This window comes from Streptomyces antimicrobicus, assembly GCF_020532625.1.
GTDB classification, from domain to species: domain Bacteria; phylum Actinomycetota; class Actinomycetes; order Streptomycetales; family Streptomycetaceae; genus Streptomyces; species Streptomyces antimicrobicus.
This window is the reverse complement of record NZ_JAJAUY010000001.1, coordinates 55,985-150,773: the sequence shown is the minus strand read 5'-3', so window position 1 is coordinate 150,773 and position 94,789 is coordinate 55,985. Positions and strand designations below refer to the sequence as shown.

General features: G+C 73.0%; 78 protein-coding genes and 1 pseudogene (1 of these 79 only partly in view). 37 read left to right on the top strand and 42 right to left on the bottom strand.

What is annotated here, in order from left to right; all coding sequences use genetic code 11:
• Positions 1-478: 478 nt before the first annotated feature.
• The 5 genes from LG632_RS00680 to LG632_RS00660 form a co-directional block, all read right to left on the bottom strand.
• On the bottom strand, positions 479-982 hold the full coding sequence (locus tag LG632_RS00680; RefSeq protein WP_226724305.1) for an ATP-binding protein: 504 nt from the start codon (positions 980-982) through the stop codon (positions 479-481).
• Between the two features lie 240 nt (positions 983-1,222).
• Entirely contained in the window at positions 1,223-1,990 is a 768-nt protein-coding gene (locus LG632_RS00675; RefSeq protein ID WP_226724304.1) for an enoyl-CoA hydratase/isomerase family protein, read from the bottom strand.
• A gap of 42 nt (positions 1,991-2,032) precedes the next feature.
• Positions 2,033-3,247 carry a L,D-transpeptidase gene (locus LG632_RS00670; protein WP_226724317.1) on the bottom strand — a complete coding sequence of 405 codons (1,215 nt, stop codon included), beginning with the start codon at positions 3,245-3,247 and terminating at the stop codon, positions 2,033-2,035.
• Positions 3,248-3,426: 179 nt separating this feature from the next.
• Positions 3,427-5,733 carry a choice-of-anchor A family protein gene (locus LG632_RS00665; protein WP_226724303.1) on the bottom strand — a complete coding sequence of 769 codons (2,307 nt, stop codon included), beginning with the start codon at positions 5,731-5,733 and terminating at the stop codon, positions 3,427-3,429.
• A 140-nt stretch (positions 5,734-5,873) separates the two neighbouring features.
• Positions 5,874-7,040: a L,D-transpeptidase gene (locus LG632_RS00660; RefSeq protein WP_226724316.1), complete on the bottom strand. Its 1,167-nt coding sequence runs from the start codon at positions 7,038-7,040 to the stop codon at positions 5,874-5,876.
• A 227-nt stretch (positions 7,041-7,267) separates the two neighbouring features.
• On the opposite strand from LG632_RS00660, the gene glgX reads away from it, so the two are divergent.
• Complete coding sequence (gene glgX / locus LG632_RS00655; RefSeq protein ID WP_226724302.1) at positions 7,268-9,592, top strand: glycogen debranching protein GlgX; 2,325 nt, start codon at positions 7,268-7,270, stop codon at positions 9,590-9,592.
• A gap of 107 nt (positions 9,593-9,699) precedes the next feature.
• On the opposite strand, the gene LG632_RS00650 is transcribed toward glgX, so the two are convergent.
• The 5 genes from LG632_RS00650 to LG632_RS00630 form a co-directional block, all read right to left on the bottom strand.
• On the bottom strand, positions 9,700-11,097 hold the full coding sequence (locus LG632_RS00650) for a condensation domain-containing protein (protein WP_226724301.1): 1,398 nt from the start codon (positions 11,095-11,097) through the stop codon (positions 9,700-9,702).
• Between the two features lie 32 nt (positions 11,098-11,129).
• On the bottom strand, positions 11,130-12,575 hold the full coding sequence (locus tag LG632_RS00645; RefSeq protein ID WP_226724300.1) for a condensation domain-containing protein: 1,446 nt from the start codon (positions 12,573-12,575) through the stop codon (positions 11,130-11,132).
• A gap of 91 nt (positions 12,576-12,666) precedes the next feature.
• Positions 12,667-13,872: an MATE family efflux transporter gene (locus tag LG632_RS00640; RefSeq protein ID WP_226724299.1), complete on the bottom strand. Its 1,206-nt coding sequence runs from the start codon at positions 13,870-13,872 to the stop codon at positions 12,667-12,669.
• Entirely contained in the window at positions 13,869-15,590 is a 1,722-nt protein-coding gene (locus tag LG632_RS00635; protein ID WP_226724298.1) for a lipopolysaccharide biosynthesis protein, read from the bottom strand. The genes LG632_RS00640 and LG632_RS00635 overlap by 4 nt, the downstream gene beginning before the upstream one ends.
• Positions 15,587-16,792 carry a glycosyltransferase gene (locus LG632_RS00630; RefSeq protein WP_226724315.1) on the bottom strand — a complete coding sequence of 402 codons (1,206 nt, stop codon included), beginning with the start codon at positions 16,790-16,792 and terminating at the stop codon, positions 15,587-15,589. The genes LG632_RS00635 and LG632_RS00630 overlap by 4 nt, the downstream gene beginning before the upstream one ends.
• Before the next feature lie 157 nt (positions 16,793-16,949).
• Here LG632_RS00630 and LG632_RS00625 point away from each other — a divergent pair, with 157 nt between their 5' ends.
• Entirely contained in the window at positions 16,950-17,462 is a 513-nt protein-coding gene (locus tag LG632_RS00625) for an FAD synthase family protein (RefSeq protein ID WP_226724297.1), read from the top strand.
• On the opposite strand, the gene LG632_RS00620 is transcribed toward LG632_RS00625, so the two are convergent.
• The 3 genes from LG632_RS00620 to LG632_RS00610 are packed head-to-tail and all read right to left on the bottom strand — an operon-like array spanning position 17,443 to position 20,925.
• The gene (locus LG632_RS00620) at positions 17,443-18,165 is read right to left on the bottom strand and encodes a CDP-alcohol phosphatidyltransferase family protein (protein WP_226724296.1); all 723 of its coding nucleotides are present in this window, start codon (positions 18,163-18,165) and stop codon (positions 17,443-17,445) included. The genes LG632_RS00625 and LG632_RS00620 overlap by 20 nt on opposite strands.
• A 30-nt stretch (positions 18,166-18,195) precedes the next feature.
• Positions 18,196-19,395 carry an MFS transporter gene (locus LG632_RS00615; RefSeq protein ID WP_226724295.1) on the bottom strand — a complete coding sequence of 400 codons (1,200 nt, stop codon included), beginning with the start codon at positions 19,393-19,395 and terminating at the stop codon, positions 18,196-18,198.
• A gap of 57 nt (positions 19,396-19,452) precedes the next feature.
• The gene (locus LG632_RS00610; protein ID WP_226724314.1) at positions 19,453-20,925 is read right to left on the bottom strand and encodes a hypothetical protein; all 1,473 of its coding nucleotides are present in this window, start codon (positions 20,923-20,925) and stop codon (positions 19,453-19,455) included.
• A gap of 162 nt (positions 20,926-21,087) precedes the next feature.
• Between LG632_RS00610 and LG632_RS00605 the strand changes: the two genes are divergently transcribed.
• Both LG632_RS00605 and LG632_RS00600 read left to right on the top strand, forming a co-directional pair.
• The gene (locus LG632_RS00605) at positions 21,088-21,627 is read left to right on the top strand and encodes a WcaF family extracellular polysaccharide biosynthesis acetyltransferase (RefSeq protein ID WP_226724294.1); all 540 of its coding nucleotides are present in this window, start codon (positions 21,088-21,090) and stop codon (positions 21,625-21,627) included.
• Entirely contained in the window at positions 21,624-22,745 is a 1,122-nt protein-coding gene (locus tag LG632_RS00600; protein WP_226724293.1) for a glycosyltransferase, read from the top strand. The genes LG632_RS00605 and LG632_RS00600 overlap by 4 nt, the downstream gene beginning before the upstream one ends.
• 438 nt (positions 22,746-23,183) lie before the next feature.
• On the opposite strand, the gene LG632_RS00595 is transcribed toward LG632_RS00600, so the two are convergent.
• Positions 23,184-23,876 carry an LbetaH domain-containing protein gene (locus LG632_RS00595; RefSeq protein ID WP_226724292.1) on the bottom strand — a complete coding sequence of 231 codons (693 nt, stop codon included), beginning with the start codon at positions 23,874-23,876 and terminating at the stop codon, positions 23,184-23,186.
• 38 nt (positions 23,877-23,914) lie between these two features.
• Positions 23,915-24,967, bottom strand: a complete 1,053-nt coding sequence (locus tag LG632_RS00590) for an NAD-dependent epimerase/dehydratase family protein (protein ID WP_226724291.1) — start codon at positions 24,965-24,967, stop codon at positions 23,915-23,917.
• A 247-nt stretch (positions 24,968-25,214) separates the two neighbouring features.
• Here LG632_RS00590 and LG632_RS00585 point away from each other — a divergent pair, with 247 nt between their 5' ends.
• The 3 genes and pseudogenes from LG632_RS00585 to LG632_RS00575 all read left to right on the top strand — a co-directional run.
• A complete protein-coding gene (locus LG632_RS00585; RefSeq protein ID WP_226724290.1) occupies positions 25,215-26,576 on the top strand; it encodes an NsdA family TPR-like regulatory protein in 1,362 nt (453 codons plus the stop codon).
• Between the two features lie 17 nt (positions 26,577-26,593).
• Positions 26,594-27,463 carry a glycosyltransferase family 2 protein gene (locus tag LG632_RS00580; RefSeq protein ID WP_226724289.1) on the top strand — a complete coding sequence of 290 codons (870 nt, stop codon included), beginning with the start codon at positions 26,594-26,596 and terminating at the stop codon, positions 27,461-27,463.
• A 116-nt stretch (positions 27,464-27,579) separates the two neighbouring features.
• A pseudogene (locus tag LG632_RS00575) lies at positions 27,580-27,792 on the top strand (hypothetical protein); the annotation flags it as partial.
• 27 nt (positions 27,793-27,819) lie between these two features.
• On the opposite strand, the gene LG632_RS00570 reads toward LG632_RS00575, so the two are convergent.
• From LG632_RS00570 to gmd, 3 genes are all read right to left on the bottom strand, one after another.
• Positions 27,820-28,512, bottom strand: a complete 693-nt coding sequence (locus LG632_RS00570; protein ID WP_226724288.1) for a hypothetical protein — start codon at positions 28,510-28,512, stop codon at positions 27,820-27,822.
• A 95-nt stretch (positions 28,513-28,607) separates the two neighbouring features.
• The gene (locus LG632_RS00565) at positions 28,608-31,382 is read right to left on the bottom strand and encodes a CBM96 family carbohydrate-binding protein (RefSeq protein ID WP_226724287.1); all 2,775 of its coding nucleotides are present in this window, start codon (positions 31,380-31,382) and stop codon (positions 28,608-28,610) included.
• Between the two features lie 133 nt (positions 31,383-31,515).
• The gene (gene gmd / locus LG632_RS00560; protein WP_226724286.1) at positions 31,516-32,529 is read right to left on the bottom strand and encodes a GDP-mannose 4,6-dehydratase; all 1,014 of its coding nucleotides are present in this window, start codon (positions 32,527-32,529) and stop codon (positions 31,516-31,518) included.
• Between the two features lie 176 nt (positions 32,530-32,705).
• Here gmd and LG632_RS00555 point away from each other — a divergent pair, with 176 nt between their 5' ends.
• Positions 32,706-33,662 (top strand): GDP-L-fucose synthase family protein, encoded by a 957-nt coding sequence (locus LG632_RS00555; RefSeq protein WP_226724285.1) that lies wholly within the window; start codon positions 32,706-32,708, stop codon positions 33,660-33,662.
• An 88-nt stretch (positions 33,663-33,750) separates the two neighbouring features.
• Here LG632_RS00555 and LG632_RS00550 read toward each other — a convergent pair whose 3' ends face one another.
• Positions 33,751-35,226: a sugar transferase gene (locus LG632_RS00550; protein ID WP_226724284.1), complete on the bottom strand. Its 1,476-nt coding sequence runs from the start codon at positions 35,224-35,226 to the stop codon at positions 33,751-33,753.
• Between the two features lie 394 nt (positions 35,227-35,620).
• On the opposite strand from LG632_RS00550, the gene LG632_RS00545 reads away from it, so the two are divergent.
• Entirely contained in the window at positions 35,621-37,891 is a 2,271-nt protein-coding gene (locus LG632_RS00545; RefSeq protein WP_226724283.1) for a M4 family metallopeptidase, read from the top strand.
• Positions 37,892-37,980: 89 nt separating this feature from the next.
• Here the strand turns inward: LG632_RS00545 and LG632_RS00540 are convergent, their stop codons facing one another.
• Positions 37,981-38,508 carry a hypothetical protein gene (locus tag LG632_RS00540; protein ID WP_226724282.1) on the bottom strand — a complete coding sequence of 176 codons (528 nt, stop codon included), beginning with the start codon at positions 38,506-38,508 and terminating at the stop codon, positions 37,981-37,983.
• A 165-nt stretch (positions 38,509-38,673) separates the two neighbouring features.
• On the bottom strand, positions 38,674-41,322 hold the full coding sequence (gene glgP / locus LG632_RS00535; protein ID WP_226724281.1) for an alpha-glucan family phosphorylase: 2,649 nt from the start codon (positions 41,320-41,322) through the stop codon (positions 38,674-38,676).
• Positions 41,323-41,801: 479 nt separating this feature from the next.
• Here glgP and LG632_RS00530 point away from each other — a divergent pair, with 479 nt between their 5' ends.
• The 4 genes from LG632_RS00530 (at position 41,802) to glgB (ending at position 49,344) form a co-directional block, all read left to right on the top strand.
• Positions 41,802-43,796 (top strand): alpha-1,4-glucan--maltose-1-phosphate maltosyltransferase, encoded by a 1,995-nt coding sequence (locus LG632_RS00530; protein ID WP_226724280.1) that lies wholly within the window; start codon positions 41,802-41,804, stop codon positions 43,794-43,796.
• On the top strand, positions 43,793-45,487 hold the full coding sequence (gene treS, locus LG632_RS00525) for a maltose alpha-D-glucosyltransferase (protein ID WP_226724279.1): 1,695 nt from the start codon (positions 43,793-43,795) through the stop codon (positions 45,485-45,487). The genes LG632_RS00530 and treS overlap by 4 nt, the downstream gene beginning before the upstream one ends.
• 153 nt (positions 45,488-45,640) lie before the next feature.
• On the top strand, positions 45,641-47,068 hold the full coding sequence (locus LG632_RS00520; protein ID WP_374203364.1) for a maltokinase N-terminal cap-like domain-containing protein: 1,428 nt from the start codon (positions 45,641-45,643) through the stop codon (positions 47,066-47,068).
• The gene (gene glgB, locus LG632_RS00515) at positions 47,065-49,344 is read left to right on the top strand and encodes a 1,4-alpha-glucan branching enzyme (RefSeq protein WP_226724278.1); all 2,280 of its coding nucleotides are present in this window, start codon (positions 47,065-47,067) and stop codon (positions 49,342-49,344) included. Before LG632_RS00520 ends, glgB begins: the two co-directional genes overlap by 4 nt.
• On the opposite strand, the gene LG632_RS00510 is transcribed toward glgB, so the two are convergent.
• Positions 49,334-49,678 (bottom strand): thioredoxin family protein, encoded by a 345-nt coding sequence (locus tag LG632_RS00510; RefSeq protein WP_264201222.1) that lies wholly within the window; start codon positions 49,676-49,678, stop codon positions 49,334-49,336. The genes glgB and LG632_RS00510 overlap by 11 nt on opposite strands.
• A gap of 21 nt (positions 49,679-49,699) precedes the next feature.
• Complete coding sequence (locus LG632_RS00505; protein ID WP_226724277.1) at positions 49,700-50,092, bottom strand: MerR family transcriptional regulator; 393 nt, start codon at positions 50,090-50,092, stop codon at positions 49,700-49,702.
• Positions 50,093-50,275: 183 nt separating this feature from the next.
• On the opposite strand from LG632_RS00505, the gene LG632_RS00500 reads away from it, so the two are divergent.
• Positions 50,276-50,971, top strand: a complete 696-nt coding sequence (locus LG632_RS00500) for a helix-turn-helix transcriptional regulator (RefSeq protein WP_226724276.1) — start codon at positions 50,276-50,278, stop codon at positions 50,969-50,971.
• Between the two features lie 36 nt (positions 50,972-51,007).
• Here the strand turns inward: LG632_RS00500 and LG632_RS00495 are convergent, their stop codons facing one another.
• The gene (locus LG632_RS00495; protein WP_226724275.1) at positions 51,008-52,033 is read right to left on the bottom strand and encodes an ATP-dependent 6-phosphofructokinase; all 1,026 of its coding nucleotides are present in this window, start codon (positions 52,031-52,033) and stop codon (positions 51,008-51,010) included.
• A 221-nt stretch (positions 52,034-52,254) separates the two neighbouring features.
• Between LG632_RS00495 and pta the strand changes: the two genes are divergently transcribed.
• The 3 genes from pta to pyk all read left to right on the top strand — a co-directional run bounded on the left by pta (position 52,255) and on the right by pyk (position 57,061).
• Positions 52,255-54,330, top strand: coding sequence for a phosphate acetyltransferase (gene pta, locus LG632_RS00490; RefSeq protein ID WP_226724274.1), 2,076 nt, complete (start codon positions 52,255-52,257; stop codon positions 54,328-54,330).
• A gap of 35 nt (positions 54,331-54,365) precedes the next feature.
• Complete coding sequence (locus LG632_RS00485; protein WP_226724273.1) at positions 54,366-55,571, top strand: acetate kinase; 1,206 nt, start codon at positions 54,366-54,368, stop codon at positions 55,569-55,571.
• 62 nt (positions 55,572-55,633) lie between these two features.
• Positions 55,634-57,061: a pyruvate kinase gene (gene pyk / locus LG632_RS00480; protein ID WP_226724272.1), complete on the top strand. Its 1,428-nt coding sequence runs from the start codon at positions 55,634-55,636 to the stop codon at positions 57,059-57,061.
• A 75-nt stretch (positions 57,062-57,136) separates the two neighbouring features.
• On the opposite strand, the gene LG632_RS00475 is transcribed toward pyk, so the two are convergent.
• From LG632_RS00475 to LG632_RS00460, 4 genes are all read right to left on the bottom strand, one after another.
• A complete protein-coding gene (locus LG632_RS00475; RefSeq protein ID WP_226724271.1) occupies positions 57,137-58,441 on the bottom strand; it encodes a hypothetical protein in 1,305 nt (434 codons plus the stop codon).
• Complete coding sequence (locus tag LG632_RS00470; protein ID WP_226724270.1) at positions 58,431-58,964, bottom strand: DUF6114 domain-containing protein; 534 nt, start codon at positions 58,962-58,964, stop codon at positions 58,431-58,433. The genes LG632_RS00475 and LG632_RS00470 overlap by 11 nt, the downstream gene beginning before the upstream one ends.
• Positions 58,965-59,074: 110 nt before the next feature.
• On the bottom strand, positions 59,075-59,716 hold the full coding sequence (locus tag LG632_RS00465) for a DUF6230 family protein (RefSeq protein ID WP_226724269.1): 642 nt from the start codon (positions 59,714-59,716) through the stop codon (positions 59,075-59,077).
• A gap of 579 nt (positions 59,717-60,295) precedes the next feature.
• On the bottom strand, positions 60,296-61,264 hold the full coding sequence (locus LG632_RS00460; RefSeq protein WP_226724268.1) for a co-chaperone YbbN: 969 nt from the start codon (positions 61,262-61,264) through the stop codon (positions 60,296-60,298).
• A gap of 239 nt (positions 61,265-61,503) precedes the next feature.
• Here LG632_RS00460 and LG632_RS00455 point away from each other — a divergent pair, with 239 nt between their 5' ends.
• Complete coding sequence (locus tag LG632_RS00455) at positions 61,504-62,142, top strand: TetR/AcrR family transcriptional regulator (RefSeq protein WP_226724267.1); 639 nt, start codon at positions 61,504-61,506, stop codon at positions 62,140-62,142.
• Between the two features lie 110 nt (positions 62,143-62,252).
• Here LG632_RS00455 and icmA read toward each other — a convergent pair whose 3' ends face one another.
• A complete protein-coding gene (gene icmA / locus LG632_RS00450) occupies positions 62,253-63,953 on the bottom strand; it encodes a coenzyme B12-dependent isobutyryl-CoA mutase large subunit (protein ID WP_226724266.1) in 1,701 nt (566 codons plus the stop codon).
• Between the two features lie 248 nt (positions 63,954-64,201).
• Here icmA and LG632_RS00445 point away from each other — a divergent pair, with 248 nt between their 5' ends.
• On the top strand, positions 64,202-64,759 hold the full coding sequence (locus LG632_RS00445; RefSeq protein ID WP_226724265.1) for a hypothetical protein: 558 nt from the start codon (positions 64,202-64,204) through the stop codon (positions 64,757-64,759).
• Positions 64,760-64,895: 136 nt separating this feature from the next.
• Here LG632_RS00445 and LG632_RS00440 read toward each other — a convergent pair whose 3' ends face one another.
• Genes LG632_RS00440 through LG632_RS00430 form a run of 3 tightly spaced genes read right to left on the bottom strand, consistent with a single transcriptional unit; the run spans position 64,896 to position 67,035 of the window.
• Positions 64,896-65,228: a DUF3817 domain-containing protein gene (locus LG632_RS00440; protein ID WP_226724264.1), complete on the bottom strand. Its 333-nt coding sequence runs from the start codon at positions 65,226-65,228 to the stop codon at positions 64,896-64,898.
• A 43-nt stretch (positions 65,229-65,271) separates the two neighbouring features.
• Positions 65,272-65,781 carry a MarR family winged helix-turn-helix transcriptional regulator gene (locus tag LG632_RS00435; RefSeq protein WP_226724263.1) on the bottom strand — a complete coding sequence of 170 codons (510 nt, stop codon included), beginning with the start codon at positions 65,779-65,781 and terminating at the stop codon, positions 65,272-65,274.
• A gap of 21 nt (positions 65,782-65,802) precedes the next feature.
• The gene (locus LG632_RS00430; protein WP_226724262.1) at positions 65,803-67,035 is read right to left on the bottom strand and encodes an MFS transporter; all 1,233 of its coding nucleotides are present in this window, start codon (positions 67,033-67,035) and stop codon (positions 65,803-65,805) included.
• Between the two features lie 88 nt (positions 67,036-67,123).
• Here LG632_RS00430 and LG632_RS00425 point away from each other — a divergent pair, with 88 nt between their 5' ends.
• Positions 67,124-68,122 (top strand): ArsR/SmtB family transcription factor, encoded by a 999-nt coding sequence (locus tag LG632_RS00425; protein ID WP_226724261.1) that lies wholly within the window; start codon positions 67,124-67,126, stop codon positions 68,120-68,122.
• Positions 68,123-68,254: 132 nt separating this feature from the next.
• The gene (locus tag LG632_RS00420) at positions 68,255-69,325 is read left to right on the top strand and encodes a glycoside hydrolase family 6 protein (protein ID WP_226724260.1); all 1,071 of its coding nucleotides are present in this window, start codon (positions 68,255-68,257) and stop codon (positions 69,323-69,325) included.
• A gap of 12 nt (positions 69,326-69,337) precedes the next feature.
• Here LG632_RS00420 and LG632_RS00415 read toward each other — a convergent pair whose 3' ends face one another.
• Positions 69,338-69,634 carry an MTH1187 family thiamine-binding protein gene (locus LG632_RS00415; protein WP_226724259.1) on the bottom strand — a complete coding sequence of 99 codons (297 nt, stop codon included), beginning with the start codon at positions 69,632-69,634 and terminating at the stop codon, positions 69,338-69,340.
• Positions 69,631-69,975, bottom strand: a complete 345-nt coding sequence (locus LG632_RS00410; protein WP_226724258.1) for a DUF3817 domain-containing protein — start codon at positions 69,973-69,975, stop codon at positions 69,631-69,633. Before LG632_RS00410 ends, LG632_RS00415 begins: the two co-directional genes overlap by 4 nt.
• Positions 69,976-70,113: 138 nt before the next feature.
• Here LG632_RS00410 and LG632_RS00405 point away from each other — a divergent pair, with 138 nt between their 5' ends.
• The 5 genes from LG632_RS00405 to LG632_RS30665 all read left to right on the top strand — a co-directional run bounded on the left by LG632_RS00405 (position 70,114) and on the right by LG632_RS30665 (position 72,887).
• A complete protein-coding gene (locus LG632_RS00405; RefSeq protein ID WP_226724257.1) occupies positions 70,114-70,752 on the top strand; it encodes an AIM24 family protein in 639 nt (212 codons plus the stop codon).
• On the top strand, positions 70,752-71,402 hold the full coding sequence (locus LG632_RS00400) for an AIM24 family protein (RefSeq protein WP_226724256.1): 651 nt from the start codon (positions 70,752-70,754) through the stop codon (positions 71,400-71,402). The genes LG632_RS00405 and LG632_RS00400 overlap by 1 nt, the downstream gene beginning before the upstream one ends.
• Positions 71,399-72,217: an AIM24 family protein gene (locus LG632_RS00395; protein WP_226724255.1), complete on the top strand. Its 819-nt coding sequence runs from the start codon at positions 71,399-71,401 to the stop codon at positions 72,215-72,217. The genes LG632_RS00400 and LG632_RS00395 overlap by 4 nt, the downstream gene beginning before the upstream one ends.
• 48 nt (positions 72,218-72,265) lie before the next feature.
• Entirely contained in the window at positions 72,266-72,742 is a 477-nt protein-coding gene (locus LG632_RS00390) for a MarR family winged helix-turn-helix transcriptional regulator (protein WP_226724311.1), read from the top strand.
• A gap of 70 nt (positions 72,743-72,812) precedes the next feature.
• A complete protein-coding gene (locus LG632_RS30665) occupies positions 72,813-72,887 on the top strand; it encodes a 50S ribosomal protein bL37 (RefSeq protein WP_373297613.1) in 75 nt (24 codons plus the stop codon).
• 78 nt (positions 72,888-72,965) lie between these two features.
• Here the strand turns inward: LG632_RS30665 and meaB are convergent, their stop codons facing one another.
• Entirely contained in the window at positions 72,966-73,925 is a 960-nt protein-coding gene (gene meaB / locus LG632_RS00385) for a methylmalonyl Co-A mutase-associated GTPase MeaB (RefSeq protein ID WP_226724254.1), read from the bottom strand.
• Positions 73,926-73,976: 51 nt separating this feature from the next.
• Positions 73,977-75,179, bottom strand: a complete 1,203-nt coding sequence (locus tag LG632_RS00380; RefSeq protein ID WP_226724253.1) for an acetyl-CoA C-acetyltransferase — start codon at positions 75,177-75,179, stop codon at positions 73,977-73,979.
• A gap of 135 nt (positions 75,180-75,314) precedes the next feature.
• Here LG632_RS00380 and mce point away from each other — a divergent pair, with 135 nt between their 5' ends.
• From mce to LG632_RS00345, 7 genes are all read left to right on the top strand, one after another.
• Positions 75,315-75,743 (top strand): methylmalonyl-CoA epimerase, encoded by a 429-nt coding sequence (mce, locus tag LG632_RS00375; protein ID WP_226724252.1) that lies wholly within the window; start codon positions 75,315-75,317, stop codon positions 75,741-75,743.
• 195 nt (positions 75,744-75,938) lie between these two features.
• The gene (gene scy, locus LG632_RS00370) at positions 75,939-80,288 is read left to right on the top strand and encodes a polarized growth protein Scy (RefSeq protein WP_226724251.1); all 4,350 of its coding nucleotides are present in this window, start codon (positions 75,939-75,941) and stop codon (positions 80,286-80,288) included.
• Positions 80,289-80,484: 196 nt separating this feature from the next.
• Positions 80,485-81,423, top strand: a complete 939-nt coding sequence (locus LG632_RS00365; RefSeq protein ID WP_226724250.1) for a coiled-coil domain-containing protein — start codon at positions 80,485-80,487, stop codon at positions 81,421-81,423.
• Between the two features lie 102 nt (positions 81,424-81,525).
• A complete protein-coding gene (locus LG632_RS00360; RefSeq protein ID WP_226724249.1) occupies positions 81,526-82,545 on the top strand; it encodes an ABC transporter ATP-binding protein in 1,020 nt (339 codons plus the stop codon).
• Positions 82,542-83,312: an ABC transporter permease gene (locus LG632_RS00355; protein ID WP_374203363.1), complete on the top strand. Its 771-nt coding sequence runs from the start codon at positions 82,542-82,544 to the stop codon at positions 83,310-83,312. Before LG632_RS00360 ends, LG632_RS00355 begins: the two co-directional genes overlap by 4 nt.
• A 134-nt stretch (positions 83,313-83,446) precedes the next feature.
• Positions 83,447-84,568 carry an ABC transporter ATP-binding protein gene (locus LG632_RS00350; protein WP_226724247.1) on the top strand — a complete coding sequence of 374 codons (1,122 nt, stop codon included), beginning with the start codon at positions 83,447-83,449 and terminating at the stop codon, positions 84,566-84,568.
• Positions 84,565-85,392: an ABC-2 transporter permease family protein gene (locus LG632_RS00345; protein ID WP_226724246.1), complete on the top strand. Its 828-nt coding sequence runs from the start codon at positions 84,565-84,567 to the stop codon at positions 85,390-85,392. The genes LG632_RS00350 and LG632_RS00345 overlap by 4 nt, the downstream gene beginning before the upstream one ends.
• Positions 85,393-85,400: 8 nt before the next feature.
• On the opposite strand, the gene LG632_RS00340 is transcribed toward LG632_RS00345, so the two are convergent.
• Entirely contained in the window at positions 85,401-85,727 is a 327-nt protein-coding gene (locus LG632_RS00340; RefSeq protein WP_226724245.1) for an Rv1322 family protein, read from the bottom strand.
• Positions 85,728-85,972: 245 nt separating this feature from the next.
• Between LG632_RS00340 and LG632_RS00335 the strand changes: the two genes are divergently transcribed.
• Positions 85,973-87,004 carry an LLM class flavin-dependent oxidoreductase gene (locus tag LG632_RS00335; RefSeq protein WP_226724244.1) on the top strand — a complete coding sequence of 344 codons (1,032 nt, stop codon included), beginning with the start codon at positions 85,973-85,975 and terminating at the stop codon, positions 87,002-87,004.
• Between the two features lie 19 nt (positions 87,005-87,023).
• Here the strand turns inward: LG632_RS00335 and LG632_RS00330 are convergent, their stop codons facing one another.
• Positions 87,024-88,142, bottom strand: coding sequence for an alkene reductase (locus LG632_RS00330; RefSeq protein WP_226724243.1), 1,119 nt, complete (start codon positions 88,140-88,142; stop codon positions 87,024-87,026).
• 52 nt (positions 88,143-88,194) lie between these two features.
• Here LG632_RS00330 and LG632_RS00325 point away from each other — a divergent pair, with 52 nt between their 5' ends.
• Positions 88,195-88,602: a MerR family transcriptional regulator gene (locus LG632_RS00325; protein ID WP_226724242.1), complete on the top strand. Its 408-nt coding sequence runs from the start codon at positions 88,195-88,197 to the stop codon at positions 88,600-88,602.
• A 179-nt stretch (positions 88,603-88,781) separates the two neighbouring features.
• Here the strand turns inward: LG632_RS00325 and LG632_RS00320 are convergent, their stop codons facing one another.
• Positions 88,782-89,174 (bottom strand): SCO5389 family protein, encoded by a 393-nt coding sequence (locus LG632_RS00320; RefSeq protein ID WP_226724241.1) that lies wholly within the window; start codon positions 89,172-89,174, stop codon positions 88,782-88,784.
• Positions 89,175-89,404: 230 nt separating this feature from the next.
• Between LG632_RS00320 and nucS the strand changes: the two genes are divergently transcribed.
• Positions 89,405-90,076: an endonuclease NucS gene (gene nucS / locus LG632_RS00315; protein ID WP_226724240.1), complete on the top strand. Its 672-nt coding sequence runs from the start codon at positions 89,405-89,407 to the stop codon at positions 90,074-90,076.
• 82 nt (positions 90,077-90,158) lie between these two features.
• Here the strand turns inward: nucS and LG632_RS00310 are convergent, their stop codons facing one another.
• The 3 genes from LG632_RS00310 to LG632_RS00300 form a co-directional block, all read right to left on the bottom strand.
• Entirely contained in the window at positions 90,159-93,011 is a 2,853-nt protein-coding gene (locus LG632_RS00310; protein ID WP_226724239.1) for an ATP-binding protein, read from the bottom strand.
• Between the two features lie 161 nt (positions 93,012-93,172).
• Positions 93,173-93,496 carry an STAS domain-containing protein gene (locus tag LG632_RS00305; RefSeq protein WP_226724238.1) on the bottom strand — a complete coding sequence of 108 codons (324 nt, stop codon included), beginning with the start codon at positions 93,494-93,496 and terminating at the stop codon, positions 93,173-93,175.
• Positions 93,497-93,660: 164 nt separating this feature from the next.
• Positions 93,661-94,509: a 3-hydroxyacyl-CoA dehydrogenase family protein gene (locus LG632_RS00300; RefSeq protein ID WP_226724237.1), complete on the bottom strand. Its 849-nt coding sequence runs from the start codon at positions 94,507-94,509 to the stop codon at positions 93,661-93,663.
• A 181-nt stretch (positions 94,510-94,690) separates the two neighbouring features.
• Between LG632_RS00300 and LG632_RS00295 the strand changes: the two genes are divergently transcribed.
• Positions 94,691-94,789, top strand: the 5' end (the start) of a protein-coding gene (locus tag LG632_RS00295; RefSeq protein WP_226724236.1) for a cob(I)yrinic acid a,c-diamide adenosyltransferase. It continues 474 nt past the right edge of the window; 99 of the gene's 573 nt are visible here — the first part of the coding sequence; the start codon lies at positions 94,691-94,693; its stop codon lies beyond the right edge, outside the window.

Genomic DNA, 94,789 nt, shown 5'->3' with positions numbered 1-94,789 from the left:
GCGGCGGCCAGGACCCCGACGGCGGCCGCCGCGCTCGCGCGCAGGGCCGCGCGGCGGTCTGGATAACAGAGCACCTGCCCATTTAAGGGGTGGTTGGCCCCAAAGGTAATGATTGACCCAATTCGGGCCTGGAGGCCCGGGCCCTCCCGCCGGGTCGTTCACCGGCGCTCCATCAACGATTCACTCGGGTCGACCCATAGTTATGCACTGATTGCGAGGCAGGTGGTCGACCTCACCTAGGATTCAATGACAAACTCTTAGGATTTGCCCACTTATGTCCGAGTAGGGACTTTTGGCGTTCCGGCGCTTGTCTGTCATAGTCGGAACCACGGCTTCCCCATTGACCCGAGCGAAGTCGCCTCGCCGAGGATCAACACCCCACCGGTCCTCGGCACCTCCATGAAGCCCCCGCGGCGCCCCATTCCGGCGACAGGGGGCTTCAGGCATTCCAGGACGCCCGCGGCCCGGCGCCCGCCGGTCAGCGGTCGGCGACCCGCATCTCGAACCAGGTGGTCTTGCCGCGCGGCAGCAGGTCCGCGCCCCAGCGGTCGGACAGCTTGTCCACCAGGAACAGGCCCCGGCCGGTGGTGTCCAGCTCGTGCACCGGCATCAGGCACGGCAGCCCGCGCGAGGGGTCGCGCACCTCGACGCGGATCCAGCCGCGCCGGCGCAGCATCCGCAGACCGAACGAACGGGCGCCGGTGTGCCGGACGGCGTTGCCGACGAGTTCGGAGACCAGCAGCACCACGTGCTCGGCGATCTGCGGGGAGAGCCCCCAGAGCCGGACCACCACGCACTGGGCGAGCCGCCGCGCGGTGCCGGCGGATTCCGGCAGGGACGGGAGCGTCACCTCGCCCTCGGCCGGGTTGCCGTACGACTCCAGCGCCTTCAGGCCTTGTTCGTCCTCGATCGCCGCCACCAGCCGTACAGCGGAAGCGCCGCCGCGCTGCCGCGGTTCTTCCACACCCTCCAGGCCCGCCATGCACCCATCATGGACGGCCGGGTGGCCCCTCCGTGCCGTCTCGCGAAAAACACCCCCTGTCCGGCCGGGCCGTACAGGGGGTGGTGCGTCATATGACATCGGCATCGAGAGGGTTGTCATACCCGTCGTGACCTGCGGTGACAGGGAACCCGGAGATCATCACCCTGCGTGGGCGCCGGGGGGCGCTTAAGGGTGCCTTAAGGCCTGCCTAATCAACCCACCGGGTGATCACCCAGCCGACTAGACGAATTTGGCCTTTCCGGGGCCCTCCTCGACGAAGCTGCGCATCCCGCGCTCACGGTCCTCGGTCGCGAACAGCCCGGCGAACCAGGTCCGTTCGATGGCCAGACCCGTGTCGATGTCGGCCTCCAGGCCCGCGTCCACGGACTCCTTGGCGGCGCGCAGCGCGATGGCCGGGCCCTGGGCGAGCCGGGCGGCCCAGGCATGGGCCTGCTCGTAGACCTCGGCGGCCGGCACCACCCGGTCGACCAGGCCCAGCGTCAGGGCCTCGTCCGCCTTGACCATCCGACCGGTGAAGATCAGGTCCTTGGCCCGGGACGGGCCGATCAGCCGGGACAGCCGCTGGGTGCCGCCCGCGCCCGGGATCAGGCCCAGCAGGATCTCGGGCTGGCCGAGCTTGGCGTTGTCGGCGGCGATCCGGTAGTCGGCGCACAGCGCCAACTCGCAGCCGCCGCCCAGCGCGTAGCCGGTGACGGCCGCGACGACGGGCTTGGGGATCCGGGCCACGGCGGTGAAGGAGTCCTGCAGGGCCCGGGACCGCGCGACCATCGCCGCGTGGTCCATGGCCTGCATCTCCTTGATGTCCGCGCCGGCCGCGAACACCTTCTCGCCGCCGTAGAGGATCACCGCGCGGACGTCGGCGCGCTCGCTCGCCTCCACGGCGAGCTCGCGCAGCCGGTCCTGGGTGGCGATGTCCAGGGCGTTCATCGGCGGACGGTCCAGCCGGATGGTGCCGACGCCGTCGGAGACTTCGAGAGAGATGGTCATACGGGCACGTTAGTGCCCGTTAACCGTCCTGCACCAGCGGGGCTACTTGATCCACTCCGACCAGGGCATGTTCCAGCCGTTGAGGCCGTTGTCCGGAGCGATCTGCTTGTCCTTGGAGTTCTTCACCACGACCACGTCGCCGATCAGCGACTCGTTGAAGAACCAGGCCGCCGGGGCGTCGTCGTCGTACGCGCCGCGGACGTCGCGCAGGCCCACGCAGCCGTGGCTGACGTTCTCCGAGCCGAAGGTGCTGGAGGAGGCCCAGTAGTTGCCGTGGACGAAGGTGCCGGAGGTGGACAGGCGCATCGCGTGCGGCACGTCGGAGATGTCGTACTCGCCGCCGAACCCGACGGTGGCGCCGTTCATCCGGGTCACCTTGTACTTCTCGCTGATGACCATCTGACCGTTGTACGTGGTGGTCGACGGGGCGCCCGCGGTGATCGGGATGTTCTTGATGGTCTGGCCGTCGCGGACGACCTCCATCTGGTGCGTGCTCGCGTCCACGGTGGAGACCTGGGAGCGGCCGATGGTGAAGGTGAAGGTGCGGGTCTGCTTGCCGTACACCCCCGGGCGGCCCTCGACGCCGTCGAGGCCCAGCTTGACGGTCACCTTGGTGCCCGGCTTCCAGTAGTTCTCGGGGCGGAAGTCGAGCCGGTCGTTGCCGAACCAGTGGCCCTCGATCTGCACGGCCGGCTCGGCCGTCACCTGGATGGCCTTCTCCACGGCCTCGGTGTTGGTGATGCCGCGCGAGAAGTTGATCGACACCGGCATGCCCACGCCGACGGTCGCGCCGTCCTCGGGCGTGTAGTGGCCGACGAAGGTGTTCTTCGGGGTGAGGGTGGTGAAGGTGATGTCCTTGGCGGACTCCCGGCCCGCCGCGTCCTTCGCGACCGCGTGGACCTTGTACTCGGTGGCCGCGCCGAGGTGGCGGGCGGGCTCCCACGTGGTGCCGTCGCCGGACAGCTTGCCCTCGACGGCGTTGCCCTTGGTGTCGGCGACCGTCACCGTGGTGAGCTTGCCGCCCGTGCTGGATATCTTCAGCACCCCGGAGGTCTCCACCTCCTTGGCACCGTCGTCCGGCTTGATGGTGACGACGGCCTGCGAGGCCTCGTTACCCGTCCGGGCGCCGCCGCCGCCGTTGCCCCCCTTGTCGCCCTGACCGCCGCCGGCGCCACCGCTGCACGCGGTGGTGAGCAGCAGCGCCGCGCCGATCAGCAGGGCCGGCAGGCCGGTACGGATGCGCCGCTGAGGCTGCACCTTCACGCTCTTCTCCCCATGTCCCCCGCGCGCATACCCATCGCGCGCATGACGACAGGTAATCACATGGGTGCATCACGAAGGGAAACGGGCGTGTCACCGTTCCGTCCCAAGTCGGGAGGGCGGCGTTCCGCGTACCGGCCCCCGGCGCCCCGCTGCCGGGCGGGGCGCCGACCCCGCTACTGCCCCCGGCCCCGCTTGCCCGGCTTACCGGGCTTACCGGGCTTGCCCGGCTTGGCCTTCTTCGCCGGACCGGCCTTCTTCACCGGGGCCGCCTTCTTGCCCGGCTTGTGGTGACCGGGCTTGTGGTGACCGGGCTTGTGGTGACCGGGCTTGTGGGCCCCGGGCTTGTGGTGGTGCCCCGGCTCGTGGCCCCCCGGCTTGCCGGGGTGGTGGGGCTTGCCGTGGTGGTGGTCACGGCGGTTGGCCAGCGGTACGACGACCAGGTGGTCGGGGGTGTCCCGGTCGAGCCGCAGCGGACCGGTCACGGCGTCGCGGGGCAGCACGTAGCCGTCCGGGACGGCGATCTCCTGGAGGTAGTACCAGCCGTCGGGCAGGTACTCGAACAGGCAGCTCCCCCGGGCGTCCGTACGGCAGCCGGGCCGCACCAGCAGGTCGATGTCGTCGCCCTCGGTCTGGAGCCCCTCGGTGCCGTTGACCTCCTGCCACAGCGCGAAGACGGCCCCGGCCAGCGGCTGCCCGGTCTTCGCGTCCGTCTTCTCGATCCGGATCGCCCCCTGGTTCTGGGCCTGGGTCCGGCGGTTGGTGACGGTGACCGTCACCCCGGCGGAGGCGCTCTCCTCGGGCAGGTCGACCGGGGTGACCACCACGGCCGGCAGGTCGTAGCCGTCGGGCGCCCTGGTCTCCCGCCAGTAGTACCGCTCGTCGCCGCCGACCACGAGCGAGCAGCGGCCCTGGGCGTCGGTCACGCACTCCAGCAGCCGCTCGTCCGGCTCGTCGCCGGTGGTCTGCAGTCCCTCGACGTCGTTGGCCTCGCGCCACAGCTCGAACCGGGCGCCGGCCAGCGGCTGTCCGGTCGCGGCGTCCCGCTTGCGCAGGCCCACCCGGCCCGTCGGCTCCGGCGGCTCGGGGGTACGGCGGTCGACCACCGTGACCGACACCCCGGCCCCGGCGTTGGCGGCGGTCAGCACCAGCGGCGGCGAGACGCGCTGGTCGGGCAGGTCGAAGCCGGGCGGGGCCTTGATCTCCCGCCAGTAGTAGGTGCCGAGCTCGGTCCTGCGCACGCAGCGGCCGGCCGCGTCGGTGGTGCAGTCGGCCTCCTTGATGTCGGCGTTGATGCCGATGGTCTGCAGGCCGGGGGTGTTGTTGGCCTCGCGCCACAGCTCGAACTCGGCGCCCGCCAGCAGGCGGCCCTCGGGATCGGTCTTGAGCACGGAGACCTCACCGGTCACCGGGGCCGGCCCGGTGCCGCAGTCGGGCAGGTCGCCGGTGAAGGGGTAGGCGTGGAACTCCTGGCCGCCGCCGGTGGTGCTGGTGTGGGTCAGCGAGCCGGTGGTGAAGAACCGTCCGTTGAAGCCGGGCAGGGTCACCGTGGTCGTGGAGGCCTGGTTGCCGACCAGTACCGCGCCCTGGAACTGGCCGGTGCCGCGCAGGCCCACGGCGGTGGCGTCGGGGAAGTTCCACAGCAGCCGGTGCCGGTAGGTCTGCTCGCCGCTGTACGTCACGACCGCCCGGTCCGTGCCGAGGACGTTGACCAGGATCGTGGCCCCGGCGGGGATCCGGGCGAACCGGATGCCCTGCTGGGCGCGGTCGCGGCCCGCGATGTCGGCGTCGACGTTGAAGACCTGCAGGGCGGAGGTGCCGTCGCCGGTGAACACGGTCTCGTAGCCGTTGTTGACGGCCGTGCCGGTGGCGGGCCGGATGGTTCCGCCGGGCCGGGCGTAGCACTGGCTGGCGGCCGTGAGCCGGTCGCGCAGGCCGGCGTACGGCTGGACGGCGGCGGGGTCCTGCACGACCCGGGTCGCGCTGACGGTGCCGGTGCGCGGGCCGGCGTGCCGGACGACCCCGCCGTCGGCGAGCAGGCGTTCGCCGACGGCGACGGAGACACCGCCGCCGGTGGTCAGGAAGTCCGAGCCGAGCGGGGGCTGGGTCTGGGAGCCGGCGCCGACGATGCCGACGTTGTAGACCTGGCTGACGCCGTCGGCCTTGTCCTGGTCGAAGTCGCCGAGGACGACGACGCGGCCCTCGGCCTCGGCGGCCCGCTCGCGGACCCGGAAGTCCCCGCCGACGAAGATGTTGATGCCCGCGTCCCGCCCATGGGCCGCGCCGGTGTGCGGGTCGAGGTAGTCCGGTGGGCACTCGGCTCCCACGCACGGGCCCAGTCCGCCCGGGAGCAGGGCCGCCGCCCGTGCTGCCGGGGCCGCCGCGTTGGCCGGCTGGGCGGGCGCGGTGGTGGCCAGCACCGCCGCCGCCGTGGCCAGGCCCAGGGCCAGCCGCCCGGGCCGTGTGGCCGTCCTTGCTGTCATGTCTCTCCGTCCGTCGCTGGCACTGCTGCCTGCCAGGCTGGGCGCGGAGCCGGAGGGGGGACCCGAGGACACTCCCGGACTACGTCATTCCGGTCACAGGAGTCACCCTCCAGTGATCATGTGCGCCGGTGCGGGACCCCTCAGGTGAGGGCGGAGCCGGCGATCCAGTCGGGCCAGGACATGTTCCAGCCGCCCAGCCCGTTGTTCGGGGCGACCGTCTTGTCCTGGGAGTTGACGACCTCGACCACGTCGCCGATCAGCGTCCGGTCGAAGAACCAGCCGGCCGGGGTGTCCGAGCCGCCGCCCTTGTCGTCGCGCAGGCCCACGCAGCCGTGGCTGGTGTTGGCGCTGCCGAAGGTGTCGGGGGCGGCCCAGTAGTTGCCGTGCAGGAACGTCCCGGAGCTGGTGAGCCGGACGGCGTGCGGGACGTCGGGGATGTCGTACTCGCCGCCGAACCCGACGGTCTGGCCGTTCATGCGGGTGACGTCGAACATCTCCATCACCACCATCTTGCCGTTGTACGTGGGGGTCTTGGGCGCGCCGGCGCTGATCGGGACGGTGGAGAGCACCTCGTCCCCCCGTCGTACGACCATGGTGTGCGCCTCGGCGTCGACGGTGGAGACCTGGTGCCGGCCCACGGTGAAGCGGATCTTCTTGCTCTGCAGCCCGTACGAGCCGGGGGCGCCCTCGACGTCGCGCAGCCTGAGGTCGACGGTGACCTCGGTGCCGGGCTTCCAGTACTGCTTGGGCCGCAGGTCCAGGCGGTCGTCGCCGAACCAGTGGCCGACCACCTCCACGGGCGGGTCGGCGGTGACGGCGATGGCCTTCTCCACGGCGGCCCGGTGGGTGATCGCACGGCTGAACCGGAACGAGATGATCATCCCGGTGCCGACGGTGGAGCGGTGCTCAGGCTTGAAGTAGCCGATGAAGCGCTCCTCCGGGACGAACGTGGTGAAGGTCGTGTGCCGGGCCTGGCGGCGGTCGTGCCCGTCGACGGCGACCGCGTCCACGGTGTACTTGGCGGCCAGCGCCAGCTTGCCGTGCTCGGGGTCGGGGCTCCAGCTCAGGCCGTCCTCGGCGATGGCCCCGGGGACCTCTTCCTCCTGGGCGTCCTCCACCTTGACCACCTTGACCCGCTCCAGGCGGCCCTCGGGCACCGTGACCGACAGCGGGCCCTCGGCGGGGACGCCCTTGGCGTTGTCGTCCGGGGTGATCCGGATCGCCTCTTCGGGTGACCGGGGCTTGCCCGGGAGCTGGATCTCCACCGGGGGCCGCCCGTCGCCGGTGCAGCCGGTCAGACCGCCCATCAACCCCGCCCACACCGCCAGGGCGGCCAGGCCCGCCCCGGTCCGGCGACACGTCACAAGTCTCACGTCCCGTCCAACGACAGCGCCCCTTCGGGGGAAACGTGAGTGCGGCCCCGGTTCCGGGCAGAACAGTGGGAAGGACCAGACGGGGGCCGGGCCCGGGCCGGGACGCCGGGGCCGCACTCCCCTCCCCCGCCGTGGCCTGGAACAGCCGTGGAGGCGTGCAGGTGTCGAGCGCAGCCGAGCAGGAGGCGGTGGAGGCCGTCGAGGACGGGATGCGGGGCGGTGGTGCCGCCGCGCCCGTACGGCCGGTGGCCGGGCAGCCGAACGGGCAGCCGGTCCACCGCGCCGCCGCCCTGACGGGCGGACAGGTCGGGGGCGTCCGGGCCGGCCCGGGCACCGTGGCGCCACCGGTGTGGCCGGGCTCCGCCCACCCGCTGGGCGCGCGCTACCGCGCCGGCCCGGACGGCGTCGCGGGCACCAACTTCGCGCTGTGGGCGCCGGGCGCGGAGGCGGTGGAGCTGTGCCTGTTCGACGCGGCCGGCGCGGAGACCCGGTGCGCCCTGACCGAGCTGACGCACGAGATCTGGCACGGGTTCGTGCCCGGCGTGCGCCCCGGGCAGCGCTACGGCTTCCGGGTGCACGGGCGCTGGGACCCGTGGACGGGCGCCCGGCACAATCCGGCGAAGCTGCTGCTGGACCCGTACGCGCGGGCCGTGGACGGGGACTTCACGCTCCCGCCGGAGGTCTACGGGCACGTGCGGGACTGGCCGCAGCAGTACATCGCCGACACCGTCCGCGACGACCGCGACTCGGCGCCGTACGTGCCCAAGGGCGTGGTGGTCCATGACGACGACGACTGGTCGGACGACGTGCGGCCCAAGACGCCGTGGGCGGACTCGGTCATCTACGAGCTCCACGTGCGCGGCTTCACCATGCGCCACCCCGGCGTGCCGGAGGAGCTGCGGGGCACGTACGCGGGGCTGGCGCACCCGGCGGCCGTCGGGCACCTGGTGGACCTCGGCGTCACGGCGGTCGAGCTGCTGCCGGTGCACCACTTCGCGCACGAGGACCACCTGCTGCGCCGGGGCCTGCGCAACTACTGGGGCTACAACTCCATCGGCTATTTCGCCCCGCACGCGGCGTACTCGTCCAGCGGTACGGCCGGCCAGCAGGTCGGCGAGTTCAAGCGGATGGTGCGGGCGCTGCACGCGGCCGGCATCGAGGTGATCCTCGACGTGGTCTACAACCACACGGCGGAGGCGGGCGAGCTCGGCCCGACGCTGTCGCTGCGCGGGATCGACAACCGCGGCTACTACCGGCTCCAGTCCGACCAGCGGCGCTACGCCGACTACACCGGCTGCGGCAACACCCTGCACGCCGGCCGCCCGCACGTGCTGCGCCTGATCACCGACTCGCTGCGGTACTGGGTGACGGAGATGGGGGTGGACGGTTTCCGCTTCGACCTGGCGGCGGCCCTCGCCCGCTCCATGCATGACGTGGACATGCTCTCGCCGTTCCTGGCCGTCATCGCGCAGGACCCGGTGCTGCGCCGCGTGAAGCTGATCGCGGAGCCGTGGGACGTGGGCTCCGGCGGGTACCAGGTCGGCTCCTTCCCGCCGCTGTGGACGGAGTGGAACGACCGCTACCGCGACGCGGTGCGCGACTTCTGGCGGGGCGCGCTGCCCGACGTGCGGGACCTCGGCTACCGGCTGTCGGGCTCCAGCGACCTGTACGCGTGGGGCGGGCGGCGGCCCTACGCCTCGGTCAATTTCGTCACCGCGCACGACGGATTCACCCTGCGCGACCTGGTGAGCTACGAGCGCAAGCACAACGAGGCCAACGGCGAGGACAACCGGGACGGCACCCACGACAACCGCTCCTGGAACTGCGGGGCCGAGGGCGAGACCGACGACGGCCGGATCCGCGCGCTGCGCCGCCGGCAGCTACGCAACCTGGTCACCACCCTGCTGCTGTCCACCGGGGTGCCGATGCTGGTGGCGGGCGACGAGTTCGGCCGCACCCAGGGCGGCAACAACAACGCCTACTGCCAGGACAACCCGACGGGCTGGGTGGACTGGTCGCTGCCCGCGGAGCCCGGATGGCGGGAGCTGCACGCGCTGACCCGGCGGCTGCTGCGGTTGCGGCGGGCTCACCCGGTGCTGCGCCGGCGGGCGTTCTTCTCGGGCCGCCAGCAGGGCGCGGACGGGCTGCGGGACCTGGCCTGGTTCACGCCGGAGGGCCGGGAGATGACGGAGCGGGACTGGTACGCGCCCGCCGCCGCGCTCGGCATGTACCTGTCGGGGCGAGACATCCCGGGCCGGGACGAGCAGGGCCGCCAGGTGACCGACGACAGCTTCCTGGCCCTGCTGCACGCCGGGGACCGGCCGCTGGGGTGGGAGCTGCCGGGGGCGCCGTGGGCGGCGACGTACGAGGTGGTGGTGGACACCGCCCGCGAGGAGCAGGCGGTGGCGCCGGGGCTGCGCTACCGCGGCGGCACGCGGATCACGGTGGCGGCCCGGTCGGTGCTGCTGCTGCGGGTGGTGGACTGAGGGCGGCGGGCGGCGGGCGGTGGACCGAGGGCGGCGGGCGGGCCGGGGCGGCGGGCCGGGGCCCGGGGCGGCAGGCCGGGGCGGACCGGGTGGGCGGGCCCGGGGCGTCACAGGGTTCCGTGGTGGGCCATGTCCGCCAGCGTGCGCCTGAGGGTGCCCACCAGGGCCGTTCCCGTGCGCAGGGCCTGCGGGGTGTCCACGTGGACGGCGTTCAGGTGGATGCCCTCGTGGGTGCGGTGCAGCCACAGGAACATGCCATTGGTCGCCGGGACCGAGGTGTAACCGCCGGCCCGCCGGGCGGCGTGGTGCGCCGCGCCGGGGGCGTGCCGGAAGTCCATGTACGAGCAGAAGTTGACCGCGTGCGGCCACGGGCGGGCGTAGTGCTCGGGGGCCAGCAGCCGCAGCACGGCTACGAACGGGACCCGGCCGCCCCGGATCATCCGCGTCGACGCGTCCCGGGCGGCGGCCAGGGTCCGCGCGAGGTCCGTCCCGTCCGCCACCGGGAACTCCACGGGCACCAGGTTGACGAACCAGCCCGCGCTGTGGGCGTGCCGGCCCCGGCCCCGCGTGCTGACGGGCACCAGGGTGCGGTGGACGTCCGGGCCGCCCTGCTTGCGCAGGCTGACGCCGACGGCCGCGAGGGCGGCCGTGGGCAGGCCCGCGCCGGCCGCGCGGCAGCGCGCCTCCAGGGCCGCCGCGCCCGCGCGGTCGAGCAGCGTGTGGGTCGTGTTGCGGGCGGGGCCGCCGGCACCGGGCTCGATCCCGAGGTCGAGCGGGAACCTCGGGAAGGGGCCGCCGCCCCGGGCGATGAAGCCCTTCCAGTGCTCCAGGGAGCTGTCGCCCGGGCCGACCGCCGCGGCCCGCCGCCGCTCCTCGCGGCCGTGGTCGAGGAAGCCGCCCGCCGCGGGGAGAGCGGGCTCGCGGCCGCGTGAGAAGGCCTCGTAGGCGGTGGCCACGTCGTTCAGGACGATCATCATCGACGAGCCGTCGGTCACCAGGTGGTCGCAGGCGAGCAGGACCGTCGTGGACCCCTCACGGACCACCGCCCCCATGACGAACCACGGGCCGCGGCGGGTGTCGGTGGCCCCCAGGAACCGGTCCACGTAGGCGCGGGCCGCGGCGGGCGAGGCCACCGGCCCGCGGTCGACCGCTTCCAGCTTGACGTCCTGCGGCTCGGCGACCTCGACGACCGGGCCGTCGGCCGACGCGTGGAACACGCACCGCAGCGCCTCGTGGCGCCGTACGCAGTGGAGCAGCGCCGCTTCCAGGGCCGGGCGGTCGAACGGGCCCCGGATCTCGAAGGTCACGGCGAAGCTGTCGGTGCGCGGGCGCGGGCCGGGGGCCTGGTCGCCGCCGTCCGTCCCGGCGCAGGCACCGAAGTGGTACTCCTGGTTGAACGACGGCCGGGCGAGCGGTGGCCCCGGGACGCCGGTCGCGGCGCCGACGCGCCACTCGACGGCGCGCCCCGGCGCGACGACCAGCTCCGAGCTGGGCAGTTGAAGCACCGGCCGGCGCTCCTCACGGGATCGGCGGGCGGTCAGAACCGGCCGGAACGGGCGATGTTGTCCAGCGACTGCACCAGGGCCCCCACGCAGGTGGCCTTGGCGCGCCGGGCCTCGGGGGTGTCCACGAAGATGGAGTTCAGGTGGAGCCCGGTGTGGTTGCGGTGGAACCAGAAGAAGATGCCGTTGCTGTGCGAGGTGGACACGTACTTGCGCGCCTTCCACGCCACGTGGCTGTGCGCGCCCGGCGTCCTGCGGAAGTCCAGGTAGGAGAAGAAGCTGACGGCGAACGGCCAGACCTGGGGCCCGGTGCCCGCGCCGGTCAGCAGGTCGTGCACGCGGACGAACGGCACGCCGGTGTACGGCCGCATCCCGTCCAGGGCGGCCTGCGCGCCCGCCATGACACCGGCGAAACCGGTGCCGTCGGCCACCGGGAACTCGACCGGGAGCGTGTTCACGAACCAGCCCATGCTGTGCTCGCGGGCGTCCCGGCCGCGGGTGCTGACCGGTACGAGGGCCCGGTGGACGTCCGGGCCGCCCGCCTTCCTCAGGCCGACCCCGAGGGCGGCCAGCACTCCGGTGGACGTCCGGCCGCCCACGGCCCGGCAGTGGGCCTCCAGCGCGTCGACCCGGTCGGCGGTCAGCAGGGTGTCCGCCTCGTTCACGGCGCGGTGGGCCACGCCCGGCTCGATCCCGAGGTCCAGCGGGAACCGGGGGAAGAGCGCGCCGCCGCCCCGCGCGGCGAACCCCTTCCACTGGTCCAGGAGCGGGTCGTCGGCGGCCAGCGCCGCGCCGCGGCCCCGCTCGGCGGCCGCGTGGTCGAGGAAGCTGCCCGCCTGCGGCAGGTCGGGCTCGCGGCCGTGGGCGTACGCCTCGTAGGCCATGGCGATGTCGTGGACGGCGACGGGGGTGGAGACCCCGTCGCTCAGGAGGTGGTCGCAGGCGAAGTAGACGGTGGCGCAGTCGTCGCGGACCATCGCGCCCATCACGATCCAGGGGCCCCGGAGGGTGTCGGTGCGCCGGAGGAAGTCCCGTACGTAGGCCGCGGCCTCGGCGGGGGTGTCGTACCGTCCGGCGTCGACGCGTTCGAGCTTGACGTCCTGCGGGGGGACGACCTCGACGGCCATGCCGCAGCCGCCGTCGGCGGCCCGCCCGGTGGCCCCGGGCTCGGCGCCCTCCCCGGTCTCCCTGAACTCGCAGCGCAGCACCTCGTGCCGGCGGACGAGGTGCAGCAGGGCGGCCTCCAGCGCCTCGACCTCGACGCGTCCGCGGATCTCGAAGGAGCCCCCGATGTACGAGGAGTAGCCGATGTCCGCCGCGCGCAGGGCCTGCGCGACCGCGAAGTGGTCCTGCTGGTTGTAGGAGGCCAGGACCTCCGGAGCGCCCTCCTCGGCGTGCCCGGCGGCGCCCGCCGCGGACACCGTCCATTCCAGGGCGTGTCCGGGGGCCATCTCCATGTCCTCGACGGGCAACTGCAGCATGCACCGGTAACGAGCCGGACCGCGGGCGGTGACGGCCGCCCCGGTCGCGGAACGCCTCGGGCCGCCGGAGGGCCCCGGACCGCGCGACGCCTCAGGCGGCGACCGCGGCCCCGTCCGGCGTGCGGCCGACCCGGCACCAGGCGGCGGTGGCCTTCAGGGCCGAGCCGGCCGCGAGGCCCCAGGCGGCGCCCGCGGCGCCGAAGGCCGCGTAGCCGGCCAGGAGCAGGGCGACCGAGACGCCGGAGAAGACCACCTGCAGCGACAGCGTGGCCTTCGGGGCCAGCACGCGCAGGGTCAGCAGGGCGCAGGTGCCCAGGGCCATCACCGCGTACTGGGCGCCGGTGGCCGGCAGCAGGGCGGCCGCGACCTGCCAGGTGTCGCCCAGCAGCAGCCGCCCGTACCGGGCCGGCAGCGCGTACAGCACACCGGCCCAGACCACGGCCACGCCCGCCAGGGCCGCGCCGAGCCCGGCCGTGGCGCGCACGGTCGCGCGCTTGCCGCCCAGCCGCCCGAGGAACGGCGGACCGAAGGAGTTGGCCGAGTTGAACAGCACGTTCAGCGGGCCGAAGAGGGTGCTCGCGCCGCGCAGCGCGCCGACCGCCAGCGGCGTCGCGAACAGGCCGAGGCCCAGGACGGCGAGCTGGCTGGAGCCGTTGCCCACCGCGAACTCGACCGCGAAGCGCCGGCCCAGGTGCCCCCGCCGCACGTACGGGCGCAAGGAGGCCCGCGCGCCGCGCACGTACGGGCGCAGCAGCCACAGGCCGAGCGCCAGCGCGGGCAGCGCCGACAGGCCCCAGACCAGGACCAGCCGGGCGGGCGAGGCGCCCGTGGGCTGGACGGCCAGGGCCGCGACCACGCACACCAGCCGCAGCGCGTCGGCGGCCAGGGCCCGGTGCGGGGTGCGCAGCGCCGAGAAGCAGTACCGCAGGCCGTCCTGGACGAGGGCCAGGGGGAGGACCAGGCCCAGGGCGGCGAACGCCCACCCGGCCGGGCCCGCCCACCAGCTTCCCGCCGCCGCCAGCACCAGGCCCACCGCCGCGGCCGCCGCGCCCGTGAACGCCACCGCCGAGCGGCACTCGGTCCCCAGCCGCTCGCCGCGCTCCAGCACCAGGCTCTGGCCGACGTACGCCATGTTCAGCCCGAGCAGCACGCTGAAGGTCACGTAGATCATGGAGAACGCGCCGAACCCGGCGGCCGTGGACAGCCGGGCCGCCAGGACCAGCACCAGGATGTTGGTGGCGCTGGAGGCGGCCTGGTCCAGGACGGAGGCGAGGGCGGCGGTCCGGCGCCGGCTCACCTGCGGCCCGTGCGGACCGTGCGCAGCGCTACCGTGTCGCTGCCGTCGCCGACGGGGTGCTCCTCGGCCGGTTCGGGCAGGGCGGCCGGCTCCGCCGCCGGCTCCGCGGCGGGCGTGCGCCGGCCCGGGCGGCGCGCGGTCCGCTTCTCGCCCGGCGGCGGCGCGTGCAGCACGGCGCCGAGCACGGTGCCGCCGGCCCCGCTGATCAGCTCGCGGATGCGGGCCAGGTCGGTGCGGTGGACGGCGCGCGGGTCGCAGACCACCAGGACGCCGTCGACGCGGTCGACGAGCGCCAGCGCGTCGGCGTAGGAGAGCACGGGCGGGGCGAGCACGACGACCGTGGAGCCCGGCGAGTCGGCCTCGGAGATCAGCCGGGTGGCGCGCGGTGAGGTCAGGGCGCGCGGGACGTTGCGGACCCGGTCGCCCGGGATCAGGTCGAAGGTGCCGGACTCGCCGGCGTCCACCACCAGCTGGCGGCCGTCGGGCCATTCGGCCTCGGTGGGCCCGGCGCCCCGGCCGCCGGTGCCGCCGGGCATCTGGCTCCAGCGGGGCCGGCCGCCGGAGTCGGTCGGCAGCTGGCTGGCCAGGACCGGGGTCCGCAGGTCGGCCTCGATGAGCAGCACGTCCTTGCCGGTCTCGGCGAAGGAGGCGGCGAGGTTCACGGCGACGGCGGCGGCGGTCTCGCTGCTGCCGCGCGGGGCGACGACCAGCAGCCGGCGCCGGTCGGCGAAGCGGGAGTCGTAGGCCAGCCGGAACGCCACCGAGCGGTACTCCTCGGCGAGCCGCGGATCGGCCTCGCCGGCGGCCAGCAGCGGCCCCCCGCCGGTGCGGTCCCGGGGCAGGGTGCCGAGGACCGGCGCGCGCAGGGCGCGCGAGACGTCGCCGTCGGAGCGCGGGGCCGGGTCGAAGACGAGCCGGACCCAGGCGCCGAGCAGGCCGAGCGCGAGGCCGACGGCCGCGCCGAGCGCCAGCGACATGGGCAGGCCCGGGCCGTCGCCGTCGGTGGGCGGGGTCGCGGTGGTGGTGACCCGGCCGGGGGTCATGTCGAGCGCTTCCAGCTTGGCGATGCTGGAGTTGAAGGTGTTGACCTTGTTCTGGAGGTCGGTCTTGGTGGTGTACGCGGTGTCGCGCGCCGGGCCGGCGGGCATCGCGGCGATCTGCTTGACCAGGTCGTCGAGCTGCTTGGCCATGGGGTCGCGCTGTTCCTTGTACCCCTTGACCATGGTGTCGCGGGTGTCCTGCAGCGTGCTCTGGCGCAGCTTCAGGTAGGCCTCGGTCATCGCGTTGGCGCGGGTGGCGGCCGTCTTCGGCGTGGAGGCGGTGTAGGTGAAGCGCAGCACCATGGACTGCGGCGGGTTGGTCACCTGCAGTCCGCCGCGCAGCGCGGGCAGTCCGGAGGCGGGGACGCCGAGCTTCTTGGCGGCCTCGGCGGCGACCGAACTGCTCAGCGCCGTCTGCCGTTCGGAGCCGATGTTCACCGTCTTGTCGGCGGCGATCGAGGGGTTGAACGGGTCGTCGGTCGGGGTGCGCAGCACCACGTCGGCCGTGGCGACGTAGGTGTCGGCGGTGGATATCCCCAGGTACACACCGCCCAGCAGGCCGATGCCGATGCCCGCGCCGATCAGCTTGCGGTAGCGCAGGAGCTGGCGGAACTGGTCCCTGAGGAGGTCGGGCTCGTCCTCGGCCGGGACCGCCGCGGGGCGGTGCGTCTCGCTCACGGCCGGTGACCCCCCAGTGCTTCGTCGATCAGTGCGTCGATGCGGGCCAGGCCCGCTTCCCGGCTCAGGTGCGCCGCCACGTGGCGGGGCCCGGCCGCTCCGAGGGCGTCCGCGCCCTCGGGGTCCTCGGCCAGCGCCCGTACGGCCTTGAGCAGGGCCTCGGGGTCCTCCGGCGGTACGAGCACCCCGGCGCCCGAACGCTCCACCTCCTGGGCGGTGCCGCCCTCCGCCGCGACGGAGGCGACGACGGGCCGGCCGGCCGCGAAGTAGGAGGTGAGCTTCGACGGCACGCTCATGTCCAGCACGGCCGCGTGCTGCGTGACCGCGAGCACGTCCGCCGCGGCGAGGATATCCGGGAACTCGCCGTCGGCGGCAGGGGGAATGATGTCCAGGTTCGGTACGTCGGCCGACATCGCGGCGAGGGCGGCGCGCTGGCTGCCGTCGCCCATGAGGACGAAGCGGACGGCGGGATCGCGCCGGGCGGCGCCGACGAGGACCTCCAGGCCCTGCTTGAGGCCCATGTTGCCGGAGTGCAGCACGACGGTCTGGCCGGGGGCCCAGCCCAGGTGGTGGCGGGTCTCGTCGCGCGGCCGGGTGGGCGCGGGCACGTGGGACCAGTTGGGGACGAGCCGGATGCGCCGGGGGTCCACGCCCATGCCGACGACCCGGTCCACGAAGGTCTCGTGGATGACGCCGACCAGTGCGGCCCGCTTGAGCGCGTAGGCCTCGGCCCGTCCGGCGACGGCGGCGGCCTTGTCGCCGCCGCTGATGCCGCTCTGGGCGGCGGCGGCGCCCATCAGGTCCTGGACGACCGGGACGAAGGGCACCTTCCAGCGGGCGGCGAGCCGGGCGGCGAGCACCCCGCCGGCCAGGCTCGGCATCTGGGCGAGGACCGCGTGCGGCCGGGGCATCCGGGGCGGGGCCACGGCGCCGTGGAGCAGAATCGATCCTTCGAACAGGGCCCGTTTCACGGCGGTCTGGCGCGCGGGGACGGTGTGGGCGCGCCGGTGCACGGTGACCCCGGCGCGCTGTTCCGTGCGCCGCAGGGCCCCCCGGTACGCCGGCTCCAGCGACCAGGACGGGTAGTGCGGCATGCCCGCGAGCACATGGGTCTCGTGGCCGAGCGCGGCCCAGTGCTCGGCGATCTGGGTGGCGTACGGGCCGATACCGGCGTGCTCGGGCGCGTAGTTGGTGGAAACCAGCAACAGGCGCCGGTGACCGGAACTGGACACTGAAGGTCCCCTTCCCCCCTGGATGATGCGCTGCTCACCCTAATCGTTCACCCGCACGGCCACGAACGTGCGCGCTATTGTCTGCTCATCCGCCGTACTGGGGAGTACGGCCGCTGGGGGGTATGAGATGACGGAGCGCGACTTGTCCGACCACGGTGCGCCCGGACGGAAGCCGTATCGCGTCGGATACGCGCCGGGTGCCTACGATCTGTTCCACATCGGACACTTGAACATCCTGCGGCACGCCCGCAGCCAGTGCGACTACCTGGTCGCCGGGGTCGTCTCGGACGAGATGGCCGAACGCGCGAAGGGCCGGCGGCCGATGATCCCGCTCGTGGAGCGGCTGGAGATCGTCCGCAGCGTCAAGTACGTCGACGCCGCCTTCGTCGAGACCGTGCCCGACAAGGTCGAGACCTGGCGGCAGGTCCGCTTCGACGTCCTGTTCAAGGGCGACGACTGGCGGGGCACCCCCAAGGGCGACAAGCTGGAGGCGGACTTCGCCGCCGTCGGCGTGGACGTCGTCTACTTCCCGTACACGGTGCACACCTCCAGCACCCAGCTGCGCCGGGCGCTGGACGCGCTCGCCCAGCCCGCGCACGCCGCGTTCGGGGACGGCGCCGTCACCGCGGAACGGCGCTGAGCTCCCGGAACCACTTGGCGAGGAACGCCAGCAGGAACAGCCCGGCCACGGCGCCCAGCGCGGCGTACGCCCACCGGAACAGCAGCCCGTCCCCCAGCAGCAGGAACACCAGGCAGAACACGCCGTAGTCCACCGGCAGCAGGGCCACGGCCCGGAGCGTCGAGGGGGTCGCGGCCGCGCTGCCGGGGGCCGGCTTCGCCTTGAGCTTCTCCGTCAGCAGGCCGCCGAAGAAGGTGACCACGGCGGCGAACTGGAAGCCGAGCGGCACCAGCAGCCAGCCCGCGCCGGACGTGCCGTAGTGCTCGGGGAAGCGGTGGAAGGCGATCAGCACGCAGGTGTGCACGGCGGTCAGCTTGGCCGCGTCCACGACGTGGTCCAGCCACTCGCCGGCCGGGCTGCCGCCGCCGCGCAGCCGGGCCAGCTGGCCGTCGGCCGAGTCGAAGGCGAAGCCGACGGCCAGCGCCGCCCACACGGCGGCGCCCAGCCACCAGGAGGGCGCGGCGAGGGCGACCGCGGCCATCGCGGCGAAGCTGAACGCGGCACTGACGAGAGTGACCTGATTGGGACCGAGGCCGACGGCGTACGAGCCGGCGGCCAGGTACCGCCCGGCCGGCCGGTTGACGAAGCGCGAGTAGAGCGAGACGCCCTTCGCCGACTTCTGTGCCCCGCGCAGCTCCCGCAGCGCGGCTCCGACGCTCGCCATGCGCCCCCCTCGATCCCTGTGAGGGTCACATCATCGCAGGGCCGGTGGGTACGCACGTTCCGGATCCGCACGGACGTCCGGGAGCAGCAGCACGCCGAGGTTGGCCGCGGCGCTCAGCGCCGCCGCGACCAGCAGCGGGGCGGCCGTGCCGGTGACGGCGGCCAGCGGGGCCGCCACCGCCAGGCCCAGGGGGCGGGCGGCGAAGGAGATCAGGGTGTCGAAGGAGCCGACGCGCCCCAGTGCCTCCACCGGGATCCGGCGCTGCACCTCGGTCTCCCAGAGCGGACTGAGCACGCCCAGGCCGAACATGGCGCAGCAGAACGCGCCGGCCGTCACCGGCAGCGGCAGCCGCAGCGCGAACGCGACCAGCGGCAGGGCCTGGGCAGCGGCCCCCACCGCGACCCCGTGCAGCGGCCGGACCGGCAGCCGGCCCGCCGCCCACACCCCGGCGAGCAGCCCGGCCGTGCCGGTCTGGGCGACGACCACCCAGGACCCCTCACCGCCCAGGCTCTCCACGGCGATCAGCGGGCCCAGGGTGAGCAGGAACCCGGCCGCCAGGTGCCAGACCCCGTGCGCGGCCACGTTGGCGAGGAACCACGGGTGCCGCCGCGTCTCGGCCCAGCCCGCCCTCAGCTCGGTGAGGAACCCCGGGCGTGCGGCGGAGGTACGCGCCGGCGTACGCGCCGGGAGTCCGCCGAGGGTGAGGGCCGAGACGACGAACAGGCCGGCGGTCAGCAGCGAGGACCAGCCCGCGCCGAAGGCCAGGGCCAGCCCGCCGGCCGTGGCGGGCCCGGCGAACTGGGCGATCCCCTGCGCCACCCCGAGCCGGGCGTTGACGGCCAGCAGGTCGTCCGCGGGGACGGCGCAGACCACCAGGGTGCGCGCCGAGGCCGTGCCGAACGCGACGGCGGCACCGGTCGCCGCGGCGAGCGCGGCGAGCTCCGGGACCCGGACCGGTCCGGCCAGCAGCAGGCCACCGGTGAGCGCCTGGGCGGCGGCCCGGACCAGATCGGCGGCCAGCACCACCCGGCGGGCCGGGAACCGGTCGGCCACCACGCCCGCCACCGGCAGCAGGAGCAGCAGCGGCAGCAACTCGCAGGCCAGCACGAAGCCGAGGTCCGCCGCCGAGCCGGTGCGGACCAGGGCGAGGGTGAGGGTGGTGGGGATCAGCGCGCTGGCGAGCGCGGCACAGGCGCGGCCGGCCAGCAGCCGCCGGACGAGAGGAGTCATGACGGGAAAGACATGGCGAACGCACCCGCGAATTCCCGCCCGTCGCCGGCGTACCCGTCAGCGCAAGGTCGAGGCCGTGTCCGTGCGGTACGTCGCCACCAGGGCCAGGCACAGGGCCGCGATCGCCACGCGGCCGGAGGCCTGGAGCAGCGGGCCGCGCAGCAGGATGAAGGAGTAGCCGGCGACCAGCGGGACCACGACCGAGATCAGGCTGCCCGGTGGGGTCCGGGGCGTGGCCCGGCGGGCGTAGCGGCGGTCGACGCGGGCGGCGGCGTAGCCCAGGGCCAGCAGGCCCGCGCCCATGCCCAGCGGGCCGAAGTCGATCCACAGCTCGGCCCACACCGGTGAGGAGAGGTTGGTGTTGACGGTGCCCATCCACTCGCCGACCATCACGCCGGTGTCCTTGGGCTTGTCCGGCCACACCGAGCGGGGCACCGCGAAGAGGACCGAGCCGGCCAGCTGGCGTCCGTAGAAGTGGCCCGGGCCCGACTCCGCGAACGTGATGGTGTTGGCGAACATGCCGATCTGGTCGTAGTCCTTGAGCGCCATCGGCTCCAGGAACGACGTGGTCTCCACCGGCTTGTAGTTCTTCTCGTCGTAGCGGAAGCGGTCCGCGAAGGGGAAGACCAGCAGGGCCACCACCACCGCCATCGACAGCGCCACCCGGTACATCGCCGCGCTCACCGGGAAGACCGCGAACAGCAGCGAGAACAGCACGGTCAGGAACCAGTAGCGGGGGTTGGAGACCGGGTTGTTGACCACCACGTTGAGCAGGGCCAGCGCCGCCCAGGTGGCGATCACCGAAACCTTTCGCCGCGCGTACGTCGAGGTCACCAGCCAGCGCGTGTACAACAGCAGCGCCAGCAGCGCCGGTACGGTGCCGAAGCCGCGCAGGAACGCCTGCCCGGCCTGGCCGTCGCCGTTGGAGACGCCGGCCTCCTGGATGCCGGCGATGATCTCCTGCCGGCTGCTGAAGAAGACCGCGGGGCCCCCGAGTTTGACGACGAACGCGCCGCTCGCCACGAAGGCGAACACCGTCAGCAGCTGGAGCCGGCGCCGGTGCGTCATGACCGGCCGCGCCTCCTTCGGCGAGCCGCCCGCACGTCCCGCCGGCCGGTGCCGGGCCAGGAGGGCGCCGACGTCGAACGCGCCGCAGCCCAGCAGCACCAGCGCGATCGCCCAGGTCAGGTCCGAGCGCGGGCCGACCACCGGGGTCGGGACCTGGCCGAGGACGGCCTGGGCGAGCGGGGCCACGCCCATCGCCATGTAGACGAACAGCCAGAAGGAGCCCTGCAGGAGCTTGCGCCGGCTGGTGAGCACCATCGCCGACAGCCGGGCACCCGCGTACATGGTCAGCGCCAGCTGGAGCCAGAACGCCGCGTCGTGCGCGCCCGCGCCGGGCTGGACGGCCACGAACAGCGGGAGGAAGACCGTGAAACCGAGGGCGAGCGGCACCGACAGCGCGCGGGAGAGCAGGGTGCGCGGGGTGGTGACGCGGCCCCACAGGGACTCGTCCTCCTGCGGCAGCAGGGCCGCCCGTGGCGGCCGGGCCCGCGGGGCGCTCGGCGGCCTGTCCACGTCCGTTGCCACGATCAGCCCCCACCCCTGTGCGTCGTCCGCGCGCAGTCTAGTCTGGGCGGACGGCGCCGGGGGAGGCGCCGCCGGCGGGGGTCGGGACGAGGGGGTTTCTCGGTGCGTGATCTTCCGGCCTTCACGCTGGCCGGTTACGACAAGGGCCGCGGGGTGCTGACGCAGGCGCTGTGGTTCGCCGTCATGAATCTGCTGTTCATGGCCTGGTTCTGCCCGGCCCGGCTGCGGGTGGCCCTGCTGCGGGCCTTCGGCGCGCGGATCGGCGAAGGGGTCCTGATCCGGCACCGGGTGCGCGTGCTGTGGCCGTGGAAGCTCACGATCGGCGACCACACGTGGATCGGCGAGGGCGCCTGGCTGCTGAACCTGGAGCCGGTGACCATCGGCTCCCACGTGTGCGTGTCGCAGGAGGCGCTGCTCTGCACCGGCTCGCACGACCACCGGGCCGCCGACTTCCGCTACCGCAACGCCCCGATCAGCGTCGAGGACGGCGCCTGGGTGGCCGTCCGGTCGACCGTGCTGCCCGGGGTGACCGTGGGCCGCCACGCCGTGGTCGGCGCCGGCGCGGTCGTCCACCGGGACCTGCCCGCGCTCACCCTGCAGACCGCCGACGGCACCCGCCGGCCCGTGGAGGAACCGAAGTGAGAATCCTGCACGCGGTCACCCTGCACTCCCCCAGCCACGCCTTCGGCGGGCCGGTGCGGGTCGCGCTGAACCTGGCCAAGGGCCTGCGGGCCCGCGGCCACGAGGCGTCGCTGGTGGCCCTCGGCGAGGGCTTCGGGGACCCCTGGCCCACGGACGTCGAAGGAGTGCCCGCCCGGCTCTTCCGGGCCCGGCGGCTGCTCCCGCTGGGCTTCAGCGGGATCACCTCGCCGGCGCTGCTGGCCACCGCCGGGCGGCTGGTGCGCGGGGCCGATCTGGTCCACGTCCACCTGGCCCGGGACCTGGTGACGCTGCCGGTCGCGCTGGCCGCGCTGCGCGCCGGCACGCCGCTGGTGCTCCAGACCCACGGCATGGTCGACCCGAGCGACAAGGCGCTGGCCAAGCTGCTGGACGCGGTGGCGGTCCGCCGGCTGCTGCGGGGCGCGGACGCGGTGCTGCACCTGACCCCGCACGAGAGGGCCGGGCTGGAGGCCGTGGTGGGCGGCGAGCCGCTCGCCCGCGCGGTCCGGCTCGTCAACGGCACCCCGGCGCAGGAGGAACGACCGCCGCTGGAGGGCCCGCCGCGCATCCTGTACTCGGCCCGCCTGCAGGCCCGCAAGCGCCCGGTGGACTTCGTACGGGCCGCCTCCCTGGTGCGCGAGCGGGTCCCGCAGGCGCGGTACGTGCTGGCCGGACCGGACGAGGGCGAGGCCGGGGCGGTCACGCACGCGGTGGACACCCTCCGGCTCGCCGACCGGCTCACCGTCCCCGGACCGCTGAGCAGTGCCCAGGTGCTGGCCGAGCTGCGCCGGGCGCACGTGTACGTCCTGCCGTCGGTGGACGAGCCGTTCCCGATGTCGGTGCTGGAGGCGCTGGCCGTGGGCGTACCGGTGGTCGTCACCCGCTCCAACGGCCTGGCCCGCGACATCGAGGCGGCCGGCGCCGGGCGGGTCGTGGAGCCGGGCCCGGAGGGCGTGGCCGAGGCGGTGCTGGAGCTGCTGGACGAGGACGCCAACCGGGCCGCGTCGGCGGCCGCGCGCAAGCTGGCGGCCGAGGCGTACTCGATGGACGCGGTGGTCGACGCGCTCCTCGAGGTCTACTGGAGCGTGACGGACCGCTAGGCCGTGTTTTGAAAGTCGGCTCTGTTCCTCGTCCCGCATCGCGATGATCGCGGTGTGGGGCGAGGGGGATCTTTCTGACGATCAGTGGGCTGGGCTGGAGCCGCTGTTGCCGGTCGCGGTGACGGGGCGGCCGTCGTTGGGCCGGCGGAAGTTGATCAGCGCCGTCGTCCAGCCGGTCAAACTGTTCCCTGCGCCGCAGCTGCGAGACGGGGCCGGAGGTCCGACCCGGTCTCGCAACGCACTCCCAGCCAGCACTCCGCCCCTGCGCCGCTCCAGCGCCCCCGGCTTCGCCGTGGACGACCTCGAAGCCCCCCGCACCGACGTGATCGTCTTTCCCGGTGTCGGCGGCTCCGTCGCGCGGCCCGCACGCCCCGGGCCGGGCGGCGGGCCCTCGGTGTGGGCGGGGTGGGCCGCCGGCTGCCGGAGCGGCGACAGCGGTCAGATGCGGCGGGGTTCGATGACTACCTCGGGTGAGGAAGATCGCACGACGCTGCAGGCGGGGACGATGCTGCTGCCCATGCAGACGCTTGCCGCGATGGTCGAGTGCCGGCCCACAGCGATGCCGGGGCCGAGGGTGATCATGCTGCCGGTCTGGACGTGGTCCCCGATGAGACCCCCGAACTGGGAGGTCGTGCACCGGTAGGGCCGTTCGTCACCAGGGGTGTGAAGGACGATCTCCTTGACGGGTACGCGCATGTCGTAGTTCCACAGGCTGATCGCCGCGATGACGAGGTTCGCGGACAGGTGGGCGTCGGTGCCGACGATGGAGTGGCCGATGCCGACCTGGTGGCCGAGAACGGTGTTCTCCCCGACGAAGGAGTGGGTGACCTCGCACCCGAAGCCGACGGAGACGCCGGCGGCGAGGACCGAGCGCTTGCGGACGGTCGAGAACTCGTGGACGCGGACCCCGGGCCCGATGATGACGTCCTCGCCGATGATCGCGGTGGGGTGGATCTGCGCAGTGGGGTGGATCCTCTCGGGTACGACCTGCAGGGCGTCGTCATGGAGGGCCTCCCAGCGGGTGAGGAAGTCGGACAGCTCGAAATCGCCGAGCTCGGCGTAGCCGGTGGCCTCCAGGCCGGACGTTGCGGGGGCGTGGACGTAGTCACCGACACGGATGGACTCGGGCACCTGGCTTGCTCCTGGGCGTCATCGTCGGGGCGGGCGGTTCAGGCGGATTCGGCGGCCTCACGGCGCAGGAAGTCGGGCAGGGCGGCGGGGGTGTTGTCGAGCCAGGCGACGTAGCGGGCGACACCCTCGGCCACCGGGATCCGGGGTTCCCACTCCAGGGCGGCGGTCATGCGGGCCGTGTCGGCCGTCCCGCCGAGCGGGTCGCCCTCGGGAAGCGGCCGGTCCTGGAACTCGGCGTCGGGGTAGTGGTTGCGGATGAGCTGGGCCACGTCGGCGATGGACGTGGCCTGGCCGGTGCCGATGTTGAGGGTCTGCCGGTCGGCGCTGGGGGCGAGCAGGGCGCGGACGGTGGCCTCGGCGACGTCTTCGACATGTACGAAGTCGCGGACCTGCCGGCCGCCGCCGTTCAGGTGCAGGGGAAGGCCGAGCTTCGCGCGCATCGCCATCCAGGCGACCACCCAGGAGTGCGAGCCCTGCTTCACGGTCTGCGGTTCGCCGTAGACGGAGAAGTAGCGGACCGAGGTGTGAGAGACGTTGGCCTTGCCCAGGACGAGCGCGGTCTGCGCCTCACCCCACGCCTTGGTGTTCGCGTACACCGACAGCGGGGCCAGCGGCTGTTCCTCGTTCCAGGCCTGCGCGTCGTGGCGTTTGGGGTCGCCGTTGCCGTAGACGGCCGCGGAGGAGACGAACACGAACCGGCGGACGCGGGCGTTGCAGCGGCGGACCGCGTCCAGGAGGACCTGGGTACCGGTGACGTTGGTCTGGATCGCGACCATGGGGTTGCGGGTGCAGGCCGCCACGTCGGCCACGGCGGCGGCATGGATCACGTAGTCGGCTTCCCGCACGACGTGGTCCATCAGGGTCGTGTCGGCGATGTCGCCCACGATGGTGTCGCGGTCGGTGGGACGGACGCCGAACAGGTCGGCATGGACGGTGGCTGGATAGGCGTCGAGCTTGCCCACGGCGATCACCCGGGCCCCGGCCGCGCGAAGGCGGGCGGTGATGCGGGATCCGACCAGCCCTCCTCCCCCGGTGACCACCACGGTGGAGCCGACGAGGGCGGCGGACAGGTCGGCGTCGGTCAGCGTCACGGTGGTCTCCTCGGACTCGGCGGGAGGTGGAGAAGAGGTCGGGGAGGTTGCGACCGGTCCGGCTCGGCACCGCCTCCCCGCCCCGGCAGGCACCGCCCGGGGCAGGGGTGGGCTCCACCAGAAGGAGCGGTGGTGCAGCCCCGGGCGGCGTGATGAACAGTGAACTCTGCTGTACGGAAAGTGAGTACGGTGGGCGAAGAGGCAACCCGTTCAACCCGTTCAAGATCGTTTACAAGGGGGCCCGACGTTGGCAGCGGACCGGAAACCGAACAGCGCGTTGGCCGACGTGATCGCCGAGTCCGGGGCCACGTACTACGCGCTGGCCAGGGAGATTCGCTCTGTGGCAGCTGAGGCCGGCCAGCGGCTGAGTACCGGCCCGTCGGCCGTCGCCTACTGGGTCGCCGGCGGTACGCCCTCCGGCCAGACGCCGTTCTACATCGCCGAGGCCCTGACGAGAAGGACGAAGCGGCGGGTGACCGTCGCCGAGATCGGTCTAGGCTCCGCAGTCACCGGTGGGGTCCTGGAAGCCGATCCGCTGGCCGCCGTCGCCGACCTCGGGAGATCCGTCATGCAACGTCGCCGCGACTTCCTCGGCGCCGCGTTCACCGCCTCCGCCGTCGGCCTGCCGTTGGCCTACGACCACGAAGCGGTCGCCGCCACGCTCCGGGCCGCCGAGGCAGGCGGCAGCGTCGGCCCCGCCGAGGTGGCCACGGTCCGGCAGCTCACCGAGACCTTCCGCAGCGCGGACGAGCGGATGGGCGGTGGCCACGGCCTGACCACCGTCACCGCCTACCTGACCGACACCGTCGCACCGATGCTGACAGCCAGGTTCCCCTCCGCCGCGGTCCGCTCCGACGCCTTCGGGGCGGCGGCCCAGCTGGCCTGCCTGGTCGGATGGAAACACCACGACCTCGGCCGGGAGGGCGCCGCCCAGCGGTACTACCTGCTGGGCTACCAGCTCGCCTGCGAGGCCGACCCGAACGGCCATGCCGCGTGGATGATGCGGGCCCTGACGCATCAGGCTCTGGACCTGGGCCACCCCCGCTCGTGCCCTGAGCTGGCCGAAGCCGCCCTGCACCGGGCGTCGGGGAAGGTCGATCGCCAGACCGAAGCCCTGCTGCTGGTGACGTGCGCCAGGGCGTACGGAGCCGGGGGTCAGCGAGCCAGGGCAGCGCGTGCGCTGCTGGCCGCGGAGGACGCCGTGACGGACACGCGGGAACCTGTCCCCGCCTACGCCGCCGCCTCGGGCCCGGTGGCGGCCACCGTCGCCTCGCACATGGGCAAGACGCTCACCGCGATGAAGGATCACGCGGCGGCCGAGCGGCACTACCGCCGGTCCCTGGCCGGCCGCGCCCCCGGCACGTACCAGCTCAAGCACGGGCTGACCCTGGCCAACCTGGGGAAGGCAGTGGCGGGGCAGCACCGACACGAAGAGGCCGTGGGCCTGTGGGCCCGATCCCTGGACTTCATGGGCGGCGTGGTCTCCGACCGCAACCGGCAGGCGGTACGGGAGATCCAAGCGGCGGCGGCCCGATACCGAAAACGCGGGGTGACCAGGGCGGCGAACCTGAACCAGCGCGCCACCGAACTACTCAGCAACCACACGTGAAGGGAACGCACAGGGCAATGCCGAAGATCGGGGTTGTGGTCCTGACCATGGGCGACCGGCCCACCGAACTGGAAGCCCTGCTGGCCTCGGTGGCCGCTCAGGAAGGCGATCCGGCAACCGTCGTGGTCCTCGGACAAGGCGTCAAGCTCCCACCGCTGCCGGACGGCGTGGACGGTGTCGAGCTCCCGGAGAACCTGGGCATTCCCGGCGGCCGAAACGCGGGCGTGCAGTGGCTGCGCGAGCAGGGCGGCGTAGACATCGTCGTGGTCCTCGACGACGACGGCCTGCTGCCCCGTACCGACACGTTCCAACTGATCCGGCAAGCGTTCGCCGCCAGGCCGCGCCTGGGGATCGCAGGCTTCCGCATCGCCGACGAAGCCGGAGAGAGCCAGCGCAGACACGTCCCCCGCCTGGGCAGCAAGAACCCGCTGACGTCCGGGCCGGTGACGACGTTCCTCGGCGGCGGCCACGCCATCCGCATGAGCGTCATCGACCAGGTAGGCGACTTCCCCACCCAGTTCTTCTACGCCCACGAGGAAACGGACTTCGCCTGGCGGGCCCTCGACGCCGGCTGGGACATCGACTACCGGGCCGACATGGTGCTCCAGCACCCGCGCACCGAAGCGTCCCGGCACGCGGTGTACTACCGGAACACCGGCCGGAACCGGGTCTGGCTGGCCAAACGGCACCTGCCCGCCGTCCTGGTCCCGATCTACCTCGCGACCTGGGCCGCGTACACGCTCGCGCAGCGGCCCCCGCTGGCCGGCCTGGCAGCCTGGTGGGCCGGCTTCTTCGAAGGGGTCCGGAAGCCGTGCCCGCCCAGGCGGCCCATGCGGTGGCGGACGGTATGGCGGATGACCCGACTGGGCCGCCCACCGGTCATCTGACGCCCACGGAGTGCTGGGCGAGAGCGCTACGGTCCGTCCGATTCGTTCGAACCAAGTGGCTTCGATTGGATCGAGCTCATCTTTCCGGGTGCCGCCATTGCCGCAACGCAGGTGCGTTGCAGTGCGGTGGTGCGCCGCCTGTTGCACCAGGGTTCCAGCAGGACGCGCTGTTCATGATGATCAGCGACCTCAACGACTCCGACAACACCTTCGTGGTCGTCCAGCCCGACGAGGACGACCCCGTCCGGTTCGCCTCGGTGGCCGTCCTGGACGAAGGCGGCTACGAGATCGTCCGCCGCGACGCCTCTCGCAACGCGAGTTCTGAGACACGGCCTGGGCCGCCCTGTCGTGCGGGCCTAGGCCGGGATCCAGGCGTAGCAGCCCGTCGACTCGAATTCCGCCGTGCCCGAGGGGACGGTGGCGGTGATCCTCGTGCCCTGCTGCGGCGGGGTCTGCGGGCCGGAGGCCAGGACCGCGCCGTCCTTGCCGCGGGCCTGCCAGGTGCACGTGGTGCTCTGGGTCAGCGCCCGGTACGTGCCCGCGGCGGGCGCCGTGCGGACCCCGTCGCCGAAGCCCTTCTCGGCCACCGCCAGCAGGTGCTTCTGCTCGGGGCACAGGTAGGTGATCGCGTCCTTGGCGCCCTTGACCTCGCCGGAGACGATGGCCGCGGTCGCCGCGTCCGGGTCCCGCTTGGCCGTGCGTTCGATCCGCTGGCAGGTCTCCTGGCCGGTCTGCAGGACCGCGGCCGGGTCCATCCGCTCGGGCACCCGCCCGCTGAGGTACTTCTTCTCGTTGTCCTTGAAGGTGCCCGTCCGCGGGGTGAGCCTGGCGTCGGGCAGCACGGGGCCGGTCGGCCTGGCGTCCGGGCCCGTGGTGGGCGCGGGCGTGGTGTCCGCCGGGTCCGGGGCCGCCGACGCCGCCGGCGGCCCGGCCTTCGCCGTCCCGTCCGTCCCGCCCGTCCCGGACGCGCCCCCGCCCGAGCCGCCGCACGCGGTCAGCGCCAGGGCGGCGGTCAGCAGGACGGCGGCCGCTGCCGGGCGTCGGTACATCACAGGGCTCCCACGGGTACGGGTCTGGGTAGGGCCAGGGCTACGGAAGAGGACGAGGAGTGCCGGGCGGGGGTTCCGCCCGGCACTCCCGGGGGTTACTTCGGGCCGAACGTGAGGACCAGCTGCGGAGTGCCCTCCGCCGCCGAGGCCTCGGAGGACCACAGCCACAGCGGGTCGGAACCCGTGCTGGTCAGCGCCACGCTGTAGCTGGTGCCCAGCGCCGCGGCGACCGTGGCGGTGTCCAGGTCGACGTTGTGGACCGCCGAGCCGTCCGGGACGCCCGCGAGCGAACCGAGCGGGGTCGTGCCCAGGGTCGGCTTGGTCGCGAAGGTCGTGCCCGCACCGCTCCACGTGCCGGTGACCGGGACCACGGAGACCGTGTCGACGGTGCCGGCGCCGGCCTGCGTGCTGGTCTTGACCTGCAGCGAGGCGGACTTCAGGACCTGGCCGGCGGGGGCCGCCGGCAGGGCGAAGCGCAGGTACGTCTCGTACGCCGAGGTGCCGCGCACCGCCAGCGAGGTCGAGGTGCCGTAGGCGGTGGACGGGGCGCCCTGGTTGACGTAGGTGTCCTCGGTCGCGTTGACCTCGGTGACCGTGTCGACGGGAGCCTTGGCCAGGGCGAAGTGGTTCTGCACCTGGGCCTGGGTCAGCGCCGTCGGGTAGACGGCCGTCTCGTCGAGCTGGCCGGCGAAGAAGTTGCTCGTCGGGCGGTTCGGCCAGTTGGCGAGGTTGTCGCCGCCGACGTGCCAGTAGCCGGCGTAGGCCGCGGAGGTGGTGACGTTCAGGGTGCCCTTGTTCTGGCCGTCGACGTAGAGCGCCATGCCGGCGGGGCCCTGGGTGGCGACCACGTGGTGCCACTTGTTGTCGTTGTACGTGTCGAACAGACCGGTGGTGACGACCTTGTAGCCGCCGCTGTACACGCCGAAGGCGAGGCGGCCGGTGTTGGTCATGTAGATCTGCTTGTCGTACGAGACGCTGTTGCGGGTGGTGTTGTCACCGAAGCCGATCAGCTTGCCGCCGCGCGAGGTGCCCGTCTTGAACCAGGTCTCCAGCGTGTAGCTGCTGCCGACCGTCTGCCGGCGGTCGCTGTGCACCTGCTGGCTGGTGCCGTTGAAGCCCATGGCCGTGCTGGTGCCGGTGACCGCGCCGGGCGCCTGGCGCAGGGCCGGGGCGCCCACCTGGACACCGCTGGTGTTGCCGGCCGAGGAGTCGGCGACGTACGGGCTGCTGGTGTCGTCGTAGCGCCAGTACAGCTGGGCGCCGTCGGCACGGACCTGGTTCGGGTACGGGACCACGGACGTCGGCACGGTCACCGACGCGGCCGCGGACAGGGCGCTGGTGTTGCCCGCCGCGTCGGTCGCGGTCACCCGGTAGCTGTAGGACTGGCCGGCCTTGACGGTGGTGTCGGTCCAGGAGGCCTGCGGGCGCTCCCACTCCAGGGACTCCGCCTCGACGGTGGCCACCGGGGTGGCCGCGCCGTTGCGGTAGATCCGGTACGTCAGCCTGCTGTCGTCGAGGTCGAAGCTGGTGCGCCAGCGGACCTGGACCTCGCCGGGCTTGACGGCGGCGGCGCTGGCGGACGGGGTGGTCGGGGCGCCGACGTCGCCGGTGGAGGCGAAGCGGGTCAGGGCCTGCTGCGGGGCGCCGTTGACGGTGGTGAACTCACCGCCGACCCACATGTACGCGGTGCCGTCCTTCGGCGCGACCTCCATCACGCGCGGGCCGATGCCCTCGCCGAGGCCGTCGTTGGTGTCGGGGAACCAGCCGAGCTTGCGCGGGCCGCGCACGAAGCCGTCCACGGGCGCGGGGGCGACGCCCTTGTGGTCGGTGGGCTGGGCCAGCAGGTGGTGGCGCTTGCCGTCGGGGAACTCGAGCTCGGTGGAGCAGTCGTGGGCGTGCGAGGAGCTGTAGAGCACCCCGTCGTACGGCAGCACGGACTGGGTCGCGCCCAGGCAGCGGTCGCGCCACTTCTCGCTGAAGTCGGTGAGGTTCAGGCCGATGCGGCCGTCGAAGACGCCGCCGCCCGAGCCCTCGTTGGCGGTGTAGAAGCCGGTCGCGTCGGTGGCGATGTCCTTGACCACCGAGTTCGACGGGATGTTGGTGTAGGTCTTGGCGACCGCGCCGGTGGTGGCGTCCACGACCGCGAGGGCGTGGGTGTTCTTGCCGTTGACGGTGAAGAAGTCGCCGCCCAGCAGGACGTTCTTGCCGTCCGGGGTGAGCTCGACGGCACGGCCGGGCTCGTCGGCGTGGGCGACGAACGGCTTGACGGCACCGGTGGTGGCGTCGACGGCGGCGAACCGCTCGCGGGTCTGGCCGTCGACGGCGTTGAAGTCACCGGCGGCGTAGAGCGTGTCGTCGCTGACGGCGAGACCGCGGACGGTGGCCGGGAAGCCGGGGTGGAAGGCGGCCTTCGGGGTGCAGCTGGCGATGTCGATCGCGGCGACGCTGCTGACCGGGGTGCCGTTCACGGCGCCGAAGTAGCCGCCGGCGTAGAGGGTCTTGCCGTCCTTGGAGACGACCAGGGCGCGGACCGTCGCGGTGCCCTCGCCGATGGTGAAGGACAGCGCGCAGTTCGTGGGGGCGCCCGTCGCGGCGTCCAGCGCGACGAAGTTGACGGCGTCCTGCTCGGCGCCGCTGCCGCCCTCCGGGGGGCGGACCTTGGAGAAGGTGCCGCCGGCGAAGACGGTGCCGTTCGCCTGGGCCAGCGCCCAGACGATCCCGTCGGGCTGCCAGGTCGGCAGCGTGTCGGCGGTGAACGCCACCGGCGGTGTGACGGCGGACGCCTGCGGCGTCAACACGACGCCGAGGCCGGCGCCGGCACCGGCCAGCGACAGGACGAGGGCAGCAGTCAGCCCTCTGGATCTACGCATGAGCCCCCCAGGGCATAGCCCGGTTCGAATGGCTGGAACTATCCGAACAGCCACGTGTGATGGCGCGGTTCGTGCCGGTCAGGACCGGATGGGCTGACCTGGACACGGCAAACCGTTGGGAAAAATATACGGCCTAGCGGTCGATGCGCACCGTGGCTCCGGAGAGCTGGTCCGCAACCTGACGGATGTCGGCGTCGGTCATGATCCGGGCCAATTCGTCCACCAGGACCGTCGGCTTCCAGCCAAGCAGCTCCTGCGCCTTGCTCGCGTCACCGATGAGGGCGTCCACCTCGCTGGGGCGCTCGTACTTGGGGTCGTGGGCGACGTACTGCTCCCAGTCGAGCCCGGCGTGCCCGAAGGAGGCCTCGACGAACTCGCGGACGGTGGCGGCCACCCCGGTCGCGACCACGTAGTCGGTGGGCTCGTCCTGCTGGAGCATCCGCCACATGGCGTCGACGTACTCGGGGGCGTAGCCCCAGTCGCGCACCGCGTCGAGGTTGCCGAGGTAGAGCTTGTCCTGCAGGCCCGCCTTGATCCGGGCGACGGCGCGGGTGATCTTGCGGGTCACGAAGGTCTCGCCGCGGCGCGGGGACTCGTGGTTGAAGAGGATGCCGTTCACCGCGAACATGTCGTACGCCTCGCGGTAGTTCACCGTGGCCCAGTAGGCGAAGACCTTGGCCGCGCCGTAGGGGCTGCGCGGGTGGAACGGCGTCAGCTCGTTCTGCGGCGGCGGGGTCGAGCCGAACATCTCGGAGGACGAGGCCTGGTAGATCCGCGTCTGCACCCCGCTGGCCTTGATGGCTTCGAGCAGCCGCAGCGCGCCGAGGCCGGTCACGTCGCCGGTGTAGAGGGGCGCGTCGAAGGAGACGCGCACGTGCGACTGGGCACCGAGGTTGTAGACCTCGTCGGGCTGTATGTCGCGCAGCAGGTTCACCAGCGCGACGCCGTCGGAGAGGTCGGCGTGGTGCAGGACGAAGGACCGGCCGACGGTGTGGGGGTCCTGGTAGATGTGGTCGATGCGCTCGGTGTTGAAGCTGGAGGAACGCCGCACGAGGCCGTGCACGGTGTAGCCCTTGGACAGCAGCAGCTCGGCGAGGTAGGAGCCGTCCTGGCCGGTGACTCCCGTGATCAGTGCGGTCTTGCTCATGCGGTTCCCCCCGGGGGTTCGTTGCGTTCGGTGGTCTGCCGGGGCCCGGGCCTGGGCCCCGGTCCCCGTGCCGGGCCCGCCGGCCCGAGCGGAAGGTCCCCGCATCGTACGTGTGTCCGTACGGACGTCCGTTGCGGGGTGCGTGCCCGCGGCGGCGGTTTGGCATCATCGCCGGTATGACGAATCCCCTGCCGCTCCTGCCCCCGCACGCCCGGATCTTCGTGGCGGGTCACCGTGGCCTCGTCGGGTCCGCGGTCGTGCGACGGCTCGCCGCCGACGGGCACGAGGTCCTGACCCGGGGCCGCGCGGAGCTCGACCTGCGCGACGCCGCCGCGACCGAGGCGTACCTGAAGGACGTCCGGCCCGACGCGGTGGTGCTCGCCGCCGCCAAGGTGGGCGGGATCATGGCGAACAGCACCTACCCGGTGCAGTTCCTGGAGGACAACCTCAAGATCCAGCTCAGTGTCGTCGCCGGCGCGCACGCCGCGGGCGTGGCGCGGCTGCTGTTCCTCGGCTCGTCCTGCATCTACCCCAAGCACGCGCCCCAGCCGATCACCGAGGACGCGCTGCTGACGGGCCCGCTGGAGCCGACCAACGAGGCGTACGCCCTCGCGAAGATCGCCGGCATCGTCCAGGTGCAGTCGTACCGCAAGCAGTACGGGGCGTCGTACATCTCGGCGATGCCGACCAATCTCTACGGGCCGGGCGACAACTTCGACCTGGAGACCTCGCACGTCCTGCCGGCGCTGATCCGCCGCTTCCACGAGGCCGCCGTCGAGGGCCGCGAGGAGGTGACGCTGTGGGGCAGCGGCACTCCGCGCCGGGAGTTCCTGCACGTGGACGACCTGGCGGCGGCCTGCGCGGTGCTGCTCGCCGGCTACGACGGCGACGAGCCGGTCAACATCGGCTGCGGCGAGGACCTGACCATCCGCGAACTGGCCGAGACCGTCGCCGAGGTGACCGGCTTCCGCGGCCGCCTGGCCTGGGACACCGGCAAGCCGGACGGCACCCCGCGCAAGCTGCTGGACGTGTCCCGGCTGACGTCGCTGGGCTGGAAGCCGGCGGTCCCGCTGCGCGACGGCATCGCGGCCACCTACCGCTGGTGGCTCGACCAGGACGCCGCCCGGGGCTGACCGGGGGGCCGGTCCCGGCCCCCGGGCCGCTCCGGGGGCAGCTGCGGGGACCGGTCCGGCGGCTGTTCTCACGTACGCGACCGGCGGCTCAGTACGCTCCGCGCCCGTCCACGACGGCGCGGAACGTACGGGCCACCACGTCGACGTCGCTGGTGAAGGACCAGTTGTCGACATAGCTCAGATCGAGCTGAATCGTTTCGTCCCAGGACAGGTCCGAGCGTCCGCTGATCTGCCACAGCCCGGTCATCCCGGGCCGTACGGTCAGCCGGCGCAGGGCGAGCTCGTCGTACTGCGCCACCTCCTCCGGCAGCGGCGGGCGCGGGCCGACCAGGGACATGTCGCCGACCAGGACGTTGAACAGCTGCGGCAGCTCGTCCAGCGAGGTGCGGCGCAGCAGCCGGCCGACCCGGGTGATGCGCGGGTCGCGGCGCATCTTGAACATCAGCCCGTCGTGCTCGTTGGCCCCGGCGAGCTCGGCCCGCTTGCGGTCGGCGTCCACCACCATCGTGCGGAACTTCCACATCACGAACGGCACGCCGTCGCGGCCGATCCGGCGCTGGCGGTAGAAGGCGGGCCCCGGCGAGCCCAGCCGGATCGCGGCGGCCAGCACCAGGAACACCGGAGCGAGCAGGACCAGGCCGACGGCGGCCCCGGTCCGGTCCAGCGCTGCCTTGAGCACCGGCTGCGCGCCCCGGCGCACGGGCGGCGCCACGCGCAGCACGGCCAGGCCGCCGGCGGAGAGGGTCTCCAGGCGCTTGACCGAGACCTCGACCAGTCCGGGGAAGACGGCCAGTTCCACCCCCGCGTCGTGCAGGGCCCAGGACAGCCGGCGCAGCCGCTCGCCCCCGAACCGGGCGCCCGGGGCCACGAGCACCAGGTCGGCACGGTGGTTGCGGACCGCGGCGAGCACGGCGGCCGAGTCCCCCAGGGGCGCCCCGGGCCCGTCGGCGTCGAGCCGCGCCGCGACCGGCACCCCGCTGTCGAGGGAGCCGGGGCCGACCGGGACGACGCCCACGACGACGTAGGGGTGGTCGGTCCGGGCGGCCAGGTGCGCGATGACGTCCTCGGCGGCGGCCGGTTCGCCGATCACCAGCACCCGGCTGACGGCCTGGGCCTCGCGGCGGGCGGCGGACAGGTGCCGGTAGGTCAGCTTCCGTACGGCCAGGGTGATCAGCAGGGCGGGCAGCAGCGCGCCGAGCGCGGCCAGCCGGGGCGTGCTCTCGCCCGTGGCGGCGCGGGCGACGGCCAGGACACCGATCAGAATCAGCCAGTCGTGCAGCACCGGCAGGGCACCTCGGGACTCCCCGAGCGCGCGCCGGTCGTAGCGGTGGCGCACCGCCTGCACGCCCACCCAGGCGAGGGCCGCGGCGAGGGCGCAGGAGCCGGGTCGCGCCTGCTGGGCGGCCTCGAAGACGAGGGCGACCGGGACGGCGGCGCCGACGAGGTCCGCGATCACAGCGGCCGGCAGGTACCAGCGGGCCTTGTCGCCGAGCCGGCACAGCGACCCGGTCCCGTCAACAGCCGCTCCGGCCACTCTTTGCGCAGGAAAACGGACATGCCTCATGAGCCCCCCTGGCACCTGGTCAGATGACATCGGCGTCCGCCCGACGCTTCCCCTGGCGACGGGCTTCTGACGCACCGGGAAACAGTACGACAAACACCCGTACGGTTAGTGCCGTTCGCCGGAACGAAGCCTCATGTTGCCCAAGCGTTAGCTGCCGGTACCAGGCGTTCCGCATGCCGCCCCGCACGGCCCGTACGCCCCTGCCACACGAAGGTGAAGGGTTCGTATAGCGGACGCGTCTGATCGGACAACGAACCAATTCCGGCCAATCATTTGACGCGACCCTGACATCGTGCGCCGAAGCTGGCACTGTTCGATCCGCACTTCGCACAGCGCCTGTTCTGCCCGGCGGCCTACCCAGCCGACCGGAACCCCCCTGCAGAAGGAGTCTGCGTTGAGTCCCACCCCCCAGCGGCGCGTCACCGCGGCCGGAGCTCTCGTCGCCGCGGCCGCACTGCTCGCCGTAGGCATCCAGGGCGGCACCGCCTCGGCCGACGCCACCGCGTCGCAGGCCGCCACTTCCGCCCGGTCGAACCCGGGCGCCGCCCCGTACAAGCTCAGCGCCTCGGAGCGTGCGACGCTCCTCGCCGAGGCCACCGGCACGACCGCGCAGGCGGCTCGGGCGCTCGGGCTCGGCGACCAGGAGAAGCTGGTCGTCCGCGATGTCGTCAAGGACGCCGACGGCACCACCCACACCACGTACGAGCGGACCTACGCCGGCCTGCCCGTCCTCGGTGGCGACCTCACCGTGCACGCCAAGGACGGCGTCACCCGCAGCGTGACCAAGGCGACCAACGCCGACATCAAGGTGGCCACCACCGAGGCCTCCGTCGCCCCGGCCGCGGCCGAGAGCCAGGCGGTCGGCGCCGCCAACGCGGAGGGCTCGAAGGAGTCCAAGGCCCAGCAGGGCGCCCGCAAGGTGATCTGGGCCGCGGAGGGCGCCCCGGTCCTGGCCTACGAGACCGTCGTCGGCGGCCTCCAGGACGACGGCACGCCGAGCCGGCTGCACGTGATCACCGACGCCCGGACCGGCGCGAAGATCACCCAGTGGCAGTCCGTGCAGACGGGCACCGGCAACACGCAGTACAGCGGCCAGGTGACCATCGGGAGCACGCAGTCGGGCAGCACCTGGAACCTGACGGACGCCTCCCGCGGCAGCCACAAGACGTACAACCTCAACCGCGGCTCCTCCGGCACCGGCACGCTCTTCAGCGGCCCGGACGACGTCTGGGGCAACGGCAGCCCCTCCAACGTGGAGACCGCCGGCGCCGACGCGCACTACGGCGCCCAGGTGACGTGGCACTACTTCAAGAACGTGCACGGCCGCAACGGCCTGCGCAACGACGGCGTGGCCCCGTACTCCCGGGTCCACTACGGCAACGCCTACGTCAACGCGTTCTGGGACGACTCCTGCTTCTGCATGACCTACGGTGACGGCGACGGCAACAACAAGCCGCTCACCTCGATCGACGTCGCCGCCCACGAGATGACCCACGGTCTGACCTCGGTCACCGGCAACATGACCTACAGCGGTGAGCCGGGCGGTCTGAACGAGGCGACCTCCGACATCATGGCGGCGGCCGTCGAGTTCTACGCCAACAACCCGCAGGACGTCGGCGACTACCTGGTCGGCGAGAAGATCGACATCCGCGGCAACGGCACCCCGCTGCGCTACATGGACAAGCCGAGCAAGGACGGCTCCTCCAAGGACGCCTGGTACTCCGGCCTCGGCGGCATCGACGTCCACTACTCCTCGGGCCCGGCCAACCACTGGTTCTACCTGGCGTCCGAGGGCTCCGGCGCCAAGGTCATCAACGGCGTGAGCTACGACTCGCCGACCTCCGACGGCCTGCCGGTCACGGCCATCGGCCGCGAGGCCGCCGCGAAGATCTGGTTCCGCGCCCTGACGGTCGGCTACTTCAAGTCCAACACCAACTACGCGGCCGCCCGTACGGCGACCCTCCAGGCCGCGGCCGACCTGTACGGCGCCGGTTCGGCGACGTACAACAACGCCGCCAACGCCTGGGCGGCGATCAACGTCGGCTCCCGCGTGGTCCAGGGCGTGTCGGTCACCAACCCCGGCAACCAGAACACGGTCACCGGCAGCGCCGTGAACCTGCAGATCCAGGCCAGCAGCACCAACCCCGGTGCCCTGAGCTACTCGGCCACCGGCCTGCCCACGGGGCTGTCGATCAACTCCTCCACGGGTCTGATCAGCGGCACCGCGAGCACCGCGGGCACGTACAACGTGACCGTGACCGTCCGCGACGCGGCCAACCAGACCGGGACGGCGTCGTTCACCTGGACCGTCGGCACCACGCAGCCGAACGTCTTCGAGAACACGGCCGACTACCAGATCCCGGACAGCGGCCAGGTCGAGTCCCCGATCACGGTGACCCGTTCCGGCAACGCGCCGAGCACCCTGAAGGTGGACGTCAACATCGTCCACACCTACCGCGGTGACCTCCAGATCGACCTCGTCGCGCCCGACGGCACGGCCTACCGGCTGAAGAACTCCTCCGGGTCGGACTCCGCCGACAACGTGGTGGCCAGCTACACCGTCAACGCCTCCTCCGAGGTCGCGAACGGTGTCTGGAAGCTGCGGGTGAAGGACGTGTACGCGGCCGACACCGGCTACATCAACAGCTGGAAGCTCACCTTCTAGCAGCACGACGCGGGGCCGCCCGGGGAGAGACCCTCCCCGGGCGGCCCTGTTCCATGTCCGCGCCGGCCGGCGTGCCGGCGGCCGGTGCGTCAGTCGAGGGCGCGGAAGACGGTCGCGAAGAAGTCCTCGTCGTCCAGCTCGTCGTCCGCCTCGTCGACCACGTCGGCCGGCTCCTCCACGGCGGCCTCGTCGGCGGCCTCGTCGGCGGCGGGAGCCTGGGACTCCTGCGACTCCTGGGACTCCTGCTTGGCCGGGCCGGACTCCGCGTCGGCCTTCTGCGCCGCCTCGAAGACCACCGCGACGGCGTTCACGTCGGTGTGGCGCTCGCCCGGCCCGGCGACCGCGCGGGGCTCGCCCTGGCACTGGGCGTTGTCGAAGAGCAGCGCGACGGCGTCGGTGTGGTTGGCCACCGACAGCGCCGGGCCCTCGGCGGAGGTGTGCTGGAGCTGCATGCAGGTGTCGCTCGGGACGTCCCGCAGCTGCGCGGGCTGCTCCTTGCCGTTCTTGTCGACGAACGTGTAGCTGAATCCGCCGTCGTCGGCCAGGGCCTGGGCGGCGGTGGGCAGGACGAGAGCGAGGGCCCCGGCGAAGGCGGCCGCGGTGGTGCGAAGACGCATGAGGGTGTCCGTTCTTCCACGTCGTGATGCCGGTCCGGTTGGCATCCCCGACGGAGCGTAGGAGCGCCCCCCGCCGCAGAAACCTTTCAGCGCATCTCGTCGCGGCCAGGTTCACCCGGTCGTCCCCGGCCGGTGGTCCGTACGCGGCCGGGGACGCAAGGGGGGTCAGCGGAGCAGGACGCCCGGTTCGGCGCCGGCGCCCGTGACCGGCGGGGTGGCCATCAGACCCAGTTCGGCGGGGCTGGCCAGCAGCGGGTGGGAGGGCAGGATGCGGACGGTGTAGCCGAAGGGGCCCGTGCGGTCCAGGGCGAGCGGGCCCTCGTACAGCCGGCGCCCCTCCAGGTCCGGCCCGGCGGCGGGCTTGAGCGGGAAGCCTCGGGCGTCGCGGATGACGTCCTCGGCGTCCACCGTCCCCGCGACGGCCTGCACCTCGATGTCGTCGGGCGTCAGCCCGTCCAGCGAGACCTGCACCCGCAGGGTCAAGGTGGCGCCGAGCTCGGCCGTGCCGTTGACCGGGGTGGCGGCCAGGGCCTCGACGTGGTCGACCCGCACGCCCGGCCAGCACGAGCGGACCCGGGCCTTCCAGGCGGCCAGTTCCCGGGCGGCCGCCGGGTCCAGGGCGCGGTGCGCGGCGGCGGCGGGCGCGTAGAGCCGCTCCACGTACTCGCGCACCATGCGGCCCGCCAGCACCTTGGGCCCCAGCGAGACCAGGGTCCGCCGGACCATCTCGATCCAGCGCACGGGCAGCGCGCCGCGCCCGGAGCGGTCGTAGAACCGCGGGGTCACGTGCTGCTCCAGCAGCTCGTACAGGGCCGCGGCCTCCAGGTCGTCGCGCCGCTCCTCGTCCGTGGCGTCGCCGTCGGCGGTCGGGATGGCCCAGCCGAAGTCCGGCTCGAACCACTCGTCCCACCAGCCGTCCAGCACGGAGAGGTTCAGGCAGCCGTTGAGGGCGGCCTTCATCCCGCTGGTGCCGCAGGCCTCCAGCGGCCGGAGCGGGTTGTTCAGCCAGACGTCGCAGCCGGGGTAGAGCTTCTGCGCCATGGCCATGCCGTAGTCCGGCAGGAACACGATCCGGTGCCGTACGGCCGGGTCGTCGGCGAACCGCACCAGCTCCTGGACCAGCCGCTTGCCCCCGTCGTCGGCCGGGTGGGCCTTGCCCGCGACCACGATCTGGACGGGCCGCTCGGGGTCCAGCAGCAGCCGCCGCAGCCGCTCGGGGTCGCGCAGCATCAGCGTGAGCCGCTTGTACGAGGGGACGCGGCGGGCGAAGCCGATGGTCAGCACGTCCGGGTCGAGGACGGAGTCCACCCAGCCCAGCTCCGCCGCGCCCGCGCCGCGCTGGCGCCAGGAGGCGCGCAGCCGGTCCCGCACCTCCGTCACGAGCTGCTCGCGCAGGGCCCGGCGCAGGTCCCAGATGTCCTGGTCGGGGATCTCGGAGACGGCGTCCCAGCGCTGGGACCCGCCCACCGACAGGGCGTCCTCGGTGCGCCCGGCGCCGATCTGGCGGGCGCCGAGCCGCATGACCTCCGGGGCCACCCAGGTCGGGGCGTGCACCCCGTTGGTGACGGAGGTGATGGGGATGTCGGCGGGGTCGAAGCCGGGCCACAGGCCCGCGAACATCTCGCGGGAGACGGCTCCGTGCAGGGTGGAGACCCCGTTGGCCCGCTGGGCCAGCCGCAGGCCCATGACCGCCATGTTGAAGACGGCCGGGTCGCCGCCGGGGTAGGTCTCGGCGCCCAGTTCCAGGATCCGCTCGACGGGCAGGCCGGGCAGTTCCGCGCCGTCGCCGAAGTGCCGGGCCACCAGCCCGCGCTCGAACCGGTCGATGCCGGCGGGGACGGGGGTGTGGGTGGTGAACAGGGTGCCGGCCCGGACGGCTTCGACGGCGGCGTCGAAGTCGAGGCCGTGCTCGCCCGCGAGTTCCCTCATGCGCTCCAGTCCGAGGAACCCGGCGTGTCCCTCGTTGGTGTGGAAGACCTCGGGCGCGGGGTGACCGGTCAGGGCGCAGTACGTCCGCACGGCGCGCACCCCGCCGATGCCCAGCAGCATCTCCTGGAGCAGGCGGTGGTCGCTGCCGCCGCCGTAGAGCCGGTCGGTCACCTCGCGCGCTCCGGCGTCGTTGTCCTCGACGTCGGAGTCGAGCAGTAGCAGCGGGACCCGACCGACGCGCGCCTGCCAGACGTGGGCGTGCAGCGAGCGGCCGCCGGGCAGCGTCAGGGTGACGCGGGCCGCGCTGCCGTCCTCGGCGCGCAGCAGGGAGACGGGCAGCTCGTTGGGGTCGAGGACCGGGTAGTGCTCCTGCTGCCAGCCGTCCCGGGACAGGGACTGGCGGAAGTAGCCGTGCCGGTACAGCAGTCCGACGCCGATCAGCGGGACGCCGAGGTCGCTGGCGGCCTTGAGGTGGTCGCCGGCCAGGATCCCCAGGCCTCCGGAGTACTGGGGCAGGGCGGCGGTGATGCCGAACTCGGGTGAGAAATAGGCCAAGGAGGCGGGCAGGGGGACGGGGGCGTGCCGGGCCCGCGCCTGGTACCACCTCTCCCCGTTCAGATAGTCGTCGAGATCGGCGGCCGCGGCGGCGAGGCGCCGCAGGAACCTCCGATCCGCGGCCAGTTCTTCGAGGCGGGTGGCGGACACGGATCCGAGCAGCCGGACGGGGTCGCCTCCGGCGGCCTGCCATCCCTCGGGATCGACGGACTGGAAGAGTTCGCGGGTTTCCACGTGCCACGACCAGCGCAGGTTGCGCGCGAGGTCGGAGAGCGGCAGCAAGGGTCCCGGCAGGACGGGGCGCACGGTGAATCGACGGATAGCCTTCACGTGTTCCACCTTCGCAGGGGTGACGGATCGAAAGCGGGCACACCACGCTGTGCGTCCGCGCATCACCCCCGGAAGGCTAGCGCCGGTCGGCAGCGGCGGCCATGGCGTCCGGCGGCCCCGGCGGACCGTTCGGCGAGGCACTCCTTCGGTGGTCCTGGCCGTACGTCGACTTGACGAAGCCTGGGTGATTGTCGGGCCGGGACCAACCCCTTGCGTGACCGACTACGTACTAGTAGTTAACCAAGCGCGCGGATTGCCGGGCCCGGGAGTGGGAAGGGCTCCCCGGGTACCGAGCACGGCGCACACGCCCCCCACCTCTCCCCGCCACCCGAGTGAACGCGGACAGGAGCGGCCATGCCCGCAGCGCAGCCGTCCACGGAGCGGCTAGAAACAGAGCGAACAGAGCATGCCCCACCGGCCGGACCCCCGGCCCGAGTGTTGTCACCGAGCCCTGCGAACTGCCCCCAGGTGATCCCATCATGATCGGTCGCATTCCCGTGCTGGACGTCCGCCCTGCCGTCGACTGCGGCACCAGACCCGCCAAGGCGGTCGTGGACGAGGTCTTCGAGATCTCCGCCACCGTGTTCCGGGAGGGGCACGAGGCGGTGGCCGCCCAGGTCGTCCTGCGCGACCCGAGCGGCCGGGCCCGGCCGGGGGTCCGGCTGCGCGAGCTGGCCCCGGGCACCGACCGGTGGGGGGCCAGGGTCAGCGCGGACGTGGAGGGGCGGTGGACGTACACCGTCGAGGCCTGGAGCGATCCGGTCGCCACCTGGCGGGCGGCGGCGAAGATCAAGATCCCGGCGGGCATCGACACCGAGCTGGTGCTGCTGGAGGGCGCCGAGCTCTACGAGAAGGCCGCGGCCCGGATCCCCAAGAAGGACGGCCGCGAGGCGGTGCTCGCCGCGGCCGACGCGATGCGGGACGAGGAGCGGCCCGCGCAGTCGCGGCTGGCGGCCGCGCTGGCCGAGCCGGTGGACGCCGCCTTCGCCCGCAAGCCGTACCGGGAGCTGGTGTCGTCGGCGAAGGCGCTGCCGCTGCTGGTGGAGCGCAAGCGGGCGCTGTTCGGCTCGTGGTACGAGTTCTTCCCGCGGTCCGAGGGGGCCGTGCTGGAGGAGGGCCGGCCGCCGGTGAGCGGCACCTTCCGCACCGCCGCCGAGCGGCTGACGGCCATCGCCGCGATGGGCTTCGACGTCGTCTACCTGCCGCCGATCCACCCCATCGGCACCACCTACCGCAAGGGCCCCAACAACACCTTGTCGGCGGGGAGTTGGGACCCGGGGGTGCCGTGGGCGATCGGCTCGCCGGAGGGCGGGCACGACGCGGTCCACCCCGATCTGGGCACCCTGGAGGACTTCGACCACTTCGTGCGGCGGGCCCGGGAGCTGCGCCTGGAGGTGGCCCTGGACTTCGCGCTGCAGTGCTCGCCCGACCATCCGTGGGTGCACAAGCATCCGGAGTGGTTCCGGCACCGGGCCGACGGCACCATCGCCTACGCCGAGAACCCGCCGAAGAAGTACCAGGACATCTACCCGGTCCACTTCGACACCGACATGGCCGGGATCGTCCAGGAGACGGTCCGGGTGCTGCGGCACTGGATGGACCACGGGGTGCGGATCTTCCGGGTCGACAATCCGCACACCAAGCCGGTGGTGTTCTGGGAGAAGGTGATCGGCGAGATCAACCGGGCCGACCCGGACGTGATCTTCCTGGCCGAGGCCTTCACCCGGCCCGCGATGATGCGCACCCTGGCCGCGATCGGCTTCCAGCAGTCGTACACGTACTTCACCTGGCGCAACACCAAGCAGGAGCTCACGGAGTACCTGACCGAGCTGGCGGGCCCGGCGTCGGCCGCGGCGATGCGCCCGAACTTCTTCGTCAACACCCCGGACATCCTGCACGCCTACCTCCAGCACGGCGGCCGGCCCGCCTTCGAGGTCCGTGCCGTCCTCGCCGCCACCCTCTCCCCCACCTGGGGCGTGTACGCCGGCTACGAGCTGTGCGAGAACACCCCGCTGCGGGAGGGCTCGGAGGAGTACCTGGACTCGGAGAAGTACCAGTTCAAGCCGCGGGACTGGGCGGCGGCCGACCGCGAGGGCCGCACGATCGCCCCGCTGATCACCCGGCTCAACCGGCTGCGGCGGCGCAACCCGGCGCTCCAGCAGCTGCGCGACCTCCATTTCCACGAGACCGACAACGACCAGGTGATCGCTTATTCGAAGCACAGCGGAAGCAATTCCGTACTGGTGGTCGTCAACCTCGATCCGCACCACACCCAGGAGGCGACGGTCTCGTTGGACATGCCGGTACTCGGCCTCGACTGGCACGGGTCCCTCACCGTGCGCGACGAGCTCACGGGCGAGACCTATCACTGGGGCAGGGCGAACTACGTGCGACTGGAGCCGGGCCGGACCCCCGCGCACGTCCTGACCGCTCTGCGACCGTCCCCGCCCACCGGAGGGTCACCCACCACATGATGATCAACGATCCCGTCCCCGACACGTTCGAGGACACCCCCGCCAAGGACCGCGACCCCGACTGGTTCAAGCGGGCGGTGTTCTACGAGGTCCTCGTCCGCTCCTTCCACGACAGCAACGGAGACGGCGTCGGGGACCTGCGGGGCCTGACGGCCAAGCTGGACTACCTCCAGTGGCTCGGCGTCGACTGCCTGTGGCTCCCGCCGTTCTTCGCCTCGCCGCTGCGCGACGGCGGCTACGACGTCTCGGACTACACCTCGGTCCTGCCGGAGTTCGGCGACCTCGCCGACTTCGTGGAGTTCGTGGACGCCGCGCACCAGCGCGGGATGCGGGTGATCATCGACTTCGTCATGAACCACACGAGCGACCAGCACGAGTGGTTCCAGCAGTCCCGCAAGGACCCCGACGGGCCGTACGGGGACTACTACATGTGGGCCGACAACGACAAGCAGTACCAGGACGCCCGGATCATCTTCATCGACACCGAGACCTCCAACTGGACCTACGACCCGGTGCGCAAGCAGTACTACTGGCACCGGTTCTTCTCCCACCAGCCGGACCTCAACTACGAGAACCCGGCCGTCCAGGAGGAGATCATCTCGGCCCTGCGCTTCTGGCTGGACCTCGGCATCGACGGCTTCCGGCTGGACGCGGTGCCGTACCTGTTCGCCGAGGAGGGCACCAACTGCGAGAACCTTCCGCGGACCCACAGCTTCCTCAAGCGGGTCCGGGCGGAGATCGACGCGCACTACCCGGACACGGTGCTGCTCGCCGAGGCCAACCAGTGGCCCGAGGACGTGGTCGACTACTTCGGCGACTACGTCAGCGGCGGGGACGAGTGCCACATGGCGTTCCACTTCCCCGTGATGCCGCGCATCTTCATGGCGGTGCGAAGAGAGTCGCGCTACCCGGTCTCCGAGATCCTCGCCAAGACCCCGCAGATCCCCGACCGCTGCCAGTGGGGCATCTTCCTGCGCAACCACGACGAGCTCACCCTCGAAATGGTCACGGACGAAGAGCGGGACTACATGTACGCCGAGTACGCCAAGGACCCGCGGATGCGGGCCAACATCGGCATCCGGCGCCGACTCGCCCCGCTGCTCGACAACGACCGGCACCAGATCGAGCTGTTCACCGCCCTGCTGCTGTCCCTGCCCGGCTCGCCGATCCTCTACTACGGCGACGAGATCGGCATGGGCGACAACATCTGGCTGGGCGACCGCGACGGGGTGCGGACCCCGATGCAGTGGACTCCGGACCGCAACGCCGGTTTCTCCTCGTGCGATCCGGGCAGGCTGAACCTGCCGGTCATCATGGACCCGGTCTACGGGTACCAGGTCACCAACGTCGAGGCCGCGATGTCCTCGCCCTCGTCACTGCTGCACTGGACCCGCAGGCTGATCGAGGTCCGCAAGGCGAACCCGGCCTTCGGCCTCGGCTCGTACACCGAACTGCCCTCGTCGAACCCGGCGGTGCTCGCGTTCCTGCGCGAGTACGGGGACGATCTGGTGCTGTGCGTGCACAACTTCTCGCGGTTCGCGCAGCCCACGGAGCTCGACCTGCGGTCGTTCAACGGGCGGGTTCCGGTCGAGCTCACGGGTGACGTGCGCTTCCCGCCGATCGGCGAGTGGCCGTACCTGCTGACGCTGGCCGGGCACGGCTTCTACTGGTTCCGACTGAGGACCGAGTAGCAACGCGTACGGGGCGGGCGGTCCGCGTCCGGTCCAGCGCCCGCCCCGTACGACAGACGACCTTCTCACCGGACGACACACACCGGAGAAGCAACTGCCGCGATCCGGGACACTCTGCGCACCACGGACGGCCCGGGGAAAGGACGCGACGCCATGTCGGAGGCTGCATCCACCGGGACGACCGGAACGGCCGGCGCCACCGCCGGCCGGGCCGGGGCCGCCCTGCTCGACCCGCTGGAACCGATGCTGCGGGCCTGGCTGCCCGCCCAGCGCTGGTTCGCCGGGAAGGGCCGGGACATCCGCACGCTCCGGCTGATCTCGGCGGCCGAGCTCCTGCCCCCGGGCTCCTCCCCCGGGCTGCTCCACCTGCTCCTCGACGTGGACGGCGACTGCTACCAGCTGCTGCTCGGGCTGCGCACCGGTCTGCCCCCGGCGCTCGCGCCGGCCCTGATCGGCCGGGCCGAGCAGGGCCCGTACGCCGGCCACGCCGTGTACGAGGCCCTGGGCGATCCCCGGCTGGCGGCCCTGCTGCTGGAACGATTGCGTGCCCCGGGCACGTTGGGCCCGCTGCGCTTCGACCGGGACCCGCTGACGCTGATCCCGGCCGGGCTGCAACCGCGCCCGCTGTCCGGGGAGCAGACCAACTCCTCGCTGATCTTCGGGGACGCGTACATCCTCAAGGTCTTCCGCAGAGTGGGCCCGGGGGTCAACCCCGACCTGGAACTGCCCCGGGCGCTGGCCGCCGCGGGCTGCGCCCGGGTCCCGGCACCGGTCGCCTGGTACGAGGCCGCGCTGCCCGGGGGCGAACCGCTGACCCTCGGCGTGCTCCAGCCGTACCTGCGCGGCTCCGACGACGGCTGGCAGCTGGCCCTGCGCCGGCTGGGGTCCGGCGCCGACTTCACCGCCGAGGCGCACGCCCTGGGCCGGGCCACCGCCGAGGTGCACAGCGCCCTCGCCTCCGCCCTGCCGGTGCTGGCGCTCGGTCCCGAGCAGACGGCCCGGCTCGCGGCGGGGATGACCGCGCGGCTGGCCGCCACGGTCCGCGAGGTCCCGGCCCTGCGGCCCTACGAGGCGGGGCTGCGCCAGGCGTTCGACGCGCTGGCCGCCGCCCGCGGGTTGACCGTTTCCGCACAGCGCATCCACGGCGACCTGCACCTGGGCCAGACCCTGCGGACCGCCGACGGCAGCTGGGCGCTGATCGACTTCGAGGGGGAGCCGGCCCGGCCGCTGGCCGACCGGCGCCGCCCGGAACCGGCCGTCCGGGACATCGCGGGGATACTGCGGTCCTTCGACTACGCGGCCCGCTCCCACCGCCCGTTCGCCCCCGCGTGGGCGGACGCCTGCCGGGCGGCGTTCTGCTCCGGCTACGCGGCGACCACCGGGCGCGACCCGCGCGAGGACCCGGTGCTGCTGCGCGCGTACGAGACGGACAAGGCGGTCTACGAGGCCCGGTACGAGTCCCGGCACCGCCCCGACTGGCTGCACGTCCCGATGGCGGCGATCCGCCGGCTCGCCGCCCCCGCCCCGCCCCACCCCCACCCCCATCCCCGCCCACAGCCGCCAAGGAGGCCGCACCCGTGAGCGCCGCCCAGTCGTCCACCGCCGTCACCGACGAAGCCCCCGCCGCCGAGGGGCGCACCAAGCGGACGCCCCGCGCCCGCCGGGCCGCCGCCCCCTCCCGCGGGGTCCGGCCCGCGCCCGCCCTGCACCCGGAGGAACGCGCCCGGCTGCTGGAGGGCCGGCACCACGATCCGCACGGGGTGCTGGGCGCCCGGACCCTGCGCGGCGGGGTCGCGTTCCGGGTGCTGCGCCCGTACGCCAAGGCGGTCACGGTGGTCGCCAAGGGGCTGCGGACCGAGCTGCACGACGACGGCGACGGGCTGTTCTCCGGGCTGCTGCCGCTGGCGGAGGTCCCGGACTACCGGCTGCTGGTGACGTACGACGGCGACGAGGTCGAGGTCCACGACCCCTACCGGTTCCTGCCGGCGCTCGGCGAGCTGGACCTGCACCTGATCGGCGAGGGCCGGCACGAGGAACTGTGGACGGCGCTCGGCGCCCGGCCGATGGAGCACCAGGGGGTGGCCGGCACCCGGTTCACCGTGTGGGCGCCGAACGCCCAGGGGGTCCGGGTCACCGGGGACTTCTCGTACTGGGACGCGGTCGCCCAGCCCATGCGCTCGCTCGGCGCCAGCGGGGTGTGGGAGCTGTTCCTGCCGGGCGTCGGCGAGGGCGCGCTGTACAAGTACGACATCACCCGCCCCGACGGCAGCCACACCCTGCGCGCGGACCCGATGGCGCAGGCCGCGGAGGTGCCCCCGGCCACGGCCTCGGTCGTGACGGCCTCGCACCACGTGTGGGGCGACGGGGCGTGGATGGCGGCGCGCGCCGCCCGGCCCGCGCACCTGGCGCCGTTCTCGGTGTACGAGCTGCACCTGGGGTCGTGGCGCCCGGGGCTGAGCTACCGCCAGCTCGCCGAGCAGCTGCCGTCGTACGTCAAGGAGCTGGGCTTCACGCACGTGGAGTTCATGCCGGTCGCCGAGCACCCCTTCGGCGGCTCGTGGGGCTACCAGGTGACGGGCTTCTACGCGCCGACGTCCCGGATGGGCACCCCCGACGACTTCCGCTTCCTGGTGGACTCGCTGCACCAGGCCGGCATCGGGGTGATCGTCGACTGGGTGCCGGCGCACTTCCCGCGCGACGAGTGGGCACTGGCGGAGTTCGACGGGCGGCCGCTGTACGAGCACGAGGACCCGCGGCGGTCGGCGCACCCGGACTGGGGCACGCTGGAGTTCGACTACGGGCGCAAGGAGGTCCGCAACTTCCTGGTGGCCAACGCCGTCTACTGGGGCCAGGAGTTCCACGTGGACGGCATCCGGGTGGACGCGGTGGCCTCGATGCTGTATCTGGACTACTCGCGCAACGAGGGCGAGTGGGTGCCCAACGAGCACGGCGGGCGGGACAACCCGGACGCGGTGCGCTTCCTGCAGGAGATGAACGCCACCGTCTACCGGCGCTGCCCGGGCGTGGTCACCATCGCCGAGGAGTCCACGGCCTGGGACGGGGTGACCCGCCCGACCGACGCCGGGGGCCTGGGCTTCGGGCTGAAGTGGAACATGGGCTGGATGCACGACACCCTGCGCTACGTGTCGAAGGACCCGGTGCACCGCAAGTACCACCACCACGACATGACGTTCGGGATGGTCTACGCGTACAGCGAGAACTACGTGCTGCCGATCTCGCACGACGAGGTGGTGCACGGCAAGCGGGCGCTGGTGTCGAAGATGCCGGGCGACTGGTGGCAGCAGCGGGCCACGCACCGCGCGTACCTGGGGTTCATGTGGGCCCATCCGGGCAAGCAGCTGCTGTTCATGGGGCAGGAGTTCGCCCAGGGCGCGGAGTGGTCGGAGAGCCACGGGCCCGACTGGTGGCTGCTGGACGACTCGTACTCGGCGGCGGGCGACCACCGCGGGGTGCGGGAGCTGGTGCGGGACCTGAACCACGCGTACCGGGCGGCGCCCGCCCTGTGGGAGCGGGACACCGTGCCGGAAGGGTTCGCCTGGGTGGAGGCGGACGCCGCGGAGGACAACGTGTACGCCTTCCTGCGGTACGCCGCCGACGGCTCGCCGTTGCTGTCGGTGTCCAACTTCTCGCCGGTGGTGCGCCACCAGTACCGGATCGGGGTGCCGGAGGACGTACCCCTGTGGCGGGAGGTGCTCAACACCGACGACGAGCGCTACGGCGGCAGCGGCGTGCGCAACGCACGGCAGCTGCGGCCGCAGCGGCGGCCGGCCCAGGGGCGGCCGGTGAGCCTGCGGCTCACGCTGCCGCCCCTGAGCACCGTGTGGTTCAGGCCCTGACGGCGAGCACCTCCTCCAGTTCGGCGAGCAGCCGGTGCTTGGTCCGGGTACCGACCATGGACCGCACCGGCTCCCCGTCCCGGAAGACGATCATGGTGGGCGCGGACAGCACCCCGTGGCGCAGGGCGGTCTCGGGGTTGTGGTCCACGTCCATCTGGACGATCTTGAACCGGTCCGCCTCCTCGGCGGCGAGCGCGGACAACACCGGCGCCAGCTGCCGGCACGGTCCGCACCAGTCGGCGGTGAACTCCACCAGGACCGGCCGGCCGCGCTCGCCGAGCACCTCGGCGGCGAAGTCCCGGTCGGTCACCTGGGCCACTCCGTGGGCACGCATCGTCACTGTCTCCTCTGGTCGTCAGCCGGTCATCTCGCACCGCGGCGCGGCCGCCTCCCCGGCGGCCTCCTCGGCCTCGGCGAGCTGCCGCGCCACCTGCTCCCGTACGTCGGCCAGCCGGCCGAGCAGCTCGTCGAGCTCGGCGAGCTTGCGCCGGTAGACGGCCAGGGAGGCGGGGCAGCTGTCGCCGGCCGGGTGGCCGGCGCGCAGGCAGTCCACGAAGGGGCGGGTCTCCTCCAGGTCGAAGCCGAAGTCCTGGAGGGTGCGGATCTGGCGCAGCAGGCGCAGATCCTCCTCGTCGTAGCTGCGGTAGCCGTTGCCGCTGCGGCGGGCCGTCAGCAGCCCGCGCGACTCGTAGTACCGCAGGGTCCGGGTGGTGGTTCCGGCCCGGCGGGCCAGCTCGCCGATTCGCATGGGGCGACCGTAATCCTTGACGCCGACGTCAGGGCAACGCCGGTCGGTGGATCACCTCGCGCACCGATTACCGGACAGTCGCCGGTAAAACGGCGCAAAACACCGAAGTCGGTGGGAGTTTCCTACGAGTTGTGAGTTGGTTCGAACAGACCGTAGTCGCCGCACCCCGGCCGCTTCTACCGTGTGCCCGTGCACTCAAGTCCTCCCTTCAACGCCCCCGCCGCCCGCCGCCTGCGCGCGGCCCTGGGCATGGCGCCCGGTCACGTCGCCTACGGCCTGCGCGCCCAGTACGGACTCCTCGTCTCCCCCGAGACCGTGATGGCCTGGGAGCGCGGCGAGGCCACCCCCGACCAGAGCGAGCTGACCGCGCTCGCCGGCGTGCTGTGGTGCGCGCCCGGGGAACTGCTCGCGGAGCCGGTGACCCTGCGGGAGCACCGGATCGCCCGCGGCCTGTCGGCCGAGGAGCTGGCCCGGCGGGTGGGGCTGGAGACGGGGTCCTACCAGAAGATGGAGGACACCGGCCGCTGGAAGGGCAACGAACGCCAGTCGGCGGCGCTGGCCACGCTGCTGCAGTTGACCCTGCCGCAGTTCGTGGCGGCCACCGGCAAGCAGGACGAGCTGGCGGAGCTGCTGCGCAGTGCGGTGACCACGCGCTGGCAGGCGTACCTCAAGCCGCTCACCAAGCTGATACCGGTGCCGAAGGCGCACCTGGAGTGGGTGCTGGAGCGGCTCCACGACGACTACCAGTCGCGCATGATGGCCACCTTGAGCTGGGCCAGCGGCAGCGGCCGGGGCGGGCCGAACAGCGGGGACGCGGGCCGGGACTTCCTCGCGGAGATCGTGGACCGCTTCTGGGCGCTGGCCTGGGGGACGGAATAGCCCGCGTCCTCCCCGTACCGGTCGGACGACCGGTGCTCAGAAGACCGATTCCGCCTCGTACATCCGGTTCTCGGGGACGGTCTTCAGCTCGGCCGTCGCCGCGGCGAGCGGCGCCATCACGATGTCGGTGCCGCGCAGGGCGGTCATCTGTCCGAAGTCGCCGCGGTGGGCGGCCTCGACGGCGTGCCAGCCGAAGCGGGTGGCGAGCACCCGGTCGTAGGCGGTGGGGACGCCGCCGCGCTGGACGTGGCCGAGGATGACCGGGCGGGCCTCCTTGCCCAGGCGGCGTTCGAGCTCCACGGCCAGGCGGTTGCCGATGCCGGCGAAGCGCTCGTGGCCGTACTGGTCGATGGCGCCCTTCTCGTACGGCATGGAGCCCTCGGCCGGGTGCGCGCCCTCGGCGACGCAGACGACCGCGAACTTCTTGCCGCGCGAGAACCGCTCCTCCACCATCTTGACCAGGTCGTCGACCTCGAAGGGGCGCTCGGGCAGGCAGATGCCGTGGGCGCCGCCGGCCATGCCGGACTCCAGGGCGATCCAGCCGGCGTGCCGGCCCATGACCTCGACGACCATGACGCGCTGGTGGGACTCGGCGGTGGTCTTCAGGCGGTCTATGGCCTCGGTGGCGACGGTGACGGCGGTGTCGAAGCCGAAGGTGCGGTCGGTGGCGGAGATGTCGTTGTCGATGGTCTTGGGGACGCCGACCACGGGCATGCCGGCGTCGGAGAGCATCCGGGCGGCCGTCAAGGTGCCCTCGCCGCCGATCGGGATCAGGGCGTCGAGCCCGTAGCGCTCCTTGAGCGCGGCGCAGTTGTCGGCGGCCTCCCGCAGCCGGGCGCGCTCCATGCGGGCGGAGCCGAGGATGGTGCCGCCGCGGGCCAGGATGCCGCTCACGGAGTTGATGTCCAGGGGCCGGTAGTGACCGTCGAGCAGGCCCTTGAAGCCGTCCTCGAAGCCGATGACCTCGTCGCCGTGGCCGACCAGCGCGCGGTGCACGACGGACCGGATCACAGCGTTCAGTCCTGGGCAGTCGCCGCCTGCGGTGAGAACTCCGATACGCATCGTGCTGTGTCTCCTAGCCGTATGTGCGAAACCTGTCCGATTGTTCCACGGGCTCCGGGGGAGGCGCGCTTCGTACTGCTCCACCCCCAGGGCCTTCGGGCCGCCCGTCCGGGCCTTCTTCCGGGGGGCGCCCTACCCAGCCGCCAAGGTATTGTCAAGAGGACAAGCCCACCCTATCGGGAAAATTTCCAGGGACCACAGACACGGACGGGAGAGCGCGCGTGACGCGGAGCGTGTACGTGACCGGTATCGACCGGGGGGACGGCCGGCAGGTCGTCGAGCTGGGGATCATGGAGCTGCTCACGCGGCAGACGGGCCGGGTCGGGGTCTACCGCCCGCTCCTGCACGACGCCCCGGACCGGCTCTTCGAGCTGCTCAGGGCCCGCTACCGGCTCGACCAGGACGCCCGGACCGCGTTCGGCATGGACTACCACGAGGCCTCGGTGGTGCTGGCCGAGAAGGGCACCGACGAGCTGGTCTCCCGGCTGGTCGACCGCTACCACCGGGCGGCCCGCGACTACGACGTCATGCTGGTCCTCGGCACCGACTACGCCGAGACCAACCTCCCCGACGAGCTGGCCCTGAACGCGCGCCTGGCCAACGAGCTGGGCGCGGTGGTCGTCCCCGTGGTGGGCGGCACCAAGCAGACCGCCGAGTCGGTGCGCGCCGAGGCCCGCAACGCCTACCGCGCCTACGAGAGCCTGGGCTGCCAGGTCGTCGCGATGGTGGTCAACCGGGTGGCCAAGACGGACCGGGACGTCATAGCCGAGCGGCTGGCCGCCCGGCTGCCCGTGCCCTGCTACGTGCTCCCGGACGACAAGTCGCTCTCGGCCCCGACGGTCGCCCAGATCACCCGGGCGCTCGGCGGCGAGGTGCTGCTCGGCGACGAGGCGGGGCTCGCCCGCGACGCGCTGGACTTCGTCTTCGGCGGCGCCATGCTGCCGAACTTCCTCAACGCCCTCACCCCCGGCTGCCTGGTGGTGACCCCCGGCGACCGCTCCGACCTGGTGATCGGCGCCCTGGCCGCGCACACCTCGGGCACCCCGGCGATCGCCGGGGTGCTGCTCACCCTGAACGAGCGCCCGGCCCCGCACATCCTGGAGATGGCCGCGAAGCTGGCCCCGGGCACCCCGGTGGTCTCCGTGGCCGGCAACAGCTTCCCGACGGCCGCCGAACTCTTCTCGCTGCAGAGCCGGTTGAACTCCGCCACCCCGCGCAAGCTGGAGACCGCGCTCGGCCTGTTCGAGCGGCACGTGGACACCGCCGAGCTGCGGGACCTGCTGTCGGTGACCCGCTCCGAGCGGGTCACGCCGATGATGTTCGAGCACGAGCTGCTGGAGCGGGCCCGCACCGACCGGCGCCGCGTGGTGCTGCCCGAGGGCACCGAGGAGCGGGTGCTGCGCGCGGCCGACGTGGTGCTGCGCCGCGGGGTGTGCGACCTGACGCTGCTCGGCGAGGAGCAGCAGGTCCTGAAGAAGGCCGCGGACCTCGGGATCGACATCGGCGCGGCGCAGATCATCGACCCGGCGACCTCGCCCCTGCGGGAACGTTTCGCGGAGTACTACGCCAAGGCCCGGGCCCACAAGGGCATGACCGTCGAGCTGGCCAACGACGTGGTCACCGACGTCAACTACTTCGGCACCCTCATGGTCCAGGAGGGCCTGGCCGACGGCATGGTCTCGGGCTCGGTGCACTCCACCGCGGCCACCATCCGGCCGGCCTTCGAGATCATCAAGACCAAGCCGGACGCGGCCATCGTCTCGTCCGTGTTCTTCATGTGCCTGGCCGACCAGGTGCTCGTCTACGGCGACTGCGCGGTCAACCCGGACCCGGACGCCGAGCAGCTGGCCGACATCGCCATCCAGTCCGCCGCCACCGCCGCCGCCTTCGGCGTCGAGCCGCGGATCGCGATGCTGTCGTACTCCACCGGCACCTCCGGTTCCGGCGCCGACGTGGACAAGGTCCGCAAGGCCACCGAACTCGTCCGGGAGCGCCGTCCCGACCTCGCGGTCGAGGGCCCGATCCAGTACGACGCCGCGGTCGAGCCGTCGGTGGCCGCGACCAAGCTGCCCGGCTCCGACGTGGCGGGCCGCGCCACCGTGCTGATCTTCCCGGACCTCAACACCGGCAACAACACCTACAAGGCCGTGCAGCGGTCGGCGGGCGCCGTGGCGGTCGGCCCGGTCCTGCAGGGCCTGCGCAAGCCGGTCAACGACCTCTCGCGCGGGGCGCTGGTCCAGGACATCGTCACCACGGTGGCGATCACCGCCGTCCAGGCCCAGCCCACGGCCCCGTGACCCCCTCCTCCCCCACCGAAGGAAAGACCCCGACCGTGACCGCATCGCGCGTACTCGTCCTCAACTCCGGCTCCTCGTCGGTCAAGTACCAGCTGCTCGACATGGCGGACCGCAGCCGCCTGGCCGTGGGCCTGGTGGAGCGCATCGGCGAGGAGACCTCGCGGCTGGCGCACGAGCCGCTGGCCACCGGCGGCGGCAAGCGCGAGCAGCTCGGCCCGATCGCGGACCACGAGGCCGCGCTGAAGGCCGTCGCGGCGGAGCTGGCCGCCGACGGCCTGGGCCTGGACTCCCCGGAGCTGGCGGCCGTCGGGCACCGGGTGGTGCACGGCGGCACCCGGTTCACCGCGCCCACCGTGATCGACGACGAGGTGCTGGCGGAGATCCGCAGCCTGGTGCCGCTGGCCCCGCTGCACAACCCGGCGAACGTCACCGGGATCGAGGTGGCCCGCGCGCTGCGGCCCGACGTCCCGCAGGTCGCGGTCTTCGACACGGCCTTCCACGCGACCATGCCCGACCACGTGGCCCAGTACGCGATCGACGCGGAGGTCGCCGAGCGCTGGTCCGTCCGCCGCTACGGTTTCCACGGCACCTCCCACGCCTACGTCTCGCGGGCCACGGCCCGGCTGCTGGGCAAGGAGCCGCAGGAGGTCAACGTGATCGTGCTGCACCTGGGCAACGGCGCCTCGGCCTCGGCGGTCCGGGGCGGGGTGTGCGTGGAGACCTCGATGGGCCTGACCCCGCTGGAGGGCCTGGTCATGGGCACCCGTTCGGGTGACCTCGACCCGGCGGTGATCTTCCATCTGGCCCGGGTCGGCGGGATGTCGGTGGACGAGATCGACTCGCTGCTGAACAAGAAGAGCGGTCTGCTGGGGATGTGCGGCGACAACGACATGCGCGAGGTGCTGCGCCGGGCAGGCGAGGGCGACGAGGCGGCCCGGCGGGCGTTCGCCACGTACGTCCACCGGCTGAAGAAGTACATCGGCGCCTACACGGCCGTGCTCGGCCGGGTGGACGCGGTGGTGTTCACCGCCGGTGTCGGCGAGAACGCGGCCCCGGTGCGGGAGGCGGCCGTGGCGGGTCTGGAGGGGCTCGGGCTGGCGCTGGACCCCCGGGCGAACGCGGAGCGCTCCGGCGAGCCGCGGCTGATCTCCCCCGCCGGCGCCCGCGTCGCGGTGGCGGTGGTGCCCACGGACGAGGAACTGGAGATCGCCGCCCAGACGTATGAGCTGGTCACCGGCTAGCCACTTGGACTTTCCACCAGACGGAATATTCCGCTACGAAACAAACGGATAGGATCCGCTTCATGCGCCGTTCCAAAATCGTCTGCACGCTGGGCCCCGCCGTCGACTCCTATGAGCAGCTGAAAGCGCTCATCGAGGCAGGCATGAACGTGGCCCGTTTCAACTTCAGCCACGGATCCCAGGCAGAGCACCAGGAGCGGTACGACCGCGTCCGCAAGGCCGCGGAGGACACCGGCCGCGCGGTGGGTGTGCTCGCCGACCTCCAGGGTCCGAAGATCCGCCTGGAGACCTTCGCCGAGGGCCCGGTCGAGCTGGTGCGCGGTGACGAGTTCACCATCACCACCGAGGACGTCCCGGGTGACAAGTCCATCTGCGGCACCACGTACAAGGGTCTGCCGGGCGACGTCGCCAAGGGCGACCAGGTCCTGATCAACGACGGCAACGTCGAGCTGCGGGTCACCGAGGTCGAGGGACCCCGGGTGCGGACCATCGTCATCGAGGGCGGTGTCATCTCGGACCACAAGGGCATCAACCTGCCCGGTGCCGCGGTGAACGTCCCCGCCCTGTCCGAGAAGGACAAGGAAGACCTCCGCTTCGCCCTGCGGATGGGCTGCGACATGGTCGCCCTGTCCTTCGTCCGCGACGCCAACGACGTCAAGGACGTCCACCGGGTCATGGACGAGGAGGGCCGCCGGGTCCCCGTCATCGCCAAGGTGGAGAAGCCCCAGGCCGTCGAGAACATGGAGGCCGTGGTCAGCGCCTTCGACGCCGTCATGGTCGCCCGTGGCGACCTGGCCGTCGAGTACCCGCTGGAGAAGGTCCCGATGGTCCAGAAGCGGCTCATCGAGATGTGCCGCCGCAACGCCAAGCCGGTCATCGTCGCCACCCAGATGATGGAGTCGATGATCACCAACTCCCGGCCGACCCGCGCCGAGGCCTCCGACGTCGCCAACGCCATCCTGGACGGCGCCGACGCGGTCATGCTGTCCGCCGAGTCCTCGGTCGGCCAGTACCCGATCGAGACCGTCAAGACGATGTCCAAGATCGTCGCGGCGGCCGAGGAGGAGCTGCTCTCCAAGGGCCTCCAGCCGCTGGTGCCGGGCAAGAAGCCGCGCACCCAGGGCGGTTCCGTCGCCCGCGCCGCGTGCGAGATCGCGGACTTCCTGGACGGCAAGGCACTGATCGCCTTCACCCAGTCCGGTGACACCGCCCGCCGCCTGTCGCGCTACCGCGCGGTCCAGCCGATCGTCGCGTTCACCACGGACGTCAACACCCGCAACCAGCTGACCTTGAGCTGGGGCGTGGAGTCGTACGTCGTCCCGCACGTGGACAACACCGACGCGATGGTCGACCTCGTGGACGCCGAGATGGTCAAGCTCGGCCGCTACAACGCCGGCGACACGATGATCATCACGGCCGGTTCGCCCCCCGGTGTGCCGGGCACGACCAACATGGTCCGCGTCCACCACCTGGGCGGAACCCAGGGCTAGTCGTCCGTACCGCACAGCGGGAGCGGCCCGCACCCCTCGCAGGGGGTGCGGGCCGCTCCCGTACGCACGGGCGGGCTACTCCGGCGGGCCGATGTAGTTCTTCAGGCCCGGGACGGTCAGGGTGCCGCCGAACTGGCCGGCCTGGACGACCTTGACGTCCGTGAAGAACGCGAAGGGCACGTTCAGCGGCGGCGGGCTGGTCGGGCTGAACTCGATCGGGATCAGCCCGAAGAGGTTGCCCTTGAGCGACTCGGTGTACATCGTGACCTTGCCGCCGCGGATCTTCGACGTCGAGCCGGGCCGGGACTTCAGGTGCGCGATGTTCTGCCCCTTGCCGACGGTCTGGTACAGGTCCTTGATGTCGAGCGAGTCGGCCGTGAACTTCAGGACCTTCTTGACCTTGCCGGAGCCGGTCCTCACCTCGACGATGCCCTCGTAGTCCAGGCCGTAGAGGGTCAGCAGGCTGCTGTCCAGGTACCAGGGCTCGTCGGGCAGGGCCGGGATGCCCGCCTCCAGCTGGGCGTTGGCGAGGGCCTCGGCGTCCAGGGTCGGGCAGGGGAAGGGCTGCTTGCCGTCGGCGTCCGCGTCCTTCTCGCCGTCCTTGGCGCCCGTCTCGTCCTTCGGCTCGGTGGCCGTGTCCTTGACGTCCTGCGGCAGCTCCTCGACCTTGACGCCGGCCTTCTTCGCCGCCTCGCGGATGGCGTCCGCCGCCGGGTCCTTGACCGGGTCCTTCGCCGGCTCCTTGGCCGGGGTGGAGGTCCCGGGCGCGGGAGTGGCCGTGCCGGACGGGGCCGGGGCGGGGGCCGTGGGGGCGGGGGTGCCCGGCGTGCCGGTGGCGGGCTTGCCGAGGCCGCCGAACAGGTCGCGCAGCGCGTCACCGACGCCCAGCGGGTCGAGCGGGTTGGTCGTCCGGCCCGCGCTCGGCGTGGCCGTGGGCGCCGCGGCCGGGGCCGCCTGCTGCCCGGTGGGCGGCGTGCCCGGCTTGGGCGCCGACGGGGACACGGTGGGCCCGGGTGAGGTCGAGGCCTTGGGGGACGCGCCCGGCGAGGGCTTCGCGCCGGGCGAGGCCTGCGGGGACGGGGTCGTGGACGGCGACGTCGAGGGCGAGGGGGAGGCCGATTCCGTGGGACCGTCGGAGCGCGTCACGCACGGTCCGGGCAGGAACGGGATCTCCTTGTCGTCGGCGACGGCCAGCTTGGGGGCCATGCCCATCCCGACGAACACGGCCGTCGGCATCGCCGCCAGGGCCATGGTCCTGCCGACGGGTATGTGGAACTTGGTCAGCAGCGACTTCCTGGGCGCCGCGTGCCGCGGGCCCTTCGTACCACGGGACTCGTCGCCAGGAGCGGACTCGGCCGCCTGCGTCTGGTCACCCCGCACTGTTCCTCCCGCCATCGGCGTGGGCAGTCGTCTCGGTCGCGTAGCCGGTCTCCGTCTCCCGCGGGGCGGGAACCGCCGCGGTCGCCGCCAGGGTCGGTGCGCCGGCCTCCGGCGCCGCGGGCCTGCCGGGCGCCCAGGACAGCGCGAGGCTGCCGCCGACGAGTGCGCAGATCAGGCCGAGACCCCAGCCGCCGAGGTTGGACAGCGGCAGCGAGACCAGGCCGAGCAGGATCGCGGCGACCCCCGCGAAGACCCGGATCGCCTGCTGGAACCAGAGCGCGAGGCCGAGGGTGATCAGCAGGATCCCGATGATCAGCGAGCCGGAGCCGGTCGTGGTGGCGAGCGTCACCGAGACGTTGGCCAGTCGCGTGTCGCCGAACGGGAAGTAGATGATCGGCGCACCGGCGATCAGGGTGAACAGCCCGGCCCAGAACGGCCGCTTGCCCGTCCAGGAGTGGAAGCGGTAGTACACCACGGTGAGCCAGTGGTCGTCAGCGGCGTTAACCGGGGCCTGGGGGTTCATGGACAACAGCTCCCTGGAAACGGTGGTACGGAGAACTTCGGTGTCGCGCCCGGACGGGCGGACGGACGACAGTGCCGCCCGCCCGGCCGGTCAAGCAACACGGGGACGGATTACTTCTCGTCCTCGTAGCACGGCTGGTCGCCGCTGAGCAGGCGCAGCTTGAGGTCGGGCAGGGTGAAGGTACCCGCCGTCGTCGCCCAGGCCTTCTGGCGCACGTTCGTCAGCGTCGCCGTCTTGGCGCGCTGCGAGAACGCGAACGGGCTCGTGACCGTGCCGGGCTGCGGCTTGGTGGCGTGGCTCTGGTCGCCCACCGCGACACCGATGTCGAGCTGCTCGAACTTGGCGTCCGCGTCGAGCTCGGCGACGTCCAGGTAGATGTTCTGGGCGACCGCCGGACGGCCCTTGTGGCCCGTCTGCAGCTTCAGGGTGATGTTGCCGATGCCGGGCACCGGGGTGACCAGGGACTGGCACATGTTGGTGATCTTGGCTTCGCGGAAGCCGGAGATGGTGACCGGGTGGTGCTGCGCGTCACCCTTCAGGCTGTGCCCCTCGGCGATCCCGCCGTACTGGATCAGGTCCTGACCGACGAGTTCGTCGGCGCGCACCTTGAAGTCCTGGCCGGACACGCTGAAGGACGCCGCGAGCGCGCCCTGCGCCAGACCCACACCGACCGCGGCGGTGGCCGCGATGCTGGGCACCATGACGAGCGCGAAGCGCTTCCATCTGGTCCCGCCACGAACCTGGGAATTCATGTTGTTCCTCCTTCTCGGACGTACATCTCCGGTCCGGGCCCTGCCCGTCCTGGGATGGGAGAAGTGCTACGTCCTCGGGAAGGAGCGACGGCGGCCGTGGCGCGGATCCGCGTCAGGTACACCGGCGATCACCCCCGAGCGACAACCACTGGGCCACGCGTCCGCGCAACCTGGAGGACAGGCCCTGCCAGGTGTGGCAGAGACCCCCCTGTCCACGGCCGGTGCCCGTGGCCACCGACCGGCCCGGTGGGGACCCGTCCGCGGTTCCGGGTGAGCGGCTCTGCGGGACGGACCGAGCGTGGCCGATCGTGGTCCATTCGGGGCCGGGGCACAAGGGGGTTCGTTACTGGCGGGTAACGGCTGGATAACCGCAGCTCGATCGCGAGGCTCGGCTCGGGCACGCAGGGTGTCACCGAGGGCCATGACAGATCGGCGGAAGGAGGGAGGAACCCGACAGATCCAGGGGTTCGATTTACTGCGAGTAACAGCGGCCGCCATTACCAAGTTTTGGCAAAGAGCGGCCGCTGTTTATCTCCGTGTCAACAGATCGACGGATGCCCGTGGGCGCCGGGGCGGGCCCTAGAAGAGCACCCGCGCCAGGGCCGTGCGCGCCTTGACGACCCGCGGGTCCTCGGCGCCGACGATCTCGAACAGTTCCAGCAGGCGCAGCCGTACGGTGTCGCGGTCGTCACCGAACGTGACGCGCACCGTGTCCACCAGCCGGCCGAAGGCGTCCTCGACGTGACCGCCCACCAGGTCCAGGTCGGCCGCAGCGATCTGGGCGGCGGCGTCCTTGGGGTCCGCGGCGGCCGCGGCGCGCACGGCCTGCGGGTCCACACCCTGGACGCGCTGGAGCAACTCCGCCTGGGCCAGGCCCAGTTTGGCCTCGGCATGGCCGGGGTCCTCGGCGAGCACGTTCTTGTACGCCTGGACGGCGCCGGCCAGGTCGCCGGCGTCCAGCGCGGTCATCGCCGCCTCCAGCAGGGCGTCGTGCGGCCCGGGCGGCGCGGCGGCCGGGGCCCCGGTGCCGGCCGCGGCGTCCACCACGAGCCCGGTGATGCCGAAGCGCTGCTCGGCGATCTGCACGAGCTGGTCGAGGGTGTCGCGGACCTGGTCCTCGGGCGCGGAGCCCTGGAACAGCGGCAGCGCCTGGCCGGCGACCACGGCGAAGACGGCCGGGATGCCCTGGATGCCGAACTGCTGCACCAGCAGGGGGCTGGCGTCCACGTCGACCTTGGCCAGCACGTAGCGGCCGGCCGCCTCGACGGCGAGCCGCTCCAGCAGGCCGGCGAGCTCCTTGCTCGCCGGGGACCGCTCGGACCAGAAGGCGATGACCACCGGCACCTCGGCGGACATCTGGAGCGCGTCTTCGAAGCCGGCCTCGTCGAGGGTGAGGACGAGCGCCTCGGGCGGCACCGCGCCGGGGGCACCGCCACCCTGCCGCGCGGCCTGCGCGCGCGCCTGCTCGGCCTTGGCCTTGGCCTCGCCGGCCGCCTTCACCGCGGCGAGGTCGACGACGCCGCTCATGGACATGTTTCTGGGCTGCATGCGTACATCCTCCCCCGTTCGCGCGCGTCGGCGAAAAAGATCGCCGGAAAATCCCCCGCCACTCGGCACGGCCGGTGGTGCGGCGCCGGGTCCCCACCTGGCGCCCGTAGCTGATGCGTGGTTGTCGCTCTTACGCTACGAGCCGTAGCGTAACTCGGCGCCGGCCCGAGCGCCCCGTGATCTCGCCCACAGTGCCGCGCGTCACTGGCCGCCAGGCTACTGGCGGGTATGGTCGCGCCATGCGACACGCACGTTCCGGAACATCAGGCTCCGCTTCTGGGCGCACCGGCCGCCCGCGCAGCGCCGAGGCGGACGCCGCGATCCTGGCCGCCACCCGGGACGCGTTGTGCGAACTGGGCTGGTCGAAGCTGACCATGGGCGACGTCTCGGCCCGCGCCGGTGTCGCCAAGACCACCCTCTACCGGCGCTGGGCGGGCAAGAACGAGCTGGTCGTGGACGCCGTGGCCGAGCTCTTCGACACCTTGGAACTGCCCGACCGGGGCTCGCTGGAGGCGGACGTCGAGTACGTGGTGCTGCAGTTCGCCGAGCTGCTGCGCCGCCCCGAGGCGCGGACGGCTCTGATGGCGGTGGTCGCCGAGTCCACCCGGGACGACGCGCTGCGCGACCGGATCCGGTCGGCGATCGTGGACCGGCAGAAACGTCTCGTCGTGCTCGGCCGCGAACGCGCCCAGGCCCGCGGCGAGCTGCCGTACGAGGCCGACGAGGAACTCGCCTGCCGCACCACCGACCTGATCTTCGACGTCATCGCGGGCACGGTGGTCCACCGGGCGCTGGTCAGCGCGGAGCCGGTGGACCAGCTGTGGGTGGCCACCTTCACCGCCCTGCTGATGCACGGGCTCCAGGGCTCGGCGGCGTAGGGACGACGCGCCGGGGCGGGCCGCGAAGGCGCGCGCGGGGGCTTCTGAAGGACGGCACGGGGACGCGAAGGGGCCGGTCGCGTCGGCGCGACCGGCCCCCGTCGGGGACGTCAGAAGCCCGCGGGCTCCGTGTACGTGCCCCACTCGTCCCGCAGGGCGTTGCAGATCTCGCCGAGGGTGGCCTCGGCCCGTACGGCGTCCAGCATGGCCGGGATCATGTTGGAGCCGTCCCGGGCGGCGGCCAGCATCTTCTCCAGCGAGGCGGTGACCCGTGCCTCGTCCCGGCGGCCCTTGCGCTCGCCGAGCACCCGGACCTGCTCCCACTCGACCTCGTGGCTGACCCGCAGGATCTCCAGGTCACCGGTGACCGAGCCGTGGTGGACGTTGACGCCGACCACCCGCTTGTCGCCCTTCTCCAGCGCCCGCTGGTACTGGAAGGCCGACTCGGCGATCTCCCCGGTGAACCAGCCGTCCTCGATGCCGCGCAGGATGCCCGAGGTGATCGGGCCGATGGGGTGGCGGCCGTCGGGGTGGGCGCGCAGGCCGCGCTCCTTGATCTGGTCGAAGATCTTCTCCGCGTCCGCCTCGATCCGGTCCGTCAGCTGCTCGACGTACCAGGAACCGCCCAGGGGGTCCGCGACGTTGGCGACGCCGGTCTCCTCCATCAGCACCTGCTGGGTGCGCAGCGCGATCTCGGCGGCCTGCTCGCTGGGCAGGGCCAGGGTCTCGTCGAGGGCGTTGGTGTGCAGGGAGTTGGTGCCGCCGAGCACCGCCGCCAGCGCCTCCACGGCGGTCCGCACGACGTTGTTGTACGGCTGCTGCGCGGTCAGCGAGACACCGGCGGTCTGGGTGTGGAAGCGCAGCCACTGCGCCTTGTCCGTCTTCGCGCCGTAGACCTCCTTCATCCAGCGCGCCCAGATCCGGCGGGCGGCGCGGAACTTGGCGATCTCCTCGAAGAAGTCGACGTGCGCGTCGAAGAAGAAGGACAGGCCGGGCGCGAAGACGTCGACGTCCAGGCCGCGGGACAGGCCGAGCTCCACGTAGCCGAAACCGTCGGCGAGGGTGTACGCGAGCTCCTGCGCGGCCGTCGCGCCCGCCTCGCGGATGTGGTAGCCGGAGACCGACAGCGGCTTGTACGCCGGGATGCCCTGGGCGCAGTACTCCATCAGGTCGCCGATGAGGCGCAGGTGGGGCTCGGGGCCGAAGATCCACTCCTTCTGCGCGATGTACTCCTTGAAGATGTCGGTCTGGAGCGTGCCGTTGAGCACGGCCGGGTCGACGCCCTGCCGCTCGGCGGCCACCAGGTACATGCAGAAGACCGGCACGGCCGGGCCGGAGATGGTCATCGACGTGGTGACGTCGCCCAGCGGGATGTCCTTGAAGAGGACCTCCATGTCGGCGGCGGAGTCGATGGCGACACCGCAGTGGCCGACCTCGCCGAGCGAGCGCGGGTCGTCGGAGTCGCGGCCCATCAGGGTGGGCATGTCGAAGGCGACCGAGAGCCCGCCGCCGCCGGCGGCCAGGATCATCTTGTAGCGCTCGTTGGTCTGCTCGGCGTTGCCGAAGCCGGCGAACTGCCGGATGGTCCAGGTCCGGCCGCGGTAGCCGGTGGGGTGCAGACCGCGGGTGTAGGGGTACTCGCCCGGCCAGCCGATCCGCTCGAAGCCCTCGTAGGTGTCGCCGGGCCGGGGTCCGTAGACCGGGTCGACGGCATCGCCGGAGAGCGTGGTGAAGTCGGCGTCGCGCTTGCGGGCCTTGTCGTAACGGGCCTGCCAGCGGCGGCGGCCCTCCTCGATGGCGTCAGCGTCCATGCCTTCGAATTTACTAGGACGTCCTAGTAAATGTCGATGGCAAACCCCGGGGAGTCGCCCCCGAGCCTGCCGGCACCACCGGTACGGCCGCCGTGGCGACGCCGGTACGGCCACCGGTACGGCCGCCGGCAGGACCGGTGCTGCCCGCCCGCGCCGGGGCGGGTCCTGGGTCCGGAGCGGGCCGGGACGGCGGCTGCCGGGTCGATAACCTGTGTCGGTGCCGGCGGCGCGGTGCGAAACTTCGGGCCATGACCTCACCTGAGCTCCGTGACCTGGACTATCTCCAGGAGATCGAGCGCCTCGCCGACCGCGTCACCGTGGAGGCATCCAACGAAGGATGGCTCTCGTTCCAGGCAGACCCGAACGAGGCGACACCGCTCCAGCGCAGCGTGAACGCGCTTGCCCGGGCTCTGCGCCACTACCACTTCGAGGGTGACGGCTGCCTGGACGAGGACCGGCCTCTGGTCCGCCTCGTCGGAGCCTCGGTGGTGAAGCCCGGGGTCATGCCGGCCGGGGTGGAGGAGCCGTACGAGGAGGTGTGCGCACGGATCGGCGTTGACCCCCGGCCGGAGGGCTGGGCGCTGTGGAACACCTGGAGCGACGGGGACCTGAAGGTGACCATGGTGGTGTCCGCGGTCGAGACGACCGAGGGGCTGTTCCAGAACTGGGCCCGCGGGAGAGCACTCGACCCGGTGTCCCCGCTGCCCTCCCAGATCGCCCTCGTCCGCCAGGGATGGATAGGGCCGATGACGTTCTCACCTCGCGGCGTCAAGCGGACCGGCCTCGGCGGTCAGCCTCTGTCCTAGGCTCTGGCCGGGAACGACCACGCGCATCGGCGGGCTCGACCCGGCCGGCGGCCCGATCCGGTCCCCCAGCGCATCGGTGATCACCCACCGGACAGGCATGTCCGATCGACCGACGAGCAGATCAAGGGGAGACGCCCTAGGCCTGGGCCGGGGCCGGGCGGGGGGAGGTGATCAGGGGCTCGACGTCGGCGCGGACCTTGCGCTCGACGAAGAAGGCGGCCAGCGGGATGGTCCCGGAGACCATGACCCACAGCATCCGGCCGAACGGCCACTTGGCCTTGGAGCTCAGGTCGAAGGCGAAGACCAGGTAGACCATGAAGAGCACGCCGTGGACCTGCGAGACCACGAAGGTCAGGTCGGCGCCCTTGTCGAAGCCGTACTTGAACACCATGCAGGTGCACAGCACGAGCAGCATGATGGCGGTGGCGAAGGCCATCACCCGGTACCTGGTCAGCACGCTCTTCTTCATGCCCTTGAGCGTAACCGTCCGTTTTGCTCGATCTTGACGGGGGCTACTTCTCCTCGAAGTCGCCGGCGGCGATCCGCAGGGGCCGCAGCATCGCGAAGATCTCGGCGCACTCCTCGGCGTCGTACGCGCCCAGCCCGAAGTCCATGGCCATCAGGTCGCGGGTGGCCGCCTCGACCACCTCGCGGCCCTTGTCGGTGATCGAGGCGAGGGTGCCGCGGCCGTCGTTGGGGTTGGGGCGCTTGGCCACCAGCCCGGAGCGGACCAGGCGGTCCACCGTGTTGGTCACCGAGGTCGGGTGCACCATCAGCCGCTCGCCGATCTTCGACATCGGCAGCTCGCCCGACTTGGAGAAGGTCAGCAGCACCAGCGCCTCGTACCGGGCGAAGGTCAGCCCGTAGGGCTTGACCACCGCGTCCACCTCGCCGAGCAGGATCTGGTGCGCGCGCATGATCGAGGTGATCGCGGCCATCGAGGGCACCGGCCCCCAGCGCTGCTGCCAGAGTTCGTCGGCGCGGGCGATGGGGTCGAAGGGAAGGCTGAGGGGCTTGGGCACGCAGCAGACCTTACCTGCCGGTCATTTGGCGGTCAGTTCCGTCTCATCCCTCGGCGCGAGCGGCCGGGGACCGGCCGTCGCCGCCCGCAGGTCGGCCAGCAGGAGCAGCACGCACAGGGCGCCGAGGCCCCCGGCGCCGGCCACCACCAGGTGCAGCGGCAGGAACTCGCCGGCCAGGCCCGCCAGGGCCATGCCGACGCCCTGGAGGGTCATCAGCCCGGTGCTCAGCAGCGTCATGGCCCGGCCGCGCAGCTCCTCGGGGACGGCGGCCAGGAACCACTGGTCGAGGCCCAGGGTGTAGGCGTGGGCGAGCCCGGCGAGCAGCAGCAGGACCGCCAGGAGCGGGAGGCCGGGCCGGGCGGCGTATCCCAGCAGCGGCAGGAAGCCGGCGACGGCGAGCGGGGCGACGAGCCGCGACCGGCTCCGCGGGCCGAGCGCCGAACCGGCCCACAGCTCGCCGGCGACGGTGCCGACGGGCAGCGCGCACATCAGCAGGCCGAGGACGGTGGTGCCCGCGCCGAGCCCGTCGACGTAGGGGGCCATGAGGGCCTCGGGCACCACCAGGAACAGCGACGGCAGCCAGAAGAGCAGGGTGAGCGCGCGGGTACGGCGGTCGCCGAGGACCGCGCGGAGCCCGGCCAGCGGCGAGGAGCGGTCCCCGGCGGCGCGGGCGGGCCGCCACCGCGTGCCGAACCGGAGCAGCAGGGCGGAGGCGGCGAAGCCGGCGGCGGTCACGGCGAGCGCGCCGCGCGGGGAGACGGCGGCGAGCAGCACCCCGCCGAGGCCGAACCCGGCCAACTGGGCGCTCTGCGCGACCATCCGCAGCAGCGAGCGGCCGAGGACGTAGGCCTCGCCGGTCCCGAGCACGTCGGCGAGGGAGGCGTTGCGGGTGCCCTGGAAGAGCGGCCCGACCAGCGCCAGCACGCACCGCAGCGCCAGCAGCGCGGCCACGGGCGTGCCGGGCAGGACCATGCCCAGCGCGCAGACGGCGCACACCAGGTCGCAGACGACGAGCACCCGGCGGGCCGGGCGCCGGTCGGCGAGCGGCGCGAGCAGGGTCCCGCCGAGGACGTACGGCAGGAAGCCGAGGGCGAAGGTGAGCGCGCTGAGCAGCGGGGAGCCGGTGAGCCGGTACACCAGCACGGTGAGCGCGAGCTCGGCGACGACCAGCCCGAGCACGGACAGCAGGTGCGCGGCGAACACCGCCCGGAACTCGGCGACGCGGAAGACCGCGCGGTAGCGGGGAGCAGACATGCGCCCGAGCGTGCCGGGCCGGCGGGAGCGGGCCCAGGGATTCGGCGTGGGCCGAATCTTCGGCCGGCCGGGCCGGTAGGGTCGGCGGATGGCCTTGCTCCACCGGTTCGGGCCGGGTGATCTGCTGCGCTGCCGGTTCGCGATCTCACCGCTGTGGGAGACCCAGGGGGCGGTACGGACCCTGCTCCGGCCCCGGCGGCAGATCCACCACCTGCCCTGGCTGCGGCAGATCCGCGCGGCGGCGGACCGGCTCGACCTGCGGCCGCTGTGGGCGCTGATGCCGGCGCGCGGACACTCGTGCGACTTCATCAGCCCGCCCCCGCTCGGTCCGGCCACCACGGTCGAGGAGGAGCTGGCGCGGGTCCGGTCGGCGGACCCGGCCGCGGCGCACGAGGAGATCCGCCGGTCCCTGGCCGACACCCCGGGTGCGGCCGCGAGCGCGGCGGGCCGGTACCTGCTGGCCGACCCCGAGCGCGCGGTCGAGACCCTGGCGGACCTCTTGGACCAGGCCTGGCACGCCCTGGTCGCCCCGCACTGGCCGCGGTTGCGGGCCCTGCTGGAGGCCGACATCGCCTTCCACTCGCGGCGGCTGGCCGCCGGTGGGCTGGCGGAGATGTTCGACGGGCTGCACCCGTCCCTGCGCTGGGACGGGGCGAGCGGCACCCTCGTCGTCGAGCGGCCCTCGCACCACGACCGCGAGCTCGGCGGGCAGGGCCTGCTGCTCATGCCGAGCGCGTTCATCTGGCCGGACGTGGCCGGCGGCTTCGACCCGCCCTGGCAGCCGACCGTCGTCTACCCCGCGCGCGGGATCGGCGCCCTGTGGAGCGAGGGGGCGGGCCCGGTCCCGGACGCCCTGGCCCGGCTGCTGGGCCGGGTGCGGGCGGAGGTCCTGTGCGCGCTGGACGAGCCGGCGACGACCACGGCCCTGTCCCTGCGGTTGGGGCGGGCGCCGTCCTCGGTGTCGGCCCATCTGAAGGCCCTGCAGGGCGCGGGCCTGCTCCAGCCGCACCGTCGAGGCCACCAGGTCCTGTACGAGCGCACTCCGCTGGGCATCGCCCTGGCCACGGGCGGCTCCACCGCGCCGTAGGCGGCGCGGCCGCTGCCGCCGGGGGTGCCGCCGGTGGTGCCGGTGGTGGTGTCCGTGGTGCCGCCGCCGTCGCCCTTGGCGGTGCCGGTGTGGTGACGGCCCGTCCGGTGTCCGACATGTCACGATGGCCCGGTGCGAGCCCCCGGTTCCCGCCCCTGGCGCTTCCTCGCCCCCGCCGCCACCCTCCTGCTGGCGCTGACCGCGTGTACGACCCCGCCCCCGGCCCGCGGTCCCGGGCCCGCGCTCCCCGGCGGCGCCGCCGGGCCCGCCGGTGAGGACGGCCCCACCGGCTCGCCGTACTGGGTGGACCCCGACGGTCCGGCCGCGCGGCAGGTGCTGGCCTGGGAGGCGCAGGGGCGGCACGCCGACGCGCAGGTGCTGCGGCGGATCGCGGAGGAACCGGTGGCCCTGTGGGCGCCGGCCGGTGACCCGGCGCCCGCCGTGCGGCGGGCGGTGCGGAGCGCGGGGCCGGCGCAGCGGGTGGTGGTGCTGACGGTGCACCAGCTGCCGTACCGGGACTGCGGCCGGACGGCGGTGGCGGGCGGACCGCTCCCCCGCCCCGGGGCCGGGGACGCGGGCGCGTACCGCCGCTGGGTGGAGGCGTTCGCCGGTGCCGTCGGGGGTGCGCGGGCCGTGGTGGTGCTGGAGCCGGGCGCCGTCGGCCAGGTGCTGGACGGGGACGGCTGCCTGACCGGCGCCCGGCGCGAGGAGCGGCTGCGGCTGCTCGGCGAGGCCGTGGAGCGGCTGAAGCGGAATCCGGCCACCAAGGTGTATCTGGACGCCGGGGAGGCGGACCCGGAGCGGGACCCGGAGCAGCTCGCGGCCGTGCTCGGCCGGGCGGGGCTGGCGCGGGCCGACGGGTTCGCGCTCAACGTCTCGGGGTTCCGGCCCGACGCGGAGGTCCGCGCCTTCGGCGCGCGGCTGTCGAAGGCCACCGGCGGCAAGCACTTCGTCGTCGACACCGGCCGCAACGGCGCGGGAGCGCCGCCGGGCGGTCCCGCACGGCCCGGGCGTCCCGCGTGCAATCCGCCCGGCCGGGCGCTCGGCACCCCGCCCACGGACCGGACGGGCGATCCCCTGGTCGACGCCTACCTGTGGATCAGGCCGCCGGGCGACTCCGACGGCCCCTGCCGCGGCGGTCCCCCGGCCGGGACCTGGTGGCCCGAACACGCGCTGGGTCTCGCCCGCCGGGCGGTCCGCTGATCCGCGGGCGGCTCAGCCCTCGGCCAGGTGCCGTTCCACGGTGGCGACCTTGGAGGTCAGACCGTCCGTGACACCCGGGCGGATGTCCATCTTCATCACCACCGAGACGCGCGGGGCGCGCTCCTCGACGACGGCGACCGCGCGCCGGACGACGTCCATCACCTCGTTCCACTCCCCCTCGACCGAGGTGAACATGGCGTCGGTGCGGTGCGGCAGGCCCGACTCGCGCACCACGCGGACGGCGTCGGCGACGTACGCGCCGACCTCCTCGCCGACCCCGAGGGGGGTCACCGAGAACGCGACGATCACGCCGCGGCCTCCTCGCGGCGGGCGCGGGCGGCGATCACGCTGTCGGCCTCGTCACGCTTGAGGATCTTGTCGCCGTACAGGCCGCCGAAGGGGACGACGGCGAGCAGCAGGAAGAGGGCGACCTTCTTCAGCGGCCACTTCGCCTTGTTCCACACGTCCAGCAGGAAGAGGACGTAGAGCACGAACAGCAGGCCGTGCAGGGCGCCCAGCGGCATCACGAGGTTGATGTCCGAGATCCGGCTCAGCAGGGAGCCGAAGATCAGCAGGGCCGGGAACGACAGCGCCTCCGGAACGGAGACGAGGCGCAGCCGGTGCAGGGCGGAAGCGGTCTTGATGTCCACGGGGAACCTTCGCTGGTGGCGGCCGGTGTCCGTACCAGTGTCGCAGCCGCTTTGCTCGATCTTGACCCGGGGGGCGGCTGAGGGCGCCGGGGGCGGTGGGCCCTGTTCGAGCCCGCCCGCTGCCGATAACGTCATCCCGTGGCTCAGTTCCGACTCCAAGGCAGCAAAGTGCTCGCCGTAGACCTGTCCGGCGACACCGTCAAGGCCAAGAACGGCTCGATGGTCGCCTACGACGGCCAGATGTCGTTCAAGAAGATGACCGGCGGCGGTGAGGGCCTGCGCGGCATGGTCACCCGGCGCCTGACCGGTGAACAGATGACCGTGATGGAGGTGCAGGGGCACGGCACCTGCTTCTTCGCCGACCGCGCCAGCGAGATCAACCTGGTGAACCTGCGCGGCGAGAAGCTGTACGTCGAGTCCAGCAACCTGCTGTGCACCGACGGCGGCCTGCGCACCGGCACCACCTTCACGGGCCTGCGCGGCGGCGCGACGGGCAACGGCCTGTTCACCACCACCGTCGAGGGCACCGGCCAGGCGGCGATCATGTCCGACGGCCCGGCCGTGGTGATGCGGGTGAGCGCCCAGTACCCGCTCTCCGTGGACCCGGGCGCGTACGTCGCGCACACCGGCAACCTCCAGCAGCACTTCCAGTCCGGCGTGACCTTCCGCACGTTCATCGGCGAGGGGTCGGGCGAGGCCTTCCAGATCCGGTTCGAGGGCGAGGGACTGGTGTACGTCCAACCCAGCGAGCGCAACACCGTCGGGGGCGACATCTGATGCCGTTCCGCGAGATCAACTCCAAGATGGTCGAGGCCCAGGTGGTCCCGGGCCAGCGGCTGTACAGCCAGCGCGGCGCCATGCTCGCCTACCGCGGCGACGTGTCCTTCACGCCGAACATCACCGGCGGCCAGGGCGGCGTCATGGGCATGATCGGCCGCCGGATCGCCAACGAGCAGACGCCCCTGATGACGGTCGAGGGCAACGGCACCGTGATGTTCGGCCACGGCGGGCACCACATCCAGGTCATCACCCTCCAGGGCGAGACCCTCTACGTCGAGGCCGACCGCCTGCTCGCCTTCGACGGCACCCTCCAGCAGGGCACCATGTTCATGGGCTCGCAGGGCGGGGTCATGGGCATGGTGCGCGGCCAGGTGACCGGCCAGGGACTGTTCACCACCACGCTCAAGGGGCACGGCGCGGTGGCGGTCATGGCGCACGGCGGGGTCGTCGAGCTCCCGATCACCCCGAACCGGCCCGTCCACGTGGATCCCCAGGCGTACGTCGCCCATCACGGTGACGTGCGCAACAAGCTCTCCACCGCGCTCGGCTGGCGGGACATGGTGGGGCGCGGCTCGGGCGAGGCGTTCCAGCTGGAGCTGTCGGGCCAGGGAGTCGTGTACGTACAGGCCTCGGAGGAGAAGCTGTGACCTTTGGACCCGCCCCGGGCGGCGCCGGCGCGCCCACGGTCTTCGACCCCTACACCCTGCCGTCCGACGACAACGTCAACGCCTACACCTTCTGCGTGGAGCTCAAGGGGAACCAGTGGTTCCTGCAGAAGGGCAAGATGATCGCCTACTACGGGCAGATCGAGTTCAACGGCATCGGCCACGGACGTTTCGAGCGGCTGCTGCGGACGAGCTTCCACTCGCCGCTGCACGCGAGCGACTGGGTGGTGGCGGAAGGGCAGGGCAAGATGCTTCTCGCCGACCGCGCCTTCGACGTGAACTCGTACGACCTGGACAACGGGAACCTGACGATCCGTTCGGGCAACCTGCTGGCCTACCAGCCGTCGCTGGCCCTGAAGCAGTCCATCGTCCCGGGCTTCCTGACCTTGATCGGAACCGGGAAGTTCGTGGCCGCGTCCAACGGTCCGGTGGTCTTCATGGAGCCACCCCTGCGGGTGGATCCGCAGGCGCTGGTCGGGTGGGCGGACTGCCCGTCGCCGTGCCATCACTACGACCACGGGTACATGACCGGGGTGATGGGCGGACTGCGGCAGCTCACCGGGATCGGAGGCACCTCGGGCGAGGAGCACCAGTTCGAGTTCGTCGGGGCGGGGACGGTCCTGCTCCAGTCCACGGAGCTGCTGATGGCCGAGCAGCCGGTCGGGGCGGTCGGCGCGGAGCCGGGCGTGCCGGGGGCCGGGATGCACGGCGGACACGGACAGGGGCCGCTGGGGCAGCTCGGTGTACCCCGGATGCCGGGGCAGCTGGGTGATCTTCAGCGACGTCTGGGCCTGTAATTATTGTACGAAATTCAACTTTTTAGGTAGAGTTCATTCATGGAGACCATGGAGACCGAGACGGCCACGCGCTGGCTGACCGATGCCGAGCAGTGCGCCTGGCGCACCCACCTCGACGTCAGCAGACTCCTGATGCACCAACTGGAAAAGGATCTCCAGCCCTTCGGACTCACCAACAACGACTACGAGATCCTGGTGAACCTCTCGGAGTCGGAGGACCACCGGATGCGGATGAGCGACCTGGCCACGGCCACGCTCCAGTCCAAGAGCCGGCTGTCCCACCAGATCACCCGTATGGAGACGGCCGGGCTCGTCACCCGGGTGAACTGCGAGTCCGACCGCCGGGGCCTGTACGCGGTCCTGACGGACGAGGGCATGGAGACCATGCGGAAGGTCGCGCCGCACCACGTCGCGTCCGTCCGCCGACACTTCATCGACCTGCTGCCGCCGGAGGCCCTGGCGGCCCTGCACACCTCCCTGCGACCGGTCGCGGAGCACCTGCGCGACCAGCGCGGACGCGGGTGACGGGCCGGCGCGGGGCGGGCGCCCTAGACTGACGGTGCCCGGAATGTCCCCGCACGAGGGAGATCGCACCATGTCGAAGCGCGGCAACAAGCGGCGGGCCCGCAAGAAGAAGGGCGCGAACCACGGCAAGCGCCCCAACGCCTGAGACGACACCGGCCGGGTCCCCACCCCCCAGGGGGCGGGGACCCGGCCGGCTCGCACCTCGGTCGCGGCGGCCGGCGGCTCAGGCCTCGGTCAGGGAGGCCAGCAGGGCGTCGGCCGCCGCGTACGGGTCCAGCTCGCCCTCGGCGACCCGGGCGGCCAGGGCCGGCAGGTGCGCGTCACCGCGCAGGTCGGCGATCCGGGCGCGCAGCGCCGTGACCGCGATGGTCTCGACCTCGCGCGCCGCCCGGGCGGTACGCCGCTGCGCCAGCACCCCGTGCTCGTCCATCCAGGCCCGGTGCTTCTCCAGGGCCTCGACGACCTCGTCCACGCCCTCGGCGCGGGCGGCCACGGTCTTGACGATCGGCGGGCGCCAGTCGCCCGGGCCCCGGGCCTCGCCCAGGCCCAGCATGTGGTTCAGCTCCCGGGCCGTGGCGTCCGCCCCGTCCCGGTCGGCCTTGTTCACCACGTAGACGTCCCCGATCTCCAGGATGCCGGCCTTGGCCGCCTGGATGCCGTCGCCCATGCCGGGCGCCAGCAGCACCACGCAGGTGTCCGCCTGCGCCGCGATCTCGACCTCGGACTGGCCGACGCCGACCGTCTCGACCAGGATCACGTCGCAGCCGGCCGCGTCCAGCACCCGGATGGCCTGCGGGGCGGCCCAGGACAGGCCCCCCAGGTGGCCGCGGGTGGCCATCGAGCGGATGTAGACGCCCGGGTCCGAGGCGTGGTCGGACATCCGGACCCGGTCACCCAGCAGGGCGCCTCCGGAGAACGGCGAGGACGGGTCCACGGCGAGCACGCCGACCCGCTTGCCGGCCCGCCGGTACGCCGTCACCAGCGCCGAGGTCGAGGTGGACTTGCCCACGCCCGGCGACCCGGTCAGCCCGACCACGTACGCCCCGCCGGTCAGCGGGGCGAGCGCGGCCATCACCTCGCGCAGGTGCGGGGACGCCCCCTCGACCAGTGAGATCAGCCGGGCCACCGCTCGCGGCCTGCCCTCGCGGGCCTGGGCCACCAGCTGGGGGACGTCCACCGTCATACGTGCTGCGCTCCTCGTTCGCTTCGGGTCGCTGTCCGGATGCCTACGGGCTCAGGCCTTGGGCACGCGCAGGATCAGCGCGTCGCCCTGGCCGCCGCCGCCGCAGAGCGCGGCCGCGCCGACGCCGCCGCCGCGGCGCTTGAGCTCCAGGGCCAGGTGCAGGACCACGCGGGCGCCCGACATGCCGATGGGGTGGCCCAGGGCGATCGCGCCACCGTTGACGTTCACCTTTTCCGGGGTCACGCCCAGGTCCTTCATTGACTGCACGGCGACCGCGGCGAAGGCCTCGTTGATCTCGATGAGGTCCAGGTCGGCGACCTCCAGGCCCTCCTTCTTCAGGGCGTGGGCGATCGCGTTCGACGGCTGGGACTGCAGCGAGTTGTCCGGGCCGGCGACGTTGCCGTGGGCGCCGATCTCGGCGATCCACTCCAGGCCCAGCTCCTGGGCCTTGGCCTTGCTCATCACGACCACCGCGGCGGCGCCGTCGGAGATCTGGGAGGAGGTGCCGGCGGTGATCGTGCCGTCCTTGGCGAAGGCCGGGCGCAGCTTGGCCAGGGACTCCACGGTGGTCTCGGGCCGCACGCCCTCGTCCACGGCGAACAGGACGGGCTCGCCCTTGCGCTGCGGGATCTCCACCGGGGTGATCTCGGCCTCGAAGACGCCGTTCTTCTGGGCGGCCGCGGCGCGCTGGTGCGAGAGCGCGGCGAACTCGTCCTGCGGGGCGCGCTCGATGCCCAGGCGGGTGTTGTGCTTCTCGGTGGACTCGCCCATCGCGATGCCCTCGAAGGCGTCGGTCAGGCCGTCGTGGGCCATCGCGTCGAGCATCCCGATCGCGCCGTACTTGAAGCCCTCGCGGGACTTCGGCAGCAGGTGGGGGGCGTTGGTCATCGACTCCTGGCCGCCGGCGACCACGACGTCGAACTCGCCGGCGCGGATCAGCTGGTCGGCCAGGGCGATGGCGTCGAGGCCGGAGAGGCAGACCTTGTTGACGGTCAGCGCCGGGACGCTCATCGGGATGCCGGCCTTGACGGCGGCCTGGCGGGCGGGGATCTGGCCGGCGCCGGCCTGGAGCACCTGGCCCATGATCACGTACTGCACCTGGTCGCCGGAGATCCCGGCCCGGTCCAGCGCGGACTTGATGGCGAAGCCGCCGAGGTCGGCGCCCGAGAAGGACTTCAGCGAGCCCAGCAGCCGTCCCATGGGCGTGCGGGCGCCTGCGACGATCACTGAAGTGGTGTTGTTCGTTCCGGACATGAGGCACAGCCCCTTGGATGAGGAGTGAACGAGGGTTTACGTCAATGTACTGAGCCGTCCGGCGGCGGTCACCGGGCAGTAGGTGTGATCGCGCGCACGTTGCGTAACCACCCTCGGTGGCAGTGCACTGGTCCCATGCTGACAAGAATCGACCACATCGGGATCGCCTGCTTCGACCTCGACAAGACTGTCGAGTTCTACCGTGCCACGTACGGCTTCGAGGTGTTCCACTCCGAGGTCAACGAGGAGCAGGGTGTGCGCGAGGCCATGCTCAAGATCAACGACACCTCCGACGGCGGCGCCTCCTACCTCCAGCTCCTGGAGCCCACCCGCGAGGACTCCACGGTCGCCAAGTGGCTGGCCAAGAACGGCGAGGGCGTCCACCACATCGCCTTCGGCACCGCCGACGTCGACGCCGACGCCGACGCGATCCGCGGCAAGGGCGTCCGCGTCCTGTACGACGAGCCGCGCCGGGGCTCCATGGGCTCCCGGATCACCTTCCTGCACCCCAAGGACTGCCACGGCGTCCTGACCGAGCTGGTCACCTCGAACCCGGAGCACTGACCGGGAGCACTGACCGCCCCTGTCCCCCGGCCGGTAGAGTGGCGTCTGGCTCGGCCGGGGTTCGGTGCGGAAGGGGTCGGGGCCTGTGACCCGTGCCCCGGCATCTGACACCATTTCCCCGGGGGCGCCGTTCAGCGGGCGGACGGTGCTCATTTGGGAGTGAGCTTGCGACCAGGGGACGGATGGGACCGCGCGGTGCGGGGCTACGAAAGCCAGGAGACTCAAGCGGCTGAGGCCGACCATCTCTCGCGCTTCGAGGCCGAGATGGAGCGGCTGAAGAAGGAGCGCGAGAAGGCCGTCCAGCACGCCGAGGACCTCGGGTACCAGGTCGAGGTGCTGCGCGCCAAGCTCCACGAGGTGCGCCGCGCGCTCGCGTCCCGCCCGGCCTACGACAGCCAGGACCTCGGCTACCAGGCCGAGCAGTTGCTGCGCAACGCGCAGATCCAGGCGGACCAGATGCGCTCCGACGCCGAGCGCGAGCTGCGCGAGGCCCGGGCCCAGACCCAGCGCATCCTCCAGGAGCACGCCGAGCACCAGGCGCGCCTGCAGGCCGAGCTGCACGCCGAGGCCGTCAACCGCCGCCAGCGGCTGGACCAGGAACTCAACGAGCGCCGCCAGACCGTCGAGGCGCACGTCAACGAGAACGTCGCCTGGGCCGAGCAGCTGCGCGCCCGGACCGAGGCCCAGGCCCGCCGGCTCATGGAGGAGTCCCGGGCCGAGGCCGAGCAGGCGCTGAACGCCGCCCGCGCCGAGGCCGCCCGGGTCGCCGAGGAGACCCGGCGCCGGATGGCCGAGGGCGCCGAGGCCGCCCGCGCCGAGGCGGAGGCGACGCTGCTGCGCGCCCGCAAGGAGGCCGAGCGGCTGCTGACCGCCGCCTCCACCCAGGCGCAGGAGGCCACCGAGCACGCCGAGCGGCTGCGCTCGACCACCGCCGCCGAGGCCGAGCAGACCCGCCAGCAGACCCTCGACCTCGGCCGGGTGGCCGAGCAGCGGGTCACCGAGGCCGAGAGCGCGCTGCGCGACGCCCGCGCCGAGGCCGAGCGGGTGCTCGCCGAGGCCAAGGAGAGCGCGGCCCGGCAGCTGGCCTCCGCGGAGTCCGTCAACGAGCAGCGCACCCGTACCGCCAAGGAGCAGGTCGCCCGGCTGGTCACCGAGGCCACCAAGGAGGCCGAGGCACTCAAGGCCGAGGCCGAGCACGCCCTGGCCGACGCCCGGGCCGAGGCCGAGCGGATCCGGACCGAGGCCGGCGAGCAGGCCCGTACGGCGGCGGCCGAGGACACCGCGGCCCAGCTGGCGAAGGCCGCCCGGACCGCCGAGGAGGTGCTGACCAAGGCGTCCGAGGACGCCCGGGCCACCACCAGGGCCGCGTCCGAGGAGGCCGAGCGGATCCGCCGCGAGGCGGAGGCCGAGGCCGAGCGGCTGCGGGCCCAGGCGGCGGCCACGGCCGAGCAGCTCAAGGGCGCGGCCAAGGACGACACCGAGGAGTACCGGGCCCGGACGGTCGAGCTCCAGGAGGAGGCCCGGCGGCTGCGCGGCGAGGCCGAGCAGCTGCGCTCGGAGGCCGTCGCCGAGGGCGAGCGGATCCGCGGCGAGGCCCGCCGCGAGGCCGTGCAGCAGATCGAGGAGGCGGCCAAGACCGCCGAGGAGCTGCTGACCAAGGCCAAGTCGGACGCGGACGCGCTGCGCGCGGGCGCCGGCGCCGAGAGCGACCGGGTCCGCGCGGAGGCCATCGAGCGGGCGACGACCCTGCGCACCCAGGCCGAGGAGACCCTGGAGCGCACCCGGGCCGAGGCCGAACGGCTGCGCGCCGAGGCCGAGGAGGCGGCGCAGGCCGTGCGCGCCGAGGCGGACGCGGCGGCCCGGGCCCGGCGCGAGGAGACCGAGCAGGCGCTCGCCGCCCGGCGGACCGAGGCCGAGGCGGAGCTCGCCCGGCTGCAGCAGGACGCCGAGAGCCGGCTGGCCACCGCCGAGCAGACGCTGCGCGACGCCCGCGCGGCGGCCGAGACCCTCCGCAAGGAGACCACGGAGGAGAGCGACCGGCTGCGCGCCGAGTCGGCGGAACGCATCCGCACCCTCCAGGCGCAGGCCGAGGCGGAGGCGGAGCGGCTGCGCACCGACGCGGCCGACGACGCCGGCCGGGCCCGTGCCGAGGCCGAGCAGGTCGCCGTACGGCTGCGCACCGAGGCCGAGACGGAGGCCGAACGGGTCCGCACCGAGGCGCAGGAGACCGCGGACCGGCTGCGGGCCGAGGCGAAGGCCGCGGCCGAGCGGGTCGCCGCGGAGGCCGCGGAGGCGCTGGCCGCCGCCCAGGAGGAGGCCGCGCGGCGCCGCCGGGAGGCGGAGGAGACCCTGTCCTCGGCGCGTACGGACGCCGACAACGAGCGGGCGCAGGCCCGCGAGCAGAGCGAGGAGCTGCTGGCGGCGGCCCGCCGCCGTTCGGAGGAGGCGCAGGCCGAGGCCGCGCGGCTCACCGAGGAGGCGGAGACGCGGGCGGCCGAGCTGGTCGCGGCCGCCGAGGCCACCGCGCAGCAGGTACGGGACTCCGTGGCGGGCCTGCGCGAGGAGGCCGAGGAGGAGATCACCGGTCTGCGCAGCGCCGCCGAGCACGCCGCGGAGCGGACCCGGACCGAGGCCCAGGAGGAGGCCGACCGGGTCCGGGCCGACGCCTACGCCGAGCGCGAGCGGGCCACCGAGGACGCCAACCGGATCCGCACCGAGGCCCGCACCGAGACGGACGCGGCCAAGGCGCTGGCCGAGCGGACGGTCGCGGACGCGATCGCCGAGGCCGAGCAGACCCGTAGCGACACCGCGGAGTACGCGCAGCGGCTGCGCACCGAGGCGACGGACGCGCTGGCCGCGGCCGAGCGCGACGCCGCGCGCACCCGGGCGGACGCCCGCGAGGACGCCAACCGCATAAGGGCCGAGGCCGCGGTCTCCCTGGAGGAGTCCCGCGCCGAGGGCACGCGCATCCGCGAGGAGGCCACGGCCGAGGCGGAGCGGCTCGTCGAGGAGGGCCGCGCGACGGGCGAGGCCGCGCTCGCCGAGGCGCGGGCCGAGGCCGAGGCGCTGACGGCGAAGGCCGCCGAGACGCTGACCGGCGCCGAGCGCGACGCGGAGCGGACCCTGGAGGACGCCCGTGCCGAGGGGGCCCGCCTGATCGGCGAGGCCACCGCCGAGGCCGAGCGGCTGACCGCCGAGGCCCGTGCGGCGGGCGAGCACACGCTCGCCGAGGCGGCGGCCGAGGCGGAGCGGCTGCGCGCCGAGGCGGCGCAGGCGCTGGACGCGGCCCGGACCGAGGGCGGCCGGATCATCGGCGAGGCCACCGCGGAGGCGGAGCGCGTCACGGCGGCGGCGAACGAGACGCTGGCGAGCGCCGAGCGCGAGGCCGAGCAGACACTGGACGAGGCGCGCGCCGAGGGCAACCGGCTGCGCACCGAGGCCGCCGAGCAGGCCGACCGGCTCATCGCCGAGGCCGTCTCCGAGGCGGAGAAGCTGGAGCAGCAGACCCGCAAGGACAACGAGCGCACGGTCGGCGAGGCCGCGGCCGAGGCGGAGCGGCTGCGCGCGGAGGCGGCGGAGGCGCTGTCCTCGGCGCAGGAGCACGCCACCCGCACCCGGTCCGAGGCGGAGCGGGTCAAGGCGGAGGCGGCGGCCGCGGCCGAGCGCACCCGTACCGAGGCGCGCGAGGAGTCCGAGCGGCTGCTGGACGACGCCCGGGAGGCGGCCAACAAGCGCCGCACGGAGGCCGCGGAGCAGGTCGACCGGCTCCTGACGGAGGCCACGGCGGAGGCCGAGAAGCTCACCTCCGAGGCGGCCAAGAAGGCGTTGGCGGCCACCACCAAGGCCGAGGAGCAGGCCGACGCGATGGTGGACGCGGCGCGCAAGGAGGCGGCGCGGATCGCCTCGGAGGCGACCGTGGAGGGCAACTCGCTGGTTGAGAAGGCCCGTACGGACGCGGACGAGCTGCTGGTGGGCGCGCGGGCGGACGCCGCGGCCATAAGGGAGCGGGCCGAGGAGCTGCGGGCGCGGGTCGAGTCCGAGGTGGAGGAACTGCACGAGCGGGCCCGGCGCGAGACGGCCGAGCAGATGAAGTCCGCGGGCGAGCGCGTGGACAAGCTGGTGAAGGCGGCGACCGAGCAGAGCGCCGAGGCGGAGGCGAAGGCCAAGGCCCTGGTGTCGGACGCCAGCAGCGAGGCCAGCAAGGTGCGCATCGCCGCGGTCCGCAAGGCCGAGACGCTGCTGAAGGAGGCCGAGCAGAAGAAGGCCGAGCTGTCCCGGCAGGCCGAGGAGACGCTCGCCGCGGCGAAGGCGGAGGCCGAACGGCTGGTCGAGGAGGGACGCAAGGACCTGGAGGTCCTGGTCCGCCGGCGCGAGGACATCCAGGCGGAGATCTCCCGTGTCCAGGACGTGCTTGAGGCGTTGGAATCATTCGAGGCGCCTTCGGGCGGCGGGAGGCCTTCGGTCGGCGGTCAGGGCGCGGGGGGCGTCAAGGCCGGCGCGACAGCGGGTTCCACCCGATCGGGTGGGAAGGCGTCGGAGGGCTAGTCGGAGCGTGCGGATGTGTGCTCCTGATGGAGGTTCAGGCGAAGGAGTGAGAAGCATTCCGTCGCCTTGCCACTCAAAAGGGGTGTCATTGTCCAGGGCAAACTGCGATTGACTCGATGACACGCCGCTCCGGCGCCTAGGATTCCCCTTAACACCTCACGTAGCACCTCATCGGTCTCACTTCGACAGGAACCCCATGAGCGACACATCCTCCCCCTTCGGCTTCGAGCTCGTGCGGCGTGGTTACGACCGCGGTCAGGTGGACGACCGCATTACCAAGCTCGTCGCCGACCGTGACAGCGCTCTGTCCCGCATCAACTCCCTGGAGAAGCGCATCGAGGAGCTCCACCTCGAGACGCAGAACGCCCAGGCCCAGGTCTCCGACGCCGAGCCGTCGTACGCCGGTCTCGGCGCCCGGGTCGAGAAGATCCTGCGGCTCGCCGAGGAGGAGGCCAAGGACCTGCGCGAGGAGGCCCGCCGGGCCGCCGAGCAGCACCGTGAGCTCGCCGAGTCGGCGGCCCAGCAGGTGCGCAACGACGCCGAGAGCTTCGCCGCCGACCGCAAGGCGAAGGCGGAGGACGAGGGCGTCCGGATCGTCGAGAAGGCCAAGGGCGACGCCGCCACCCTGCGCGCCGAGGCCCAGAAGGACGCCGCCTCCAAGCGCGAGGAGGCCGACGCCCTGTTCGAGGAGACCCGCGCCAAGGCCGCCCAGGCCGCCGCGGACTTCGAGACCAACCTGGCCAAGCGCCGCGAGCAGTCCGAGCGCGACCTGGCCTCGCGTCAGGCCAAGGCCGAGAAGCGCCTCGCCGAGATCGAGCACCGCGCCGAGCAGCTGCGCCTGGAGGCCGAGAAGCTGCGCACCGACGCCGAGCGCCGGGCCCGCCAGACGGTGGAGACCGCCCAGCGCCAGGCCGAGGACATCGTGGCCGACGCCAACGCCAAGGCGGACCGCATCCGCAGCGAGTCCGAGCGCGAGCTGGCGGCGCTGACCAACCGCCGCGACTCCATCAACGCCCAGCTGACCAACGTCCGCGAGATGCTGGCGACCCTGACCGGCGCCGCGGTCGCCGCGGCCACCCCGGTCATGGACGACGAGCCGGTCTCCCGCGGCGTTCCGGCCCAGCAGAGCCGCTAGTTCCGCTCCGGCACCGCGCCGGCACCACCACCCCCGTGGCCGAGGGCCCTGCGCCGCCTTTCGAGGTGACGCAGGGCCCTCGGGCGTTCTAGCGTGGCCCGTATGATCGAGCTCGAGGGCCTCACCAAACGATTCGGCAGCAAGACTGCCGTGGACCACCTGAGCTTCCAGGTCAGACCGGGGGTGGTGACCGGCTTCCTCGGCCCCAACGGGGCCGGCAAGTCCACGACCATGCGCATGATGCTCGACCTCGACAACCCGACCAGTGGCACGGTCAGGATCGACGGGAAGCACTACCGGGACCTGCCGGAGCCGCTCAAGCACATCGGCGCGCTGCTGGACGCCAAGGCCATGCACGGCGGGCGCAGCGCGTACCACAACCTTCTGTGTCTGGCCCAGTCCAACCGCATCCCGGAGCGCCGGGTCGGTGAGGTGCTGGACCTCGTCGGGTTGACGCCCGTGGCGAAGAAGAAGTCGAAAGGTTTCTCCCTGGGCATGGGGCAGCGGCTGGGAATCGCCGCCGCGCTGCTCGGCGATCCGGAGATTCTGATGTTCGACGAACCCGTCAATGGTCTGGACCCGGAGGGAATTCTCTGGATCCGCAATCTGATGAAGGGGCTGGCCGCGGAAGGAAGGACGATCTTCGTCTCGTCCCACTTGATGAGCGAAATGGCATTGACCGCGGATCATTTGATCGTGATCGGTCAAGGCAAGCTCCTTGCCGACACGTCCATGTCTGATTTCATTCACCGGAACTCTCGCACTTACGTACGACTTCGCTCCCCGCAGCAGGAACAGCTCAAGGACGTCCTGCACGGAGCCGGCATCACCGCGGTCGAGGTACCGGGGGCCGGCGCGCTGGAGGTCGACGGGGTCGGCGCGGAACGGCTCGGCGAACTCGCCGCGGAGCACCGCATCGTGCTGCACGAACTGAGCCCGCAACGGGCGTCACTGGAGGAAGCGTTCATGCGTATGACGGCGGACGCGGTCGAGTACCACGCCCACGCCCCCGGCCGACCGGAGCTCCCGCTCCCGGGCCGGGCCGCCGACAACCCGGCCCGGCCGGCGGACGTCCCGGCGTGGGGCGCGGGGTTCGAGCAGGCGCGGCAGGGCGGGGAGTGACCATGTCCACGGCAGTCCTCAAGTCCGAGTGGACCAAGATCCGTACGGTCGCCTCCACGGTGTGGTCCCTGGTCTCGGCCCTGGTGGCCACGGTCGGCATCAGCGCCGCGCTGTGCTGGGCGATCGGCGCCACGTTCGACGACCTGCCCCAGGAGCAGCAGGCGACCTTCGACCCGACCGTGATGAGCTTCGCCGGGATGACCTTCGGCCAGCTCGGGATGATCGTCTTCGGCGTGCTCGTGGTCACGAGCGAGTACAGCAGCGGCATGATCCGCACCTCGCTGGCCGCCGTGCCGCGCCGCGGCACCCTGCTGCTGTCCAAGCTGGCCGTCGCCACGGCCCTGGCCCTGGTCGTGGGCCTGCTGACCAGCTTCCTGTCCTTCTTCCTGGGACAGGCGATCCTCGGTGAGCACAGCATCGGCATCGGCGAGCCGAACATCCTGCGCGCGGTGGTCGGCGCCGGGCTCTACATGGCCCTCATCGCGCTGTTCTCGATGGGCTTCGCGACGATCCTGCGCAGCGCCGTGCTCTCGCTGGGCATCCTGATGCCGTTCTTCCTGATGATCTCGAACATCCTCAGCGCGTTCGAGACCACCCGGAAGGTGTCCCAGTGGTTCCCGGACCAGGCCGGCTCCAAGATCATGCAGACGGTGCCGGGCACGGTGGAGACGCCGTACGGCCCGTGGACCGGCCTCGGGATCATGGTCGTGTGGGTGCTGGCGGCCGTCCTCGGGGGCTATCTGGTGCTGCGGAAGCGGGACGCGTGACGCCCGCCTGAGGGGGATTCCCGGGTCGGGCTCAGGGGTGACTCAGGGTTCGGCCCGGGACGGAACCGAACGGCGCTCGATATCCTCTTAAGCCTTACCCGGACGAAATCCGTCCGCATGGCAAGGGGCAGAGGATGATCGAGGCAGTCGGCCTGACCAAGCGCTTCGGCGCGAAGACCGCCGTCGACCAGCTCTCCTTCCAGGTCAGGCCCGGTCACGTGACCGGCTTCCTGGGGCCCAACGGCTCCGGGAAGTCGACCACCATGCGCATGATCCTGGGCCTGGACCGGCCCACTTCCGGCCACGTCACGATCAACGGCCGGCCCTTCCGGGAGCTGCCCAACGCCCAGCGGCACGTCGGCGCCCTGCTCGACGCCAAGGCCGTGCACGGCGGGCGCCGGGCCCGGACCCACCTGCTGGCCCTCGCCCAGCTCTCCGGCATCCCGGAGAAGCGGGTGGACGAGGTGCTCGGCGTGGTCGGGCTCCAGGACGTGGCCCGGCAGCGGACCAAGGCGTTCTCGCTCGGGATGGGCCAGCGGCTCGGCATCGCCGCCGCCCTGCTCGGCGACCCGCAGGTGCTGCTGTTCGACGAGCCGGTCAACGGCCTCGACCCGGAGGGCATCCTCTGGGTGCGCAACCTCATGCGGCAGCTGGCCGCGGAGGGCCGGACCGTGTTCGTCTCCTCGCACCTGATGAGCGAGATGGCCCTGACCGCGGACCACCTGATCGTGATCGGGCGCGGGCGGCTGCTCGCCGACATGGGCGTGCAGGAGTTCATCGCCCACAACTCGGCCGGATTCGCCCGGGTCCGGGTGGCCGATTCCGATCGACTTGGCGCGCAAGCGCTCGGTGAGGCCCTGGTGAAGGCCGGGGGCCAGGTGCTCAAGGAGCCCGATGGCGCCCTGCGCGTGACCGGGCTCACCCTGCCGCACGTCTCGGACCTCGCCCACGAGGCCGGCGTACGGCTGTGGGAGCTCTCGCCGCACCGGGCCTCCCTGGAGGAGGCGTACATGCGGCTCACCCAGAGCGCGGTGGAGTACACCTCCACCGAGGACCCGCGCGCCGAGCTGTTCGAGCCCGAGCCGCTGACCGTACCGGCGTGGGAGGACGAGGGCGCGCACCAGGTGTCGGGCCCGACCGCCGCCGCCTTCTACGCTCCCCCGCCGCCCGGCGCGGCCGGCGCGCAGCCCTTCCTGATGCCCAGCCGGCCCGGCGACCTGGCCGGGACCGCGACCGACCCCGAGGATCCCCGATGACCGCCCCGACCCCGCGCCCGGCGGCCTACAGCTCCCCGCTGCCCACCCCGCGGCCGCACCTGGGGCACGCCGTCGCCTCGGAGTGGACCAAGATGATCTCGGTCCGCTCCACCGTGCTGACCCTCGGCGCACTGGTGCTCCTCGTCGTCGGCATCGGCCTGCTCGCCGTGGCGCAGACCTCCGCGGAGAACTTCAGCGGGACGCCCTTCACCGCGCCCGCGCTGTTCGGGCTGCTGGTCGGGCAGCTCGGGGTGATGGTCCTCGGCGTGCTGACCATGACCTCGGAGCACGGCACCGGGCTGATCCGCACCACGTTCACCGCCGCCCCCGACCGGCACCGGGTGCTGACCGCGAAGTACCTCGTGGTCGGCGGGGTCGGCTTCACCGCGGTCGCCGGCTCGGTGACCCTGGTCGCGCTGGCCGGCGCGATCGTGCACCACCGCCCCGGCGCCGGCCGGCACGACATCCCCGGCGAGCTCCTCGACGGACTCGCCGGCAGCCTCTACGTCACGCTGCTGGGCGTCCTCGCGCTGGCGGTCGGCGCCCTCGTACGGCACTCCGCCGGCGGGATCGCGGTGATGATCGGCGTCGTCACCGTGCCGCCGTTCACCGGCGCGATGCTCAGCATGTGGGAGGCCACGCAGCCGGCCGGCTCGACGCTGATCCGGTACAACGCCCCGGTCGCGCTGATGCAGCTGTTCGGGCTGCCCAACACGGACACCGGTGCCATCCCGCCGGCCTGGGTCCACTTCGCGCTGCTGCTCCTCGTGACCGGCGCGGCGGTGGCCGGCTCGTACCTGGTGGTGGGCCGCCGGGACGTGTGACCCCGGCGTCAGTGCCGGGGAGCGTTACGGGACCGCTGCACCCGCGTGGTGCGGCGGTCCTTGGCGTTCCAGCAGGCCTTGTGCCAGTGCCGGCGGTCGTCCACGCCGCCGTACTGCGGCCAGGCCACCACGTGCGGGGTGGCGGGCGGGATCTCCTGGTCGCAGCCCGGGCAGCGGTAGCGCTTGCCGGCCGCGCTCGCGCCGGAGACGTGCCGGACGGTCCAGTCCTCCCCGAGGTACTCCTCGGTCCGCTCCAGGCCGTAGCGGTCCGGCCCGCCGCCGCTGCGGTCGGCCGGGTGGTCGCCGCCCTTGGGGCGGTTGTGACGCGGGGACACGTATACCTCACGGATCGGCGGTGGCAAGTGGGTTTCTCCCAGACTACGCGCCGCGCACCCGGGTACCCGCAGGGTGGTCGCAAGACGGTCGCACGGGATTCCCCGACAATCTCAATAACTTTCGTGTCAGGCCGTGCCTTTGGCACGTGTCAGACGTTGTTGCCAGCAGAAGACCCGACGATCGGACTCAGGACACAACGGTCCACCTGGGGGAGGCCGCGTCAGCCGCGAGGAGGCGAAGAGCGATGCGCGTAGGAGCGTTTGTACTGGCGGCCCAGTTCCCCGGCCAGGGCGCCGGTGAGGCGCTGCACCGGGCGGTACGGACCGCCGAGGTGGCCGAGGAGTCCGGGCTGGACTCGGTCTGGCTGGCCGAGCACCACTTCGTGCCGTACGGGGTGTGCCCGTCGGCGGTCACCCTGGCCGCGCTGCTGCTGGGCCGGACCCGGCGGCTGCGGGTGGGCACGGCCGTGAGCGTGCTGCCCAACACGCACCCGGTGGCCCTCGGCGAACAGGCCGCGCTGCTGCACCTGACCTCCGGCGGGCGGTTCACCCTCGGAGTGGGGCGGGGTGGGCCCTGGGTGGACCTGGAGGTGTTCGGGGGCGGGCTGGACGCCTACGAGAACTCCTTCCCGGAGGCCCTGGACCTGATCCGGCGCTGGCTGGGCGAACCCCGGGTGGGGGCCGCCGGTGAGCACTTCGCCTTCCGCGAAGTGGCCGTCGTACCGCGCCCGTCGGAGGCGCTGGACGCCGACGCGACGGCCCCCGAGGTGATCGTGGCGTGCACCACGCCCACGTCGGTCCGGCTGGCGGCCGAGCGCGGGCTGCCGATGCTGCTGGGGATGCACTGCGGGGACGAGGACAAGGCGGCGATGGTCGCGCTGTGGCGGGAGACCGCCCGGGCGGCCGGCCATCCGCCCTCGGTGGTCGCCGGGGCGGGCCATGTCTCGGCGGGTGTCTGCCAGCTGGCGGACCGGACGGCCGACGCCCGCGAGACGCTCCTCAAGGCGCTGCCGGGCTGGCTGAAACAGGGACTGGACGCCCATGTCACCGTGGACGGCCGGCACCGGGCGATGCGGGACCCCGTCGCGTACACGGAACTGCTGTGCTCCTTGCACCCGGTGGGGACGCCGCGGCTGGCCGCGGACCGGCTGGCGGCGACCGCCGAGCGGACCGGGATCACCCGCTTCGCCCTGCTGACCGAGGGCTCCGGCGATCTCGCGGCCACCGAGGACAACGTCCGGCGGCTGGGCGCCGAGGTCCTGCCCCGCCTCGGCTGACGCCCCGACCGCGACGGGCCTAGGCGGCCTGCGCACGGGCCAGCACCGGATAGTCGTTGTAGCCCTCCGGCCCGCTGACGTGCATCAGGAACTCGGGCCGGATCCGGTTGAGCGGCGCGCCCGTGCGCAGTCGCTCCACCAGGTCGGGGTTGGCCAGGAAGCCGCGTCCCAGCGCCACCAGGTCGGCGCCCTCGGCCAGCAGCCGCTCACCCTGCCGCAGGCCCGCGTCGGCGGCGAGGTCCTCGTGGGAGAGCCGGGGGTTGGCGATCAGGGTGCCGGGCCAGGCCTTGCGGAGCTCCGCGAACAGGGGCAGGTCCGGGTCGGCGTGGACCTGGTGCAGGTAGACCGGCCGCAGGTCCGCGAGGGCCGCGGCCAGTGCCGGGTAGAGCCGCTCGGTGTCGTCCTCCCGCACGCCGTTGACGTGTGCCCCCGGGGAGATCCGTACGCCGACCCGCTCCGGGCCGACGGCCTCGGCGACGGCCCAGACCACCTCGACGGGGAACCGGATCCGCTGCTCGATGGAACCGCCCCACCCGTCGGTGCGGAGATTGGTGTTCCCCGCGAGGAACTGGTGCAGCAGGTGGCCGTTGGCGGAGTGCACCTCCACCCCCGCGAAGCCCGCCTCGACGGCGTTGCGGGCGGCGCGCGCGAAGTCGGCGACGGTGTCGCGGATGTCCTCCTCCGTCATCACCCGCGGCATGACGGCCTCCCGCGGCCCGGCCGGGGTCTGCAGCGGCTCCGGGAAGCGCACGGCGGACGGCGCGAGCGGTACGTGCCCGCTGGTGTCGGGGTGACCGACCCGGCCGCCGTGCTGGAGCTGGAGGAACATGCGCCCGCCGGCGGCGCGCACGGCGTCGGTGACGCGGCGCCAGCCGGCGATCTGGGCCGGGGTGTGGATGCCGGGGATGTGCGGGTAGGTCTGGCCGACGGCGTTCGGGGTGGTGCCCTCGGCGATGATCAGACCGGCCGAGGCGCGCTGCGCGTAGTGGGTGGCCATGAGCTCCCCGGGGACCCCGTCGGCCCCGGCCCGGTTGCGCGTGAGCGGGGCCATGACCAGGCGGTTGGGGAGTTCCAGGCCGCCGAGGCGGGCGGGTTCGAAGAGGCGGGATGCGGCGGGGGACTGCGGTGTCTGCGTCATGCCGGTACCGTAGAACTTGACACCAGTGTCAGGTTCAAGTGTGGAGGCGGGCATGCGGATCGGTGAACTGGCGGCACGCACCGGGGTCGGTGAGCGCTCGCTGCGCTACTACGAGCAGCAGGGCCTGCTGGCGTCCGACCGCACCCCCGGTGGCCACCGCGACTTCCCCGAACGGGCCGTCGACCGGGTGATCCGCATCCAGGAGCTCTACGCCGCCGGACTCAACAGCGCCCGGATCCGCCGGATCCTGCCGTGCATGCGGGACGAGGACGGCGGCCCGTCGGTGCGGGCCACCCCCGCCCTGGTGGCCGACCTGGCCGCCGAGCGGGACCGGATCGACCGGATGATCGGCGACCTCGTCCGCTCCCGGGACGTGCTGGACGAGGTCATCGCGGCGGCGTCCGTCGACGTGGCACCGATCCACCCCTTCCCGCCGAGGAGCGTCGACGAAGCCGGCTGACGACCCGGGAACCGTCCCGGAACCCACCGACCGTCCGGCGCCGGCGCACCGTCGTCGAGCGACTGGAGCAGTGGCGCGGCCTGGCCACCCCGCACGCCGAGACCGCCACCATCTACCTCGCAGGACTCCGCCTCACCGCCCTCTCCGTCCGGTCAGCGCGGTGATCCGGGACAAGCGCGCTAGCAGTCCCGCAGTTCCGGGGACTGGTTCAGCAGCTGGCCCCGGATCGAGGTGAACTTGGCGAGCCGGTCGTCGACGGAGGGGTCCAGCGGGAAGACCGCGACGCGGTGGCAGTTCTGGAAGGCGAGGCGCACGCCGAAGTGCCGCTGCAGGGCACCGCGGATCGCGTCACTCGCCAGCGCGCGCAGGAGCTGGCCGCGCGCCTGCTCGTCCGGCGGCGGCGTCTGGTTGTCGGCGAACTCGCCGCCGTCGACCTTGAGCTGGGCCACCAAAGAGCTGATCATCTCCCAGGCGTAAGGCAGGGAGGTCCGGACGCAGTCGACGAAGGCGGCTTCGTCGACCTCGCCTCGCTCGGCCTGTTCGAGTAGGGCCGGTGAGACGTCGAGCGACATGGGTTCTCCTCTCGCGACCCCGGTCAAGGGCTGACCGGGGTCCTACGGGCAGGGAAGGAGGCCGCACCACACGCGGCAACGCAGTGTGCGCGTTCGACAACCTCCCGCTAACACGGTAGGCGCCCCGTGGGTACCGCACCAGGAGAATGCGCATACAACGCGCCATCGGCGAACGGGGCTTTCGGGGGCGAATCGCGTGGAGGGGGGTCGGTCGAGTAGCGTTGCCGACCATGCGTCTCGTCATTGCCCGCTGCTCCGTCGATTACGCGGGCCGGCTCACCGCCCATCTGCCCTCGGCCCCCCGTCTGATCCTCGTGAAGGCGGACGGCAGCGTCTCCATCCACGCCGACGACCGGGCGTACAAGCCCCTCAACTGGATGTCCCCGCCGTGCACCCTCAAGGAGGGGACCGGGGACGAGGCCGGCGTGTGGACGGTGGTCAACAAGGCGGGCGAGAAGCTCATCATCACGATGGAAGAAGTCCTGCACGACTCCTCGCACGAGCTGGGCGTCGACCCGGGCCTGATCAAGGACGGCGTCGAGGCGCACCTGCAGGAGCTGCTGGCCGACCGCATCGAGACCCTCGGCGAGGGGTACACGCTGATCCGCCGCGAGTACATGACCGCCATCGGCCCGGTCGACATCCTGTGCCGCGACGCGGACGGGCGGACCGTGGCGGTCGAGATCAAGCGGCGCGGCGAGATCGACGGCGTCGAGCAGCTGACCCGCTACCTGGAGCTGCTCAACCGCGATCCGCACCTGGCGCCGGTCAAGGGCGTCTTCGCGGCCCAGGAGATCAAGCCGCAGGCGCGGGTGCTGGCCACGGACCGGGGCATGGAGTGCGTGGTCCTGGACTACGACGCCCTGCGCGGTATCGAGGACGACAAGCTGCGGCTGTTCTAGCCGGTGGTGGCGGGGCCGGTCCCTCGGGGGCCGGCCCCGTCGGCGTTCCTCGGCCCGGCCCGGCCGGGCGGCCGGAGCGGGTTCAGCCGGTGGTGCCGCCGTCGGCGCCCGTGGTGCCCGAGGGGCTGGTGCTCGTCCCGGCGCTGCCCGTCGGGGGGTCGGTGGGGCCGGTCGGCGTGCCGGGCGAGGAGGGGCCGGTCGGATCCGGCGCCGACGGGGACTGCGAGGGCTTGGGGCCCGGGGAGGACGCCGTCGGGCCCGTGGGCTTGGTGCTCGGGCGGCGGCTGGGTCCCGCGGAGCCGGTACCGGTGCCCGGGCCGGTGCCCGGGCCCGTCCCGCCGGTCGCGGTCGAGGGCGGCGCGGTGGTGCCGGGGGCGCCCGTGCCGGTGGACCCGGTGCCGGCGGCAGGGGGCGTACCGGTGCCCGGGGAGCTGCCCGGGTCCTGTGCAGGATCGTTCCCTCCGGGCACCGCGTCCGGGCGGGACGAGCCGGGCGTCGGCGAGGTCGCCGGAGCGCCGGGCTCGTCGTCGGAGGACACGGCGAGGGCCGCGACGGTGCCCAGCACGACGGCGACCAGGGCCCCGCCCGCGGCCAGCAGCACGGGACGGCGGCGCCACGCGGGCCCCTCGGCCCGCGCGGGGGCCGCCGGGACGCGCGGCTGGGGCGCGGTGGGCGCCGCGGCCGCGGCCGGGAAGGCGCTGCCGAACACCTCGGACAAGGTCTGCGGATCCGGGCCGGGGCCCCCGACGGGCCGGATCACCTGGGTCACGGCGCTCCCGGAGCCGTTGCCCGGTCCTGCGGCCGGTCCGGCGGCCGTGCCTCCTGCCCCGGTGCCGGACCCTGTCCCGGCACCGGCAACGGCACCGACGCCGGGTCCCCCGAGGCCCTTGCGGGCCGAGCCGCCGGGACCGGCCTGAGCGGCGCCCGTACCCGAGCCCGCCGGCGCAGCGGCCGCCCCGGGGCCCTTGCCCGGGCCGGTACCCGGAGCCGTGCCGCCGACGCGCGGGGTCACCTCGGTGACCGCCTCGGAGCCGGGCGCACCGGCCGGAGCGCCGGTGCCCGGACCCAGGGCGCGCGGCGCCGCCTTGGGGCCGCCGAGGGGGCCGGCCGTGCCGGCCGCCGGGGTGGGCCGCGTGACCGCCTCGGGGGCGCCGCGGCCGGGCGCGGTGGCCGGGTCCGGGGCCTCCAGGCGCAGCGGTGGGGCGGGGGTGGTGGTGATCTCGTGGTCCGTCACCAGGGCGAGGGCGCGGCGGCCCGCGACGGTTCCGTGCTTGTCGGCCAGCGCCCCGCGCAGGCCGATCGAGGTCTCCAGCTCGGCGCGGGCCCGGTCCAGCCGGCCCTGGCACAGCGCGAGCACGCCCAGCTCGTGGTGGAAGTAGGCCTGTTCGGCGACCTCGCCGGCGGTCCGCGCCGCCTCGGCCCCGGCCCGCAGCACCCGCTCCCAGGCACCCCAGTCCAGCGACGCGGCGAACGCGGGCGCGGCCGTGCGCGCCAGCATCACGCCGGCCACCACGTCGGCCCCGGCGAGCGCCGCCAGCACCGCGTCCGCCTCGGCGGCGACCCGCTCGGGGGTCACCGAGCTGTGCCCGGTCCACCAGGCGTAGTGGCGGGCCGCCGTGCGCGCCTCGTCGGCCGGTTCGAACCCGGCCTCCAGCAGCTGGCGGGCCACCCCGGCGGCCAGCCGGTACCGGCTCCCGGCCGCCGTCAGCAGCCCGCACTCCAGCAGTTCGGCCACGGCCGTGTCGGCGTGGGTGTCGCCGACCAGCGCCGGCAGGTGCGTGGGGTGCGGCATCTCGCCGCCGAGCGCGACCGCGAAGCGCAGCGCCGCCCGCGCGGACTCGCTGACCCGCGCGGCCAGCAGCTCGGCCGGCGCCGCGCCCTCGGCGAGGCTCGGCAGCGGCACCGGGTCGAGGTCGCGGGGCCGTTCCTCGAAGACGCCCGGCTCGTCCTCGTCCTCGGCCTCGGCGGCCCGCCGGTTGATCTCGTCGCGCTGCCGCAGCAGCCCGCCCGCCTGGACGAACCGCAGCGCCAGGCCCTCGGAGGCGAACCGCAGGTCGCCCGCCCAGGCCCGTTCCGCCTCGGTGAGCGCCCGCCCGACGGTCCGCTCCAGCAGTTCCTCGCAGCCCGCCCGGCTCAGTCCGCCGAGGAACATCTCCTCCAGGTGGGAGTCGTCCGAGGGCGCCGGGACGTCGGGGGTGGCGGCGAGCAGCCAGGCGCACTCAGGGGTGTCGCGCAGCAGCTCGTCCAGGGCGTGGCCGCCCAGCTCCAGGTCGTCGAGGACGACGACCGCGCCGATCTCGCGGACCCGGGCCAGCAGTTCGATGCGCTCGGGGCGCCGGCCGGGGGCCTCGTACACGGCGGCGTACAGGGCGTGCAGCAGCTCCGCGGCGCTGCGCCGGTGCCCGCTGAGCCGGACCACGCCGTCGGGCGCGATGCCTTCGCAGTCCCGGGCCACGGCGTCGAGCAGGACCGACCGCCCGGACCCGGCGGGCCCGGTCAGCCGTACGGAGCGCCCGCGCGACAGCAGCCGGACGAGCCGCTCGCGCTCGTCGTCCCGCTCCAGCAGCGGCAGGGGCCGCGGAGCGCCGGGCGGTACGGGCGGCAGCCCGGCGGCGGCGTGCGCGGCGCGGGAGGCGGCGTCGCGCTTGGCAGGGCGGCGGTCGGCGCCGTCGCCGGGGCGCCGGGCCTCGATCTCGCTGCCGTCGACGGGGTTGACGGTGAGGGTGAACTCGCCGGCGGTCAGCCGCACGACCCGGGCCGGGGCGCCCTGGGCGCCTGGTGCGGCCGGAGTCGCGGGGGTGGCCGGAGTCCCGGGGGCGGCCGGAGCCCCAGGAGCGGCCGGAGTCCCTGCGGCACCGGGCGTGCCCGGCAGCGGGGCCCCGGGCTGCTCCTGCGGTCCGGCCTGGCCGGCCTGGCCGTGAGTGGTGCCGTCCATGTGCCGGTCCCCCGATCGCGTCGCGCTCGCCGATGTCCTTCTCCGGCCTTCGCACACGCCGCGGTCGCTACTGGTCCGGTTTCCGCCCGAACCCTAGACCGTGCCCCCCGTACGGCGAAACGGCAGGGGTGTCATCACCACCAGACCGTTACCAGCTGTCCTCACACGCGGGGCAGGGTCTCGGCCTCCAGGCCGCCCTCGATGGCGAGGATCCGGTGCAGCCGGGTGGCCACCAGGAGCCGCTGCATCTGCGGCGGCACCCCGCGCAGCACCAGCCGGCGCCCGGTGCGGCCCGCGCGCCGGTGGGCGCCCATGATGACGCCCAGTCCGGTCGCGTCCCAGGAGTCGAGCCCGGTGAGGTCGAGCACCAGGTCCCCGGCGCCGTCGTCCAGGGCGGCGTGGAGGGCCGTACGGGCGTCCGCCGCGCTGCGCACGTCGAGGCGGCCCCCGACAGCCAGTTCGGCGTGGTCGCCCCTGATGTGCATGTGTACTCCCGGCAATACTGCGTACGCGTGCGTGTGCTGTGGTCGGCAACTCTCACTGCAACTGACTGCCTCGCGGGCGGTGAAGTTGCCGACCGTGAGCGAACCGATACCTAAATCACCCTGACGGGTGAAGGTGTTCGAACGGTGCGACGGCGCGCGGCAGCTCAGTGCTTGTAGAAGCCCTGGCCGCTCTTGCGGCCGATGTCGCCCGCGTCCACCATCCGGCGCATGAGCTCCGGCGGCGCGAACTTCTCGTCCTGCGACTCGGTGTAGATGTTGCTGGTGGCGTGCAGCAGGATGTCGACGCCCGTCAGGTCGGCGGTCGCCAGCGGCCCCATCGCGTGCCCGAAGCCCAGCTTGCACGCGATGTCGATGTCCTCGGCGGACGCCACGCCCGATTCGTACAGCTTGGCCGCCTCGACGACGAGCGCCGAGATCAGCCGGGTGGTCACGAAGCCGGCCACGTCCCGGTTGACCACGATGCAGGTCTTGCCGACGGACTCGGCGAAGGAGCGGGCGGTGGCGAGGGTCTCGTCGCTGGTCTTGTAGCCGCGGACCAGCTCGCACAGCTGCATCATCGGCACCGGCGAGAAGAAGTGGGTGCCCACGACCCGCTCCGGGCGCTCCGTCACGGCCGCGATCTTGGTGATCGGGATGGCGGAGGTGTTCGAGGCGAGCACCGCGTCGTCCCGGACGATCTTGTCGAGCGAGCGGAAGATCTCGTGCTTGACCTCCAGCTTCTCGAACACGGCCTCGACGACGATGTCGGCGTCGGCGACCGCGTCGAGGTCGGTGGTCGTGGTGATCCGGCCCAGCGCGGCCTCGGCGTCCTCGGCGGCGAGCTTGCCCTTGGAAACGAACTTGTCGTACGAAGCCTTGATCCCGTCGGTCCCCCGGGTCAGCGCGGCGTCGGTGACGTCGCGCAGGACGACGTCCCAGCCCGCCTGAGCGGAGACCTGAGCGATCCCGGACCCCATGAGTCCGGCACCGATGACGGCGAGCTTCCCAGCCACTGCACACCCCACGTTCTCTTGTCCAACCCGGCCTCGTCAGCCTCTCCGGCGGAGACTAGCGCCCGGGAGGGGTGCTGTGACCGTGAAGTAACACGCGTCACGTCTCAGATGACGGACATCACACCGGCACCGCTCACCGGTCCCCGGTGGCCGCCCAGTTGGGCCGCACTACGCTGGCGGCATGGTGAACCTCACGCGCATCTACACCCGCACCGGTGACAAGGGCACGACCGCGCTCGGCGACATGAGCCGGACGGCCAAGACCGACCTGCGGATCTCC

What these genes read in the sequence shown, in the direction of transcription:
- LG632_RS00680 (WP_226724305.1), bottom strand. Translation starts at nt 982, where the DNA reads ATGGCGGGCCTGGAGGGTGTGGAAGAACCGCGGCAGCGCGGCGGCGCT.
- LG632_RS00675 (WP_226724304.1), bottom strand. Translation starts at nt 1,990, where the DNA reads ATGACCATCTCTCTCGAAGTCTCCGACGGCGTCGGCACCATCCGGCTG.
- LG632_RS00665 (WP_226724303.1), bottom strand. Translation starts at nt 5,733, where the DNA reads ATGACAGCAAGGACGGCCACACGGCCCGGGCGGCTGGCCCTGGGCCTG.
- LG632_RS00660 (WP_226724316.1), bottom strand. Translation starts at nt 7,040, where the DNA reads ATGGGCGGTCTGACCGGCTGCACCGGCGACGGGCGGCCCCCGGTGGAG.
- LG632_RS00645 (WP_226724300.1), bottom strand. Translation starts at nt 12,575, where the DNA reads ATGCTGCAGTTGCCCGTCGAGGACATGGAGATGGCCCCCGGACACGCC.
- LG632_RS00625 (WP_226724297.1), top strand. Translation starts at nt 16,950, where the DNA reads ATGACGGAGCGCGACTTGTCCGACCACGGTGCGCCCGGACGGAAGCCG.
- LG632_RS00620 (WP_226724296.1), bottom strand. Translation starts at nt 18,165, where the DNA reads ATGGCGAGCGTCGGAGCCGCGCTGCGGGAGCTGCGCGGGGCACAGAAG.
- LG632_RS00615 (WP_226724295.1), bottom strand. Translation starts at nt 19,395, where the DNA reads ATGACTCCTCTCGTCCGGCGGCTGCTGGCCGGCCGCGCCTGTGCCGCG.
- LG632_RS00580 (WP_226724289.1), top strand. Translation starts at nt 26,594, where the DNA reads ATGCCGAAGATCGGGGTTGTGGTCCTGACCATGGGCGACCGGCCCACC.
- LG632_RS00570 (WP_226724288.1), bottom strand. Translation starts at nt 28,512, where the DNA reads ATGTACCGACGCCCGGCAGCGGCCGCCGTCCTGCTGACCGCCGCCCTG.
- LG632_RS00565 (WP_226724287.1), bottom strand. Translation starts at nt 31,382, where the DNA reads ATGCGTAGATCCAGAGGGCTGACTGCTGCCCTCGTCCTGTCGCTGGCC.
- gmd (WP_226724286.1), bottom strand. Translation starts at nt 32,529, where the DNA reads ATGAGCAAGACCGCACTGATCACGGGAGTCACCGGCCAGGACGGCTCC.
- LG632_RS00555 (WP_226724285.1), top strand. Translation starts at nt 32,706, where the DNA reads ATGACGAATCCCCTGCCGCTCCTGCCCCCGCACGCCCGGATCTTCGTG.
- LG632_RS00550 (WP_226724284.1), bottom strand. Translation starts at nt 35,226, where the DNA reads ATGAGGCATGTCCGTTTTCCTGCGCAAAGAGTGGCCGGAGCGGCTGTT.
- LG632_RS00540 (WP_226724282.1), bottom strand. Translation starts at nt 38,508, where the DNA reads ATGCGTCTTCGCACCACCGCGGCCGCCTTCGCCGGGGCCCTCGCTCTC.
- LG632_RS00530 (WP_226724280.1), top strand. Translation starts at nt 41,802, where the DNA reads ATGATCGGTCGCATTCCCGTGCTGGACGTCCGCCCTGCCGTCGACTGC.
- treS (WP_226724279.1), top strand. Translation starts at nt 43,793, where the DNA reads ATGATGATCAACGATCCCGTCCCCGACACGTTCGAGGACACCCCCGCC.
- LG632_RS00520 (WP_374203364.1), top strand. Translation starts at nt 45,641, where the DNA reads ATGTCGGAGGCTGCATCCACCGGGACGACCGGAACGGCCGGCGCCACC.
- LG632_RS00510 (WP_264201222.1), bottom strand. Translation starts at nt 49,678, where the DNA reads ATGCGTGCCCACGGAGTGGCCCAGGTGACCGACCGGGACTTCGCCGCC.
- LG632_RS00505 (WP_226724277.1), bottom strand. Translation starts at nt 50,092, where the DNA reads ATGCGAATCGGCGAGCTGGCCCGCCGGGCCGGAACCACCACCCGGACC.
- LG632_RS00495 (WP_226724275.1), bottom strand. Translation starts at nt 52,033, where the DNA reads ATGCGTATCGGAGTTCTCACCGCAGGCGGCGACTGCCCAGGACTGAAC.
- pyk (WP_226724272.1), top strand. Translation starts at nt 55,634, where the DNA reads ATGCGCCGTTCCAAAATCGTCTGCACGCTGGGCCCCGCCGTCGACTCC.
- LG632_RS00470 (WP_226724270.1), bottom strand. Translation starts at nt 58,964, where the DNA reads ATGAACCCCCAGGCCCCGGTTAACGCCGCTGACGACCACTGGCTCACC.
- LG632_RS00465 (WP_226724269.1), bottom strand. Translation starts at nt 59,716, where the DNA reads ATGAATTCCCAGGTTCGTGGCGGGACCAGATGGAAGCGCTTCGCGCTC.
- LG632_RS00460 (WP_226724268.1), bottom strand. Translation starts at nt 61,264, where the DNA reads ATGCAGCCCAGAAACATGTCCATGAGCGGCGTCGTCGACCTCGCCGCG.
- LG632_RS00455 (WP_226724267.1), top strand. Translation starts at nt 61,504, where the DNA reads ATGCGACACGCACGTTCCGGAACATCAGGCTCCGCTTCTGGGCGCACC.
- icmA (WP_226724266.1), bottom strand. Translation starts at nt 63,953, where the DNA reads ATGGACGCTGACGCCATCGAGGAGGGCCGCCGCCGCTGGCAGGCCCGT.
- LG632_RS00445 (WP_226724265.1), top strand. Translation starts at nt 64,202, where the DNA reads ATGACCTCACCTGAGCTCCGTGACCTGGACTATCTCCAGGAGATCGAG.
- LG632_RS00440 (WP_226724264.1), bottom strand. Translation starts at nt 65,228, where the DNA reads ATGAAGAAGAGCGTGCTGACCAGGTACCGGGTGATGGCCTTCGCCACC.
- LG632_RS00430 (WP_226724262.1), bottom strand. Translation starts at nt 67,035, where the DNA reads ATGTCTGCTCCCCGCTACCGCGCGGTCTTCCGCGTCGCCGAGTTCCGG.
- LG632_RS00425 (WP_226724261.1), top strand. Translation starts at nt 67,124, where the DNA reads ATGGCCTTGCTCCACCGGTTCGGGCCGGGTGATCTGCTGCGCTGCCGG.
- LG632_RS00400 (WP_226724256.1), top strand. Translation starts at nt 70,752, where the DNA reads ATGCCGTTCCGCGAGATCAACTCCAAGATGGTCGAGGCCCAGGTGGTC.
- LG632_RS00390 (WP_226724311.1), top strand. Translation starts at nt 72,266, where the DNA reads ATGGAGACCGAGACGGCCACGCGCTGGCTGACCGATGCCGAGCAGTGC.
- meaB (WP_226724254.1), bottom strand. Translation starts at nt 73,925, where the DNA reads ATGACGGTGGACGTCCCCCAGCTGGTGGCCCAGGCCCGCGAGGGCAGG.
- LG632_RS00380 (WP_226724253.1), bottom strand. Translation starts at nt 75,179, where the DNA reads ATGTCCGGAACGAACAACACCACTTCAGTGATCGTCGCAGGCGCCCGC.
- mce (WP_226724252.1), top strand. Translation starts at nt 75,315, where the DNA reads ATGCTGACAAGAATCGACCACATCGGGATCGCCTGCTTCGACCTCGAC.
- LG632_RS00365 (WP_226724250.1), top strand. Translation starts at nt 80,485, where the DNA reads ATGAGCGACACATCCTCCCCCTTCGGCTTCGAGCTCGTGCGGCGTGGT.
- LG632_RS00360 (WP_226724249.1), top strand. Translation starts at nt 81,526, where the DNA reads ATGATCGAGCTCGAGGGCCTCACCAAACGATTCGGCAGCAAGACTGCC.
- LG632_RS00350 (WP_226724247.1), top strand. Translation starts at nt 83,447, where the DNA reads ATGATCGAGGCAGTCGGCCTGACCAAGCGCTTCGGCGCGAAGACCGCC.
- LG632_RS00345 (WP_226724246.1), top strand. Translation starts at nt 84,565, where the DNA reads ATGACCGCCCCGACCCCGCGCCCGGCGGCCTACAGCTCCCCGCTGCCC.
- LG632_RS00335 (WP_226724244.1), top strand. Translation starts at nt 85,973, where the DNA reads ATGCGCGTAGGAGCGTTTGTACTGGCGGCCCAGTTCCCCGGCCAGGGC.
- LG632_RS00330 (WP_226724243.1), bottom strand. Translation starts at nt 88,142, where the DNA reads ATGACGCAGACACCGCAGTCCCCCGCCGCATCCCGCCTCTTCGAACCC.
- LG632_RS00325 (WP_226724242.1), top strand. Translation starts at nt 88,195, where the DNA reads ATGCGGATCGGTGAACTGGCGGCACGCACCGGGGTCGGTGAGCGCTCG.
- LG632_RS00320 (WP_226724241.1), bottom strand. Translation starts at nt 89,174, where the DNA reads ATGTCGCTCGACGTCTCACCGGCCCTACTCGAACAGGCCGAGCGAGGC.
- nucS (WP_226724240.1), top strand. Translation starts at nt 89,405, where the DNA reads ATGCGTCTCGTCATTGCCCGCTGCTCCGTCGATTACGCGGGCCGGCTC.
- LG632_RS00310 (WP_226724239.1), bottom strand. Translation starts at nt 93,011, where the DNA reads ATGGACGGCACCACTCACGGCCAGGCCGGCCAGGCCGGACCGCAGGAG.
- LG632_RS00305 (WP_226724238.1), bottom strand. Translation starts at nt 93,496, where the DNA reads ATGCACATCAGGGGCGACCACGCCGAACTGGCTGTCGGGGGCCGCCTC.